We start from the raw sequence: 112,116 nt of genomic DNA on the forward strand, positions 1-112,116 counted from the left end.
GCCGGCCCTTTCGCGGGTAAACCCGCTCCCACACGGACCTGTAGGAGCGGGTTTACCCGCGAAAGGGCCCGCACAGGCAACAAACAAGGCATGTCCATGTCCAACCCCTGAACCCATGGAAGACTCAGGAGGCCAAGATGCACCTCTGCGCCATCGATCAGGCTGTCGAGCAGGTCTTGTCACGCCTGCCGGCCCATATCCACATGGGCCTGCCACTGGGCCTTGGCAAACCCAACGCCTTCGTCAACGCCCTGTACGCCCGAGTGCGCGAACTGCCTGAGCGCCAGCTGACGATCTACACCGCTCTGTCCCTTGGCAGACCACCCTTGGGTGATGGCCTGCAGCGGCGTTTTCTCGAGCCCTTCGTCGAGCGTGTCTTTGCCGACTACGAAGAGCTCACTTACCTCGCCGACCTGCGCAACGACTGCCTGCCACCGAACATCCGCGTCGAGCAGTTCTTCATGCAGCCCGGCAGCCTGCTGCACAGCGAGACTGCCCAGCAGGACTACATCAGCAGCAACTATAGCCACGCCGCTCGCGACATCAATGCCAAGGGCCTGAACCTGATTGCCCAACTGGTGGCTGCCACGCCAGAAAAGCCGGTGCACCTGAGCCTGGCCTGCAACCCCGACATCACCCTCGACCTGCTGCCGATGATCGCCAAGCGCCGCGCGGCCGGCGAGACCATTCTCATGCTCGGGCAGGTTCATGCCGAGCTGCCCTACATGCCGGGTGATGCGGAGCTGAGCATCGACGCCTTCGACCTGCTGATTGACGAGGTGGAGCAACGTCGGCTGTTCTCCACGCCAAACATGCCGGTCAACACCCAGGACCACTGCATTGGCCTACACGCCAGCACCCTGGTGCGCGATGGCGGCACGCTACAGATCGGCATTGGCGCCATGGGCGATGCCGTGGCCGCCGCGTTGCTGGCCAGGCAGGGCGACAACGCCGGCTACCGGGCCTTGATGGATGAACTGGATGTCGGCCCGTGGCAGGCCCTGATCGAGCGCGAAGGGGGGCTGGATGCCTTCGCCCAAGGCCTCTACGGTTGCAGCGAGATGTTCGTCAATGGCCTGCTGGCGCTGGCCGAGGCAGGCGTGGTGCGGCGCCCGGCGGACGAGCAGGGCGTGCTGGTGCATGGCGGGTTTTTCCTTGGCCCGCGGGCGTTCTACCAACGCTTGCGCGAAATGCCGCTGGAGCAGCGCGCACGCTTTGCCATGACGCGGATCAGCTACATCAACGAGCTGTATGGCCAAGAGGAACTGAAACGCCGCCAACGTCGGGATGCCCGCTTCATCAATACCGTGTTCACCATGACCTTGCTCGGCGCGGGGGTTGCCGACCAGCTGGAGGATGGCCGTGTGCTCAGCGGCGTGGGCGGGCAGTACAACTTCGTCGCCCAAGGCCACGCGCTGGAGGGTGGGCGCTCGATTTTGCTGCTGCGCAGTTGGCGTGAGGCGGGTGGGCAGGTGACGTCCAACCTGCTCTGGCAGTACGGCCACTGCACCATTCCCCGGCATTTGCGTGACATCGTGGTAACCGAGTACGGCATCGCCGATTTGCGTGGGCAGACTGACAGTGAGGTGATTGCGCGGCTGCTGGCGGTCAGTGACTCACGCTTCCAGGGCGAGCTGATGGCGCAGGCCAAGAAGGCCGGCAAGCTGGCCAAGGATTTCGAGCTGGAAGCCCGCTTCACTGACAATACGCCGGAGCGGCTCGAGGCCATCTGGGCACGGCATGCAGGGTTGTTTCCGGAGTATCCGTTGGGGACAGATTTCACGGCTGAGGAGCGGGACTTGCTGCGGGCGCTGAACTGGTTGAAGAGCAAGTTCAGGCTGAGCGAAGCGCTGGAGCTGGGGAAGGCCGCGCTGGATGCGCCGGGGCCGGAGGGGTATGGGGCGCAGCTGGTGCGAATGGGGCTGGATGACCCCCAGGGGCTGAAGGACGAGATTTATCAGCGGTTGCTGCTGGCGGGGTTGGCGGCGACTGGGTGATAGCGGGGGCTGCTGCGCAGCCCATCGCGGCGCAAGGCCGCTCCCACAGGGGGCTGCATTAGCCCATGTGGGAGCGGCCTTGTGCCGCGATGGGCCGCAAAGCGGCCCCAATGGCCATCACTCGATGAAGCTGACCACACCGCCTTCCAGCGACTTCACCCGGGCCAGCGATTCAACGCGGTAGCCCTGGCTGTCCAGCTCGGCACGGCCGCCCTGGAACGACTTCTCGATGACGATACCCAGGCCGGCCACGGTGGCGCCGGCCTGCTTGATGATCGAGATCAGTGCCTGCGACGCCTTGCCGTTGGCCAGGAAGTCGTCGATCACCAGCACGCGGTCGCTGCTGTTGAGGTGGCGCGGCGAGATGGCCACGGTGTTCTCGGTCTGCTTGGTGAAGGAGTACACCGAGGCAGTCAGCAGGTTCTCGGTCAGGGTCAGCGACTGGTGCTTGCGCGCAAAGATCACCGGCACGCCCAGCTTCAGGCCAGTCATCACCGCCGGGGCGATGCCCGAGGCTTCGATGGTGACGATCTTGGTCACGCCGGCGTCGGCGAACAGGCGGGCGAACTCGTCACCGATCAACTGCATCAGCGCAGGGTCGATCTGGTGGTTGAGAAACGCGTCGACTTTAAGAACCTGATCGGAAAGCACGATGCCTTCTTCGCGAATCTTCTGATGCAGTGCTTCCACTGTGGTTTTCCTCGATGTAGCAAAGGTGGCCGCAACAGCGGCAACGGTTAAAGAGTAAGGGTTGATCAGCGTTTGAGCATTGCCCGAATATCGGCCAGTGCGTTGTTGCCACGCGCGGCTTTCACTTCGACGGGCGCATCGTCCAGGCCTTCCCAGGCCAAATCGTCCGGCGGCAGTTCGTCGAGGAACCGGCTCGGGGTGCAGTCGATGATCTCGCCGTACTGCTTGCGCTTGGCCGCAAAGGTGAAGGCCAGGGTCTGGCGCGCGCGGGTAATGCCCACGTAGGCCAGGCGGCGTTCTTCTTCGATGGTGTCGGCTTCGATGCTGGAGCGGTGCGGAAGGATCTCTTCTTCCATGCCCATGATGAACACGTAAGGGAATTCCAGGCCCTTCGAGGCATGCAGGGTCATCATCTGCACACCTTCGGCGTTTTCTTCCTCTTCCTGCTGGCGCTCGAGCATGTCGCGCAGCACCAGCTTGCCGATGGCGTCCTCGATGGTCATGTCACCCTCTTCGTCCTTCTCGAGGGTGTTTTTCAGCGCTTCGACCAGGAACCAGACGTTGCTGATGCGGAACTCCGCCGCTTTGTCGCTGGCGGTTTGCTGGCGGATCCAGTTCTCGTAGTCGATGTCGCGGATCATCTCGTGCAGCGCGGCGATCGGGTCATCCAGCGCCACCTTGTGGCGCACCCCGTCCAGCCAGTGCTTGAAGCGCTGCAGGCGCTCGGTGTAACGAGCGTCCAGGTGCTCGCCCAGGCCCAGCTCTTCGCTGGCGGCGTACATCGAGATACCGCGTTCGGTCGAGTAGTTGCCGAGCTTTTCCAGGGTCGTGGAGCCGATTTCCCGGCGCGGCACGTTGATCACGCGCAGGTAGGCGTTGTCGTCGTCCGGGTTTACCAGCAGGCGCAGGTAGGCCATGAGGTCCTTGACCTCTTGGCGGCCGAAGAAGCTGTTGCCACCCGAAAGGCGGTACGGCACCTGGTGGTGCTGCAGCTTCAGTTCGATCAGCTTGGCCTGGTAGTTGCCGCGGTAAAGGATGGCGAAGTCGCTGTACGGGCGGTTGGTGCGCAGGTGCAGGGTGAGGATTTCCATGGCCACGCGTTCGGCCTCGGCTTCCTCGTTCTTGCAGCGGATCACGCGGATCTCGTCGCCCACGCCCATCTCGCTCCACAGCTGCTTCTCGAACGCGTGTGGGTTGTTGGCGATCAGCACGTTGGCGCAGCGCAGGATGCGGCTGGTGGAGCGGTAGTTCTGCTCGAGCATGACGATCTTCAGGGAGGGGTAGTCCTCCTTGAGCAGCATCAGGTTCTCGGGCCGCGCGCCACGCCAGGCGTAGATCGACTGGTCATCGTCGCCGACCACGGTGAACTGGTTGCGCATGCCGATCAGCATTTTCACCAGCAGGTACTGGCTGGCGTTGGTGTCCTGGTATTCGTCCACCAGCAGGTAGCGCACGCGGTTCTGCCAGCGCTCCAGCACTTCCGGGTGTTCCTGGAACAGCTTGACCGGCTGCAGGATCAGGTCGTCGAAGTCCACCGCGTTGAACGCCTTGAGCGTGCGCTGGTAGTGGGTGTAGACGATGGCGGCGGTCTGCTCGCGCGGGTTGCGGGCCTTTTCCAGGGCCTCGGGCGGGAGGATCAGGTCGTTCTTCCAGGCACCGATCATGTTCTTGATCTCGTCGATGCCGTCGTCGCCGGAATACTCTTTCTGCATGATGTCCGACAGCAACGCCTTGATGTCGGACTCGTCGAAGATCGAAAAGCCTGGCTTATAGCCCAGCTTGTCGTGCTCCTTGCGGATGATGTTCAAACCCAGGTTGTGGAAGGTGCACACCGTCAGGCCGCGGCCTTCCCCCGGGCGCAGCAAGGTGGCGACCCGCTCCTTCATCTCGCGCGCGGCCTTGTTGGTGAAGGTCATCGCCACGATGTACTGGGCACGGATGCCGCAGTTCTGGATGAGGTGGGCAATCTTGCGCGTGATGACGCTGGTCTTGCCGGAACCTGCACCGGCGAGCACCAAAAGAGGGCCGCCGACGTAGTCTCGGGCTTCCTGTTGCCGGGGATTGAGTCGGGACATGCTAGAAACCGGGGGTCGCCAGAAAATAGCCGCGCATTCTAACAGGCATGGGCCGGTAATGGCGCGACCGTCTGACGTCTGAGTCAGACTTTTATCAGCGCATAAGTATTAGTCAGGCTCATGCTATTCACCGAAAAAATCGTATTTGCCGGTTGGCCTGGTTTCGCGCACGATGCACGACGAAATGTGTCGTCGCCTACATATATAAAAGCGTAAATCATTTTCATTCATGCAGTGGCATACTTGGCCTCTGCCGTTGCACCCGCACATGCCCTAAGGAGCCCGCTTGTCCACGCCTGTCGAACCGTTGCGTTTGCTGCTGTTGGCTGATGAGCCGGAATGGGCCGTGCTGTTGCGCGAGTGCGTGCAAGCACTGAGCGGCAGCGCGGTGTTGTTGACCGCACCTGACTGGGAGTCGGTCGATAGCCTGTTCAGCCACGACCGCCAAGCCGTGATCCTGGCCACCCCGGCCTTGCAGCCAGCCCCCGGCCGCTGCGAGCTGCCCACGGTCGTGCTGCTCGATCACGAGCCTGAAGTGGCGCCCACCGGGGTCAGCGACTGGCTGGTGCGTGACCACCTCAATGCCGATGCCTTGCGCCGCTCGTTGCGCCACGTTCGCGAGCGCGGCGTGCTGGTTGCCACTTTGCAACGCCTGGCCGAGCAGGACCCGCTGACCGGTATTGCCAACCGCCAGGGTTTCCAGGCCTTGCTGACCACGCGCCTGGCAGAGGGGGATGGCCGTGGCCTGGCCCTCGGCCACCTCGACCTGGACAACTTCCGCCACGTCAACGACGCGCTTGGCCATCAAAGCGGCGATCGGCTGATCCTGCAGGTGGTGGCACGGCTCAAGCTGCAACTGGAGGCCGGCGACCAGCTGGCCCGGCTGGGCAGTGACGAATTCGCCCTGCTGATCGATACCCGCCGCGACCCGAACCGCGCCGAGTGGATAGCCGAACGCATCATCGAAGCCTTGGCCGAGCCCTACTGGATCGACGGCGAAAGCCTGCTGCTCGGCTGCAGCCTGGGCCTGGCTCACGCCCGGGCGCAGGGCGGCGCCGACCCGCTGATGTGGCATGCGCACATCGCCATGCGTCAGGCCAAGGGCAGCCAGGGCTGTACTTTTCATGTCTTCAACGAACGCATCAACCGCAACGCCCGCAGCCTCGCCGACCTGGAAAGCGAGCTGCGCCGGGCCCTGCGCCGTGACGAGCTGGAGCTGCATTACCAGCCACGGCTGAACCTGGCCGATGGGCGCATCGTTGGTCTTGAGGCGCTGGTGCGCTGGCGCCATGCCGAGCGCGGCCTGTTGCCGCCCAGCGAGTTCGTGCCGCTGGCCGAGCAGAGCGGGCTGATCGTGCCGCTTGGCTACTGGGTGATATCGCGCGCGCTGCGTGACATGCAGGCGCTGTGCGAGCATGGCCTGCCGCCGCTGCACATGGCGGTGAACCTGAGCTTCAGGCAGTTTCAGGACAGCCAGTTGCTGACCACCCTGAGCCGGTTGATCATCGAGCACGGCGTCGATGCCCGCTGGCTGGAGTTCGAACTGACCGAGACGGCGGTCATGCGCCGCAACGAACGGGTGCGTCAGACCATGGATGCTCTTGGGCGCTTGGGCGTGCGTTTTTCCCTGGACGACTTCGGCACCGGCTTCTCATCGTTCGTGCACTTGAACAGCCTGCCGATCGCCTTGCTCAAGGTTGACCGCAGCTTTGTCGCCGAGATGGAAATGCGCGAGGAGAACCGCAAGCTGGTGCACGCCATGATCAACCTGGCGCATAACCTCAACCTCGAAGTGGTTGCCGAGGGTGTGGAAAGCGAAGCGCAGATGGCGTTGTTGCGCGAGTTCGGCTGTGACCAGGTGCAGGGGTTTTTGGTCAGCAAGCCGCTGCCGGTGGCGGAGTTGATGGCGTTTCTGCAGGACTGTGGAACGCCGCATCTGGTTAGCTTGTAATGCCGCTAGGGCTGCAAAGCAGCCCCGGCAATCACACAGGCAGTGCAGACCTGTCAGGCAAACTCGCCTTTCTCAACAGCCGTTTCATCCGCCATTCAAAGCCAAGGGTCAGCGCCACTGCCGCACAGGCCAGCCCCAACGCCAGCCCCCACCAGATCCCGACCGCGCCGCCTCCCAGGTTGAAGGCGAACAGCCAAGCGCTGGGGGCGCCCACCAGCCAATAGCAGCACAGCCCGATCAGGAAGGTGGTCTTGGCGTCCTTCAGCCCACGGATCGAGCCCATGGCGATGGTCTGCATGCCGTCGAACAGCTCGAACCAGGCCGCGACCATCACCAGCTGCACGGCCAGTTGGTAGATGGCCGCGAACGCGGGGTCGTTGCGGTCGATGAACAACCCCACCAGGGCATCCGGCAACAGCCAGAACAGCGCGGCGAAGGCGAACATGATCATCCCGCCAAAACCGATCCCCACCCGGCCTGCGCTGCGGGCCGCGAGCAGGTTGCCGCCGCCGTAGTACAAGCCCACGCGCATGGTCACGGCATAAGACAGCCCGGTGGGCACCATGAACGCCGTGGAAACGATCTGCAGCGCGATCTGATGCGCCGCCAGCTCCGTGCTGCCGAGCACGCCCATGCACAGCGCGGCAAAGGCGAACAGGCCGACCTCCACCATGTACGTGCCGCCAATCGGCAGGCCCAGCCGCCACAGCTCGCGCAGGGCCGGCAGGGAAGGGCGTGACAGGCCCTGGCGCAGCGGGTAGGCGGCATAGGCCGAATGCCAGCGGATGTACAGGGCCAAGGCAATCGCCATGCCCAGCGACACCACGGCAGTGACCAGGCCGATGCCCATCAGGCCCAGCTTGGGCAGGCCGAACATGCCTTCGATCAGCGCAACGTTGAGCAGGTAGTTGAGCACCGTGCCTATCACGCTGATGACCATCACCGGCGTCGAGCGGCCAAGCGCGCTGGTGAAGCCGCGCAGGGCCATGAAGGTCAGGTAGCTGGGCAGGGCCAGCGGCAGCAGGGTGAGGAATTCGGCGGCCGAGGCGACGTTCTCCGGCTGTTGGCCAAACATCAGCAACACCGGCTCCAGGTTCCACAGCGCCAGCGCCGCGACCAGCGCCAGGCCCCAGGCCAGCCACAGGCCGCTTTGTGCCAGGCGTGTGACGCCCTCGATGTCGTTGGCACCCTTGCGGATGGCCACCAGCGTGCCGACCGCGGCGATCACGCCCAGGCAAAAAATCGACACGAACGAGTAGCTCGCAGCGCCCAAGCCGCCGCCCGCCAAGGCTTGCGGGCTGATGCGGGCCATCATCAGGGTGTCGGTCAGCACCATCAGCATGTGCGCCAACTGCGAGGCGATCAGCGGCCCAGCCAGGCGCAGCAAAGCCTTGAGTTCGGTGGTAGGCGCTACATGCATGCGTGTGGTCCTTTTCCTGATCCCGTGAGCGAAGGGCGATTCTGAGGCTTTGGTCAGCTTTGCACAAAAGGATAAAAACGATCATTGGCATGAGTTTGACTCATGTGTTTATGCTGTCAGCGATCCGTTCCCCAGCCCGCATGGCAGGTGCCTAATGTCTCGTCAGCTCCCACCGTTGTATGCCTTGCGCGCATTCGAAGCCGCTGCGCGACTGAGCTCCTTCACCCGTGCCGGCGAAGAGCTTTCGATTACCCAGAGTGCGGTCAGCCGCCATATCCGCACCCTTGAACAACACTTCGCTTGCCGCCTGTTCGTGCGCAGCGGCCGCAGCTTGCAGCTGACCGAAGCGGCCAGGGTGTTGCTGCCCGGCGTGCGCGAAGGCTTCGCCGCACTGGAGCGGGCTTGCGACACCTTGCGCGGCGAAGATGACATCTTGCGCATGAAAGCGCCCTCTACCCTGACCATGCGCTGGTTGTTGGCCCGCCTAAGCCGTTTTCGTCACCTGCAGCCCGGTAACGAAGTGCAACTGACCAGCGCCTGGATGGACGTCGACCATGTCGATTTCAACCAGGAGCCTTTCGATTGCGCCGTGTTGCTCAGCGATGGCGTGTTCCCGGCGCATTGGGAAGTGCGCCGGTTGTTTCCCGAACTGCTGATCCCGGTGGGTGCGCCGGACCTGCTCGATGATGGGCCGTGGGACGAGCGTCGGCTGGCCTGCATCGAACTGCTGCACCCGACCGTGGACAAGCGTGACTGGCGCGAATGGTTGGAGCGCATGGGGCTTAGCGACAAGGTGTCGCTCAAGGGCGGCCAGGTGTTCGATACCCTGGAGTTGGGCATGATCGCAGCGGCGCGTGGCTATGGCATATCGATGGGGGATTTGCTGATGGTGGCCGAGGATGTGGCGCAGGGGCGTTTGAGCTTGCCCTGGCCAACGGCGGTGCCCAGCGGCATGGATTACTACCTGGTGTGGCCGCGCACCCGGCCGGGTGGCGAGCGGTTGCGGCGCTTGAGCGAATTCTTGCACGCGGAGGTGGCGGCGATGGACCTGCCAGATGTGCAGGTCCTGCCGACGCTTGGGCCGCAGCGCGACCCAATGCGGCCCTAAGGCTTACATCGACCCCAGGTTCAGCGCCTGTGCACACGCCTGCAACGAGCGGCGCTCGCTCTGCGCATACAATGCCAGCTCATCCTGCACCTTCAGCCCCAATGCAGCTTCGAACGCCTCACGGTTAGCGTTGCTGCCGTATTCCGCCTGCGCATCATCGCCCAGGTTGGACTGGAAGATCCCCGCTGCACTCACTGGCAGGAAGTCTTCGTACACCAGCGCCTCGAAGTGCACATGCCCCGCGTCGATCAGCCCTTGCAGGGTGGTCGGGCGGTCGCTGTGATCGCGAGCGGCCAGGCCTTTTTCGGTGGCGAAGTAACGGAAGTAGGCCAGGCCCTGTTCACGCATCTGCGCCAGGTCGTCGGGGAACTCGGCGAAGGTCTGGCTCAACAGCGTCCTGTAACGCTCGGCATTGGCTTCGGCTGGCACACCGCCCAAGGCGGCGCGGGTAGCATCAAGCAGTTTGTCGTACAGCTGGCGACCCTTCGGCGTCAGTGCGGCACCGCGTTGTTCGATCTCACCGAAACGCGCGGTGTGGCTGCCCTCGCTGCCTTGCTGGCCGCTGAAGGCGACTTTTTCCTGCAGCGCCTTGAAGCTGGTCTGGCGCAGCAGAATTGGGTGGCGGCGGGTGGGCGGGCCTTCGACCACGGCCTTTGGCGGAATGCCCTTGGCCGGCATGCCGACCTGGATCGCGTCGATGTCCAGGGTGCGCGGGGTCAGGTGGTTGATGTGCGGGCCCTTGAAGGCCACCACATCGGCAATCAGACGGTGCTGGTCGTGCAGTTGCTGGTACTGCTCGGCGGTTACCGTGGCGTCATGGTGCCAGCGGAAGGTGTGCAGCGCTTCCTCCACGAACGCCTCGGCGTCGGCTGCGCTGAGGCCGCCGTCACGCTCGCACTGGGCAATCAGCTCGAGTACGCGCGGGGTGAAAATCTTGCGTTTGGCCAGGATGCCCTGTGCCAGTTCGCGCAGTTGCGGGTTGTCGATCAATTCCAGGCGCAGCAGCGAGGTGAACACCCGGAACGGGCTGACATGCAGGGACTGCTCGTGCACGGCGCGGAAGGCGGTGGAGTGCACGGGTACGCCTGCAGAGCTGAGGTCGTAATAGCCGACGGGCTCCATGCCCATCACCGCGAACAGTTTGGCGATGGTCGCCAGTTCTTCGGCGGTGCCGACGCGGATGGCGCCGTGGCGTTCCTGGTCCAGGCGCTCGATTTCGCCGGTCCAGCGCAGCGCTTCGGCCACCGTTGGTTGCTGGGTCATCACCTGCTGGTTGATTTCGCTCACCAGCTCCAGCAGCGTGCCATACAGCGGCACTTCCTGTTTGTACATGAGCGACATGGCGGCAGAGAACTGCGCGCGGATGCTGTCTGGGCTGACGAAATCGTGGGCGGGCATCGCTAGCTTCCTGGTTGGGTTCGGACGCTTACATGAAAGCTGGGAATGCACATGGCTCACAAGCGAAAAAAAGTGCGAGTGTCATTCCTTTTTTGATCGACCTTAGGGCCCCTTCGCGGGTGAACCCGCTCCCACAGGGGTGGTGCAATGTTTGAACGCTGTGCAGTACCTGTGGGAGCGGGTTTACCCGCGAAGAGGCCCTAGAGCCTACAACTGCTCGCGAATCCACTCCACCAACGCCCGCACCTTCGGCACCTCGGCCGCATGCTCGGCATACGCCAGGTAATGCGCCCCGGTACTCTTCATCGCATGATTCCAGGCAATGACCAGGCTCCCTTCATTCAGCTCCTTGGCCACCAGGTACCGCGGCACCAGCGCCACCCCACAGCCCGCCTGCGCCGCGCTCAAGGCCATATAGAACGTATCGAACCGCGGCCCATGGTAGGCGCTGACACTCTGCAGCCCCAGCTCCAGAAACCACTCATGCCACGCCTCTGGCCGCGACGTACTCTGCAGCAGCACCAGCTCGGCCAACTCACCGGCATCGGCCAGCGCCCGCCCGGCCAACAGCTCCGGCGCGCACACCGGCACCACCTCTTCGCGGAACAGCTCCACACAGGTCGCCCCCGGCCAGGTGCCTTGCCCATAGAAGAACACCACATCCGCCGAGCCTTGCAGCAAAGCGAATGGCTCCATCTCGTTACGGATGTCCAGGTGGATATTGGTGTGGCGCTTGCCAAAGCCTTTGAGGTGGGGGATCAGCCAGCGCACGCCAAAACTCGGTTGAGTGGCTACCTTCAATATCTCGGTCTGCTCGCCATAGGTCAGTACGTAGCGGCTGGACATGTCCACCTGGGTGAGGATCTTGTTGACCTCGGCCAGGTACAGGCTGCCCGCTGGCGTCAGTTGCAGGCGGCGGCGAATGCGCAGGAACAGGTGGTGGCGCAGCATGTCTTCGAGTTGCGCCACTTGCTTGCTGACCGCGCTCTGGGTCAGGTGCAGCTCTTCGGCGGCACGGGTGAAACTTAAATGACGGGCTGCAGCTTCAAAGCACTGCAGGGCGGTCATGGAGGGCACCAAGCGTTTGGACATAGCGGTCTCTGCGGCTCAAATCATTACCTGACGGAATGATATGCGGAATAAAGGTCGTTTGTTGCACTGGTGTGATCGGATTAATACTGATCCACATCATTTTTCCACCCCATCACCGATGTAGGAGATGCACAAATGGTTGCTGGATTGCTCGAGCGCCTTGGCGTTGCCGCCGAGGCTTACACCCAGGGCGACTACCCTGTTCACACGCCGATCGACGGCAGCCAGATCGCCTCGGTGAAACTGCTCGGCAAGGCCGAGACCATCGCCCGCATCGATCAGGCCCAAAGCGCCTTCGACGCCTGGCGCACTGTGCCGGCCCCACGCCGCGGCGAGCTGGTCCGCCTGTTCGGTGAAGTGCTGCGTGAACACAAGGCCGACCTCGGCGAACTGGTATCGATCGAAGCCGGCAAGATCACCCAGGAAGGCCTGGGTGAAGTCCAGGAAATGATCGACATCTGCGACTTCGCCGTCGGCCTGTCGCGTCAGCTGTACGGCCTGACCATCGCCTCCGAGCGCCCTGGCCACCACATGCGTGAAACCTGGCACCCGCTGGGCGTGGTTGGCGTGATCAGCGCCTTCAACTTCCCGGTTGCCGTCTGGGCCTGGAACACCGCGCTGGCCCTGGTGGCCGGTAACTCGGTGGTGTGGAAGCCGTCGGAAAAGACCCCACTGACCGCCCTGGCCTGCCAGGCGCTGTTCGAAAAAGCCCTGAAAGCCTTTGGCGATGCACCGGCTGGCCTGGCGCAACTGGTCATCGGTGGCCGTGAAGCGGGCGAAGCGATGGTCGATGACCCACGTGTGCCGCTGGTCAGCGCCACGGGCAGTACCCGCATGGGCCGTGAAGTCGGCCCACGTGTTGCTGCTCGCTTCGGCCGCAGCATCCTCGAACTGGGCGGCAACAACGCCATGATCCTGGCCCCGAGCGCGGACCTGGACCTGGCTGTGCGCGGCATCCTGTTCTCCGCCGTGGGTACTGCGGGCCAGCGCTGCACCACCCTGCGCCGCCTGATCGTGCACCGCTCGATCAAGGACGAAGTGGTTGCCCGCGTCAAAGCCGCCTACGGCAAAGTGCGTATCGGTGACCCACGCAAAGACAACCTGGTGGGCCCGCTGATCGACAAACTGTCGTTCGACGCCATGCAGGGCGCGCTGGCCAAGGCCCGCGACGAAGGTGGCCAGGTGTTTGGCGGCGAGCGTCAGCTGGCAGACCAGTACCCGAACGCCTACTACGTGTCCCCAGCCATCGCCGAGATGCCGGCCCAGAGCGACGTGGTTCGCCACGAGACCTTCGCGCCGATCCTCTACGTGCTGGCCTACGATGATTTCGAAGAGGCCCTGCGCCTGAACAACGAAGTGCCACAAGGCCTGTCCTCGTGCATCTTCACCACCGACATCCGTGAAGCCGAGCGCTTCCAGAGTGCCTCGGGTAGCGACTGCGGCATCGCCAACGTCAACATCGGCACCAGCGGCGCCGAGATCGGCGGTGCGTTTGGTGGCGAGAAAGAAACCGGCGGTGGTCGTGAATCCGGTTCGGATGCCTGGAAAGGCTACATGCGTCGTCAGACCAACACCGTCAACTACTCGCGCGAGCTGCCGCTGGCGCAGGGTATCGTGTTCGACTGATGCTGCATGGCCGGGGGCTTTGCCCCCGGTTCGCGGGGCAAGCCCGCTCCCACAGGATCCCCGCTGCCTTTCAGGCCTGTGTGGTCCCTGTGGGAGCGGGCTTGTCCCGCGAATGGGCCGCAAAGCGGCCCCAACAAAACCAGATGCACCCGCAATAAGAACAACACTGCTGGAGCCGGCCATGTCCGAACTGCGTCAACAATGCTTGTGGGAATTCGTCAGCAAACCGACCGTCGCCGCCCAGGCCCTGGCCGGTGAGCACAAGGCCGATGTCTGTGTCATCGGTGGCGGCATCACCGGCCTGTCCGCAGCGATCCACCTGCTCGAACAGGGCAAGTCGGTGATCTTGCTGGAAGCCTGGAAGATCGGCCACGGTGGCTCCGGACGTAACGTCGGCCTGGTCAATGCCGGCACCTGGATCCGTCCCGACGACGTCGAGGCGACCCTCGGCCAGAAGCAGGGCAGCCGCTTGAACAAGGTGCTTGGCGAAGCACCGGGCGAGGTATTCGCCATGATCGAGCGCCTGGGCATCGACTGCCAAGCCCAGCACAAAGGCACGCTGCACATGGCGCACAACGCCACCGGCATTGCCGACCTCGAAGCCCGCCATGAACAATGGAGCCGCCGCGGCGCTGACGTCGAGCTGCTGACCGGCGCCCAGTGCCAGGAATACTGCGGTACCGACAAGATTTCCGCCGCGCTGCTCGACCGCCGCGCCGGCACCATCAACCCCATGGGTTACACCCAAGGCCTGGCCGCTGCGGTTTCGCGCCTGGGTGGCAAGGTGTTCCAGCAGTCCTCGGTCGAGGGCCTGGAGCGCGAAGGCGATGGCTGGCGCGTGAAAACGGCACGTGGCTCGGTGCGCGCCGACAAAGTGGTGATTTCCACCGGTGCCTACACCGAAGGCGACTGGAGCAACCTGCAGAAGCAGTTCTTCCGCGGTTACTACTACCAGGTCGCGTCCAAGCCGCTGCACGGCGCTGCCGCTGACAAGGTGCTGCCGCATGGCCAGGGCTCCTGGGACACCCGCACCGTACTCAGCAGCATCCGCCGCGACGACCAGGGCCGCCTGCTGCTCGGCAGCCTGGGCCGGGTCGACAACAAGCCGGCCTGGTTCGTGCGCAGCTGGGCTGACCGTATCCAGAGCCATTACTACCCTGAGCTGGGCAAGGTCGAGTGGGAGATGCACTGGACCGGCTGCATCGACTTTACCCCCGACCACCTGATGCGCCTGTTCGAGCCGGCGCCGGGGCTGGTGGCGGTGACCGGTTACAACGGCCGCGGCAACACCACCGGGACCGTGATCGGGCGAGCGTTTGCCGAGTTCTTGCTCAAGGACGAAGCGGACAGCCTGCCGATTCCGTTCTCGCCGATGACCGGGGTGAGCGCGCCGTCGCTGCGCACGGCGTTTTACGAGTCCGGGTTCTCGCTGTACCACGCGGGGCAGTGCTTGAGGGTGGTGTTGTAATTACTGGCCTCTTCGCGGGCAAGCCCGCTCCCACAAATACACCGGTGTATTCAACCTTTGCGATGTATCTGTGGGAGCGGGCTTGCCCCGCGAAGAGGCCAGCACAGTGAAAAATATTACTTGTGCAACCAACTGAGAAAGCCACCTTTCTTGATCAGGGTCGGCTTCTGCAGCAACAACGACTCCCGGCTCTGCCGCCTGAACCGCTGCAACTTGCTCAACGCCGTCTGCACCTCGCCCCGCTGCACCAGGCAGCTCTTCACCTGTTCCTTGTCGATGCGGTAAAGCACGCAACTGGTCAGTGTGCGGAACTCGGCAAAGCCGTCGTCTTCGTCGATGATGCCCTCGATCCCCAGCACTTCCCCCGGCCCCATGCGCCCGGCCTCCAGCAGCTTGTCGCCATCGCGAATCGACGCTGAAACCACGCCGCTGCCAATCACCAACAGGTGATCCGAGCGCTCGCCCACACCCAGGATCACTTGGTCCGCCAGGTATTCCACGGCCGTCATGCGCTGGCTCAGCGCATCGCGCTCTTCATCGCTCAGCGAGCGGAACACCCGCACTTCATCCAGCACCTCGCGTTGGCGGCTGCGCGGCGGCAGGGCCAGGTCGACGTTCCACATCACGCCACTGGCCTCCAGGTGCCGATGGGCCAGGTCGAACAGCTGATTGCGCGCGTCGGTCTTGCCGCCCATGTCGGCAATGAAGCCACTGGCTTCGTACTCCACCGACTCCAGGGTCGACGCCTTCACCGTGACCTTGGGCTTTGGCGTGGCGAGTATCGCGCGCGTGCCCTGCAGGGCCTTTTCCAGCGCATCGAACACCCGCTTGGGGCGCACCTTGGCCGGCACCACCACACTGATCGACACCCCATGCACGTCAGGCGGGCGGCTGTGGTTGAGCAGTTTGGCTTTGGCCGCCACCGAATTGGGGATCACCGCCAGGCTGCCGGCACTGGTCAGCAGCCGCGTGGCACGCCAGTCGATGTCCAGCACCTTGCCTTCGGTGCCGTCGATGGAGATGGCATCGCCGATCTGATACGGCCGCGTCGTGTTCAGCACGATGCCGCTGAACACGTCGGCCAAGGTGCTTTGCAGCGCCAGGCCGATGACGATGGCCATCACCCCGGAGGTGGCCAGCAGCCCCTTCACCGGCAGTTGCATCACATAGCCCGCCGCAGCCACCACCGCCGCCAAAAAGATCAGCGCCCCCAGCACATCCTGCAGCAACCGCCCGCCATGGCTGCCACGCGCCACCAGCAACAGCCCGAACACCACGGTCACCGTGCGCGCACCGAACAGCCACCAGCCGATCGTCAGCACTGTCGCCATCAGGTTGCGCGACACATCGTCAGGCCATGGCGGCGGCTGCAAAGGGCTCATGCCCGCGGCCAGCAGCCCCCAGCTGAACAGCAGGAAAATCACCAGCCGCGAGCCGATACGCCAGGCCCGGCGTTGGAGGGGGATCAGTTGCCAGAGAATCAGGTCGAGCAGGATCAGTGAAGTGCCGAGCAACAACGGGGACGACTGGATGAAAGCCAGCATGGTGGTCTCGGGGGTGAGGGGAGGGCTGTGCGTAGTAATAGAGCAGGTTGGGCAGGCAGGCAATGGGGGACGGGTGAGTTGTATCTGAAGGTCAAGGCCGTTGCCCTGTGGTCGAAGGGTTCGCGGCGCTGTGCTCCAACTACATCCCGCATTGCCGCAAAGCTGTTGACTTGCTCAAAGACTGTGATAGCGTTTTACCCGAGCGCGAAACCAGTTGCCATTCAGCGGCAGTAACTGGCGTAGGAACCCCGTCGATGGCTGAATCATCAGCGCAGGGTGAGACCTCCACACCCCGGCTTGAGGGTGTGTATATGAATATCAAGCGTCTATTCAGGGCTACTGGTGACAGTGGCCCTTTTCTTTGCCCGGCAGAAACTCATAGCGCTTGTACAGCAGTTCGCCATGGCGGTGCTTGTTGAGTGCTTTCGCGTCGCACTGCATGAAATTCCACAGCATTTTTCCGCTCTCGAGTGTAACGATCGCCAGCATCTGCCGCTTGGCTTCATATCCCCCTGGATTTTCCTCAGACGAAGCAATGGCGTAGGAATTGGCTTGTGGGCTTCAACAAGCCCAGCGTCCATGAAGCCAGCTTGCCCGTTTACAGACCTGCCAATCCATCGTTCACAAAACAGAACGCTAAAGCCAAAAACCACTATCTACCGCTCCAAAGGTGATGGTTTTAATCTTCTCCCATCAACGCGAAACACCCAACTTACTGAACATCAAAACCCTTAGGAGCAACGATCATGGCCCAATTCAAATACAACCGCCTGAACAAAGACGACGCCGCTGTGCTGCTGGTCGATCACCAGGCTGGCCTGCTGTCCCTGGTCCGCGACATCGAGCCAGACGCATTCAAGAACAACGTGCTGGCCCTGGCCGACCTGGCCAAGTTCTTCAACCTGCCAACCATCCTCACCACCAGCTTCGAGCAAGGCCCCAACGGCCCGCTGGTGCCTGAATTGAAAGCGCTGTTCCCAGACGCCCCTTACATCGCCCGCCCAGGCCAGATCAACGCCTGGGACAACGAAGACTTCGTCAAAGCGGTAAAGGCGACCGGCAAGAAGCAGCTGATCATCGCCGGTGTAGTGACCGAGGTCTGCGTCGCCTTCCCGGCCCTGGCAGCCTTGGAAGAAGAGTTCGAGGTGTTCGTGGTAACCGATGCGTCCGGCACCTTCAACGCGATGACCCGCGATGCCGCCCATGACCGCATGAGCCAGGCCGGTGCGCAGCTGATGACCTGGTTCGGCGTGGCCTGTGAGCTGCACCGCGACTGGCGCAATGACGTCGAAGGCCTGGCGGCGCTGTGCTCCAACCACATCCCGGACTACCGCAACCTGATGACCAGCTACAACGCCTTCAACGCCGGCAAGTAAGCCGCCGCGCACCGGGCACCGACCGTCGGTGCCCGGCAAGGGCAGCACACCCATTCAATCCTCCGCCCGTTCGCTGTTGCACAGTGAGTGCGGGCCAGCTCATCCCAAGGAATGTCGATGAACACCGCACTCCAAGACAACCGCAACGTGGTCACCCTGGTCATCCAGCACAAGGTTCGCGCCGAGGCGCTGGCCGGCTACGAGGACTGGCTCAAGCACACAGTCAGTGCCGCGCGCCGCCAACCCGGCCACCTCGACGTCAACGTGATCCGCCCCGAAGACGGCGGCCGCCACTTCACCACCGTGGTGCGCTTCAGCGATGCCAGCCTGCTGCAGGCCTGGGTCAACTCCACCGAGCGCCAGACGCTGGTCAGCCAGGTGCTGCCGCTGCTGGAGGAGGGCGACAACACCCAGGTTCACGAAGACCCAGAGTTCTGGTTCACCCCACCGAGCACCACGGCGGCACAACCGCCGCGCTGGAAGCAGGCGTTGCTGACTTACCTGGTGATCTGCCCGATGACCATGGTCATTCCGCAACTGCTGGCGCCGTTGTTCGCGCGCTTTCCGCACTTGGGCGGCGCGATCACCGGCAACCTGATCGTCAACCTGTTTGTCATCCTGCCCGTGGTGTTCTACATCATGCCGTGGGTAACCCGACGCTGCGCCAACTGGCTGCGTGGCTGATTCAGCCCCTTCCCCCATAGACTTTCAAGGAGATACCGATATGAGCACACTCGTAACCCGCGATGGCACTTCGCTCTATTTCAAGGACTGGGGCAGCGGCAAGCCCGTGCTGTTCAGCCACGGTTGGCCGTTGGACGCCGACATGTGGGATTCGCAGATGGAATTCCTGGCCAGCCGTGGCTACCGCGCCATCGCCTTCGACCGCCGTGGTTTCGGCCGGTCGAGCCAGCCGTGGAATGGCTATGACTACGACACGTTTGCCGATGACATCGCCCAACTGATCGAACACCTCGACCTGCGTGAAGTGACCTTGGTGGGCTTCTCCATGGGCGGTGGCGATGTCAGCCGCTACATCGCGCGCCATGGTAACGAGCGGGTGGCCGGGCTTGTGCTGCTGGGGGCGGTGACGCCGGTGTTTGGCCAGCGGGATGACAACCCTGAGGGGGTCGAGGCTGCGGTGTTCGAGGGTATTCAGGCGGGCTTGCGTGCCGACCGGGCGCAGTTCATCGCCGATTTTGCCACGCCGTTTTATGGCTTGAACCAAGGGCAGCAGGTGTCCCAGGGGGTGCTGACGCAGACCCTGAACATCGCGCTGCTGGCCTCGATCAAGGGCACGCTGGATTGCGTCACCGCGTTCTCCAAGACCGACTTCCGCCCGGACATGGCCAAGATCGAGGTGCCGACCTTGGTGATTCACGGTGATGCGGACCAGATCGTGCCGTTCGAATCCACGGGCAAGAAAGCCGCCGAGTTGATTCGTGGGGCCGAGCTGAAGGTGTATGAAGGTGCGCCGCATGGGTTTGCCGTGACGCATGCGCAGCAGCTGAATGAAGACTTGTTGGCGTTCCTCCAGCGATGACGGTGTGAGGCATTCGCGGCGGTCCGGCGCCCCGGTGAACCCGCTCCCACAGGTTCAACACAGCTTTTGGGGCATGTGATGCCCTTGTGGGAGCGGGTTCACCGGGGCGCCGGACCGCCGCGAAGAGGCCGGCCCTGGCAGCACAAAATTTGAACAGGACTAACCTTCTTCAACCCACCGCACATCCATGCAATCCCTGACCAGGCTTGAACCGGCATGCTCGGCAGTTGCGCTTGCCGCTGCCGCACCCAGACGGAGAAGACCATGTCCCAGGACCCTAACGACAAGAGCCGTCGCCAGTTCCTCGCCACCAGCACCGTGCTCGGTGCCGCCGGCGCGCTCTGGTCCGCATTGCCCTTCGCCGGCTCCGCCGGTTCCGCCCATGCATCCACTCAAGGAGGCTCCATGACCGCCGACCTCATTCTGTTCAATGGCAAACTGCACACTGTCGACCGTGAGAAGCCCACCGCCACCGCCGTCGCCATCAAGGACGGCCGCTTCATCGCCGTCGGCAGCGACGCCGAAGCCATGGCCCACAAAAGCGCCACCACGCAGATCATCGACCTTAAGCAGCGCACGGTCATCCCGGGCCTGAACGACTCCCACCTGCACCTGATCCGCGGTGGCCTGAACTACAACCTGGAGCTGCGCTGGGAAGGCGTGCCTTCGGTAGCCGATGCCCTGCGCATGCTCAAGGACCAGGCCGCCCGTACCCCGACCCCGCAGTGGGTGCGTGTGGTCGGTGGCTGGAACGAGTTCCAGTTCGCTGAAAAGCGCATGCCGACCCTGGAAGAAATCAACCAGGCCGCGCCCGATACCCCCGTGTTCCTGCTGCACCTGTACGACCGCGCGCTGCTCAACCGCGCCGCGCTCAAAGCTGTGGGTTACACCAAGGACACGCCGAACCCGCCGGGTGGCGAGATCCAGCGCAACAAGTTCGGCGAGCCGACCGGCATGCTCATCGCCCGCCCTAACGCGATGATCCTCTACGCCACCCTGGCCAAAGGGCCGAAGCTGCCGCTGGAGTACCAGGTCAACTCGACCCGCCAGTTCATGCGTGAGCTCAACCGCCTGGGCCTGACCAGCGCCATCGACGCCGGGGGCGGCTACCAGAACTTCCCGGACGATTACTCGGTGATCCAGGAGCTGGCAGACAACAACCAGCTGACCGTGCGCATCGCTTACAACCTGTTCACCCAGAAGCCCAAGGAAGAACTCGACGACTTCAAGAAGTGGACCTCCAGCGTCAAGCTGCACAGCGGCACCGACTTCCTGCGCCATAACGGCGCGGGTGAGATGCTGGTGTTCTCCGCGGCCGACTTCGAGGACTTCCTCGAGCCGCGCCCGGACCTGCCGCAAACCATGGAAGAAGAGCTAGAACCGGTGGTACGCCACCTGGTCGAGCAGCGCTGGCCGTTCCGCCTGCACGCCACCTACAACGAATCCATCACGCGCATGCTGGATGTATTCGAGAAGGTCAACCGCGACATCCCGTTCAATGGCCTGCCGTGGTTCTTCGACCACGCCGAGACCATCACCCCGCAGAACATCGAGCGCGTGCGCGCCTTGGGCGGCGGTATCGCCATCCAGGACCGCATGGCCTTCCAGGGTGAGTACTTCGTCGACCGCTACGGCGCCAAGGCTGCCGAGCAGACCCCGCCGATCAAGCGCATGCTCGACATGGGCGTGCCGGTTGGGGCCGGTACCGACGCGACCCGCGTCTCCAGCTACAACCCGTGGACTTCGCTGTACTGGCTGGTCAGCGGCAAGACCGTCGGCGGCATGGAGCTGTACCCCGAGGGCCTGAGCCGTGACACCGCGCTGCAATTATTCACGCAGGGCAGCGCCTGGTTCTCCAGCGAGCAGGGCAAGAAGGGCCAGATCAAGGTTGGCCAGTTGGCGGACCTGGCGGCGTTGTCGCTGGACTTCTTCAGTGTCGAGGAAGAAGCGATCAAGGGCATCGAGTCGGTGCTGACCATCGTTGACGGCAAGGTCGTGTACGCTGCCGGCGAGTTCGACAGGCTCGGCCCACCGCAGGTACCGGTACTGCCGGAATGGTCGCCGGTGGCCAAGGTGCCAGGGCACTGGCGTGTGGGTACGCCATCGCTGGCAGCGGCGGTGCACCAGTGCAGCGGGCCGTGTGGGGTGCATGCTCACAGCCACGAGAAGGCGCGGCATTCCAGCGTGCCGGTGAACGACTTCCAAGGGTTCTGGGGGGCGTTGGGGTGTTCGTGTTTTGCGTTCTAAGTTGACGTGAGGAAAGGGGCGCGCTCATTGGCCTTAATTGGGGCTGCTGTGCAGCCCATCGCAGCGGTTCGGCGCCCCGACAAGCCAGCTCCTACAGGTGAGCGAGATTCACAAGAAATATGCTCCCCCTGTAGGAGCTGGCTTGCCTGCGATGGGCCGCGCAGCGGCCCCTTGGCCCTAACTGACTGGCATTACCCGTAAAGCCCCCTTCTTTGTTCAAAAGCCGCCTTTGAGTGGGTATTCGATGATCAGGTAGAGGCGGTCAATATCATCGCCCGCCTGGGCTTGGTTGGCGCGGTGGCTGACGTGGGACAGCGCCAGGCTGAGGTCTTTGGCGGCGCCGGACTGCACCACGTACTTGAGGTCGACATCGCGCTCCCAGTGGCGCCCGCCCTGGCCCTGTTGCGCCGTGTAGGCGCCACCTGCCGGGGCATGCGTGCCATCGACACCGCGGCCGCTGACGTAGCGGCCCATCAGGCTCAGGCCGGGCATGCCGAGGGTGGCGAAGTCGAGGTCGTAACGCAGTTGCCACGAACGCTCGCCGGGGCCGTTGAAGTCGGCGTACTTGATCGAGTTGGCCAGGTAGATGGAGTCGCCGCCGACGAAGTCGAAGGGGGTGTCGCCCTCGACCTTCTGGTAGGCCAGGGTCAGCGCCTGGGCACCGAAGCGGTACTTGCCCGCCAGGCTGTAGGCGGTGGTGTCGATGGCGCCAGCGCTGGCGTTGCCGGTATCGCGGGTTTTGTAGAGGTTGCCGTCCAGGCGCCAATTGCCCTCGGCCAGGTTGAGATTGAGGTAGGCCTGGCGCCAGGTGTCTTGCAGCTGGCTGGTGTACAGCGCACCGCCGAACGGGCCATCGGGGGCGAACGTGGCGCCGGCCAGGCTGATAGCGCGGCCATGGGTGGTGGCGCCGTAGCCGGCGAAATCGTCGTGGGTCGAGCTGTTGTCCTGGTTGTTGAACGCAGTGAAGCGGCCCGCCTGCAGGCGCCAGTCGGGCAGGTCGGTGTTCTCCAGCAACCAACCCGTGGCGTATTCGGGGTGCAGGCGTTTGTCGCCGGTGTCGAACACCGGTGTCTCGACAGTCATCTCGCCGTAGCGCAGCAGGGTATTGCCCAGGCGTAGCTTGAGGGCTGCACCGGCGCTGGAATAGTCGGACTCGGCACGCCCATCGCTGTCACGCGGCAGCAAGCCAGTACCGGCATGGCCGCGGCCACCGTCGAGCTTGAGGCCGAGAAAACCATGCGCGTCGATGCCAACACCCACCGTGCCTTCGGTGAACCCCGAACGGATTTCACCGATGAAGCCTTGGGCCCATTCCTGGCGGTAGTTTTGGCCGCTGCCGGAAGGCGAGCGGAAGTCGCTGTGCAGGAAGTAGTTGCGGCTGAGCAGCGACCAGCCGGGTTCATCTGCCTGGCTAAGTGCGGGGCAGAGGGCGAGGGAGGCGAGCAGGGCGCGGCCTGGTCCGTGATTGGCGCGGATCATGAGGGCTCCGGGGTGGATGATCCGAGACTGTGAGGCAAGCGTAGGCCAAGGTCTTGTAAGGGTGTGCTGGCCTCTTCGCGGGGCAAGCCCGCTCCCACAGGAATCGCGTGGTCTCCAGGGCGCTGGTGCCCCGCGAAGAGGCCGGTACGGACAGCAACTGACTCAGGCCATGTCGCTGATCGCGAACTCCTCGGCCAGGTGATCGATCAGCGACCGCACCGACGGCAACAACCCGCGCCGTGACGGGAAGATCGCATGCACGATGCCGCACCGCGGGTGCCACTCCGGCAGCAACTCCACCAGCCGGCCCTCGGCCAAGTCTTCGCGCACGGCGACCCGTGGCAAGTGCGCGATGCCAACCCCGGCCACTACAAAATGCCGCAGCGCGAACAGGTCGTCGGTGACCATGCGCGGCGTGTGCGGGATCACGATGCTGCGGCTCATGTCCTCGCCCTGGAACAGCTCCCATTGGTACTCACGCTGGGCGCTGCCCCAATGCACGCTGGGCAGCGTGCCAAGCAGCTGCGGGTCGAAGCCTTCGGGCAGTTGCGCCAGGTACTGCGGATGCCCCACCAGGCACTGGGTGCTGTTGCTCAGCACCTTCATCACCATGTCGGTGTTTTCCAGTGGCGGAAAGCGCACGCGCAGCGCGACGTCGAAGCCTTCGTGCAGCAGGTCGACGCGGCGGTTGGTGCTTTCGATGAACAGCTCCACCTGCGGGTACTTGAGCATGTAGCGGGTCAGCATTGGCCCGACCCAGGAATTGAGCAGGGTGGTCGGGCAGCTGATACGCACCAGGCCGCGAGGCTCGCTGCGGTTGCGCTCGATGATCTCCGCCGCGCCCTCGGCTTCCACGCGCATGGCCAGGCAGCGGTTGTAGTAGGCCTGGCCAATTTCGGTCAACGAGCAGTGCCGGCTGGTGCGGTGCAGCAGGCGCACGCCCAGGCGGTCCTCAAGGTCGGCAATGCGCCGGCTGAGTTTTGACTTGGGCATGTCCAGCGCCCGCCCGGCCGGGGCGAAGCCGCCGTGCTCGACGACTTGGGTGAAGTAGTAGAGGGAGTTGAGGTCTTCCAATGATCGTTCTCCAAATGGAACGCTAAAGGCAATTTTCGCAGTCTACCGCAGCAAAGGTGATGAATTTAATCTGTGCCCATCAACGCGAAACACCCCACTTACTGAAAACATCGAAGCCTTTTAGGAGCACGGACCATGAGCAAATTCACCTACAACCGCCTGAACAAAGATGACGCCGCTGTGCTGCTGGTCGACCACCAGGCTGGCCTGTTGTCCCTGGTCCGTGACATCGAGCCGGACAAATTCAAGAACAACGTACTGGCCCTGGCGGACCTGGCCAAGTTCTTCAACCTGCCAACCATCCTTACCACCAGCTTCGAGCAAGGCCCGAACGGCCCGCTGGTCCCCGAGCTGAAAGCGCTGTTCCCAGAGGCCCCGTACATTGCCCGCCCAGGCCAGATCAACGCCTGGGACAACGAAGATTTCGTCAAGGCAGTGAAGGCCACTGGCAAGAAGCAGCTGATCATCGCCGGTGTAGTGACCGAAGTCTGTGTGGCATTCCCGGCGCTGGCAGCCTTGGAAGAAGAGTTCGAGGTGTTCGTGGTGACCGACGCTTCCGGCACCTTCAATGCAATGACCCGCGATGCCGCCCATGACCGCATGAGCCGTGCCGGTGCGCAGCTGATGACCTGGTTCGGCGTGGCCTGTGAGTTGCACCGCGACTGGCGCAATGACGTCGAAGGGTTGGCAGCACTGTGCTCCAACCACATTCCGGACTATCGGAGTTTGATGACCAGCTACAACGCGCTGACGGCGGGTAAGTAATCACCCGCTAGTGGCAAACGAAAAGGCCGGCGCCCTGTGAGGGCGCCGGCTTTTTTGTCGCTGTGCAGGCTTGGATCAGCGAGCGCTCAACGCCGCATAGCTGTTCATCAGGTTGCGGTAGTTGGGAATCCGCTGCGACAGCAGATTGCCCAGCCCTTCGATGTCGTTGCGCCAGTCGCGGTGCAGCTCACAGGCCACCGAGAACCAGTTCATCATGTGTGCGCCTGCTTGGGTCATGCGTACCCACGCGGCCTGCTGCACGGTTTCGTTGAAGGTACCGGAAGCGTCGGTCACCACGAACACCTCGAAGCCTTCAGCCAGCGCCGACAAGGTCGGGAAGGCCACGCACACGTCAGTGACCACGCCGGCGATGATCAGCTGCTTGCGGCCTGTCGCCTTGATCGCCTTGACGAAGTCTTCGTTGTCCCAGGCGTTGATCTGGCCAGGGCGGGCAATGTACGGCGCGTCTGGGAACATCTCTTTCAGCTCGGGCACCAGCGGGCCGTTGGGGCCTTGTTCGAAGCTGGTGGTGAGGATGGTCGGCAGGCCGAAGAACTTGGCCAGGTCGCCCAGGGCCAGTACGTTGTTCTTGAACTCGTTGGGCGAGAAGTCCTGCACCAGGGAGATCAGGCCGGTCTGGTGGTCGACCAGCAGCACCACGGCGTCGTCTTTGTTCAGGCGCTTGTAATCCGGTTGGCTCATGAGGGTAACTCCTTGCATTGGGCTTAGGGTGTGAAACTCAGGCGTACTACCCGAAGGTGGTATACCAATGGATAAAAGGCGCTTAAGAATGCGGGCCGGACGCGGCACCTTGCGTGGTCAACCGCCACGCTTTGGGCGGCTGGCCGACCAGGCGGCTGAATGCCCGGGTGAAATGGGACTGGTCGCAGAAACCACATTCGAGGCTGACATGGGTGATCGGCGCCTCGGTGGCCAGCAGGCGCTTGGCCTTCTCCATGCGCGCCAGCAGGCGCCAGGCCTGGGGCGACAAACCCGTATTGACCTTGAACGCGCGCGAGAAATGGCTGCGGGTCAGGTTGCACACACCGGCGATCTCGATGATCGACAAAGGGCTGTGCAGCATCAGTTCCTTGGCCTGGCGCAGCCGCGCAGGGGTCAGCGCGCCTGGGGCCGGTGAGGTGCTGCGGATCGTCAGAGGGCTCATGGCGACTCTCCTGTTCAATGAGGAAAGTCTCGCCCCCGGGTCATGACAAAGTCCTGAGGCAAACCTGAAGAGTTCTTAATTGTGCAGTGCTGGCCCTGGCCGCTATACCAATACCTTAAGATGCGCGCGTGTTCAGTTTCAGGCCGCTCCCGGCGGCCCGCATTCAAGGCGAAAGAGGCATGCAGGAAAATCCCGCCCACCGCACCGTGGCGATGGTGCTGTTCAATGATGTGCTGTTGCTGGATGTCACCGGCCCCATGGACGCCTTTGCCATCGCCAACCGGTTTTTGCCCGCTGAGCGGCAGTACCGGCTGATCACCTTGGCCGAAGGCCAGGGTACGGTGCGCGGCTCATGCGGGCTGAGGGTGATGGCCGACCTGCGTCTGGAAGAGCTGCCCGAAGCCGTCGACCTGTTGCTGGTACCCGGCGGCCCAGGGGCCTATGACGTCGCGCTGCCGGGCCTTGAGCACTGGCTGTCACAGGCCGTGCGCGGGGCCAAGCGGTTTGGTGCCATCTGCACCGGCGTGTTCTTGCTGGGCCGGGCCGGCCTGCTCGGCGGCTATCGCTGCACCACCCACTGGAACTACGTCGAACGGCTGGCGCGGGCCTTCCCTGAGGCGAACGTCGAGACCGAACAGATCTACGTGATCGACCGCTGCCTGATCACCTCGGGCGGCATCACCGCCGGTATCGACCTGGCGCTGGCCGTGGTCGCCGAAGACCACGGCAAGGCCCTGGCCCTGGAAGTGGCCAAGGTGCTGCTGGTCGCTCGCCATCGTCAGGGCGGGCAAACCCCGTATGGGCCGTTGCTGGCGGCCGTGCCGCGTGATGATTCGCCAACCGCGCGGGTGCAGGCCTATATCGTCGACCATATCGACCAGGCCTTTACCGTGCAGAAAATGGCCGACCTGGTGGCCATGAGCAGCCGCAACTTTGCCCGTACATTCCAGCGCGAGGTCGGCATCACGCCGTTGCAGTACCTGCAAAATGCGCGCATTGACCAAGCGCGTAAACTGCTCGAAGGCAGCGACCTGGCGTTGAAGGTGGTGGCGGCACGCTGTGGGTTTGGCAGTGATCGGCATATGCGCAAGGTGTTTTGCGAGCGCATCGGCATGACGCCAGCACAGTACCGGGCGCAGTTTGGCGAAAGCTGAGCCGATGCGCGTGCGATCAGCTGATTGTCTTGATGGGCGGGACAATGTTTCTCCTTCAAGCCGGATTGTCTGACGCCCGCACAATGCCCAGAATTGCCGGCCACATTGTTCAACGCTGCCCCGGCAGCTCATGGAGTACGAGCCAATGCCACACGAAGGCAGCCTTCTGCAAACCGCGGTGATCTTCCTGCTCGCCGCGGTCCTTGCTGTTCCCCTGGCCAAGCGCCTGCAGCTGGGCGCCGTGATCGGCTACCTGCTGGCCGGCGTGGCCATCGGCCCGCAGGCACTGGGGCTGATCCGCGATACCGAAAGCGTCGCGCACATCTCGGAACTCGGCGTGGTGCTGCTGTTGTTCATCATCGGCCTGGAACTGTCGCCCAAGCGTTTGTGGCTGATGCGCAAGTCGGTATTCGGCGTGGGCGCTGCGCAGGTACTGCTGACCGGCGCGGTGATTGGCGCCATCGCCCTGTTCGGCTTCGCCCAGTCGCTGGCCGCCGCTTTGGTGCTGGGCCTGGGCCTGGCGCTGTCATCCACCGCCCTGGGGCTGCAGAGCCTGGCCGAAAGCAAACAACTCAACGCGCCGCACGGTCGCCTGGCGTTTGCCATCCTGCTGTTCCAGGACATCGCTGCCATTCCGCTGATTGCCCTGGTCCCGCTGCTGGCCGCCAGCGGCCCGGATACCGGCCACGGTGACAGCCTTGAACATGCACTGAAGGTGTTCGCCAGCATCGCCGTGGTCATCGTGGGCGGCCGCTACTTACTGCGCCCGGTGTTCCGCATCGTCGCGCGCACCGGCCTGCCAGAGGTTTCAACCGCCACCGCACTGCTGGTGGTGATCGGCACCGCCTGGCTGATGGAAGAGGCCGGTATCTCCATGGCCTTGGGTGCATTCCTGGCCGGCCTGTTGCTGGCCGACTCGGAGTACCGGCATGAGCTGGAATCGCAGATCGAACCGTTCAAAGGGCTGTTGCTGGGGCTGTTCTTCATCAGTGTCGGCATGGGCGCCAACCTCAGCCTGCTGCTGGAAATGCCGCTGGTGCTGCTGGGCCTGACCCTGCTGCTGATCGCGGTCAAGCTGACCTTGCTGATAGTGGTCGGCCGGCTGGCCGGCGGCCTCAACAGCGCCAGCGCCCTGCGCCTGGGCATGGTGCTGGCGGCGGGTGGCGAGTTCGCCTTCGTGGTATTCAAGCTGGGCAAAGACCAAGGCTTGTTCGACACGCAGACCTACGACCTGCTGATGATGACCATCACCTTGTCGATGGCCATCACGCCCCTGTTGATGCTCGGCTGCGCCCGTGCCCTCAAGCGCCCGCAACCGCAGCGTGAAGTGCCCGAACAGTACAAGCAGATCCAGACCGATGCACCGCGCGTGGTGATCGTAGGCATGGGCCGCATGGGGCAGATCGTCTCGCGCATCCTGCGTGCCCAGAAGATCCCCTTCATCGCCCTGGAAACCTCGGTGGACGCCATCGAGATGACCCGCATGTTCGAGCAGGCCCCGGTGTTCTACGGCGACCCCCTGCGCCCCGAAGTGCTGCATGCGGCCAAGGTGGGCGAGGCGGAGTACTTCGTGATCACCACCGACGACCCGGAAGTCACCACCCGCACGGCGGAGCGGGTCAAGCGCCTGTACCCGCACCTGAAAGTGCTGGCCCGGGCACGTAACCGCCAGCATGTGCACAAGCTGGTGGACGTGGGTGCCGAGCCCATTCGCGAGACCTTCTACTCAAGCCTGGAGCTGACCCGCCGTGCGCTGGTGGGGTTGGGGTTGAGTGACGAACAAGCGGCGGACCGTATTGCGCGGTTCACCCAGCATGACGAAGAAGTGCTGGAGGCGCAGGGGCAGGTGCGCGATGACCGGGCCAAGGTGATGCAGACGGCGAAGGAAGCGCGGGTGGAGTTGGAGCGGTTGTTTGATTCGGATGCGGATTGAGTTTTGATTTTGCGCGGTGTCACCGTCCGCTATCTACATGGGATGTTTCCCAGAGTTTTTCCATCATAGACTGGGGCTGCAGGGCAGCCCTTCGCGGGCAAGCACACGGCCCTGTGGGAGCGGGCTTGCCCGCGAAGAGGCCGGCGCAGGCTAAAACAGGTCAATCATCCGCCCGAACCGGCACCGTCAACCTGATCCGGCACCCGCCCAGCTCCGAAACCTGAGCCTGCAACTGCCCACCATGGGCCTGAATTACCGAGCTGCAGATCGCCAGCCCCATTCCCAGGCCGCCACTCTTGGTGGTGTAGAACGCACCAAACACCCGCTCCAGCTCCTCTGGCGCAATCCCTGGCCCATTGTCGTCCACGCAAATCTCCACCCCCGCCTCGACCACGGCAGACGTGATGCGCAACAGGCCATCGTCGCGGAACCCCGCCAGCGCTTCCAGGGCATTGGTGATCAGGTTGTAGATCAGCTGCTGCAGCTGCACCGGGTCGGCCATGAGGCTCGTTGCGGCCTGCAACCGGGTTTGCACCTTCACGCCGCCTTTCAAGGCATCCGAGGATGTCAGGCGCACCACCTCCTGAATCAGCGCATCGAGCTTCACCGGCTTGAGTTGCATCGGCGACTGTTTGGCCAGCGACCGCAGTGCGCGGACGATGTTGGCTGCCCGTTCACTGTCGTTGCGGATATCTTCCAGGCCGGCGATGGCTTCTTCCAGGTCGGGCTTGCCGCGCTTGAGCCAGCGCAGGCTGGCGGCCGCATTGGCGGCGATGCCGAGCAGGGGCTGGCTAATCTCGTGGGCGATGGAGGCGGACAACTCGTTCATCACCTGCAGGTGCGCGCTGCGGGCAAGCTCTGCACGTGAGCGGCGCAGCTCGGCCTCCATCTGCGCGCGGCTCTGGTTGTCTTCGGCCAGGCGCGTATAGAACTTGGCGGTTTGCAGCGATACCGCAGCCTGCGAAGCGAGAATCTCCAGCATGGCCAGGCGCTGGCTGCCGAACAGGTTCGGCACCAGGCGGTTTTCCAGGTAGACCAGGCCGATCAGCACACCCTGCAGCAGCAGCGGCAGGCACAGCACCGAGCGGGCGTTGCGTGCGTGCAGCTCCTGGCGAAACGCTTCTGGGCAGTCGCTGAGGGCGTCGTTCAGCACCATGGGTTTCTTGGTGCGCAGGGTGGCATTGATGATCGACAGCGGCGCCTGGGTCAGGAACTTCTGGCAATTGTCCATGCGCACGTGCAGACCCGCATCGTCGATGTAGGCCAGCGCGGCCATCTGGAACTCGGCGCCGCTGACGATCAGCAGGGCACCGTGGTCGGCGCCGGAATGCTGGGTCAGGTGGCCCATCAAGGTTTCGATCAGGCCCTCTAGCAACACCTCTTCGGACAGCGCGCGCGCGGCTTCCAGGCCGACTTCCAGGTCGAGCCTGGCCTGGCTGGCAGAGCGGTAGGTTTCCTGCACGGGCTGGGTGCGCAAGAACGGGTGCAGGGTTTCGAGCTGGCGCACCTTGCCCGTGGCACCCCAGATGTGGAAGCAGTCACGGGCAATGCGCAGGTGCAGGTTGGCGCCAGAGATCAAGCCACTGGGGATGCACACTTCAGCCAGTTGCTCGTGGGCCAGGGCCTGCTCATGGATGAAACCGGCGGCCGTGGCGGCGATCTGGGCCTGGTCGAAGCAGCGGATGGCGGCCAGGCCATCGCCGCTGAGCTTGGCGATCACACCTTCGATCAGCAGGAGCTTGTTGCGGAAGGTGACCGGGTTGAAGCTCGCCCACGCAGCAAAGCGCTCGCGCAATTCGTGCAGCGCAGCCAATTTGCCCATCGCGCTGCCCGGGGCTTCCGGGCTGCCCAGGGTCAGGCCGCGGAACAGGTGGTAGTCGGCCAGGTTGATGTGTGCAGGGGCAGCCCAGGCATGGCTGCCGGCGCTGGCGAGTTGGCGTACGGCCTGTTTGATATCGCCCAGGTAAAAGGCCGACATGCCGGCGTAGAGGTGCTTGAAGAACAGCGTGGTGCAGGATTTTATGCTGTGCACGCGGGCTTCGGCAGGCGCTTGGCACCCCAAGCGCGACGCAAGGCCGACCCTGCCGCTGCTGCCGGTCATGACAGCGACGAACGCCTGCTGGGCCAAGAGGATGTGTTCGACATCGCTGTAGCCGTAGCCGCGAACGGTGACCAACCCTTGCTCCACTTCGCCGCTGACTTCCTGCAAGGGTTGGCCCATGAACAGTGAGTCGGAAACCAGGTGATTGCGGGCATAGCAGGCCATCGCCAGGTCGCCGCTCAGGCGCGGCGATTCGACCGCTTCCAGTGCCGTGCGCCGGGCAAACTCCATCGGCGCGGTCCAGGCGCTGACCTGGTCGAGGGCGAGCAGGGCGCTGGTCAAGTCGGCCTCGAAACCGTGCCGCTCGATCAGCTTGAGCGCTGCCAGGCAGTAAGCATGGCCGTCGTGGTAGGCGGCAAAGCGCTCGGCCGCCATCACGCCGAACCAGGCCAGGCCATAGGTACTGCCGGGGGCGACGCCATGGAGCAATGACAGCTCCATGATCTTGGCCAGGTGCAGGAAGCAGAGGTCGTCCTTGACGAAGAACGATGATGACAGGGTCGCCAGCAGCGCGATTGCCACCGCCGCGTCTTCCGAGTCGGCCCTGGGCAACGATTCCAGGCAATGACGGCCCTTGTTCTCGATCAAGGCGTGGACACGGCCATAGGCTGCCTCGACTTGCTCGGGGTGGATGCCCTGGGCGAGCGTGATGCCCAACAGCTCAAGGCCGCCGATGGCGCAGGCGATGGCGGCTGGGTAGTCCGAACGCAAGGTATGCAGGCGTGCTTCAAGCTTGCATACCCGGGCCTTGTCGAGCGCCGATAGCGCACGCTGGTGGCATTCGAGGATGCGAACGTTGGCCTGTGGCATGCGTGACAGTTGCATGTCGCACTCAGCGGCCAGGCAGGCGATGGCAAAGGCATGGTTTGCCTGGCTGCCGGGCGTGGCGCCGAGGCGCAGCAGTTCGTCGGCCGCCTGCAGGTAGCCGGCGGCCTGCTCATAGGCGGCATTGTCGCGCGCCCGCAACGCGGCCTCCTGCAGCAGCACCAGAAACCCTTCGCAGTCGCTGGCAGCAAATGCATGCGGGCTGGCCAACTGCACCTGGTTGGCGATTTCAAACACCGCGTCGTGTTGAGTTGTTTGCCAGGCCGCCCGCATGGTTTGGGCAATATGCGCGTGCAGCGCCGGCCGCTCGCGCGATGGGGTGAGTGCGTAGGCGGCGTCCAGTACGCGATCATGCGAGAACACCAGCGCCTTGTGTCCAGGTAGCAGGAAGCCCGCGCCAATCAAGGCCTTGAGCTGTTCGGCCAGTTGCTCGGCGGGCAGTGGCAGCATGCGGCGCAGCAGGCGTTCGTCGCATCGGCCACCCGCGGCGCTGGCAAAGCGCAGCACAGTGCGCTGGGCTTCAGGCAGGCGTGTCAGGCGATGGACCATCAGGTCGGCGACGTTGTCGGCATAGCGGTGTTGCGCTACTGCTGGCAGCGACCACGACCAGCGCATGGTCTGGGTGTCGAAGGTGAACAACTGGTCCTCGACCATCGCCCCGAGGATCTGGTGGATGAAGAACGGGTTGCCAGCGGTCTTCGCATGCACCAGTTCGGCGAGCTGCAAGGCAGCGTCAGGCGCGGCGTGGTAGCGCTCGCTGATCATCTCCATCACGGCGCCGACGGTGAGGGGGCGTAGGTCTAGGGTGGTGCTACGGATGGACGCGGGGGTCGCCAAGGGCTTGCTGCCGGGCGGTGCATCGCTGCGCCGGGCGAAGATCAACAGCAGGTTGCTGGGTGCTTGCTCCAGCAGTTCATCAAGCAAGTGCAGCGTGGCGTCGTCAGCCCACTGCATGTCATCGAGAAACAGCGCCAATGGTCGCCCGGGGCGGCTGAACACCTGCAGGAATTCGACGATCGCTCGCAGCTCTTTCTGCAAGGCGAGCCGTGTGGGCTTTTCCGGGAACTCGGCCATGGGGCCGATCACCAGCTTCAGGTCCGGGGCCAGCTTGCCCAGCAAACGGCCGCGCCCTTTGATGCGCCGCAGAATTTCACGGCGCAGCGCGTCAAGGTCATCGCGGTTCTTGGCCAGCAACTGGGTGGTCAGCGAACCGAGAATCTCGATCCAGGGCCCATAGGGCACCGCCCGTTCCAGGCTGTTGCACTTGCCGCTGGCCCAATAACCCTCGGCGCCGCCCTTGAGCGCTGCCTGTACCAGGCTGGACTTGCCCATGCCGGTAGCGCCCTTGATGAACAGGGCCTGGGGCGCGCTGTCGCGGCGCAATGCCTTGAGCAGCAGGGTGATGACCTTCTGCTCGGCTGTGCGGCCATAGAGGCGTTCGTGGTTGGGCGATAGGGGGTCAGCGCTGCCAGGCTCGAAATCTTCGATGACCTGGGCTGCCAGCCACTGCCGCTGGCAGTGAGCAAAGTCCACCGCCAGCGCACGGGCGGTCTGGTAGCGGGCATCGGGCTCTTTGGCCAGGGCCTTGGCGAGGATGCGGCTGAGTGGCTGCGGCACGCGGTTGTCGACCTCGATGGCCGCCCGTGGCTGCACGCCGGCATGCAGCTGGCGCCAGTGCAGTGTGTCGCGCCCGGCGAGCGGCAACTCGCCCAGCAAAAGCTGGTACAGGATGGCACCCAGCGCATAGATATCGCTGCGTTGGTCGCTGCTGGAGCCGAGGGGGCAGATCTGTTCTGGCGCCAGGTAGGACCAGTTGCCGATGGGGGCGCCTTGCTCGCTGATGAGCGAGTGCGCATCCGCGCGAAACCCGCCAAGCCTCACCCGCTGCGCGTGCTGCACGCAGATATGCGCGGGTTGCAAGGCGCCGTGCAGGACGTTGGCAGCGTGTGCCAGCGCCAATGCTGATGCGGCGTTGACGGCGATGTCGAGGAAGCCGGGAAGCGCTGCCGGGCCTTGGGCGATGAGGTCGGCGACCGAGCGGCCGCCCGGATACACCAGCAGCGGCCCTTCGGCCGAACGCACATAGGCCGAGGGCATCACGGCCCACTTCGGGTCGAGGCGCAGGCGATAATCGTGCTCCAGGCGCTGGCAGGCAGCAGGGGATTCGATTGGGGCGCGCACAGCGATCCAGGCCTGCCCCGTGCCGGGGTCACACAGGCGGAAGTAGGTCAGCTCGCCTTCCTGCCCCAGGCGAGTGATGTCGCACCGATTCAACCAGCCCTCGTCGATCGACTGGTCATAATCGATGGGCCTGTAAGCGAGGCGTTCATCGAGCATCAAGCACCCCCTGCTAACCACATCCAAGGGCGCGAGTATACGCAGCGATCCCCCCGCGCATGCGCGGGCCAGACGGCTTGGCAGGAACGGGAACCATCTTGACCGTTATCGTCCCCTTGGCCGTGGCGGGCGCTTGTATAGTCCCAAGGCCAACCTATCCCTCGGGATAATTGTATGAATGCGGGCGCTGGCCTAGATTGCACGGGGCTGCGCAACCGCCCGGACCCGTGAGACTCGAGAAGACCATGATCCGATTTGGCAATGCCCAGGTGTCGCTGGAGCGACGAGAAGCGTTTCTCGACGGCAAGCCGATCGTGTTGGGCGGGCGCGCTTTTGAGGTGCTGGCAACACTGATTCGCGCCAAAGGCCGCGTGGTTGGCAAGGACGAGCTGTTCAGCCAGGTGTGGGCCGGCACGGTGGTCGAAGACAACAACCTGCAGGTGCAGATCTCCTTGTTGCGCAAGGCGTTCGGTGACCGCGGCCTGATCCAGACCGTGCCACGCCGCGGCTATCGGCTGGCGGCTGAAGTGGCCCTCGACCTGCCGGCGAGACCCACGAGCAACGCTTCGCTAGCCTTCGACCTCTATACGGCTGAGCCCGCGGCTGATTGCGCAGCGGTGCCCGTGCTGGTGGTGGATGACGACCCATCGGTGCTTAAAGCCTTGGGGCGACTCTTTCGCTCGCACGACATTGTGCATCGCCTGTACGCCTCGGCTGAGGCGCTGCTTGAAGCGCATGCCGACACGCCTTATGCCTGCCTGTTGCTGGACATGAACCTGCCTGAGGCCAGCGGTTTGGAGCTGCAGGCGATGGTGCGTCGGCTCGACCTGCCCTGGCCGATCGTGTTCATGACCGGCCACGGCACTATTCCCATGACCGTTCAGGCAATGCGTGCGGGTGCTGTGGAGTTCCTGACCAAGCCCTTTGATGAGGCGCAATTGCTGACCCTGCTGACGGCTCTGCGTGCCCGTGCGCTGACGGCTGGGCGCGCGTGGCGGCATACACGGCAAGTGAGGGAAAAGTACGCGCGGCTGACCCAACGTGAGCGGCAGGTGTTCGCGCTGGTGGTCGGCGGGTTGTCGCACAAACAGATTGCCAAAGAGATTGGCACCAGCGAGGTGACGACCAAGGTGCACAAGAAGAACATCATGAACAAGATGCAGTCCCGCTCGCTGGTCGAACTGGTCGCCATGCACAAGGTGCTCGAGGCCCGTGCCGAGGGCCAGGGCGCCGCATGAAACCGGAGGTTGAACGCGACAGGGCGTGGGTGTGCATCGTCGACGATGATGCGTCTGTGCGCAAAAGCCTGGCCAACCTGCTGCGAGCGACAGGCTTCGGCGCGTTGCTGTTTGGTTCGGGCGAAGAGTTCTTGGCCTCGACGCTGGCGCGCGAGGCCGGGTGTGCGTTGCTGGACTTGAAGATGCCTGGGCTTTCCGGGCTAGACGTACTGCGTGAGTTGGCGCGCAGGGGCTGGCGGCTGCCGGTCGTCTGCATGTCGGCGCATTGGGATGACATGGCGCTGAAGGCTGCGCAGCGCCATGGGGCGGTGGCGTGCCTGGGCAAGCCGTTTTCTGAAGAGGCGTTGCTGGCGGCGGTGGAGGCGGCGTTGGCCGACCGATAGCGCCGCACAGACTCCCCCCGGGCGGAGGCGGGCGCTGTACTTGTAGGAGCGGCCTTGCGTCGCGATGGGCCGCAAAGCGGCCCCATAATCGCGGGTCCAAATCAACTCCCAGGCCGATACTGCAGCGCCTCGGCCAGGTGCGCCCTGGTAATCGACGCCACACCTTCCAGATCCGCCAGCGTGCGTGCCACTTTCAGCAGCCGATGTGCCGCGCGCAACGACAGGGTCAACCGTTCGCAGGCTGTCTCCAGCCAGGCTTGGTCCGCCGCCTCCAGCGGGCAATGGCGGCGCAAGCCGTTGAGGTCGAGAAAGGCATTTGCGCACCCTTGCCGGCGTTGCTGCAGCTCACGTGCTTCGGCCACCCGTTCGGCGACAGCGGCGCTGGTCTCGCCGCTGGGTTGGTTGTTGAGGGTGGTGGTTTCACGCGCCACGGTCAGGTGCAGGTCGATGCGGTCCAGCAGTGGGCCCGACAGTTTGTTGCGATAGCGCTGGATCTGCTCGGTGCTGCAGCGGCAGCGGCCGGTAGGGTCGCCCAGATATCCACAAGGGCAGGGGTTCATCGCGGCCACCAACTGGAACCGCGCAGGGAAGCGTACCTTGTCCCGAGCCCTTGCAATCACGATCTCGCCGGACTCGAGCGGCTCGCGCAATACCTCCAGCACACGCCGCTCAAATTCGGGCAGTTCATCGAGAAACAGCACACCATGGTGAGCCAAGGTGATTTCGCCGGGTTGCGGCCGACTGCTACCGCCTACCAGCGCAGGGCCCGAGGCTGAGTGGTGTGGGTGGCGGAACGGGCGTTGCGGCCAGCTGTTCAACGGCGCATGGCCGCTGACTGACTGAATGGCTGCCACCTCCAGCGCTTCGCGCTCGTCCAGTGGCGGCAACAGCCCTGGCAGGCGGCTGGCAAGCAAGGTCTTGCCGGTGCCAGGCGGGCCGGTAAACAGCAGGTTATGGGCTCCGGCGGCCGCCAGCAGCAAGGCGCGCTTGGCCGCGATTTGGCCCTGTACCTCGCTGAGGTCGGGGTAGGGCCGGCTGTTCAAGACCAGGCCATTGGCGGCATACGGCGGCAAGGGCACTTGGCCGTTCAGGTGGGCGACCAGCTCCAGCAGGTGCCCGACGGCATACACCACCAGCCCGCCTGCCAGGCTTGCTTCCTCGGCGTTCTCCTGCGGGACTACCAGCGCCCGGCCCGCTTCCCGTGCCGCCAGCGCCGCCGGTAGCACGCCCTGCACGGGGCGCAATTGGCCGGACAGCGCCAGTTCGCCAAGGCATTCGATGTCGCAGAGGGTGGCCACCGGCACCTGCCCACTCGCGGCGAGGATGCCCAAGGCAATGGCCAGGTCATAACGCCCGCCATCCTTGGGCAGGTCGGCAGGCGCCAGGTTTTGCGTGATGCGCCTGGCTGGGTAATCCAGGCTGGAATTGACGATGGCACTGCGGACCCGGTCTTTGCTTTCCTTGACCGTGGTTTCGGGCAGGCCGACCAGGGTCAGGTGGGGAAGGCCGTTGGCCAGGTGGGTTTCGACGCTGACCGCCGGTGCCTGCACGCCGACCTGGGCGCGGCTGTGGACGAGAGCAAGTGACATGGACGCTCCATTGTCGCGGAATGGGGCCGCTTCCTGCGGCTTGGGCAAGCTTAGCGGCGGCAGCCAGGATCAGCGCAATAAGTGTGCGTCCTGGTTTTTCAGGTCAGGTATTTCCCCTGGGTTTTCTTAGAATTCGACACAAATGGATCCAATTATTTTTGCGCAGATCCAGGGTATGGCTTAGTGTTGAAGGGCTACTGTGATTGCCATGGGATGGCAACACAACTTCCTACAAATGGACTTGAGGTATTGCCCCGTGCAAACGCTCACTCGCACTCGCCAGGCAATTCGTGAACTGGTGCAGGCCAGTGCATTCGTTGAACTCAACCGCTTCTTCGACATCCTCGAAGTACGCTGGCGGCAGTCGCCGCCCGGCGAGTTTCCGGCCTACCTGGAGGCCGTCGAAGGGCACATGCTGGTCGATTGGGACAGCCAGGGCGACAAGGCCCTGACGCAGATCCTCAAGGCCTGGATCGATGCCTGCCCCAAGGCCTATCACCCTCAGGTGGTGATGGGTTTTCATTGTTTCAGCCGGGCCTGCCATATCCGCGAGTCTGCCAACACCCAGCCCATCAGCGCCGAGCGTCGGCTGGCGGCGGAGCAGGTTTGCGAGATTGGCGCGGCGCACCTGCTGCGTGCCATGGAGCGCTCGAGCCAGCCCGTGGCAGCGGCGATCGGCATGCTGAAGATCAGCGCGCATTTCGCTGAGCCAGGCTGGTTGCTGGGCCTGTTCGACGGCCAGCCGGTGCGCTTCAGCCCCTGCACTGAGGCCGACGTGGAGGTGCAAGAGGCTGCAGCGCCGCTGCTGGTGAAATACGGCCTGCTACCCCTGGCCGAACTGCCACAGGCCTTACCGGCGTGCCTGGGCGAACGGGCCGAGCAGGGGCGAGAAAACGCCCAGCACTATTGGCTGCATCAAGCACTTGGCGCATTCCCCGGCTGTTTCGAAGCGATTCAGGCTTATGCAACCTACTTGTTGCCCTGCTGGGGAGGCAGTGACACCGCGATCGACGCCCTGGCCAGTGGGCCGCTGTGTGAGCGTTGGCGCGAGGAACAACGCAATGCACTGCGCTGGCTGGCTATCGAGGACCAGCTCGAACTGCCGCATGCCGGCCAGTCGCAGTCGATCGCTGTGTGGGTGCAGGTCTTCAAGGCGTGGTCGCTGCGAGCACTCAGGCCCAGGGAGCATGCCACCTTGCTGGCCTGGCGTGGTGCTTTGCGTGGTTGTGCTCAGCAGGATTACGCCGGCGCCCTGCGCGATTTTGGCGCCAGTGTGAATCTTTACCCTGACCTTGGGTTCGTCCCAGGCATCGGCCAGCCCTTCCGTAGTTTTGTCTGCGTCATGCTGTTCCACGCAGTGAAGGACGATCAGCAGGCCTTTCGTATCGCTATCGAGCAGCTCTGCGCGAGCCGCTCGCACCCCGCCGCCTGTGCGTTGCGGGCGGTTGGGCATGCGTTTGGGCTGTGGGGTTTTCAGTGCTCGAACGAGCAGGCACGTGTGTGGTCACTGGCTGCGGTAAAGCGCCAATGTGGCCGCCAAGGGCCGGGTTTGGACGTGCTTGAAGTGCCACGCCTGCTCTGGGCTGCCAACCAGCACGAGGCGGCGTTCTACCTTTATGAACGCTGTGCCGAGCTGAATCTGCCAGAGGCTGCCCTTAGCCTTCATGACCTGCACCGAGGCGCGCTGCCCAACACCCCCGCGCAGTACCTGGACGCGAGCGCTGCCGACTATTGGTTGCTGCGCGCGGTAGAGGCCGGTTGCAAGCAGGCCAAATACACCTTGGCCTGCCGTCGCATGCAAAGCGCAGAAGCCTTGAATGAGCGCAGTGCCATGCTGGCCGTCAGGCGATTGTTGAACGATGCGTTGGGCGATTTGCAGACCGCTGCCAGTGCGCGTCTGCAGCTGGGTATTCTGCTGCGTCAGTTCGGCGAGCCGCAGGAGCAGGCGGAGGCTGTCGACTACTTGCTGGGCCTGGTCGAACACCCGGACGCCTCAGTTGCCGCTCGTGCAAGTGCTGAACTAGGGCTGGCCTGGATGCAAGGGCAGGGCACGCGCAAGCAAAGCCGCTTCGCCGCCATCGAGTGGATCAACCGTGCGGTCGCATTGCAGCCGGCGGATAACGACATCGAGCATATCCAGGCCGAGATACTCAACTCGCACAACCGGGTGAAGACGCTGTTCACCTTGTGCGGCGCGACGCTGTTCCGCGGCACGCTGCACGCCAGCGAGCTACCGCCGAAGCGGGCGAGCGCGGCGCGGGACAGCCCCCAGGCCTGCGCATGAACCCAGGCCTGAGGCGGTCAAAGGCTCAGGGCCTGGCGCCAAGGATGATGTGCGAGGCCTTGATCAATGCGGTGGCTTTCACACCGGGTGCAAGGCCAAGCTCCTGAACGGCTTCGCGGGTGACGATGGCAAACACCTCGGTGCCGCCCGCCAGCTTCAGCACGACTTCCGCGTTGACCGCGCCGTCGCCGACCCGCACCACCTCACCTTCCAGGGCATTGCGCGCCGAGAGCCGATAGCCATCGGCATCGGTCATCAGCACGACCCACGGCGCCTTCACCAACGCCACGGCCTGTTTGCCGACGTTGATGCCGAGGTTGTGCAAGCTGGTCATGGTCACCACAGCCACCAGTTTTTCGCCGCCTGCCAGGGTCAGTTCGACCTCGGCATTGACTGCACCGGGCTGAACGCTGCTGACGGTACCTTCGAAGACATTGCGGGCACTGACTTTCATGCTGACGAACTCCGTGTGTCGAGGGTTATTCCTGCGTGGTCGGCGCCATCCGCGCTTCCAGCTCGGCGACCTGCTTCTCCAGGGCCTCCAGGCGGGCGCGGGTACGGGCCAGCACGACCATCTGGCTGTCGAATTCGTCGCGGCTGACCAGGTCCAGCTTGCTGAAGGCACCCTGCATCAGCACTTTGAACTGGCTTTCCAGTTCGGCGCGGGGCTGGGCGGTATCGCTGCTGAACAGGCGTGAGGCCTGGTCGCTCAGGGCATCAAGAAGGGCTTTGGGCGCGAGCATGTTCGGCTGTCCACTGAAACTGAAAAATGACCCGCAGTGTAACACGCAGCAAAACGCGGTTTGGCCAGTGAGCAAGCAGTGTGCACTGCACATTTTTCGCGCAGTGGGCCAAGCCGGCACGCACCGAAATCGTGCATCTTTTCAATGCTGGCGACTGGCCAATCCCGACTATTTCGTGCAACTCGCTGTTTTCTGGCGTTTTAGTGGAACTGGCAAGGTTTCTGCAATGACCTGTACGAGCCATGCACTGATGCAGTTCCTTGTGACCAGGCAGTGCGCACGCGGAGCCGGATGCCGACGACGCGTTACAAAGCCAACCGCTGCGCTTAGACTTGAGACGGGTTTGTTTTCCTGGGGCAAGTCCACCAAATCGGGAGAGAGTTTCATGAAGCTAGTCACAGCCATCATCAAGCCGTTCAAGCTGGACGACGTGCGCGAGTCACTGTCGGAAATCGGCGTGCAGGGCATCACCGTCACTGAAGTCAAAGGCTTCGGTCGGCAGAAGGGCCACACCGAGTTGTATCGCGGTGCTGAATACGTGGTCGACTTCCTGCCCAAGGTGAAGATCGACGTCGCCATCGACGACAAGGACCTTGATCGGGTAATCGAAGCCATCACCAAGGCAGCCAACACCGGCAAGATCGGTGACGGCAAGATCTTCGTGGTGAATCTGGAGCAGGCGATCCGCATCCGTACCGGCGAAACCGATACCGACGCGATCTAAGTAACAAAAAAAGCCTCACCAAACCCAACGCCCCAGGAGAAAACAACATGACTCTGCGTAAGATCGCAGGGCTAGGAGCCCTATTGTCCCTCGTAATGCCCGGGCTCGCCCTGGCAGAGGAAGCTGCCCCAGCGCTGAACTCCGGCGACACCGCCTGGATGTTGACCGCTACGGCGCTGGTGCTGTTCATGACCATCCCGGGCCTGGCCCTGTTCTATGGCGGCATGGTGCGTTCCAAGAACGTGCTTTCGGTGATGATGCAGTGCTTCGCGATCACCGGTTTGATGAGCATTCTCTGGGTCGTCTACGGCTACAGCATGGCCTTCGATACCAGCGGTATGGAAAAGGGCGTGCTCAACTTCAATTCCTTCGTCGGTGGCTTCTCCAAGGCGTTTCTCAGCGGCGTCACGCCCGACAGCCTGACTTCGGCCACCGCATTGTTCCCTGAGGCGGTGTTCATCACCTTCCAGATGACTTTCGCCATCATCACCCCGGCGCTGATCGTCGGTGCCTTCGCCGAACGCATGAAGTTCTCCGCGATGCTGGTGTTCATGGGCATCTGGTTCACCCTGGTGTACGCACCGATCGCGCACATGGTGTGGAGCGGTGATGGCGCGCTGATGTGGGATTGGGGCGTGCTGGACTTCGCGGGCGGCACTGTGGTGCACATCAACGCAGGTATCGCTGGCCTGGTGTGCTGCCTGGTGCTGGGCAAGCGCAAAGGCTACCCGACCACGCCGATGGCCCCGCACAACCTGGGCTACACCCTGATGGGCGCAGCGATGCTGTGGATCGGCTGGTTCGGCTTCAACGCAGGTTCTGCCGCCGCCGCCAACGGCACGGCCGGCATGGCCATGCTGGTGACCCAGATCGCCACCGCCGCCGCAGCCTTGGGCTGGATGTTTGCCGAGTGGCTTGGCCACGGCAAGCCGAGCGCCCTGGGCATCGCCTCGGGTGTGGTCGCCGGCCTGGTCGCAATCACGCCTGCCGCAGGCACCGTGGGCCCGATGGGCGCCCTGGTGATCGGCCTGGCTTCGGGTGTGATCTGCTACTTCTGCGCCACTAGCCTGAAGCGCAAGCTGGGCTATGACGATTCGCTGGATGCCTTCGGCGTACACGGTATCGGCGGTATCGTCGGCGCCATCCTTACCGGTGTGTTCGCCGCACCGGCCTTGGGCGGCTTCGGCACGGTCACCGATATCGGCATGCAGGTCTGGATCCAGGCCAAAGGCGTGATTTTCACCGTGGTCTACACCGCCATCGTCACCTACGTGATCCTCAAGGTCCTGGACCTGGTGATGGGCCTGCGGGTCAACGAAGAAGAAGAGTCGGTCGGCCTCGACCTGGCTCAGCACAACGAACGCGGCTACAACCTGTAACTGCGACGCGGTAAAAACTTGCCCGGTTCGCCGGGCATTTTTTCGCCTGATTTTTGCCATTTCCCGCACGGCAAACGGTTTATTCGTCACGTTCGCGACGTAGGCAGAAAACTTACAAGATGCCGAGCGTTTATGGAGCTTTGCTTTTTCCACGGGCGCGCTAGAATGCGCGCCGAAGGGTGTTTGACATGCAGTCCGCACGCTTCCCCAGCCTTTGCTAGGCTTGCCATTAGCGCGTGGCCAGCAGGTGGCTCAAGGATTTCGTCAGGTCCTGCCAGGAGCAGGGCCTGCAGGGTACGACCCTCCCATCAGGAGGTGGATGCCCAAGGCAGTGGCCAACCCACGGCCAGTTGAATTTTCACCGGTGGCTGCCGGTCTACGGCTGCACTGGTCTATAACCAACCTGCTTTTCGCAAGTCATGAGGTAGAACATGAGCGACGATGATCTGGAAAACGACGACCTCGAAGTAGGCGACGATGATGAGGCTGATGAGGGTCTCGAAGCAGCGGCTGACGACGTTGCGGAAGACGCTGGCGAAGACGATAGCCCTGCGCCCACTGCCAAAGGCAAGTCCAAGGCCGCTGTCTCGGTAGACGAGATGCCGAGCATGGAAGCCAAGCAGAAGGAGCGCGATGCCCTGGCCAAAGCGATGGAAGAGTTCCTTTCGCGCGGTGGCAAGGTGCAGGAAGTGGAGGCCAACGTGGTCGCCGATCCGCCCAAGAAGCCAGACAACAAATACGGCAGCCGCCCTATCTGAGTGGTCGCCCACAAAAAAGCCCGCCGTCGCTGCGGGCTTTTTTGTGCCTGTTGGGTTTAGGAGCCCTATCGCCGGCAAGCGGCCCCTGTCAGCGCCAGCGCGCCATTACCTCAGGCAGTTGCGAAAGCCGCTGGATCTCGGCATCGGGTGCCCGCTCACCGGCCCAGGCCTTGCCTTGTGGGTTGAACCACACGGCCCGCAGCCCGGCCCGTTGGGCGCCGGCGATGTCATCGCCGGGGTGGTCACCCACATGCACCGCCGCGCTGGCCTCGACCTCGCCACGTTTCAGCGCCTCCAGAAACGGCGCCGGGTCCGGTTTGCCGATGCCCAGGTCCTCGGCGCACAGGGCAAAGCGGAAGTAGTCCGCCAAGCCCAGGCGGCTCACATCGGCGTTGCCGTTGGTGACCACCCCCAGGGTGTACTGGTGGCGCAGGATTTCCAGCACCGGCTGCACCTCAGGGAAAATTTCCACCTGGTGGCGTGCATGCAGGAACACTTCAAAGCCTTCGTTGGCCAGCGCCTGCGCGTGCTTTTCGCTGTAGCCGACTTCTTCCAGGGCATGGAACAGCACCCGCCGGCGCAGGGCGCTGATACGGTGCTTGAGGCCGGGCTCGGCCTGCACCAGGCGCTCGCGAATGGCGAACAGGTGTTCGACCGGTACGCCGCCGAGGATCGGCGCGTTGGCTTCGAGCCAGTCGCGCAGGACCACTTCAGCGCTGGCAATCACCGGCGCGGTGTCCCACAGGGTGTCATCGAGGTCGAAGGTGATCAGCTTGATGCTCATGAGTCTGTGCCTTTGCTGCGTTTGGCCCGGGGGTGGGCGCTGTCGTACACCGCGGCCAGGTGCTGGAAGTCCAGGTGGGTGTAGATTTGCGTGGTGCTGATGTCGGCATGGCCGAGCATCTCTTGCACCGCACGCAGGTCCTGGGACGATTCCAGCAGATGGCTGGCGAAAGAATGGCGAAGCATGTGCGGGTGCAGGTGCTGGCCCAGCTCACGCTCGCCGGCGACCTTGACCCGCATCTGGATGGCCCGTGGGCTCAGGCGATTACCCTGACGTGTGATGAACACGGCGCTGTCGCGTGGGCCGCCGATGCCGCGCAGGCGCAACCACGCTTGCAGGGCCTCGCGGGCTTTACGGCCGACAGGCAGTACGCGCGCCTTGCCACCCTTGCCCAGCACCTGCACCAGCCCGCCGGCAAGGTCGAGGTATTCGAGGTCGAGGCCAGCCAGTTCGGACAGGCGCAGGCCTGACGAATAGAACAGTTCGAGGATGGCCTGGTCACGTCGGGCAATGAAGTCGTCGTCGACGCCGCCGTCGAGCAGTTGCAGGGCGCGGTCGGTATCCAGCGTCTTGGGCAGGCGGCGCTCGCCCTTGGGCGCAGACAGGCCGCTGGCCGGGTCGTGCTGGCACAGCCCTTCACGGTTCAGGTATCGGTACAAGCCGCGCACGGCCGACAGCAGGCGCGCCAGGCTGCGCGAGGATTGGCCTTGGTGGTGCTGACGGGCGATCAACTGGCGTAGCTGCTGGATTTGCAGCGCTTGCCAGCCGGCGATGCCCTGATCGTTGCAGTAGGCAATGACCTTGTCGAGGTCACGGCGGTAGGCCAGCAGGGTGTGCTCGGACACCTGGCGCTCATTGCGCAGGTGTGCGCAATAAGCCTCCAGCTGGCGTTCCATCAGCGCACCGGACGCAGGGTCTGGGTAACGCGCGGCACGACACGGCCCAGCACTTCGGCAATGTAGCCGAGGAACAGGGTGCCGACGCTGCTCTTGTAGTGTTGCGGGTCGCGGCTGCCAATCGCCAGCACGCCGTGCAGCCCTTGGTATTCGAGGGCGGCAACGGCGCTGGAGCCGACTTCGAGGCGCTGATCTTCACCGAACAGAAATGCCAGCTCATGGTCGCGCAGGTTGCCGCTGACCGTTTTACCGCCCCCCAGCAGGCCGCCGATGGCTTGGTGCGCCTCGGCGTTGCTGACCCAGCGGCCCACTGGTGCGACGTTATCGCCGAACAGGATCAGGCTGACGAAGGGCACCTGAAACTCCTGGCGCAGGCTGTCTTCGACCGCCATCACCACTTCTTCCAGGCTGCCAGCATCGAGCAGGTCGAGGATCAGCCGGCGGGTCTTGTCGAACAGCCGGTCGTTGTCTCGCGCCACGTCCATCAGTTGCGACAGGCGATGGCGCATCTCGATGTTGCGGTCGCGCAGCAGCTTGAGCTGGCGCTCCACCAGCGACACGCTGTCGCCACGCTGGTGGGGGATGCGCTGCTCGACCAGCAGCTCGTCGTGCTCGGCGAAGAAGGTCGGGTGGGCGCGCAGGTACGCGACCACCGCCTCGGCATCGAGCTCGGTGGACTGCTGGGGTACAACCTTGGGCTGATCGGTCATGGCGGTTACTCGCTTAGAGACGAACCTGTCCTTCGTAGACGCGTACGGCCGGGCCGGTCATCAACACGGGCTTGCCGGGGCCGGCCCATTCGATGTGCAGGCGGCCACCCGGTAAGTCGAGGGTCACCGGTGAGTCCATCCAGCCTTGGCTGATAGCCGCCACGGCCGCAGCGCAAGCGCCGGTGCCGCAGGCCTGGGTCTCGCCGGCACCGCGCTCCCAGACCCGCAGGTTGGCACGGTGACGGTCGATGACCTGGATGAAGCCAGCGTTGACCCGCTGCGGGAAGCGCGGATGGTTTTCGATCTTCGGGCCCAGGGCATGCACAGGCGCGGTATGCACGTCATCGACGCGCAACACGGCATGTGGGTTGCCCATGGACACAGCGGCAATGGCGTGAACCTCGCCGTCGACTTCCAATGGGTAACTCAGTGCCTGCTCGTCGGCGACAAAGGGGATTTCGGCCGGCACCAGGCGCGGCGGGCCCATGTCGACACTCACCTGGCCGTCGTTCTGCACGTCCAGCTCGATGATGCCGCTCTTGGTTTCGACGCGGATGCGCTTTTTCGCGGTCAGGCGCTTGTCCAGCACGAAGCGGGCAAAGCAGCGCGCACCGTTGCCGCACTGTTCGACTTCGGAGCCGTCGGCATTGAAGATCCGGTAGCGGAAGTCCACTTCTGGATTGTTCGGTGCCTCGACGATCAGCAGCTGGTCGAAGCCGATGCCGGTGTGGCGGTCGCCCCATTGCTTGGCATGCTTGGGCTGGATGTGTGCGTGCTGGCTGACCAGGTCGAGGACCATGAAGTCGTTGCCCAGCCCATGCATCTTGGTGAAACGCAGCAGCATGGGCTCACTCCGGCAGCAGGCTTTCGCCAGCATACAGTTCGGCGACGGTTTCGCGGCGGCGTACTTCGAACGCCTGGTCACCGTCGACCAGGATTTCGGCGCAACGGCCACGGGTGTTGTAGTTCGAGCTCATGACAAAACCATAGGCGCCGGCAGACTGCACAGCCAGCAGATCGCCTTCGGCCAGGTTCAGCTCGCGCTCCTTGGCAATGAAGTCGCCGGTTTCGCAGATCGGCCCGACCAGGTCGTAGGCGCGGCCTTGGCCTTCGCGTGGGGTGACCGCGCTGACGCCCATCCAGGCCTGGTACAGGGCCGGGCGGATCAGGTCGTTCATCGCCGCATCGATGATGGCGAAGTCTTTGTGTTCGGTGTGCTTTAGGTACTCGACGCGGGTCAGCAGGACACCGGCGTTGGCCACGATGTAGCGGCCCGGCTCGAAGACCAGGGCCAGGTCGCGGTCGCCGACGCGCGCGCGGATGGCCTTGATGTAGTCGGCCACCAAAGGCGGCTCTTCATCGCGGTAGCGCACGCCAACGCCGCCACCCAGGTCGAGGTGGCGCAGGTGGATGCCGCAGTCGGCCAGGCGGTCGACCAGGTCCAGCAGGCGGTCGAGGGCATCGAGGAACGGCTCGACGGTGGTCAACTGCGAACCGATGTGGCAGTCGACACCGACCACGTCCAGGTTCGGCAGTTGGGCGGCACGCACGTAGATGGCTTCGGCGTCGGCGATGGCGATGCCGAATTTGTTTTCTTTGAGGCCGGTGGAGATGTACGGGTGGGTGCCGGCGTCGACGTCCGGGTTGACCCGCAGCGAGACCGGGGCAACCTTGCCCATCTCGGCGGCCACCACTTGCAGGCGCTCAAGCTCGTCGGTGGATTCGACGTTGAAGCAGTGCACGCCGACTTCCAGCGCGCGGCGCATGTCTTCGCGGGTCTTGCCGACACCGGAGAACACCACACGATCAGCACGGCCGCCAGCGGCCAGTACACGCTCCAGCTCACCGCCGGAAACGATGTCGAAGCCTGCGCCCATACGGGCCAGCACGTTCAGCACACCGAGGTTGGAGTTGGCCTTGACTGCAAAGCACACCAGGTGTTCGACGCCTTGCAGCGCGTCTGTATAGCTGCGGTACTGGGCTTCGATGTGGGCGCGCGAGTACACGTAGGTCGGGGTGCCGAAACGTTCGGCGATGGCCGACAGGGCCACACCTTCCGCGAACAGTTCACCGTCGCGGTAATTGAAAGCGTTCATCTGATTTCCTTACTGCTCTGGCGTTTGCTCGGGCTGGATAGGCTGCTCTTCTTGCGGCTGTACCGCCGGAGCGTGCTTGTGCTGATGCGACTTCTGGCTGCCCTTGCCGTCCTTGCCGTCTTCCGGCAGGTACAGGGGGCCCTTCTGACCGCAGGCCGAAACGAGGCAGGCAACCGCGACCAGCGCCGCGAGCGAGGAAATCAGGCGCTTCATGGGTGAAATCCTTTGAAATATGCAGTATTGCGCCCGAGTATACCGAGCGACCGGCGGATTGCCTATGCAAGAGCCGGTCCGCCGGGCGGGCTATTCTTGCCGCCTGCAATGGCTAATCTTTGCATTCGGCGGCAAGCGCCCGTATCTTGCCCGGCTTGCCTGTAACGCAGCCAATTTCGAGGTTCCTGCAATGAGTTTGAGCGAAGCGCGTTTCCATGATCTGGTCGACGCGACCCAACAGGCCCTGGAAGACCTGTTCGACGAGAGCGGCATGGACCTGGACATGGAGAACTCCGCCGGTGTCCTGACCATCAAGTTCGACAACGGCAGCCAGTTGATCTTCAGCCGCCAGGAGCCCCTTCGCCAGTTGTGGCTGGCGGACAAGTCGGGTGGCTTCCACTTCGACTACGACGAAGAGAGCAAGAAGTGGATCTGCGAGAAGAGCGAAGAGCTGCTCGGCGAGATGCTGGAGCGCATCGTCTGGGAGCGGGCCGGCGAGAAGCTGGACTTTGACGAGATCTGAGATGAGTGAGCAGCCGCGGCCGCCCAAGCCGCTCTACAGCAATGTCAGCGCGGCCGTGAAATCGCCGTGCATCAGCGTCTGCCGCCTGGATGAGCAGCGTGTCTGCACCGGCTGCCACCGCCCTGTGGAGCACATCCGCGAATGGCGGTCTGCAGACGACGAGCGGCGCCGGCAGATCTGCCGCGAAGCCGAGGCCTTGCGCGCACGGGCTTGAGTATTTGCCCGGCTGTGGTAGTGTCAGGTTCTGCGTCGGTGACGCCAAAGTCATCATAAACCCCGCCCTTGGGCGGGGTTTTGCTTTATTTGCCCGACGAAAATTGCCTGTTCAAAGGAGTCTGACTGGATCATGAGCACCAAGCCTTCCCTCATCCTCACCCGATTGGACGTACAACGTCTCGAGCGTCTGATCGACAGCCTCGACGAAAGTACGCCGGGTGTGCTCGCCCTGCAGGACGAGCTTGACCGCGCCGAACAGGTGGTCGGTCACGAGGACGTCCCGGCCGGGGTGGTGACCATGAACTCGCGCGTGCACTGCCGTGAAGAGGCCAGCGGCAAGGACTACCACTTGACCTTGGTGTACCCGAAGGATGCTGGGCCGGAAGGCAAGGTGTCGATCCTGGCGCCGATTGGTTGTGCCTTGCTGGGCCTTTCGGTCGGTGAGCAGATCGACTGGCCGGCGCCGGGCGGCAAGACCCTCAAGCTGAAGCTGCTGGAAGTCGAGTACCAGCCAGAAGCGGCGGGTGATTTCGACCTGTGAGCCTTGAGGGCCGCTGCGCCAAGTCTCCTGTGGCAGCGGGCAAGCCCGCTCCCATACGGCCCCGCTGGTTCATCCCCCGATCGCTGCCTGCAACTGCTCTAGCCCCTCATTCAGCGCCTGTTCCAGCTCCCGCTTGTAACGCAGGTACAAAACGGTCGCGCCCAGCTCATCACCCAGCAGCTCGGACAAATCCAGGTCGGTAATGTAGCAGCGGTAATGACCGGCGCTGCGGCGTTGCCCGATGATCTGCCGGGCGACCACGGCGTACAGCTGGTCGCCATGGTCCAGCTCGGAGAACTCCTGCTGGTCACAGTACAACGTCACCGTCACGGCACCCGCAGCACCGCCCTGGATAATCGCCTGAACCTCATAGTACGGCTGGCCGCTACCCTCGACAGGCACCAGCCGTGGCTCGATGCTGCGCGCCTTGCCCGGGCCTGACGGCAACAACTGCCCATAGTGGATATCCAGCGAAGCGGGGCGCAGGGCGTCCAGCGGCAGTTGGGTATCGCGGCGCATCAGCACCGAGCGCAGGAAGCGTTGCAGCGGCAGCAGCAGATGGGCTTCATCCTGCAATGGCAGGCGCTGTTGCCACAGCGCGTTGTACTCATCCAGCACATACAGATCAGCCCAGGCGCCTTGCAGGCGATAGAACACTTGGATGCACGCGGGCCGCCCCTGCTCCAGCACCAGGGCCAGGTCGTGGTCCTGCAGGGCATTGGCGTCCAGGTGCAGCGGGCTGTAGCGGCTGCGTTCTTCGCTCAGGTAGTCCAGCAGCGCCTCATGGTTGGCCAGGGTCGCCAGGCTTACCTGGCCAGGCAGCAACTCCAGCACATGGGTGTGCTGGGCTACCTGCAGCAGGTAGCGGTAGTTCGCCCCCTGGTCGAGCAACTGTTGCACCGTGGCGAACACCTCCTCGACCCGCTGCTCGATGGCCTGGGCGCGGTTGTGGCAGAAGCAGCGCACCCGTAGCCGGGGGCGGTGGCCGCGCTGGCCGAGGCTGTTGAGGTAATCGCGCAGGCAGCGCAGCAACGCGTGCTCGCCGTCATAGCGCTGCACCAGCACTTCGTTCCAGCTGTTGAGGGTGACCTGGTCCAGCGTCAGCACCAGGTTTTCGCGCACGCCGGCGTAGCTCAGCGAGTCGGTGCGCTCGGTGGTCATCAGGATGTTCAGGTCGCGGTGCTGGCGCAGCGGGTCGATGCCGACGTTGATCAGCAACAGGATCTCGTCGGCCACACTGGGTTGCAGCAGACGGACTTCGCTGACGGTCGGCAGCGGCAGGTCGAGGGTCTGCTGCAAGCTGCCCAGCAGGTTGAACAGCTCGAGCTCGCGCAGGTCACTGGCGCCAGGGTGCACGGCGAAGCGTGTACTGCTGTCGATGACGCCATTGCGATGGGCCCAGGTCAGCAGTTCGAGCAGCTCGCGGCAACGTTTGATCGGGCTGAAGTGCGTGACCTCGTGCGTGCTCAGGTTGCCGGTGTAAAGCTCCCAGTGGTGGCTGCCCGGCTCTTTGCGGTTGGGGGCCTGGACCAGGGTGAGGGTGCCCTCTGCCAGGTCCGGGGCGATCCCAGGGTTGATCACCTCGGTCTTGCCGGCACGGCGCTCGAAGGCGGCGTACAGGCGCCGGCCCAGCACATTGAGGTCACGCTGGTCGGCGCGGCTGCTGGCGTTGCGGGTCTGGGCGAACTGGCTGAGGAAGCGGTAGCTGTGGTTCAGCTCAGCCACCAGCTCGCGGCGTTCGACCGCGACCTGGCCAACCTTCCATTGGCTGCGGCTGTCGAGCAGGGCCAGCTGGCGCTCGTCCCAACCCCATTCGTCCGCCAGGCGCTGCAGCAATTGGCGCTGCCAACCGTTGGCGCGCACTTGGCCGCTGAGTTTCTTGTTGACCTTCAGGTACAGGCTGCGCCTGACCAGTTCGAGGCGCGCCGTTTCGCCGCGTTGTCGCAGATAGTGCTCGATGCGCCGATAGACCATCACGTAAGGGTCCAGCTCGTCGAGGTCGAGCTGGTTGGCGAACACCGCATGCTTGTAGTCCAGGCTCAAGCAGCGCACGGCAGGGTGCTCGCTGGCGTAGGCTTCGGTCAGCAGCAGTTTGAGCAGCGATTTGTAGGGCGAGTCGATGCCTTTGAACAGTTGCCACAGCCCTGCACCTACGAACTCGCCGGGGGGGATATGCGCCAGGTTGCCGAGGTCGAGCACGTCCTGGCTGCGGATGAAGCGCTTGCTGAGCAAGGTCTGGGTATAGGCACTGTAGTTGTGCTCTTCGTAGACCGGCACCAGCCACCACAGCGGCGTACGCCCAGCCAGCCAGATGGCGGTGCGGTAGAACTCGTCGAGCAGCAGGTAATGCTGGGTGGTGCCGCAGTCGTCGGAGCCAAGCTGGCCGTCCCGCTCGCCTTGTGCAAAGCCTTGCGGGTCGATGAGGAAGAAGTGTGCCTCGGCGCCCAGGCTGGCGGCCCAGGTTTCCAGCAGTTGGCATTTGCGACGCAGCTCGTTCAGCAGGTCATCACCCAGGCCTGGCGCATGGCAGACCCACAAGTCCATGTCGCTTTGTTCGGCCTGGGCCAGCGAGCCCAGGCTGCCCATCAGGAACACGCCATGGATAGGGCGCGCTGCCTGCCCCTGGCGAGCCTTGTAGGCAAACGAGCGTGCCAGCCGTTGCGCTTCGGCGACCAGGTCGTCGGCAGGCTCGAAACCGGCCACCCCGGCGGGCGTGCTGCTCGAGACATAGCCGGGCAGCAGTGGGTGGTTGACGTGGAACAGCAGCGGCAACAGCGTCAGTACCTGTTGCTGGCGCGTCGACAGCCCCTCCATCGCACGTTGCAGGCGACCTTGGTTGAGCGTCAGAAAGCGCGCACGCAAGGTCGCCAGAACTTTGCGGTCGATGCCTTCGTCCAGGTCTGGGCGGATTTCTTGGGGGTGGTTCATTGCGCGCTCGTGGCAGGCCAGTAGGGCTGCGGCGAGTTTAGCCTGAGTGAACCAGTCGGATAAGCGCTAAATCGATTTGTTGGCGTCATTTTTCCAGCGTCCTTGCGTGTGGGTGAAACCCGCCGACTCCAGCTTTCAGCCCGCTTCGGGCATGATGGGCTGCATGAGCGTAGTCTCGCTGATTTAGAGGTGTTTACGGATGCGTGTATGGATCGATGCCGACGCTTGCCCCAAGGCGGCAAAGGATTTGATCGTCAAGTTCGCCCTCAAGCGCAAACTCGAGGTGGTGATGGTGGCAGGCCAGGCGCAAAGCAAGCCGGCCTTTGCCTGTGTGCGGCTGATCGTGGTACCCAGCGGTATGGATGCGGCCGACGACTATTTGGTCGACAACGCCGAGCCTGGTGAGCTGGTGATCTGCAGCGACGTGCCGTTGGCCGATCGGCTGGTCAAGAAAGGCGTGGCGGCGCTGGACCCGCGCGGGCGCGAGTTTGACGAGCGCAACATGGGCGACCGGCTGGCGACGCGCAACCTGTTCACCGATTTGCGCGAGCAAGGGCAGGTTGGGGGAGGGCAGGCGCCTTATGGCGAGCGCGAGAAACAGGCATTCGCCAATGCGCTGGACCGGATTATCGCGCGCTTGTCCAAGCCCACCTGACGTCCACGGCTTTTGTACGCGCTTGTCTAAACCCACCTGACGTGCATGGCTTTTGTAGGAGCGGCCTTGCGTCGCGAAAGGGCCGCGCAGCGGCCCCACGATCTGCGCATCAGGCATAGATTGCCGGGGCCGCTGCGCAGCCCTTTCGCGACGCAAGGCCGCTCCTACAAAGGCAGGGCAGGCGGGGGGTTATTGGTCGCCCTCGTGGGTCAGCTCCAGCACCCGGTCTACCAGCTTGTAGATCCCACCGGCCGCTTCGCTGATCGACTTCGCAACCATGTAGGCCGGGGTCGTCACCAGCTTGCGCTGGGTGTCTTCAACGATGTCGTGCACATCGCACTCTTCATGCTTGCCCCCCATCTTCTCTACCGCAGCAGCCGTGCCGGCATCATTGCCGATGGTGCAGATCACGCCTGGGCCGTAGATCTTCGCCGCCAGTGCTGGCGAGATGCAGATCAGCCCAACCGGCTTGCAGGCATCGGCAAAGGCTTCGGCCAAGGCCAGCACGTCTGGGTTGACGCTGCAGTTGGTGCCTTCGACGGCAAAGTTGGAGAGGTTTTTCGCCGCCCCGAAACCACCGGGCACAATCAGTGCATCGAAGTCTTCGGCATTGGCTTCGCGGATGTCCTTGACCTCGCCACGGGCAATACGCGCCGACTCCACCAGCACGTTGCGCGACTCGGGCATCTCTTCGCCGGTCAGGTGATTGATCACATGCATCTGCGCGATGTTCGGCGCAAAGCACTGCACCTGCGCCCCGCGCTGGTCGAGGCGCAGCAGGGTGATCACGCTTTCGTGGATTTCGGCGCCGTCATAGACGCCACAGCCGGAAAGTATCACCGCTACTTTTTTCGTCATGCTCATTACTCCAGTGTCGAGGCGCTAAATGTCCTCTAGTTTGGCAGATGTAGCCATAGGGATTCCCGCGGTCGCGGCCTAATCTTTGTGGATAACGCCTGAGGTCGTCACCATGGACCTGATACTGCTGGCCGTGCCGTTCTTCTTCGTATTGATCGCCGTTGAGCTGGTGGCTGACCGCGTGCGTGGCCAGCGTAATTACACCCTGGCCGACGCGATCAACAGCCTGAGTACAGGCGCCTTGTCGACCAGCACTGGCCTGTTGACCAAAGGTGTCGGGCTGCTGACCTATGCCTTGGCCTGGGAGCATCTGGCGCTGCTGCGCTTGCCCCTGCAAGCGTGGTGGGTGTGGGTGCTGGCGTTCGTCCTGTACGACCTCTGCTACTACTGGCTGCACCGCCTGGGGCACGAACGCAACGTGCTGTGGGCGGCCCATTCGGTGCACCACCAGAGCGAGGAGTACAACCTCACCACGGCGCTGCGCCAGACCAGCAGCGGCTTCATCTTTTCGTGGATCTTCTACCTGCCATTGGCGCTGATCGGCGTGCCGCCCCTGGTGTTCATCACCGTGGCGTCGCTGAACCTGCTGTACCAGTTCTGGGTGCATACCCGGCACATTGCCAAACTCGGTTGGCTTGAGTGGATCTTCATCACGCCATCCAACCATCGCGTCCACCATGCGCAAAATCCTGTTTACTTGGATCGCAATTACGGCGGCGTGTTCATTCTCTGGGACCGCCTGTTCGGAACGTTCAAGGAAGAGGACCCGGCCGAGCCCGTGGTATTCGGCGTGACCACCCCACTGGCCAGCTGGAACCCGCTGTGGGCCAACCTGCAGTTCTACGCCCAACTGTGGCGTGATGCCCGGCGCACGCGCAGCATGTGGGACAAGTGGCGGATCTGGTTCATGCCCACGGGCTGGCGCCCGGCCGATGTCGCGGCGCGTTACCCGCAGGCCAAGCCGGACCTGGCGCTGTTTCGCAAGTTCGAGGTTGCCCTGGGGCGGGCGCAGCAGGCCTATGTAGCGGCGCAGTTCGTCGTCTATGTGGCCTTGGGCAGCTATTTGATGGAGGCCGCGGAGCGCGTGCCTGCCGCCGCCCTGATACTGGGCTGGTCGGTCATGGCCTTGGGCCTGTTCGTGCTCGGCGCGCTGCTAGAGAACCGGCCCTGGGCCGTGCGCCTGGAGCGGGCGCGGTTGCTGTCGAATGCGCCAGCGCTGTACCTGGCTGGCGCTCTGGGCTTAGCGGTGATCACGCCGCTTGGGTGGGTCCTGCTCCTGGCTTACAGCCTGCTCAGCGTCTGGGGCCTGAGCCAGTGCCGCCGCCTTGCGCTCCGCGCGCAGGGTGCGGAAGCGCCGGCGCAGCCAGAGCAGGACACCGAGCAACAACAGGCCGCCGAGCACCCATAGCTCGTACTTCTTCACATTGCCCAACAAGCCTTCGAGGATGGCGCCGAAGTGGTAGGCCGCTGCGCCCAGGGCCAGCGCCCAGATGGCGGCACCGAGGCCGTTGAGCAGCAGGTAGCGGCGCGGCGGATAGCCTGACAGGCCAATGGCCACCGGCATGACCGTGCGCAGCCCATAGACGAAGCGGAAGCTCAGCACCCAGATGTCGGGGTGGCGGCGGATGTGGTCCAGCGCCCGATCACCCATGGCCTGCCAGCGCGGTTTGCGTGCCAGGATCTTGCGCCCATGGCGACGGCCCATGAAGTACCACAGCTGATCGCCGGCATAGCTGCCGAAGAAGGCCACCAGGCACACCAGCTTGATGTCCATGTAACCGCGGAACGCGAGGAAACCCGCAAGCACCAGGATGGTCTCGCCTTCAAAGAAGGTGCCTAGAAAAAGGGCGAAGTAGCCGAAATCCTGCAGGAATTGTTGAAGCATTTTCTGAGGTGCTGGCGAAATGAACGCGCAGCCTACCCCTTCGCGCGCGTGGATGAAAGTGTCCAAATGTGTCTCGACGTGAACAATTCCTACAAGGACAATGCCTTCGGCCACAAGTCGCAGGCTTGCCAGTGGGTGTAACACAGGCGTCATAATGGCCGCTTATCGTCCCGCTCAATTGATGATAGGGCGTTAACGTCCTCCAGGAACGTCCAGATGAATAATGAAGTGCTCACCCCTGTCGCGATCAAGGACGCCCAGGCAGTCCCCGAAGAGATGGTGCAAACCCCGCCAGACCTGCCGCCGGCGCCAGAGCCCGAGCCTGTGGTCGAGGCCGCGGCACCGGCCCCCGCGCCGGCACCGGCGATCACCGTCCCGGGCCTTGACGACAGCAGCCTGTACATTCATCGCGAGCTGTCGCAGCTGCAGTTCAACATTCGGGTGCTGGAGCAGGCACTGGACGAGAGCTACCCGCTGCTCGAACGTCTGAAATTCCTGCTGATCTTCTCCAGCAACCTCGACGAATTCTTCGAGATCCGCGTCGCCGGCCTGAAGAAGCAGATCAATTTCGCCCGCGAACAGGCCGGGGCCGACGGCTTGCAGCCGCACCAGGCGCTGGCGCGCATCAGCGAGCTGGTGCACACCGAGGTGGATCGCCAGTACGCGATCCTCAACGACGTGCTGCTGCCAGAGCTTGAAAAACACCACATCCGCTTCATCCGTCGCCGTCACTGGACGCCCAAGCTCAAGACCTGGGTGCGGCGCTTCTTCCGTGACGAGATCGCGCCGATCATCACCCCGATCGGCCTCGACCCGACGCACCCGTTCCCCTTGCTGGTGAACAAGAGCCTCAACTTCATCGTTGAACTCGAAGGCGTCGATGCCTTCGGCCGCGACTCGGGCCTGGCGATCATCCCGGCGCCGCGCCTGTTGCCGCGGGTCATCCGCGTGCCTGAAGAAGTCGGTGGCCCGGGCGCTAACTACGTGTTCCTGTCGTCGATGATCCACGCGCACGCCGACGACCTGTTCCAGGGCATGAAGGTCAAGGGCTGCTACCAGTTCCGCCTGACCCGAAACGCCGACCTGGCGCTGGACTCCGAAGAAGTCGACGACTTGGCCCGCGCCCTGCGCGGCGAGCTGTTCTCGCGCCGTTACGGTGATGCCGTGCGGCTTGAGGTGGCTGATACCTGCCCGAAACACCTGTCGGACTACCTGCTCAAGCAGTTCAGCCTGAGCGAGAGCGAGCTGTACCAGGTCAATGGCCCGGTCAACCTGACCCGCCTGTTCAGCATCACCGGCCTCGACAGCCACCCGCAGCTGCAATACATGCCGTTCACCCCGGCGATCCCCAAGCTGCTGCAGAACGCCGACAACATCTTCAGCGTGATCAGTAAACAGGACGTGCTGCTGATGCACCCGTTCGAGTCGTTCACGCCGGTGGTCGACCTGCTGCGCCAGGCCGCCAAGGACCCGCATGTGCTGGCCGTGCGCCAGACCCTGTACCGCTCCGGTGCCAACTCGGAAATCGTCGACGCGTTGGTGGACGCTGCCCGTAACGGTAAGGAAGTCACTGCGGTGATCGAATTGCGCGCGCGTTTCGACGAAGAGTCCAACCTGCAGATGGCCAGCCGCCTGCAAGCGGCGGGTGCGGTGGTGATTTACGGGGTGGTCGGGTTCAAGACCCACGCCAAGATGATGCTGATCCTGCGGCGTGAGCAGGGCGAAATCGTCCGCTATGCGCACCTGGGTACCGGCAACTACCACGCCGGCAACGCCCGCCTGTACACCGACTACAGCCTGCTGACCTCTGACGACGCCCTCACCGAAGACGTCGGCAAGCTGTTCAGCCAGCTGATCGGCATGGGCAAGACCCTGCGCATGAAAAAGCTGCTGCACGCACCCTTCACGCTGAAGAAGGGCATGCTCGACATGATTGCCCGGGAGACCCAGTTCGCGCTCGAAGGCAAACCCGCGCACATCATCGCCAAGTTCAACTCGCTGACCGATGCCAAGGTCATCAAGGCGCTGTACAAGGCCAGCCAGTCCGGTGTGCGCATCGACCTGGTGGTGCGCGGTATGTGCTGCCTGCGGCCAGGTATTCCGGGGGTTTCGCACAACATTCACGTGCGCTCGATCATCGGCCGCTTCCTGGAGCACACCCGGGTGTTCTACTTCCTCAATGGCGGCGAGGAGCAGATCTACCTGTCCAGTGCCGACTGGATGGAGCGCAACCTCGACAAGCGTGTCGAGACTTGCTTCCCGGTCGAAGGCAAGAAGCTGTTGCTGCGGGTGAAGAAAGAGCTGGAAAGCTACCTGACCGACAACACCCATGCCTGGACGCTGCAGTCGGATGGGCGCTACGTGCGCAGCACCCCGACCGGCAACCAGAACCCGCGCAGTGCCCAGGCGACCCTGCTGGAGCGCCTGAGCAACCCGGTCCTCAACGTACGCTGAGGACGAAGCCGACCCGGGCCAGCCACTCCGCCTCGTTGGCGAAGTCGGCCTGGGTCAGCTGGTTCTGCTCCAGCCAGCCTTCTGGGAAGACCACATCGAGGCTGTTGTCGCCTGCTTGCAGCTGTACCTTCGGCATTTGCTGCGTGCCACGAATGTGGTGGAACAGGATGGCGAAGCGCAGCAGCACGCACAGGCGAATCAGCTGCACGCTTTCATCGCCGAACTCGGCGAACTTGTCCTTGGGGATATTGCGGCGATGGCCGCGTACCAGCAGGGCCATCATCTGCTGATCCTCACGGGAGAAGCCCGACAGGTCGGAGTGCTCGATCAGGTAGGCGCCGTGCTTGTGGTAGTGGTAGTGGGCGATATCCAGCCCAACTTCGTGCACTTTTGCGGCCCATCCCAGAAGATCGCGCCAATTTCCCTCTTCCAGCTTCCAGGCTTTTGCTACCTGGTCGAACGCGTGCAGTGCCTTGCGCTCGACGCGCGCGGCCTGGCCTTGGTCGACGTGGTAACGCTCCATCAATGAATTGAGGGTGCGCTCGCGCACGTCTTCGTGGTGATGGCGGCCGAGCAGGTCGAACAGCACGCCTTCGCGCAGGGCGCCGTCGCAGTGGTCCATGCGTTGCAGTTCGAGGGCGTCGAAGATGGCCTCGAGAATCGCAAGGCCTGCCGGGAAGATGGTGCGGCGGTCTGGCTTGACCCCTTCGAAGTCGATCTTGTCGACCTCGCCCAGCTTGAACAGTTTGCGTTTGACCCACGCCAGCCCTTCGGCGTTGACCTCGCCATTGCCCAGGCCGCTGGCCTTGATGGCTGCGCCGATGGCGCGGATGGTGCCGGACGACCCGATGGCTTCGTCCCAGGTCAGGCGGTGCAGGGCGTTTTCGATGCTCATCAGCTCCAGCCGCGCGGCGGTGTAGGCCTGGGCATAGCGCGCCGGGGTAATCTTGCCGTCGCGGAAGTAGCGCTGGGTGAAGCTGACGCAGCCCATTTGCAGGCTCTCGCGCAGCAGTGGCTCGAACCGCTGGCCGATGATGAACTCGGTACTGCCGCCGCCGATGTCGGCGACCAGGCGCTTACCGGGGTTGTCGGCCAGGGTGTGGGAGACGCCGAGGTAGATCAGGCGGGCTTCCTCACGGCCGGAAATCACTTCCACCGGGTGCCCGAGAATGGCCTCGGCGCGCTGGATGAATTCGTTGCGGTTGCGCGCCTCGCGCAGGGCGTTGGTGCCAACGATGCGCACCGCACCCGCGGGCAGCCCGTTGATCAGTTGGGCGAAGCGCTTGAGGCAGTCGAGGCCTCGTTCCATGGCTTCTTCGCTGAGCTTGCGCTCTTCGTCGATGCCGGCGGCCAGCTGAACCTTTTCCCCCAGCCGTTCGAGAATGCGGATCTCGGTGTGGTGGGCCTTGGCCACGACCATGTGAAAACTGTTGGAGCCAAGGTCGATGGCGGCGATCAGAGACAGGTTCTTCGCGTTGGTATGCGGCATGATCTGGATGTTCTCGGTCGTTAACCTGGCAATCGTGCCACGATACGGGGCTGTCGCCAACGCGTGGCACGCCAAGGCTTGATGCAGGGCAATGTGCCATTCGATGTTATGACACGCATATGACAGTTTCGATTCGCGGCGTCTTGCACAACTATAGTTACACTCAATCGTCTGTGACTTCCTGTAGTCAGCCTCTGCGGCTATGATGGGCCACGTTTTTATGCTTACGACCCCGGAGATATCCATGAGCAGCGATCTGATCAAACACGTCACCGACGCCACCTTCGAGGCCGAAGTCCTGCAAGCCCAAGGCCCGGTGCTGGTCGACTACTGGGCTGAATGGTGCGGTCCATGCAAGATGATCGCTCCGGTTCTGGACGACATCGCTTCTACCTACGAAGGCAAACTGACTGTCGCCAAGCTGAACATCGACGACAACCAGGAAACCCCGGCCAAGCATGGCGTGCGTGGCATCCCGACGCTGATGCTGTTCAAGAACGGCAACGTCGAGGCCACCAAGGTCGGCGCACTGTCCAAATCGCAGCTGGCCGCGTTCCTCGACGCCCACCTGTGATGTGAAAAAGCCCCGGAAATACCGGGGCTTTTCTTTTCCAACCCACTAGACGTCGAAAAAAGCAAGTGTTACATTCGGCCTCGCACTGCTTCTCCAGTGCCCCCTGCACGCCGTCGCCGACGCACTCCTAATTAGAATCTGTGCGCGATCCTATCGCCTTCTAGCGGCGCGGCTTCATTAAGCCAGAAGCTTAATCCTCCCTTCATACATGATTACGTCACTCCCCTTATGAACCTGACTGAACTCAAGCAAAAGCCGATTACCGATCTGCTGGAAATGGCCGAACAGATGGGCATCGAAAACATGGCCCGTTCGCGCAAACAGGACGTGATTTTCGCCCTGCTGAAGAAGCACGCGAAAAGCGGCGAAGAGATCTCGGGTGACGGCGTGCTGGAGATTCTCCAGGATGGTTTCGGTTTCCTGCGTTCGGCTGATGCGTCCTACCTGGCCGGCCCCGACGACATCTACGTCTCGCCTAGCCAGATCCGCCGTTTCAACCTGCGTACCGGCGATACCATCGTCGGCAAGATCCGCCCGCCGAAGGAAGGGGAGCGTTACTTCGCCCTGCTGAAGGTCGACACGATCAACTTCGATCGCCCTGAAAACGCGAAGAACAAGATCCTGTTCGAAAACCTGACGCCGCTGTTCCCCAACAAGCGCCTGAAGATGGAAGCCGGTAACGGTTCCACCGAAGACTTGACCGGCCGCGTCATCGACCTGTGCGCCCCGATCGGCAAAGGCCAGCGTGGCCTGATCGTCGCCCCGCCGAAAGCGGGTAAAACGATCATGCTGCAGAACATCGCGGCGAACATCACCCGTAACAACCCCGAGTGCCACCTGATCGTCTTGCTGATCGACGAGCGCCCGGAAGAAGTGACCGAAATGCAGCGCACCGTGCGCGGCGAAGTGGTCGCTTCGACCTTCGACGAGCCGCCAACCCGCCACGTGCAGGTTGCCGAGATGGTCATCGAGAAGGCCAAGCGCCTGGTCGAGCACAAGAAAGACGTGGTCATCCTGCTCGACTCCATCACCCGTCTGGCACGTGCCTACAACACCGTGATCCCGAGCTCCGGCAAGGTCCTCACCGGTGGTGTCGACGCCCACGCCCTGGAGAAGCCGAAGCGTTTCTTCGGTGCCGCGCGTAACATCGAAGAAGGCGGTTCGCTGACCATCATCGCCACCGCGCTGGTCGAAACCGGCTCGAAGATGGACGAAGTGATCTACGAAGAGTTCAAGGGTACCGGCAACATGGAGCTGCCCCTGGACCGTCGTATCGCCGAGAAGCGTGTGTTCCCGGCCATCAACATCAACCGCTCCGGCACCCGCCGCGAAGAGCTGCTGACCGCCGACGACGAACTGCAGCGCATGTGGATCCTGCGCAAGCTGCTGCACCCGATGGACGAAATCGCCGCCATCGAGTTCCTGGTCGACAAGCTCAAGCAGACCAAGACCAACGACGAGTTCTTCTTGTCGATGAAGCGTAAGTAAGCGTTTCAGGCTGGAATCGATTGGGGTCGCTTCGCGCCCCATCGCGACACAAGGCCGCTCCTACAGGATTATGCATTACCTGTAGGAGCGGCCTTGTGTCGCGATGGGGCGCGAAGCGGCCCCAAGTCATTTTTGGCCATTAGGCGCCGAACGGCGCTACACTCTGCACCCCGACCGATACGGCCAACACGAGGCTCCTGCATGCAGTATCGCGACTTGCGCGACTTCATCCGTGGCCTGGAACAGCGCGGTGAACTCAAGCGCATCCAGGTTCCGATCTCTCCCGTCCTGGAAATGACCGAGGTCTGCGACCGCACCCTGCGTGCCAAAGGCCCGGCGTTGCTGTTCGAGAAGCCCACGGGGTACGACATCCCGGTACTGGGCAACCTGTTCGGCACGCCCGAGCGGGTGGCCATGGGCATGGGCGCCGAGTCGGTCGAAGAACTGCGCGAAATCGGCAAGCTGCTGGCCTTCCTCAAAGAACCAGAGCCGCCGAAAGGCCTGAAGGATGCCTGGTCGAAGCTGCCGATCTTCAAGAAGGTCGTGTCGATGGCACCGAAGGTGGTCAAGGACGCGGTGTGCCAGGAAGTCGTGGTCGAAGGTGACGACGTCGACCTTGGCCAGTTGCCGATCCAGCACTGCTGGCCAGGCGATGTGGCCCCGCTGATCACTTGGGGCCTGACCGTTACCCGCGGCCCGAACAAGGACCGCCAGAACCTGGGCATCTACCGCCAGCAGGTCATCGGCCGCAACAAAGTCATCATGCGCTGGCTGAGCCACCGTGGCGGCGCGCTGGATTACCGCGAATGGTGCGAGAAGCACCCCGGCCAGCCGTTCCCAGTGGCCGTGGCGCTGGGCGCAGACCCTGCAACCATCCTGGGCGCCGTGACGCCGGTGCCGGATACCCTGTCCGAATATGCCTTCGCTGGCCTGCTGCGTGGCAACCGCACCGAGCTGGTCAAGTGCCGTGGCAGCAACCTGCAGGTGCCGGCCACCGCCGAGATCATTCTCGAAGGCGTGATTCACCCGGGCGAAATGGCGCCGGAAGGCCCCTACGGCGACCACACCGGCTATTACAACGAAGTGGACAGCTTCCCGGTGTTCACGGTCGAGCGCATCACTCACCGGCAAAAACCGATCTACCACAGCACCTACACGGGCCGTCCGCCGGATGAGCCTGCGATTCTCGGCGTGGCGCTGAACGAAGTGTTCGTGCCGATCCTGCAAAAGCAGTTCCCGGAGATCGTCGACTTCTACCTGCCACCGGAAGGTTGCTCGTACCGCATGGCGGTGGTGACCATGAAAAAACAATACCCAGGCCACGCCAAGCGCGTGATGCTGGGTGTGTGGTCGTTCCTGCGACAGTTCATGTACACCAAGTTTGTTATCGTCACCGACGATGACATCAACGCCCGCGACTGGAACGATGTGATCTGGGCCATCACCACGCGCATGGACCCCAAGCGTGATACGGTGATGATCGACAACACCCCGATCGACTACCTGGACTTCGCGTCGCCGGTGTCCGGGTTGGGGTCGAAGATGGGCCTGGACGCCACCCACAAGTGGCCGGGCGAGACTACACGCGAATGGGGACGGGTCATCGTCAAGGACGAGGCCGTCACCCGCCGTATCGATGAGCTGTGGGATCAGTTGGGAATAGATTGATGCAGGTAACGTTGCAGCCGTCCGGGGCAGTGCTGGCGCTTGAACCCGGGGAACGGATCCTGGATGGAGCGCGGCGGCTCGGCTATGACTGCCCGAACAGCTGCCGCAATGGCAATTGCCATGTTTGCGCCGCCTTGCTGGTGGAAGGGAGCGTCCGCCAGAACGGCGAAGTACGCGACCATGGCGAGCTGTTCACCTGTATTGCCGAACCGCTGGAGGATTGCGTGTTGCTCTGGGACGGTGTGCTCGCCCTGGGCGAGCTGCCAGTGCGCAAGCTGGCGTGTAGCGTGAGCGAATGCGTCGAGGTCGGTGGCGACGTCTGGCGCGTGCGCCTGCGTGCGCCTGCCGGCAAACCGCTGCGTTATCACGCTGGTCAGTACCTGATGATCGAGCGCGAAGGCGGCAAGCAGGCGGCGTTCTCCCTGGCTTCTGCGCCGCATGGTGGGCGTGAGCTGGAACTGCACGTGCTGGCGCGTGAGCCCAGCGCGCTGCAGCTGATCGAGCAACTGCAGCGTGATCGCCTGGCGCGCATCGAAATGCCTTTCGGTGATGCGCACCTGGCCGAGTTGCCAGACGGGCCGCTGGTGCTGATCGCCGCCGGTACGGGAATGGGCCAGATGCACAGCCTGGTCGAGCATTGCCGTGCCCAGGGCTTCAAGCATCCGGTACACCTTTACTGGGGTGTGCGTCGGCCTGAGGACTTTTACCAGATCGAGCATTGGGACGAATGGTTGCGCCTGCCCAACCTGTTCCTGCACAAGGTAGTCAGTGACCTGTGTGGGTGGGAAGGCCGTTGCGGCATGCTGCACGAGGCCGTTTGCGAAGACATCCACGACCTCAACGGCGTGCACGTCTACGCCAGCGGCTCGCCAAACATGGTCTATGCCACCCTCGATGCCCTGGTCGAGGCCGGTATGGATGCGCACCGCATGCGCGCCGATGTATTTGCCTACGCGCCGCGCGGCTAATAACTCAAGTTCAAACGAGTGGGTATAAGGCGGTAATTGTTACCGCCTTGGCTAATAACTTTCACTCCGCTCGAAACATTGCTCTCCAATCGTCGGAAGTTCGCGTGAAACTTTAGCTTTCGGGCTTGAGTGTTGGCGCGTTTCTATCCTAAGGTTAATGCAGACACCTTAGGTGCGGGGCGCAAACCCCGGCACACAGCGATTCTCGCTTTATCTGTAGTTCACAGGGAATAATGGCGGCAGCGTATGTCGGCAATTGAAAGTTTGTCCTGGAAAAGTGCTTACCCTCCGGCGCTCGACTTCGGCCAGCAACTGACCCGCGAGCAATTGATCAACTCCATGCAACTGACCATGTCACGCCATGAAGGCGGGCCTGTGTGGTTGTTCGCCTATGGTTCATTGATCTGGCGACCGGAGTGCAGTTCGGTAGAGCGGCAGCGCGCACGGGTGCACGGTTATCACCGTGGGCTGTACCTGTGGTCGCACGAGCACCGTGGCACACCGGAAACGCCCGGCCTGGTGTTCGGCCTGGACCGTGGTGGGTCATGCAGTGGTTTTGCCTATCGGCTGGATGAAAGCAACCTGGATGATTCGCTGATGGCCCTGTGGCAACGCGAAATGCCGTACCCGGCCTACCGTCCGCATTGGCTCAGCTGTCGGTTGGGTGATGGCAGCAAGGTGCAGGCCTTGGGTTTTGTGCTGGAGCGCCATTTGCCGTGCTATGCGGGGAATTTGCCCGACACACTGCTCAGCCAGATCCTTGCCAGTGCCAAGGGGCGATATGGCACCACGCGCGAGTATGTGGAGCAGACGTTGAATGCGTTGCGCAGCCACCAGATGCCAGATCGCAACCTGGAGGCGCGGTTCAGGCGCTGCCATAACCTGCGGGAAGTCTGATTTATTGACTGGCAGTACCGGCCTCTTCGCGGGGCAAGCCCGCTCCCACAGGCACCCGAGCCGACTTAAGGGCAGTGGATAATCTGTGGGAGCGGGCTTGCCCCGCGAAGAGGCCCGAGCAGGCAACCAAGCAGCCAGACGCTAGCTAGTCAGCACCACCAACTTACCCACAGCCTGCCGCTGCCCCAGCTTCTCAATGGCAGCCCCAGCCTCAGCCAGTGGATAAGTCTCCGACACCAGCGGCTTCAGCTTGCCTTCACCCTGCCAGGCAAACAGCTGACGGAAGTTAGCTGCATTCTGCTCCGGCTGACGCTGGGCAAACGCCCCCCAAAACACCCCCACGACCGCTGCGCCCTTGAGCAGCACCAGGTTCGCCGCCAGCTGTGGGATCGCCCCGCTGGCAAACCCCACCACCAGCAGCCGGCCATTCCAGGCCAGGCCCCTTACCGCCTGGTCGAACAGCTCGCCACCCACCGGGTCGTAGATCACGTCCACGCCCTGGCCGCCGGTCAGGCGCTTGATCTCGTCCTTGAGGCTGGCCTGGCTGTAGTCGATCAGCTCATCGGCGCCGGCAGCCTTGGCCACGGCCAGTTTTTCGGCGCTGCTGGCTGCAGCGATCACCCGGGCGCCCATGGCCTTGCCTATTTCCACGGCCGCCAGGCCCACACCCCCTGAGGCCCCCAGCACCAGCAGGGTTTCACCCGGCTGCAGGTGACCGCGCTGCTTGAGTGCATGCATCGAGGTGCCATAGGTCATGCCGAAGGCGGCGGCGGTGGTGAAGTCCATGTGCTCGGGGATCGGCATCACGTTGTAGAAGGGCACCGCCACCTGTTCGGCGAACGCACCCCACCCCGTGAGGGCCATGACCCGATCGCCCACCTTGAACGCACCGGCCTTCTCGCCGACCGCAACCACCACACCGGCCGCTTCGCCACCTGGGGAAAACGGCAGCGGTGGCTGGAACTGGTATTTACCTTCGATGATCAAGGTATCGGGGAAGTTGACGCCCGCAGCCTGCACATCCAGCAGGATCTCGTTCTTTTTCGGCACGGGGCTGGCGACGTCTTCCAGTACCAAGTCGCGCGCCGGGCCCAAGGTTTTGCACAACACAGCTTTCATCGGGGCTATTCCTTTGCGGGTAGTGGCCGATAAGTGTAGGAGGGCCACCTGCCGGGTCAACGAGCATGGCCTACCCTGATGGGCCGGCATAAGCCAGGGCTTGGGTTTGAGCGGTGTGCTGGGTAAGCTGGCGCCAATTGTATTGAGGAGCGAATTCGTGAAAGCGTGGATCTTGATGGTGCTGGCCCTGATGCTGCCAGTTGCGGCCGTGGCCGAAGAAGCCAAGGAAGGGGCGCCCAAGGTCGCCTACATCACCCTGAGCCCACCCTTTGTCGGTAACTATGCCCTCGACGGCAGCCCCAAGCTGCGTGTCTACAAGGCCGACGTAGCCCTGCGCGTGACCGGTGATGAAGCCGCCAAGGCCGTGAAACACCACGAGCCGCTGATCCGTAACCAGCTGGTGGCGCTGTTCACCCAGCAGACCGTGGACAAGATGAGCAACGTCGACGCCAAGGAGCAACTGCGCCAGGAAGCCTTGAAGCAGGTGCAGCAGGTGATGGAAGCGGAAGAGGGCAAGCCAATTGTCGAAGACCTGCTGTTCAACAACCTGATTGTGCAGTGATCAGGACGCCAGCGTCCGCCGAAAGCGCGCCAGCGCCACGCTGAAGAACACCAGGCCGATCACGGCCAGGGCCAGGATGTCTGGCCATACCACGACCACGCCGGCGTCGCGGAACAGGATCGCGGTGCCGAGGCTGACGAAATGCGTCGACGGCGAGCCCTGCATGACCCACTGCAGCCACTGCGGCATGCTGTCCAGCGGGGTACTGCCGCCAGACAGCAACAGCATCGGGATGATGACCGGGATCGCCAGCAGGCCGAATTGAGGCGTCGAGCGCGCCAGGGTGGCGAGGAAGATGCCCAAGGCGGTACTGGCGAACAGGTACAGCGCGGTCACGGCCAGGAACAGCCCCATGGAGCCAGACAGCGGCACGCCCAGGGCGCCTTTGACCACCACGATGAGCGACACCCAGGTACACAGCACCACCACCAGCGCGTTGCTGGCGATTTTCGCCAGCATGATTTCCAAAGCGGTTAGCGGCAGCACCAGCAAGTGGTCGAGGGTGCCGTGTTCACGCTCGCGCAACAGCGCCGTGCCGGTGAGGATGATCGCCAGGATGGTGATGTTGTTGATGATCTGGATCACGGCCAGAAACCAGCCACCCTCCAGGTTGGGGTTGAACAGTGCCTTGGGGTTGATCAGCACGGGGCTCTGGGTTGTGGTGCGCTGGGCATAGTCGAGCAGCTCACGCTCGAAAATCCGGCCGATGTAGCCGGCGCCCATGAACGCCTGGCTCATGGCCGTGGCGTCGACGTTGATCTGCAGCTCGGGTGAGCGCCCGGCCAGCAGGTCGCTCTGGAAGTTCACCGGTACATTGATCACGAAGGTGTACTGGCCGCTGTCCATGGCCTGGTCCAGGCGGTCCGGGGGCAGGGGCACGGCAGGTTGAAACTCGGGTGGTTGCAGTGACTCGGTGAGCTTGCGTGAGAGCTGGCTATGGTCTTCGTCCACCACGGCAACGCTGGCGTTGTGCACGCCGATCACCGAGCCCGCCGCCGGCATGTAGATCGCCACGCTGAAGGCATACAGCAAAAACAGCAGCAGCACGCTGTCGTGGCGCAGGCTGGTCAGCTCTTTCAGGCCCAGGCGCAGGGTGTGGTTCAGGCGCGACATGTCAGGCCTCCTGCTTCTTCAGCATGGCCAGGCTCAGGCCGGTGAACACGGCGAAGAAGCTCAGCAGGATCAGGCACTGCGGCCACAGCTCGCGCAGGCCCAGCGCTTTGGTGAAGGTGCCGACCGCGATGTCCAGGAAGTAACCCGCCGGGAACAGCTGGCCCATCACTGCCGCGGCGCCATCGAGCGACGAGCGTGGCACGATCAAACCGGAGAACTGGATGGTCGGCAGGCTGGTGATGATCATGGTGCCCAGGATGGCCGCGATTTGGGTGCGGGTGAAGGCCGAGATCAGCAAGCCCAGGCTGGTGGTCGCCAGCAGGTAGGCGACGCCGCCGCAGGCCAGGGCCAGCACGCTGCCCTTGAGCGGTACGGCAAACAACCAGCGGTTCATCGCCACCAGCAACGCCAGGTTGACCAGGCTTACGGCCAGGTAGGGCAGCTGTTTGCCGAGCAGAAACTCCAGCCGGGTGAGGGGCGTGGCGTAGAAGTTGGTGATGGAGCCAAGTTCTTTTTCCCGGACGATGCCCAGGGCGGTGAGCATGGCCGGGATGAACGCCAGGATCAGCGCCATGACGCCGGGCCCGATGGCATTCACGCTGACCACGTCCTGGTTGTAGCGGAAGCGTGTTTCCAAGCGCACCGGGTCTTGGCGCTGCACCGGTTGCTGGCTGGCCGCGGCAAATTGTTCGAGGTTCGCCTGGTGCACTGCTTCGACATAGTTGCGGCTGGTCTCCGCACGAAACGGCATGCCGCCGTCGAGCCAGGCGGCCACCACCGGTTGGCGACCGGCGTAAAGGTCGCGGCCAAAGCCGGGTGGGATCTCCAGCGCCAGTTTGATTTCGGAACGTTGCAGGCGTTGGTGCATTTCACGGGTATCGCGAATCGGCGCCTGCTCGGCGAAATACCGTGATCCGCGAAACGCTTCGAGGTAGGCCCGGCTTTGCGGGCTTTGGTCTTGGTCATGAACGGCGAAGGCGAGGTTCTCTACATCCAGCGAGATGCCATAGCCAAAGATCACCATCATGAACACGGCGCCGAGCAGGGCGAAGGCCAGGCGCACTTTGTCGCGCAGCAGCTCCTTGCCCTCCCGGCTGGCCACCGCCAGCAGGCGGCGCAGGCTGAAACCTTGGCGCAACGGTGGTGTGGCCGCTGCCGGCTGCTCCAGCACAGCGCTTTGCGGGGCCTGGGGCACGGCCTCCTGGGCTTGCTCCAGGCAGCGCACGAAGGCGTCTTCCAGGGTTTCGCCGGCGTATTGGCGTTGCAGGGCATCAGGCGTGTCACAGGCCAGCACGCGCCCGGCGTGCATGAACGAAATGCGGTCGCAGCGCTGGGCTTCGTTCATGAAGTGAGTAGAGAGGAAAATGGTCACGCCTTGCTCGCGCGACAACTCCACCAGCAGTCGCCAGAAGTCATCGCGGGCGGCAGGATCGACGCCGGAGGTCGGCTCGTCGAGAATCAGCACTTCAGGGCGGTGCAGCACCGCGACGGCCAGTGACAGGCGCTGGCGCAGGCCGAGGGGCAGGGCGCCTGACGGCTGGTCGGCGATGTCGCGCAGGCCGAAGCGCTCGATCAGTTCGCTGATGCGCTGCGCGCTGTCGGCCTTGGGCAGGTCGAACAGGCGCGCATGCAGCGTGAGGTTCTGGCGGGTGCTGAGCTCGCCATACAGCGAGAAACTCTGCGACATGAAACCAACCCGCTTGCGCGTGGCCAGGTCGCTGGCGTCCACCGGGCGGCCCAGCAGGCTGGCACTGCCCTCGCTGGCGGGTACCAGGCCCGTAAGCACTTTCATGGTGCTGGTCTTGCCGCAGCCGTTGGAGCCGAGAAAACCAAAAATTTCCCCACGGCCAATGGCGAAGCTGACCTTGTTGACCGCGGTGAAGTCACCAAAGCGCAGGGTCAGGTCATGCGCTTCGATGGCGACCACGCCGTCATTTGCCGAGCGTGGCGGGATAGTCAACGGCGCAGGTTGCGTACTGCGTGCCCCTTGGAAATGGGTGAAGGCATCGTCCAGTTTGCCGCTGGGCGTGACGCCCGCCAATGTGTGGCTGGGGCCCGCGGCAATCAGCCGGCCGCCATCGAGCATCAGGCAATGCTCGAACTGCTCGGCTTCCTCCATATAGGCAGTGGCCACCAGCAGCGTCAATTGCGGGCGTTGTGCGCGTACCTGCTCGACCAGTTCCCAGAAGCGTCGCCGCGACAGGGGGTCGACCCCGGTCGTGGGTTCGTCGAGGATCAGCAGGTCAGGTTCGTGGATCAACGCGCAGCACAGGCCCAGTTTCTGCTTCATGCCGCCCGACAGCTTGCCGGCCGGGCGCTCGGCGAAGCGATGCAGGTCGGTGGCCTGCAGCAGGTTGGCCATGCGTTGTTCGCATTCGTGCCGGCCTAGGCCAAACAGCGTGGCGAAAAAACGAATGTTCTCGCTGATCGACAGCTCGGGGTACAGGTTGTTGCCCAGCCCTTGGGGCATGAACGCGACCTTGGGGTAAAGCGCAGCGCGGTGGCGTCGTTGGCGGATCGAGCCGCCCAGCACCTGCAACTCGCCCTGCTGCAGGCGTTTTACGCCGGCGATCAGCCCGAGCAGGGTCGATTTGCCGGCCCCATCAGGCCCGATCAGTGCACAGCGGGTGCCGCTGGGCAGGCTGAAACCCAGCGTCTGCAAGGCGATCAGGTCGCCATAACGGTGGCTGATGCCCTCGGCCAGCAGTGCCGGCGTGTTCATTGCAGGTTGGCCGGCCAGTCCACGTCAGCCGTGCGCACATAGCCAGCGCCCGGCATGCCCGGCTTGGCTTGCGGCACGGCGCTTGGGTCGCTCAGGCGCAGTTTCACGCGAAACACCAGTTTCTGCCGCTCATCGCGGGTTTCGACCTGTTTCGGGGTGAACTGCGCCTTGGCTGCGACAAACGCTACCTTCGCCGGCAACGCCTGATCGGGCAGCGCATCGAGGACGATGCGTGCCTGATCGCCAACGGTCAGCCGGCCGCTGGTGGAGGCTGGGAGGTAGAGGTTCATGTACTGGTCGCTCGGGTCGATCAGCATCAGCACGCGACCGCCAGCGCCCAACACCTCACCCGGCTCGGCCAGGCGCAGCTGGATGATGCCGTCGATGGGCGCGCGCAGGCTGCTGTCGTCGATCTCGCTGGTCAGCTGGGCGACCTGGGCCTGGGCCGCGCCGATGGCGGCTTTGACGGCTGCCAGCTGGGCGCGCGCGGCAACCACCCCCGCGTTCGCGGTGTCGAAGCGGGCCTGCTGCTGGTCGAGCAGTTGTTGGCTGGCATAGTTGCGCTTGAAAATCTCGCGCACGCGCTTGAGTTCCTGGCCGGCGAGCAGCAGCTCACTCTGGCGCAGTTGCACGCTGGCCTGGGCCGCCGCGTAGTTTTCCTGGGCGCGCAGCACTTCGGCCTCGGCCTGGTTGCGCTGGGCTTCCATTGTGCGGGTGTCGATACGCGCCAGCAGCTGACCACGGGTCACCTTGTCGCCTTCGTCGACCCGCACTTCAGCCAAACGCCCGGGGACCTTGGTGGCAATTTGCACTTCGGTCGCCTCGAGGCGGCCGTTGCCCATGCTCAGGCCTTCCGGCAGCTGGTCATGCAGCGACTTCCAGTAACCCAGCCCGGCAGCGGTCGCCAGTAAGACGATCAGCGCGGTGGCGAAGATCCTGGGGGCATATCGATTCATCAGTCAGCATCCCTGCTCAGTGCACAGCCTATCGTGGCGTGCGGCTATCCATGGCGTGTTGATATCAGTCAAACCCCTAGATCCTAGCCCACCTTCACTTCAGCGCGACAATGGCCGCCCATTGTTCGGGGGTAACCGGCATCACCGACAGGCGGCTGCCTTTTTGCACCAGCGGCAATTCGGCAAGCGCGGCCTGTTGTTTAAGCCGGCCAAGGTCGAGCACTTTGGGCAGGGTTTTCACATGGGCCACGTCCACCGCACTCCACGGGTTCTTCTCGGCGGTGGCCTTGGGGTCGTAATAGTGGCTTTCTGGGTCCAGTGCGGTCGGGTCCGGGTAGGCCGCCGCAGTGATGCGGGCGATGCCAGCAATGCCCGGTTGCGGGCAGCTGGAATGGTAGAAGAAGAACTCGTCGCCCACGCTCATGGCCCGCAAAAAGTTGCGCGCCTGGTAGTTACGCACGCCGTCCCAGCGCGCTTCGCCCAGCCGGCCGAGGGCTTCGATCGAGAGCTCGTCGGGCTCGGATTTCATCAGCCAATAGGCCATGCATGCTGCTCCTGAAAAGGTTTGAAATAACCTGTTGCACGAAACCGACAGCCGGTTGGCGCCAATGTTTGCGTGTCGGCGCAGGTTGTCGGAAAATGCGCCCCGTTTAAAGCGAGATGCTCTGGCGATACCCAGAAAATCGCCAAGCCGAAACAGTTTGCCTGGGGGGCAATCTTCGATGAATCAACGCAAAAAGCCGGATCTGCTGTGGATCCTGGTGTTCATTTTTGGCTTGGGTGTGGTCACTACTGGTTATGCGCAAGGGTTCTTGGAGCGCAAGCTGGACACCGCCTATCAAATGCCGGTCGACGCCAGCCAGCCGCAACGTTGATGCCCTCCGCTGGCGCCGCTCAGTTCGGCGCCAGGTACCAGTCGCGGTCCGAGACCGTGCCTTGCAATGGTACATCCCAACTGGCCTGTGCCAGCCGCTCGACCTTCTGGCATTCATGCGCCAGCCCCAATAGCAAAGGTTTCTTCCAGGTCTTGCGGCGCGCCTGGTAGGCCAGGCTGCGGTCATAGAAACCACCGCCCATGCCCAAGCGGCCACCCACTTCATCGAAACCCACCAGCGGCAGCAGGATCAGGTCCAAGGCCCAGATCGGGCGTTGGCGTTTGCGGTCGGTCAGTGGCTCTGGAATACGGAAACGGTTGCGCTTGAGTTTTTCACCCTGTTCGAACCGCTGAAACACCATGCGTGTGCGCGGCCAGGCGTGCAGCACCGGCAGGTAAGTGCGTTTGCCGCGTCGCTGGGCTTCGCGCAATAGCAGGTAGGGGTCGATTTCGCCGTCGTTGGGCAAGTACAGGGCAATGTGCCGGGCGCGGCGAAACAGCGGGTCTTGCGCCAGCTGGCGGTATAGGCCAAGGGCGGCTTGGCGCTGCTGGGCAGGCGTCAGTGCGCGGCGGGCATTGCGGAGCAGGCGACGAAGCTGGGGGCGGGTGAGCGGCGCGGTGTCGGTCATGGCACAGGCGTTCCCAGTTGTCGCGACTGGTAGGGGTATGCCCGCAGCAAGGGCGGACAAAAAAAATAAGGCTCCCCGATAAGACCGCTATCGGTGTAGCCCTTGAACCCGAAAGTTCAAGGTGGAGATTGCAGGGGGCGTTAAGGCTTTCCGTCGAGCGGACATGCACACCGGCCCCAGCGTGCAACCCCCGTGGTTGTGCGTATCGGCTCAGGGACATAACCGACTGGCGCATCCCCCAGGGAGTGGCGCCAGTATACCAATCTCAGCCGATTTTGGTATCCGTGTCGTCGGACAAAGCCTTATCGACCCGATCCAGCAGGTCGCGCACCTGTTCGCGGTTGGTGCCAGCGACCGGGGCAGCGCTACGGTCTTCCTGGCGGTGCAGCATCTCGTGGGTAATGTTCAACGCAGCCATGACCGCGATGCGGTCGGCGCCGATCACCTTGCCGCTGCTGCGGATCTCGCGCATCTTGCCGTCCAGGTAGCGCGCGGCGCTGACCAGGTTGTTGCGCTCTTCCGGCGGGCAGATGATCGAGTATTCCTTGTCGAGGATCTGCACGGTGACGCTATTGCTTGAACTCATGAGTCTTGCTCCAGAGCCTTGAGGCGTAAAATCATCGACTCGACCTTGCGCCTTGCGATCTCGTTCTTTTCGATGAGGTGGGCGCGCTCTTCGCGCCAGGATTTTTCCTGAGCTACTAGGAGTGCATTTTGCCGTTTTAGTTGCTCGACACGTTCGATCAGCAACTCGAATCGGCTCATCAGCGCTTGCAGGTCGTTCTCTTGCGTGGGTTGCACTCGAATCGCTCCGTCGTTGAGTCACCTGGCGATGATGCCTCTCCCCGGGCCGCGACGGCCAGTGCCGATGGTCTTGGCGCGCCTGCCGGTGCTAGGATACAAGGTCTCCATTCTAGTCATTGCGCCGTCTGGCGCCTAGTTGCCCATGCCCAATACCCAATCGCCCTACATTGCCTTCGCCATGCTGCTTGCCAGCAACGGCCACCCTGTCACTCCTGCCGAGCTGCACGGCTTGCTGGTCGGGCGCAGCTGCGCCGGTGCCGGCTTCGATGCCGACGCCTGGCTGGCCGACGCCGCCCAACTGCTGGAAAACGAACCCGGTGAGACCGTCCGCAACGCCCTGATCGGCTTGCAAGAGATGGTCAAGGGCGAGCTCACCAGCGATGACATGGCCATCGTCCTGCTGCTGCCGACCGATGATGCCGCGCTGGCTGACCGTGCTGCGGCGCTGGGCCAGTGGTGCCAAGGTTTCATCACGGGCTTTGGCCTGAACGCCGGTGGCAAGGACCTGTCCACCGAAGCCAAAGACGTGCTGCAGGACCTGGTGGCAATCTCCCAGGTACAAGAAGCCCTCGAAGAGTCCGAAGACGGCGAGAGCGACTACATGGAAGTCATGGAATACCTGCGCGTCGCGCCGCTGCTGCTGTTCTCCGAGCTGGCCAAGCCGGCCGCGCCTGCGTCCAAGCCATCGTTGCACTGATCAACCGGGGGTAGTCTGCCCATGAGCCACATTCCCAAGGCCGAGTATGCCCGTCGGCGCAAGGCGCTGATGGCGCAGATGGTCCCCAACAGCATCGCCATCCTGCCCGCCGCCGCCGTTGCCATTCGCAACCGCGACGTCGAGCACGTGTACCGCCAGGACAGCGATTTCCAGTACCTCAGCGGCTTTCCCGAGCCCGAGGCGGTGATTGCGCTGATCCCGGGCCGTGAACATGGCGAGTACGTGCTGTTCTGCCGCGAGCGCAACCCTGAGCGCGAGCAGTGGGAAGGGCTGCGCGCCGGCCAGGAAGGTGCGGTGCGTGATTTTGGCGCCGACGATGCCTTCCCGATCACCGACATCGACGAGATCCTGCCGGGCCTGATCGAGGGCCGGGAGCGGGTGTACAGCGCCATGGGCAGCAACCCGGAATTCGATCGCCGGCTGATGGACTGGATCAACGTGATCCGCTCCAAGGCGCGCCTGGGTGCCCAGCCGCCGAACGAGTTCGTTGCGCTGGATCATCTGCTGCACGACATGCGCCTGTATAAATCGGCGGCAGAAGTGAAGGTGATGCGCGCTGCCGCAGACATTTCCGCCCGTGCCCACGTGCGTGCCATGCAGGCCTGCCGGGCCGGGCTGCATGAGTACAGCCTGGAAGCCGAGCTGGATTACGAGTTCCGCAAAGGCGGCGCGAAAATGCCGGCCTATGGCTCGATCGTCGCGGCCGGGCGCAATGGCTGCATCCTGCACTATCAGCAGAATGACGCCCCGCTCAAGGACGGCGACCTGGTGTTGATCGACGCGGGCTGCGAAATCGACTGCTATGCCAGCGACATCACCCGTACGTTCCCGGTCAGCGGGCGTTTTTCGCCCGAGCAGAAGGCCATCTACGAGCTGGTGCTGAAGGCCCAGGCCGCAGCCTTCGCCGAAATCGCCCCCGGCAAGCACTGGAACCACGCCCACGAGGCGACCGTGCAGGTCATCACCGAGGGCCTGGTGGAACTGGGGTTGCTCAAGGGCGATGTGCAGGGGCTGATCGACAGCGAAGCCTACCGCGCGTTCTACATGCACCGCGCCGGGCACTGGTTGGGCATGGATGTGCACGATGTGGGCGAATACAAAGTGGGCGGCCAGTGGCGCGTGCTGGAGCCCGGCATGGCGCTAACCGTCGAACCGGGCATCTACATCGCCGCCGACAACCAGGCGGTGGCCAAGAAGTGGCGCGGCATCGGCGTAAGGATCGAGGACGACGTGGTAGTGACCAGGCAGGGCTGTGAAATTCTGACGTCGGGTGTACCCCGCACAGTCGCCGAGATCGAGGCGCTGATGCAGGCTGCGCGCAAGGACGCGGCATGAACCGGGTCCACTTGGCGATCATCGGGGGCGGCCTGGTCGGCGCGAGCCTGGCGTTGGCCCTGCAGGCCGGGGCCAAGGCGCGGGGTTGGAAGATCCTGCTGATCGAGCCGTTCGCACCCGGCCACAGTTTCCAGCCCAGCTACGATGCACGCTCGTCGGCGTTGTCGTATGGCACGCAACAGATCTACCAGCAGTTGGGGCTGTGGCAGGCCATCAGCCAGCGCGCCGAGCCTATCCTGCAGATTCAGGTATCGGACCGTGGCCGGTTCGGTGCCACGCGCCTCGATGCCCACGAAGAAGGCGTGCCAGCGCTGGGTTTCGTGGTGGAAAACGCCTGGCTCGGGCAGTGCCTGTGGCAGGGGTTGGACCCTGAGGTGGTGAGCTGGCGTTGCCCCGCCGAAGTGAGGGCGATGCACGCCATCGAAGGCGGTTATCGCCTGCAGCTGGATGACGACACCAGCCTGGAATGCGACTTGGCCGTGCTGGCCGATGGCGGCCGCTCTGGCCTGCGTGAGCAGCTGGGTATTCATGTGCGCCGCACGCCCTATGAGCAAAGCGCCCTGATCGCCAACATCACGCCTGGCGAAGCCCACCGCGGCCAGGCGTTCGAGCGGTTCACCGAAACCGGCCCGATGGCCCTGCTGCCACTGCCGGAAAACCGCTGTGCGCTGGTCTGGACCCGTCAGGGCATGGACGCTCAGCGCCTGGCCGAAATTGATGAACGCAGCTTCCTGCGCGAGCTGCAGGACGCCTTCGGCTATCGTCTTGGGGCATTGCGCCAAGTGGGTGCAAGGCATCTGTACCCGCTGGCACTGGTCGAGGCCGAAGAGCAGGTACGCCCGCACCTGGTGGTGCTGGGCAACGCTGCGCACAGCCTGCACCCCATTGCCGGCCAGGGCTTCAACCTGTCGCTGCGTGACGTCCAGGTGCTTGCACACGCGCTGCTGGCGGGCCCGCAGCACCCCGGTGACCTTGGCACCTTGCGGGCCTATCATCAGCGTCAGCGCCTGGACCAGGCGCTGACCATCGGCTTCTCCGACCAGGTCACCCGCCTGTTCGGCAGCAACCAGCCGTTGCTGGCTGCCGGGCGCAACATTGGCCTGCTCGGGCTCGACCTGCTGCCGCCGGCAAAAAGCTGGTTTGCCCGCCAGGCCATGGGCCTGGGTACGCGCCCCGATCCGCGGGGCCAGGCATGAGCAATCCGCGCAGACTGGCGCGCCGGGCCCGCATGTTGCGCTGGTTGTTGAACCTTTACCCGCCGTACCTGGGCGCCGGTATCCGCGTGCAGCACATCAGCCCGGACATGCGCAGCGTCAAGGTCCGCATGAAGCTCACCCGCTGGAACCGCAACTACGTCGGTACCCAGTTCGGCGGCAGCCTCTATTCGATGGTCGACCCGTTCTACATGCTGCTGCTGATCGAGCAGTTGGGGCGCGAGTACATCGTCTGGGACAAAGCGGCGAGCATCGATTTCATCTCGCCGGGCAAAGGCCCCGTGTACGCCGAGTTCCACCTCGATGACGCCCTGCTCGACGACATTCGCCAGCAGACCGCCACCGGCAAGAAGTGCCTGCCGCGGCTGCAGGTGGACATCCGCGACGGCGCCGGCGAACTGGTAGCGCGGGTCGATAAAACCCTATACGTGCGGCTCAAGCCGCAAGCGAGGCAGGCGTAAGGCATGGAAATGCGCGCAGATCTGTTGATTGTCGGTGCCGGTATGGTCGGCAGCGCCCTGGCCCTGGCATTGCGCCACAGTGGCTTGGACATTCTCCTGCTCGACGGCAGCCCGCTGTCGGTAAAACCCTTCGATACCGAAGCGCCGTTCGAGCCGCGCGTCAGTGCATTGTCGGCGGCCAGCCAGCGCATTCTGGAGCGCCTAGGCGCCTGGGATGGCATTGCCCGGCGACGGGCCACGCCGTATACCGACATGCACGTCTGGGATGGCAGCGGTACGGGCCAGATCCACTTCTCGGCGGCCAGCGTGCATGCCCAGGTGCTCGGCCACATCGTCGAAAACCGGGTGGTGCAGGATGGCTTGCTGGAGCGTCTGCATGACAGCGACATCGGCCTGTTGCCCAACGCGCGGCTCGAGCAACTGCGCCGTTCCGGTGACGAGTGGCTGCTGACCCTGGCCGACGGCCGCCAACTGCGCGCACCGTTGGTAGTGGCGGCGGATGGCGCCAACTCGGCGGTACGCCGCCTGACCGGCTGCGAAACCCGTGAGTGGGATTACCTGCACCACGCCATCGTCACCAGCGTACGTTGCAGTGCGGGGCACCAGGCTACGGCCTGGCAGCGCTTTACCGACGAGGGCCCGCTGGCGTTTCTGCCGCTGACACGTGAGGGCCAGCAGGACTGGTGCTCGATCGTCTGGTCGACCACGCCAGAGCATGCCCAGCAACTGATGGCGTTGGACGAGCCGGCCTTCCTCAGGGCCCTGGAGCGGGCCTTCGAGGGGCGCCTGGGTCAGGTGCTACAGGCCGACCCACGCGTGTGCGTGCCGCTGCGTCAGCGCCATGCCAAGCGCTATGTGGCTGAGGGCCTGGCGTTGATCGGCGATGCCGCGCACACCATTCACCCGTTGGCCGGGCAGGGCGTCAACCTGGGGTTCCTTGATGCCGCCGTGCTGGCCGAGGTGCTGGTGAATGCCAGCGAGCGCGGCGAACGGCTGGCGGATGTAAAGGTGCTGAGCCGCTATGAGCGCCGGCGCATGCCGCACAACTTGGGGCTGATGGCCGCCATGGAAGGGTTCGAGCGGCTGTTCCAGGCCAATCCGCTGCCGTTGCGCTGGTTGCGTAACAGTGGCTTGAAGCTGGTGGAGCAGATGCCGGAGGCCAAGGCATTGTTCGTGCGCCAAGCGTTGGGGCTGACTGGGGACCTACCGGAGTTGGCCAAACCCTGACGTTAGCACGGCCTCTGTAGGAGCAGCCTTGCGCTGCGAAAGGGCCGGTATGACGAGCACCGTTGTGGCTTCTTCGCAGCACAAGGCTGCTCCTACAGGAGGCCCGGGCAGGGGCTGCAACATCCGGTAACGGCTCCGAGGGTGAGGGACAAAATGGGATTCACTACCATTTGCGCCTCTCATACGATCCGAGGAGTGCATTTCATGTTGCCACGCAAGCCCCTACTGGCCGCCCTGGCCCTGACGTTGTTCGGCGGCACTGCCCAGGCAGCGGAAGAAGTGGTGGTGTACTCCTCGCGCATCGATGAGCTGATCAAGCCGGTGTTCGACGCCTACACCGCCAAGACCGGGGTCAAGGTCAAGTTCATCACCGACAAGGAAGCCCCGTTGATGCAACGCATCAAGGCCGAGGGCGAGAACGGTGTGGCCGACTTGCTGCTGACCGTCGATGCCGGCAACCTCTGGCAGGCCGAGCAGATGGGCATCCTGCAACCGATCAAATCGGACATCATCGACCAGAACATCCCGCCGCAATACCGGGCCTCGTCCCATGACTGGACCGGCCTGAGCCTGCGCGCGCGCACCATCATCTACTCCACCGACCGGGTCAAACCGGAGCAGCTGAGCACCTACGAAGCCCTGGCCGACAAGCAGTGGGAAGGGCGTCTGTGCCTGCGCACTGCGAAGAAGGTCTACAACCAGTCGCTGACCGCCACCTTGATCGAGAACCACGGCGAGGCGAAAACCGAAGCCATCGTCAAAGGTTGGGTGAATAACTTGTCCACCGACGTGTTCTCCGATGACAACGCCGTGATCCAGGCCATCGAAGCTGGCCAGTGCGACGTGGGCGTGGTCAACACTTACTACTACGGGCGCCTGCACAAACAAAACCCCACGTTGCCGGTCAAGATCTTCTGGCCCAACCAAGGTGACCGCGGCGTGCACGTCAACCTGTCGGGTATTGGCCTGACCAAGCATGCACCGCACCCTGAGGCTGCGAAAAAGCTGGTGGAATGGATGACGGGTGAGGACGCGCAGAAGCTGTTCGCCGACATCAACCAGGAGTTCCCGGCCAACCCGAAGGTCAAGCCATCGGACGAGGTAGCCGCCTGGGGCAGTTTCAAGGCTGACAGCATTCCGGTCGAAATCGCTGGCAAGCGCCAGGCCGAAGCGATTCGCTTGATGGATCGGGCTGGCTGGAACTAAGTTATCCTTCCGGGGCCTGCAAGGGCCCTTTCGCGGGCAAGCCCGCTCCCACGGGTTTTCCACTGAAGCGTGTGTAAACCCTGTGGGGGCGGGCTTGCCCGCGAACGACCGCGCAGCGGTCGCAATCGCAACCGAGAGTTCTCAACTTGCCCCACACCCCCCAACGTCGCTGGTACGTCCCGGTCGCCCTGGTCGCCGCCCTGGTGCTGTTGCCCCTGAGCGTCCTGCTGCTGTCATGGCAGTCGATCGACCTGCAGATCTGGTCACACCTGCTCGACACCCAGATGAGCCGCCTGCTCGGCAACACCCTGACCCTGGTAGTAGGCGTAGGCATCGGCGTGACCGTATTGGGGGTCAGCCTGGCCTGGCTCACCAGCCTCTGCGAATTCCCTGGCCGGCGCTGGCTGGACTGGGCGCTGATGCTGCCGTTTGCCATCCCCGCCTACGTGCTGGCGTTCGTTTTCGTCGGCCTGCTGGATTTTGCCGGCCCGGTGCAAAGCGCCCTGCGCGAAGTGTTCGGGCCGATGCGCCTGCCGCGCGTGCGCTCCACGGGCGGGGTGATCATCGTGCTTGTGCTGGTGTTCTACCCCTATGTCTACCTGCTGGCGCGCACAGCCTTCCTGGCGCAGGGCAGGGGGCTGATGGAGGCGGCCCGGGTACTGGGGCTGTCACCGCTGCAGGCGTTCTGGCGCGTCGCACTGCCCATGGCGCGGCCGGCGATCGGTGCCGGTATCGCCCTGGCATTGATGGAAACCCTTGCCGACTTCGGTGCGGTGGCGGTGTTCAATTTCGACACCTTCACCACCGCCATCTACAAGACCTGGTACGGCTTCTTCAGCCTGTCCAGCGCGGCCCAGTTGGCCAGCCTGCTGCTGTTGGCGGTGATGCTGGTGCTGTACGGCGAGCGCCGTGCCCGCGGCGCGAGCCGCACGGGTAATGAGCGCGCGCGCGGCAAGGCGCTCTATCACCTGCGTGGGGCCAAGGCGCTGCTGGCCAGCGGCTGGTGCCTGCTGGTGTTCGCCTGTGCCTTCGTCATACCGCTGCTGCAACTGCTGGTGTGGTGCTGGCAGCGCGGGCGGCATGACCTGGACGAGCGTTATGTCGGCCTGGTGCTGCACACCTTGTACCTGGGGGGCATGGCCGCATTGATCACGGTGAGCGTAGCGCTGCTGCTGGCCTTCGCCCGGCGCCAGGCGCCGACCGGCGGCATCCGCGCCGGGGTCGGCCTGGCCAACCTTGGTTATGCCTTGCCAGGCTCGGTGCTGGCCGTGTCGATCATGCTGGCCTTCAGTTACCTCGATAACCGGCTGGTGGTGCCGATTTCGACGTGGCTGGGCGGCGCTGGCAAACCCTTGCTGCTGGGCAGCCTTGCGGCCTTGCTACTGGCCTACCTGGTGCGCTTCATCGCCGTGGCCTACGGGCCGCTGGAAAGCAGCCTGGAGCGTATCCGGCCCTCATTGCCGGAGGCCTCGCGCAGCTTGGGCGTCGGCGGCGTGGCATTGTTTTTCAAGGTGTATCTGCCGTTGCTGGTGCCCGGTGCACTGAGTGCTGCCCTACTGGTATTCGTCGATGTGTTGAAGGAAATGCCGGCCACCTTGCTGATGCGCCCGTTCGGCTGGGACACCTTGGCGGTACGGGTGTTCGAGATGACCAGCGAGGGCGAGTGGGCGCGTGCCTCGCTGCCTGCCTTGACCCTGGTGCTGGTGGGCTTGCTGCCGGTCATCGGGCTGATTCGCCGCTCAGCTCGGCGCCCCGGTCACTGACAGTAAGGATGCCAGCCCGCGCCCATGCGGCTACAATGCGCGGCATTCGCGCGGCGGGTCCTACAAGAAGAGCTGACGACCAAACGTCATCGACCGCCGCCGCTTCGCCACGCCCGGAAGGAGAAACCCATGGGACAGCGCACGCTTTTGTATGACCTGCACCTGGCGCTCGGCGCCAAGACGGTCGATTTTGGCGGTTGGGACATGCCCCTGCACTATGGCTCGCAAGTCGAGGAGCACCATCAGGTGCGCAGTGACTGCGGGGTCTTCGATGTTTCCCATATGACCGTGATCGACATCAGTGGCCGTGATGCTACCGCTTGGTTGCAGCATTTGCTGGCCAACGATGTTGCCCGCCTCGACAGTGTCGGCAAGGCGCTGTACAGCCCACTGCTCAACGAAGAGGGCGGGGTCATCGATGACCTCATCGCCTATCGCACCGAAGCCGGCTACCGCCTGGTCACCAACGCCGCTACCCGCGCCAAGGTGCTGGCTTGGCTCAAGGCCCAGCAGAGCGAGTTCTCGGTCGATTTCGAGGTGCGCCCGGACCTGGCCATTCTTGCCATCCAAGGCCCGCAGGCGCGTGACAAGGTCGCCGCCTTGCTCAGCGCCTCGCGCGCCGCGCTGATTCGCGCGCTGCGCCCGTTCGAAGGCATTGCCGACGGCGACTGGTTCATTGCCCGCACCGGTTATACCGGTGAAGACGGCCTTGAGATCATCCTGCCAGGCCACGAGGCCGTTACTTTCTACAACGACCTGGTCGGCGCCGGCATCGCCCCCAGTGGCCTGGGCGCCCGTGACACCCTGCGCCTGGAAGCCGGCATGAACCTTTATGGCCAGGACATCGACGAAACCCATACCCCACTCACCTCCAACCTGGGCTGGAGCATCGCCTGGGAGCCGGCTGAGCGCGAGTTCATCGGCCGCGCGGGCCTGCTGGCGGAAATCGAGCAAGGTGTGAAGGAAAAACTGGTTGGCCTGGTGCTGGAAGAACGCGGCGTTTTGCGTGCCCATCAGGTGGTTCGCGTTGCCGGCATTGGCGAAGGTGAGATCACCAGTGGTAGTTTCTCTCCTACGCTGAGCAAGTCTATTGCCCTGGCGCGTTTACCCATGGCCACCGGCGACCGCGCCGAGGTCGAGATTCGCGGCAAGTGGTACCCGGTGCGGGTGGTCAAACCGACCTTCGTGCGCCACGGCAAAATCCTGATTTGAATAATTTTTAACCGGCGGGCCGACCGCTGAGCCATTCGAGGAATTCAAGACATGAGCAATATCCCCGCCGAACTGCGTTTTGCCGAAAGCCACGAGTGGGCACGCCTGGAAAGCGACGGCACAGTGACCGTTGGCATCAGCGACCACGCACAGGAAGCCCTGGGTGACGTCGTGTTCGTCGAACTGGCGGAAGTCGGCAAGGTGTTCGCCCAAGGCGACGCGGCTGGCGTGGTCGAGTCGGTCAAGGCTGCTTCCGACATCTACGCCCCGATCGGTGGCGAAGTGATCGCGGTCAACGAAGCACTGGCCGACAGCCCAGAGCTGCTCAACGAAGAGCCTTACGGTGCCTGGATCTTCAAGCTGAAGCCAAGCGACAAGGCTGAGCTGGACAAGCTGCTGGATGCTGCGGGTTATCAGGCTGCTATCGGCGAGTAATACCGCGTCGCCTTCTTCGCGGCTAAAGCCGCTCCCACAGGTACTGCACGGCAGCTGATACCCCTGTAGGAGCGGGTTTCCCCGCGATGAGGCCGGGCCTGCAAGCAAGTTTCCCCGCACAATCGGCAATCCTTCCTAGACTTATAAGTCTCCATGAGGCCTGGTCTAGGAAGAGAGCGTCGTCATGTCCCAGTCGCCGTCCCTGCATCAACTGCAAGAGCTCAACCCTTTCCTGCGTCGCCACCTGGGCCCCGATGCCTCGGAGCAGCAGGCCATGCTCAGCGCGTTGGGTGTTGCCAGCCGCAGCGAGCTGATCGAGCAGACGGTCCCGCCGGGGATCCGCCTCAATCGCCCCCTCGACCTGCCGCCGGCGCTGGACGAACAGGCCGCATTGGCCAAGCTCGCCGGTTATGCCGAGCAGAACCAGGTCTGGACCAGCCTCATCGGCATGGGCTACCACGGCACCGTCACGCCGACCGTCATCCTGCGTAACGTGCTGGAAAACCCTGGCTGGTACACCGCCTACACGCCTTACCAACCCGAAATCGCCCAAGGCCGGCTGGAAGCGTTGTTGAATTTCCAGCAGATGGTCATCGACCTCACCGGCCTCACCCTGGCCAACGCCTCGCTACTCGACGAGGCCACCGCCGCTGCCGAGGCCATGGCCCTGGCCAAACGCGTGGCGCGCAACAAGAGCAACGCCTTTTTCGCCGACGAGCACTGCCACCCGCAAACCCTCTCGGTGCTGAAAACCCGCGCCGAAGGGTTTGGCTTCGACCTGATCGTCGATTCTGTGGATAACCTGGCCAAGCACGCGGTATTCGGCGCCTTGCTGCAGTACCCGGACACCCACGGCGAGGTACGCGACCTGCGCCCGCTGATCGATCATCTGCACAGCCAGCATGCCTTGGCCTGCGTCGCCGCCGACCTGCTCAGCCTGGTGGTGCTGGCGCCACCCGGTGAGCTGGGCGCCGATGTGGTGTTGGGCTCGACCCAGCGCTTTGGCGTCCCGATGGGCTATGGCGGCCCTCATGCCGCCTATTTCGCCTGCCGCGACGACTTCAAGCGGGCCATGCCGGGGCGCATCATCGGTGTGTCGCGCGATGCCCGGGGCAACACCGCGCTGCGCATGGCCCTGCAGACCCGCGAGCAGCACATCCGCCGCGAGAAGGCCAACTCCAACATCTGCACGGCCCAGGTGCTGCTGGCCAACATCGCCGGCTTCTACGCCGTCTACCATGGCCCAGAAGGCTTGCAGCGCATCGCCCAGCGGGTGCACCGGCTGACCTTCATTCTGGCGGCCGGCCTGGAGGCCAAGGGGATCAAGCGGCTCAACCAGCATTTCTTCGACACCTTGACGCTGGAGGTGGGCGGCGCGCAGGCGGCGATCATCGAAAGTGCCGAGCACGCGCGTATCAACCTGCGCATCCTCGGGCGCGGGCACCTGGGCGTGAGCCTGGACGAAGCCTGCAACGAGCAGACCGTGTTGCGCCTGTTGGATATTTTCCTCGGCGTCGATCACGGCCTGGACATTGCCGCGCTCGACCAGTTGGCGCTGCCAGAAGGCATCCCGGCGGGGCTGGTGCGGCGCACGCCGATCCTTGCGCACCCGGTCTTCAACCTGCACCACAGCGAAACCGAGATGCTGCGCTACCTCAAGCAGCTGGAAAACAAGGACCTGGCGCTGAACCAGTCAATGATCCCGCTGGGCTCCTGCACCATGAAACTCAACGCCACCAGCGAGATGATCCCCATCACCTGGCCAGCCTTCGCCCAGTTGCACCCGTTCGCCCCTGCTGCCCAGGCAGTGGGCTACAAGGCGATGATCGACGAGCTGGAAAGCTGGTTATGTGCCATCACCGGCTTCGACGCCATCTGCATGCAGCCCAACTCCGGCGCGCAGGGCGAATACGCCGGCCTCATGGCCATCACCCGCTACCACCGCAGCCGCCACCAGCCTCAGCGTACCTTGTGCCTGATTCCGTCCTCGGCCCACGGCACCAACCCGGCCTCGGCGCAGATGGCCGGCATGGAGGTGGTGATCGTCGATTGCGACGACGACGGCAACGTCGACCTCACGGACCTCAAGGCCAAAGCGCAAGCGGCCGGGGATCGGTTGTCGTGCCTGATGGTCACCTACCCCTCGACCCACGGGGTGTATGAAGAGGGTATTCGTGAAATCTGCGACGTGGTGCACCAGCACGGTGGCCAGGTGTACATGGACGGCGCCAACCTCAATGCCCAGGTCGGCCTGACGCGCCCAGCCGACATCGGCGCCGATGTGTCGCACATGAACCTGCACAAGACCTTCTGCATCCCCCACGGGGGCGGCGGCCCCGGCATGGGCCCGATCGGTATCCGCGCCCACCTCAAGCCCTTTGTCGCCAGCCACCCGGTGGTACCGGTGCCGGGTTTGGACCCGAACAACAGCGCGGTCAGTGCCGCGCCTTGGGGCAGCGCGAGCATTCTGCCGATCAGCTGGATGTATATCGCCATGATGGGCCCGCAACTGGCCGATGCCAGTGAGGTGGCGATCCTCTCGGCCAATTACCTGGCCAGCCAACTTGGCGGGGCTTTCCCGGTGCTTTACCGCGGGCGTAACCAGCGCGTGGCCCACGAGTGCATTCTCGATCTGCGGCCGCTCAAGGCGCAGACCGGCATCAGCGAGGAAGACGTGGCCAAGCGCTTGATGGACTACGGCTTCCATGCCCCTACCATGTCATTCCCGGTACCGGGCACGCTGATGGTCGAGCCGACCGAGAGTGAGTCGAAAGCCGAGCTGGACCGTTTCGTCGAAGCGATGCTGGCGATCCGTGCAGAAATCGCTCAGGTTCAGGAAGGCAACTGGCCGGCTGAAGACAACCCGCTCAAGCATGCGCCGCATACCTTGGCTGACGTGTTGGCACCGTGGAACAGGCCGTACAGCCTGGAGCAAGGCATCGCCCCCAGCGCACACGTACGCCAGCACAAGTATTGGCCAGCGGTGAACCGGGTCGACAATGTGTATGGGGACAGGAACTTGTTCTGCGCGTGTGTGCCGGTGGAGGCTTATCGGTAGGGACGAAACGCGCGTTTCAGAATAGGTGCTACGCAGAGGCGGACTGACAATTCTGCTAGTTTCGCGTTGGCAAAGTTTCCTGCAGCATCCATGTCTGAAGCATCTGAACCAGCAAATGGAGGTTTCAATGGAAAAGCAGCCTGACGTACGAAGGTTGTTTTATCAGGGGCAGCAGTTGGTGACTCAAGTTAAGGGTCAGAACGCCAGCCAGACATTGCTATTTGCAGAGGGGCGGTTTCTAAGCGAGCGGTCGGGAGGAGGCGATCTACGCGTTGCAAGTCTGGCATCGACTGATACTGTTGGTTCTGTTGTTGAGGCAGTACAGGGTGGTGTCTCGTATAGGTATACGTACACCGGGTACGGTTACAGTTGCATAGTATATTCCTTGTTTCCCAGTCCAGGCTTCACGGGGGCCGTGCTAGACTCTATTCTGGGCTGTTATATATTGGGTAATGGATTTCGTGTCTATAGTCCCAGAATCATGAGATTCTGCTCCCCTGATAGCCTAAGTCCATTTTCGTTAGGTGGACTCAACAGCTACGCCTATTGCGAGGGAGATCCCATCAATTTTACGGATCCATCGGGGCATATGAGTGGACGCGGTCAGCAGAACCGGCCGCGTGCACCTTCACCACCGCAAGGTCCATCACGTACAGCGCGCGGTGCTAGTAGCAACAGGTATGATCCTACTGCCTCTTTGACAAATAATCGGCGTGGTGGATCTACAGGCGCTCGAGGAGCGGGTGTGACCAACAGAGACGTTTCGCGACAGAAGGAGGAGATAGCTGATTACAAGCGCGCCTATCAAGAAGCTCCATCGAACCTCAAAACTCAAATAGTTAATGCCCAGCACCGTCATAATGAGTTTTTCAAACTTAAGGATTTGCCTGCCGGGGATGAGGCTCGACAGCTGGCGGAGCAGCAGGCCAGTGACGCTATAAGAGGAATTTATTCGGGCGCGGTAATCGGTGAGCTTTCCGGGCGCTATAAAGTCGTCGTTGGGGCCGGTCTTTTTTCCGGCATTTTCAATGACAGGAATACGTATGGGGCATTTATTGCGGCTAATGTAAACGCCCGAACAAGAGCATCTGGACAACTATCTGCAAGTATTACGCCTCCTAGGCAGATAGGCGATAGAGAGTATCTGGGATGAAGAGCTTTGATCAGTTCTAGTCTGGCCGAGACTAGAACTGACGGCAGCAGATACCTATTCTGACACTGCGTTCTTGGCCAGAATGGCATTGGCCAGTTCCATGTCGCTGGCCTGCATCCCTGGGTTTTCAGCGCGCACCTGGCGCATCGCCGATTCCAGGAACGGCCCGCGGATTGCGCCTTCACTGGCCACGAAGCTGCCGGCGTCGTCCTGCGCGGCCATTACCAGTTTGTGATCCTTCGACGTCAGGTAGGTCGACGCCGTGGTTGCACCGGAAGAAATCACGTTACGCCAGAAGGTATCGGCCATGGCGGAGCCCATTGGCAGCGAAAGCAAGGCAGCGGTCGCGATGGCGGTTTTGAGACGCATGTTGAAACACCTCGAAGGGTGAGGGTTGAAGATGCGCGGTTTGATCCTGCCGAGGGGGTGCAAGTTCCTTGAATACAAGGGTTTTTTGCTCAGGAACAGGCCCTTAGCACTTCCTCTGTAGCGGTCAGGCCCCGGGCCACTTTCGCCTCCCCGCAACGGCGCAGGTCTACCAAGCCTTCGGTCAGCGCTTGGCGTCGCAACTGCGCCAGGTCGGTGTGTGGGCCTATCTGCGCGCGCAAGCTTTCGCTGGGCATCAACAGTTCGAACAGGCCGGTACGGCCCTGAAAACCGGTACCGCGACAGGTGCGGCAGGGCTGACCGCTGGCTGCCGAGGCACAACCCTGGCAATCGCCGCACAAGGTGCGAATCAGGCGCTGCGCCATGACCCCGATCAGCGTAGCCTTGATCAGGTAATCAGCCACGCCCAGTTCCTGCAGCCGGGTGATCGCGCCGCAGGCATCGTTGGTGTGTAGGGTCGACAGCACCAGGTGCCCGGTGAGGGCTGCCTGTACGGCCACCAGGGCGGTTTCCCGGTCGCGGATCTCGCCGATCATGATGATGTCTGGGTCCTGGCGCAGCATCGCCCGCACGCCGTCGGCGAAGCACAGGCCCAGTGCGGGCTGGACTTGCAGTTGGTTGAAGGCCGGCTCTAGCCGCTCGATGGGGTCTTCGATGGTGCACAGGTTGACTTGCGGGGTGGCCAGCAGCTTGAGGCTGGCGTAGAGCGTGCTGGTCTTGCCTGAACCCGTGGGGCCTGTCACCAGGATGATGCCCTGGCGTTGGCCCAGCAGCGCGCGCCATTGCTCCAGTTGCTGCCCTTCCAGGCCCAGGCGGTCGAAGCCTTCATGCAGCTGTTGCGGGTCGAACAGGCGCAGTACCAGTTTTTCGCCAAAGGGCGTCGGCAAGGTCGACAGGCGCAATTCCACTTCGCCGCCGCCGGCAAGGCGGCTTTGCAACCGGCCGTCCTGTGGCCGGCGTTTCTCTGCCACATCCATGCGCCCGAGGTGTTTGAGGCGGCTGACCAGCGCCAGGGTGACGCCCGCGGGGAAGGCGTAGACGGTGTGCAGCAGGCCGTCGATGCGGTAGCGCAGCTGCCCTTTTTCGCGGCGGGGTTCCAGGTGGATATCGCTGGCGCGTTGCTCGATGGCGTACTGCAGCAGCCAGTCGACGATGTGCACGATGTGAGCATCGTCGGCGCTGGCTTCGGCCTGGCGTTTGCCCAGCTCCAGCAGGTGTTCGAGCTCGCCCAGGCTGGCTGACTGCTGGTGCTGCGCGCCCTGTACCGATTGGGCCAGGCGGAAGAACGACTGCCCCAGCTGGCGTATCTGCAGCGGGCTGGCCAGCACGCGGCGGATGGGCCTGCCCAGGCTCCTGGCCAAGTCCGCTTGCCAGTCATCCTGATAGGGCTGTGCGCTGGCCACGGTGACGCCGGAAGGGTCGGCGGCGACGACGAGAATGCCATGGCGCTGGGCGAAAGCGGGGGAGATCAGCCCGCTGACCTGGGCCATGTCGAGTTGCATGGGGTCGATGCGCAGGAACGGCTGGCCGATCTTGTCAGCCAGCCATTGGCAGAGGCGGTCCAGGTCCAAGGGCTGTCCGGGGTGCTTGCGGTCTTCAAGGCCTTGGGCGGCGATGAGCTCCAGAGGGTGGCAGGTCGGCCGTGACGCGGCCTGCTGCAGTACCAGCAGGGTGTCGCTGGCGTCCAGGTGCCGGTCGGTGAGCAAGGCCTGGAGCAGGCGCTTGAGGTCGAGGGCTTGGTTGTCGGGGGTATGCATGGCGGCGTCCTTGCCAGGTGGGGAGTCCTGTTGAAGGCTAGCCGGGTGTGGTGCGCTTACGGCGGGCAAAGGGTTTCTGGATCTTGCGGTGTCAGACCACCGCCAGCTCCACGCGCGCCAGGTTCATCAGGCTTACGTCGCCCACGCACACCAAGTTGCGCAATTTTTGCGCAATCACCTCGGCCCGGTGCCAGCTCAGCCCGCCAATGCCGATCTCGATGGCGAGCCAGTCATCCTGTTGGCTGACCTGCACGTGATGCGGGGTCAGAAACTGCAAGGCAAACAGGTTGAGCACCCGGCATAAGCTGTCGGGCTCGGCCTCGGCCTGCAGGCGGTAGTGCACGGTGCTGTGGGCGTTGCTGGCGGCCCAGGCGTCGGTACGTGGCAGTGCGTTCATGCTGGTCTCCGCAAATGTGGGAGAAATTCTTGCACGTTGAGGCGGGTATTTTTTCGCTATGATTCGACTAATTGGCCGGTATGGCAGATTGATCTATTCGAATTGTCGTGATTTGGAGAATTATTCATGCACAGCGAACTGGACGCCTATGACCGGCGCATCCTTGAATTGCTGCAGGAGGACGCTTCGCTGTCCAGCGCACAGATCGCCGAGCGTGTGGGGCTTTCGCAGTCGCCTTGCTGGCGGCGCATCCAGCGGCTGAAGGAGGAGGGGGTGATACGTGGACAGGTGACGTTGCTCGACCGCAAGAAGATCGGCCTGAACACGCAGATTTTTGCAGAGGTGAAGCTCAACGCGCACGGTCGCTCCAATTTCACCGAGTTCACCGAGGCGATCCGAGGTTTTCCGGAGGTGCTGGAGTGCTACGTGCTGATGGGCTCGGTGGACTTCCTGCTGCGTATCGTTACCTCGGACATTGAGGCGTATGAGCGGTTTTTCTTCGAAAAACTGTCGAATGTGCCGGGGATTCAGGAGGTCAATTCGATCGTGGCGCTTTCGGAGATCAAATCCACCACCAGCCTGCCACTGTCGAGATAGCACACGATCTGTAGAAGCAGCCTTGTGCTGCGAAGGGGCCGGTTTGACCAGAAAAAATCTGTGGCAAAACGGGCCTCTTCGCAGCACAAGGCTGCTCCTACAGGGCTAGCGACGCCGATCAAGCCTTGAGCAGGTACTTCCAGCCACGGCTTTGATCAACCGCGCGGGCCTGCTCGATACGGGCTTCAAGCAGCTCGTCGGGCGTTTCGGACAGCGGCAGTTCAGCCAGCTCGTGCAGCTTTTTCAGGTCGCCGTACAGGCGGTCCATCTGCGGCGCTTCGAGCACCTGGCGGGCATGGTGCAGCCAGGCGAGCAGCTGTTCGATGCGCGGCAGCTGTTCGGCCAGGTCTTCCGGGCGCTGGGTGTACAGCGGCAGTTTCAGCGAACGGCCTTCTTCACCCAGCAGGTGCGCCATCCAGCTGGCCAGCTGCGCCTTGCCCTGGCGTTCGCCACGGCCTTTGCGCTCGACGGTCCAGCCACGGGCCAGCAGCCAGCGCGAGGTTTCCAGCGAGAACTGGCCCCAACGCACGTCTTCGAGTTCTTCGGCAAATTGCTCAGGCGCAGCGCGGCGGATGTCTTCGTCATCGTTGCCGGCCTGCACCAGTGGGCGCCAGTCTTCCAGCAGCGCGTCGAGGCTGGCGCGCAGTTCGCGGGTGGTGGCGCGCGGTGCGGCCTGGCCCAGGCTGGCGACCAGTGCGCGCAGTTCGGCCAGGGACTGCACCCAGTCCTGCAGCAGGCGCCAGTGGCCATTGTGGCGGTATTGCTCGGCCAGGCGCTGGCTGCTGCCGAGCAACTGCCAGGCGAGGGCGGCGAAGGCATCGTCCAGGGCCATTTCGGCGTCCAGCTCGGTCTGGGGCAGGCCCAGCTCGTAGCTTTCGGGCTCCAGCAGGCGGTAGCCACGCTCGGCCTTGCTGATGTCGCAAGGCATCAGCGGCAGGCTGGCGGCGAGCTCGGCGGCCAGTTCCAGCAGGGCTTCAGGTGCGCCTTCGCGCAGCTCGAGCTCCAACTCGCAGATTTCTTCCTTGCGTTTGCCGGCGATCACGAAGCCCTGGTCCAGCGCGGCCTCGATCACGACCTTGCTCTTGCCACGGCCCCAAGCGATTTCGGCGTATTCACGGCTGAAGTCGGTGGTGAACAGCGGCTTGATGGTTTTCTTGTCGAGCGCAGCCAACTGCTCGGGCCAGCAGGTGCCGTCGAGCTTTTTCAGGTCGAGCTTGACCTTGTCCAGGTGCCACTCGTACTCGTTGCGCTCGGACAGCCCGGCCACGCTTTGCCCGCGGCACTTCAAGGTCTGGATGATTGCATCACCATCGCGGCGCAGGCGCAGGGCGACACGGGCGGCGGAAAGCTCGCGCTCCGGGGTGTCGAAGTACTGGTTGAGCAGTTCACGGGTCTGCCAACCGGACTTGTTGCGCTTTTTCAGCAGGGGGTGCTCACGCAGGGCGGCAAGGGTCTCGCGGCTGGCGCGGAGCTTGAGTTCGGTTTCTTTGTGCATCGCAGGCTCGAAGGAGGGGCTCGTTGGCAGAGAGTCTACAGGAGTCGGCCGGCAACGGTTTATTCCAGACGGCAGATGGTCCTATGATGGGCAACGCTTCCGAGGAGTACAGGCATGCCGTTGCCGACGCTGAAAGACCAGTTCGCCGCTTTGATCGCCGCACCTTCGGTCAGTTGTACCCAGCCTGCGCTGGACCAGTCCAACCGTCAGGTCATCGACCTGCTGGCCGGCTGGTTGGGTGACTTGGGTTTCACGTGCGACATCCAGCAGGTCAGCCCCGGCAAGTTCAACCTGCTGGCCAGCCGTGGCACCGGCCCGGGTGGCCTGGTGCTGGCGGGGCACAGCGACACCGTGCCCTACGACGAGCAGCTGTGGTCGAGCGACCCGCTGAAGCTGACCGAGGTCGATGGCCGTTGGGTTGGCCTGGGCAGCTGCGACATGAAGGGCTTCTTCGCCTTGGTCATCGAGGCGGTGGTGCCGTTGCTGGAGCATGACTTCAAGCAGCCGCTGCTGATTCTCGCCACCTGCGACGAAGAAAGCTCCATGTCCGGCGCCCGTGCCTTGGCCGAGGCCGGCCAACCGTTGGGCCGCGCCGCGGTGATCGGCGAGCCCACGGGCCTGCGGCCGATCCGCATGCACAAGGGCATCCTCATGGACCGCATCGACATCCTCGGGCGCAGCGGCCATTCGTCGGACCCGTCCCTCGGCCGCAGCGCCCTTGAGGCTATGCACGCCGCAATGGGCGAACTGATGCAGTTGCGCGGCGAATGGCAGCAAACCTACCGCAACCCACAGTTCACCGTGCCTACACCGACGATGAACTTCGGCTGCATCCATGGCGGCGACAACCCCAACCGGATCTGCGGCCAATGCGCGCTGGAATTCGACCTGCGGCCGTTGCCGGGGATGGATGTCGAGCAACTGCGGGCAGCGATTCGCCAGAAGCTGGCGCCGGTGGCGGAGCGGTTCGAGGTGCGCATCGACTATGCCCCGCTGTTCCCGGAAGTGCCTGCCTTCGAGCAGGCGGCGGACGCCGAGCTGGTACAGGTGGCCGAACGCCTGACCGGTCACCGCGCCGAAGCGGTAGCGTTTGGCACCGAAGCACCTTATCTTCAGCAGCTGGGCTGCCAGACCATTGTGCTGGGCCCTGGCGACATCGCTTGTGCCCATCAGCCCGGCGAGTACCTGGAAATGTCACGAATCGAGCCTACCGTGCGTCTATTGCGAGACTTGATTCGGCACTATTGCCTGCACTAAACGTCCATTGAGCTTATTCGTTCCTGCTTAGAGGAGACCGCGCGTGACCGCAAGCCTGTTCCGACGATGATCTTGAACGCCCCCTGTATCGCCGTTCTCCGTCCACTTATCCACAGGCCCTGTCATGCCCGATTACGTCAACTGGCTGCGTCATGCTTCCCCGTACATCAATGCCCATCGCGACTGCACGTTTGTAGTCATGCTCCCTGGCGATGGGGTGGACCACCCTAATTTCGGCAACATCGTCCACGACCTTGTGCTGCTGCACAGCCTGGGCGTGCGGCTGGTGCTGGTGCATGGCTCGCGCCCACAGATCGAGAGCCGCCTGGCCGACCGTGGCCTGACCCCGCACTACCACCGTGGCATGCGCATCACCGATGCGGCGACCCTGGATTGTGTGATCGATGCCGTGGGTGCCCTGCGCCTGGCCATCGAAGCACGCCTGTCGATGGACATCGCCGCCTCGCCGATGCAGGGCTCGCGCCTGCGTGTGGCGTCCGGCAACCTGGTCACGGCGCGGCCGATCGGTGTGCTCGAGGGTGTGGACTACCACCACACCGGCGAAGTGCGCCGGGTCGACCGCAAAGGCATCAGCCGCCTGCTCGACGAGCGTTCCATCGTATTGCTGTCGCCGTTGGGTTATTCGCCCACAGGCGAAATTTTCAACCTGGCTTGCGAAGACGTGGCCACCCGCGCGGCCATCGAGCTGGGTGCCGACAAGCTGCTGCTGTTCGGCGCCGAACCGGGCCTGCTGGATGAGCAGGGCAAGCTGGTGCGTGAGCTGCGCCCACAGCAGGTGGCGCCGCATTTGCTGCGCCTGGGCAGCGACTACCAGGGCGAATTGCTGGATGCGGCCGCCGAGGCCTGCAAGGGCGGCGTGGCGCGTAGCCATATCGTCAGTTATGCCGAAGACGGCGCGCTGCTGACCGAGCTGTTCACCCGCGGTGGTGGCGGCACGCTGGTGTCGCAGGAGCAGTTCGAAGTCGTGCGTGAGGCGACCATCGAGGATGTGGGCGGCCTGTTGGAGCTGATCAGCCCGCTGGAAGAGCAGGGCATCTTGGTGCGCCGTTCGCGCGAGGTGCTGGAGCGGGAAATCGAACAGTTCAGTGTGGTCGAGCGCGAGGGCATGATCATCGCGTGCGCAGCGCTGTACCCGATTGCCGATTCCGAGGCGGGGGAGCTGGCGTGCCTGGCGGTGAACCCGGAGTACCGGCATGGCGGGCGGGGCGATGAGTTGCTGGAGCGCATCGAGAGCCGTGCGCGGCAGATGGGGCTGAATACGTTGTTCGTGTTAACTACGCGGACTGCGCACTGGTTCCGCGAGCGGGGCTTTGCGCCCAGTGGCGTGGAGCGGCTGCCGGCGGCGCGGGCATCGCTGTACAACTACCAGCGCAACTCCAAGATTTTCGAGAAGTCCTTGTAAGCCTGTACCGGCCTCTTCGCGGGGCAAGCCCGCTCCCACAGGAATCTCACTAGGCCTGAGCCATGCGGAGGACTTGTGGGAGCGGGCTTGCCCCGCGAAGCAGGCGACACCGGTCTCAGAAAAACGCCGCCCTTGTGGGCGGCGTTTTCAGTTACACGGTATGCAGATACCAGTTGTACTCGAGGTCGGAGATCGAGTGCTCGAACTCCTCCAGCTCGCTTTCCTTGCACGCGACAAAGATGTCGATGTACTTCGGATCGATGTACTTGTTGAGGATCTCGCTGTCGTCCAACTCGCGCAGGGCATCGCGCAGGTTGTTCGGCAGGCTCTGCTCCAACTGCTCGTACGAGTTGCCTTCGATCGGCGTACCCGGCTCGATCTTGTTGGTCAGGCCGTGGTGCACGCCGGCCAGCACGGCCGCCATCATCAGGTACGGGTTGGCATCGGCGCCGGCTACCCGGTGCTCGATGCGCACGGCGTCTGCAGAACCGGTCGGCACGCGCAGCGCGACGGTGCGGTTGTCCAGGCCCCAGCTCGGTGCATTCGGCACATAGAACTGTGCGCCAAAACGACGGTACGAGTTGACGTTCGGGCAGAGGAACGCCATGGACGCGGGCAGGGTCTCGAGCACACCGCCGACAGCGTGACGTAGCGCGGCGTTCTGCTCGGGATCCTCGCTGGTGAAGATGTTGTTGCCATCTTTGTCCAGCACGGAGATGTGAACGTGCAGGCCGTTGCCTGCCTGGCCCGGGTAGGGCTTGGCCATGAACGTGGTGTCCATTTCATGGTCGTAGGCGATGTTCTTGATCAAACGCTTGAGCAGCACCGCGTAGTCACAGGCCTTGAGCGGGTCTGGGACGTGGTGCAGGTTGACTTCGAACTGCGCAGGGGCGCTTTCCTTGACGATGGCGTCGGCCGGAATACCCTGCTCTTTGGCGCCTTCGAGGATGTCCTGCAGGCAGTCGGCGTATTCGTCGAGGTCGTCGATCAGGTACACCTGGGTCGACTGTGGGCGCTTGCCCGAGATCGGCGAGCGCGGCGGTTGCGGGCGGCCATTCACGTTCTCCTGGTCGATCAGGTAGAACTCCAGCTCGAACGCGGCGCAGATGGTCAGGCCCATGTCGTCGAACTTGCTGACAACCTGACGCAACACTTCACGAGGGTCGGCGAAGAACGGCTCACCTTCGATCTCGTGCATGGTCATGAGCAGCTGTGCGGTGGGGCGTTTCTGCCACGGCTCGTTGCACAGCGTATCGGGGATGGGATAGCAGATGCGGTCGGCGTCGCCGATGTCCAGGCCAAGGCCGGTACTTTCGACGGTGGAACCGTTGATATCCAGGGCGAAGAGGGAGGCCGGCAGGTTGATGCCTTTCTCGTAAACCTTGTGGAGGCTGGTGCGCTCTATGCGCTTGCCGCGCACCACACCATTCATATCTGCAATCAGAAGGTCAACGTAGAGAACCTCAGGATGTTCCTTAAGGAACGCGTTCGCTTCGTTAAGCTGAACGGCACGCGGGGGTACCGACATGATGCAACACCTTTGTTGTTAAAAATATCAATCAAGGGGGGCTTGCAAGACCAGTCAATCGAAAAGCCCTACTGATGTCAAGCCAACCCCATGATGCCCTGAAATGGCACATCTACGGCAGATTTGCTGCATATCGGGGCGAACCATTATCCGCTATTTCCCGCGTGAAGGGCTATCTCAAGCGTGCCGTGTTTTATTTTTTACGGAGGTGTTGTGTAAAAAAATGAACAAGGCTAAGCTCGGATTCAACCCAGAACACAATAATACGAGGGTCACATGGTCCGCTTGTCGCGACCTGAAAGCACTGCCTGCGCAGTGCCATCGGGTACCCCTGTCGTTCATGCACGCACCGTCAACGGTGTGGCCGCCCTGGCCGCAATAATTGACGCTTGGCGCACTCGGACCATTCCCCGTAGCGGCTTCACACGCCTCGATTCGCCTTCCTGCCCTTCAAACTCATTACGGACACGCTTGTTTTCAGTGTATCCACTGTGCTCCTGCGTGGGGGTTTTTGCTTTAGCAATCTTCTCCATCCAGAATCAAGGCGCGGACCACCTTACCTCCTGAGGTATTTATGAGTAACAACCTCGACCAGCTCACCGATTGGTTGAAAGAGCACAAGATCACTGAAGTCGAATGCATGATCAGCGACCTGACCGGCATCACGCGCGGCAAGATCTCGCCGACCAACAAGTTCATCGCCGAAAAAGGCATGCGCCTGCCTGAGAGCGTGCTGCTGCAGACCGTGACGGGTGACTACGTCGACGACGACATCTATTACGAACTGCTCGACCCGGCCGACATCGACATGATCTGCCGCCCCGACGAAGACGCCGTGTTTCTGGTGCCCTGGGCCATCGAGCCGACGGCGCAGGTGATCCACGACACCTACGACAAGAAGGGCAACCCGGTCGAACTGTCGCCGCGCAACGTCTTGAAAAAAGTGCTCAAGCTCTACGCTGACAAAGGCTGGCAGCCAATCGTCGCGCCCGAGATGGAGTTCTACCTGACCAAGCGCAGCGAAGACCCGGACTTCCCGCTGCAGCCTCCGGTAGGCCGTTCGGGCCGCCCGGAAACTGGCCGCCAGTCGTTCTCGATTGAGGCCGCCAACGAATTCGACCCGCTGTTCGAGGACGTCTATGACTGGTGCGAACTGCAGCAGTTGGACCTCGACACGCTGATCCACGAAGACGGCACGGCGCAGATGGAAATCAACTTCCGTCACGGCAACGCCCTGCACCTGGCCGACCAGATCCTGGTGTTCAAACGCACCATGCGCGAGGCCGCGCTCAAGCACAACGTGGCCGCAACGTTCATGGCCAAGCCCATGACCGGCGAGCCGGGCAGTGCCATGCACCTGCACCAGAGCGTGGTTGATGTGGTCACCGGCAAAAATATTTTCAGCAACGAAGACGGCAGCATGAGCGAGCTGTTCCTGCACCACATTGGTGGCCTGCAGAAGTTCATCCCCGAAGCGCTGCCGCTGTTCGCCCCCAACGTCAACTCGTTTCGCCGCTTCCTGCCCGACACCTCGGCGCCAGTGAACGTCGAGTGGGGCGAAGAAAACCGCACCGTCGGCCTGCGCGTACCGGATGCCGGCCCGCAAAACCGCCGGGTCGAGAACCGCCTGCCGGGCGCCGATGCCAACCCTTACCTGGCCATCGCCGCCAGCTTGCTGTGCGGCTACATCGGCATGGTCGAAGGCATCGAAGCCAGTGCACCGGTGCAGGGCCGCGGTTACGAACGCCGCAACCTGCGCCTGCCGCTGACCATCGAAGACGCCCTGGAACGCATGGAAATCAGCCGTGCGCTGGTCCAATACCTGGGCAAGAAGTTCATCACTGGCTACGTCGCCACCAAACGCGCCGAGCACGAAAACTTCAAACGCGTCATCAGTTCCTGGGAGCGTGAGTTCCTGCTGTTTGCTGTCTGATCAACCCTGGTGCCGCAGGAGCGCGGCTGTCGGATAACGGAGAAGCACATGAGCGTCAAAAACCCGCAAACCCGTGAATGGCAAAACCTGAGCGGCGAGCACCACCTCGCGCCCTTCAGCGACTACAAACAGCTGAAGGAAAAGGGGCCGCGCATCATCACCAAGGCCCAGGGTGTGCATTTGTGGGACAGCGAGGGCAACAAGATCCTCGACGGCATGGCCGGCCTGTGGTGCGTGGCGGTAGGTTACGGCCGTGAAGAGCTGGTGCAGGCTGCCGAAAAGCAGATGCGCGAGCTGCCGTACTACAACCTGTTCTTCCAGACCGCCCACCCGCCTGCGCTGGAACTGGCCAAAGCCATCACCGACGTGGCGCCGGAAGGCATGACCCATGTGTTCTTCACCGGCTCCGGCTCCGAAGGCAACGACACCGTGCTGCGCATGGTCCGTCACTATTGGGCGCTCAAGGGCAAACCGCACAAGCAGACCATCATCGGCCGCATCAACGGCTACCACGGCTCCACCTTCGCCGGTGCGTGCCTGGGTGGCATGAGCGGTATGCACGAGCAGGGCGGCCTGCCGATTCCGGGCATCGTGCACATTCCGCAGCCGTACTGGTTCGGTGAGGGCGGCGACATGAGCCCGGACGAATTCGGTGTGTGGGCTGCCGAGCAACTGGAGAAGAAAATCCTCGAGGTCGGCGAAGACAACGTCGCCGCCTTCATCGCCGAGCCGATCCAGGGTGCCGGTGGGGTGATCATCCCGCCAGAAACCTACTGGCCGAAGGTCAAGGAGATCCTCGCCAAGTACGACATCCTGTTCGTGGCCGACGAAGTGATCTGCGGTTTCGGCCGTACCGGCGAGTGGTTCGGCTCCGACTACTACGACCTCAAGCCAGACCTGATGACCATCGCCAAAGGCCTGACCTCCGGTTACATCCCCATGGGCGGTGTGATCGTGCGTGACACCGTGGCCAAGGTGATCAGCGAAGGCGGCGACTTCAACCACGGCTTCACCTATTCAGGGCACCCGGTCGCGGCCGCCGTAGGCCTGGAAAACCTGCGCATTCTGCGCGACGAAAAAATCGTCGAGCAGGCGCGCACAGAAGCGGCACCGTATTTGCAAAAGCGTTTGCGTGAGCTGCAAGACCACCCGCTGGTGGGCGAGGTACGCGGCCTGGGCCTGCTCGGCGCGATCGAGCTGGTCAAGGACAAGGCCACCCGCAGCCGTTACGAAGGCAAGGGCGTGGGCATGATCTGCCGCAACTTCTGCTTCGAGAACGGCCTGATCATGCGTGCGGTCGGTGACACCATGATCATCGCGCCACCACTGGTAATCAGCCATGCAGAGATCGACGAGCTGGTGGAAAAGGCGCGCAAGTGCCTCGACCTGACCCTCGAAGCGATCAGATGAGCACCTGCTAGGCTAGCGTTGTGACATTAGTTGGTTACAAGGGGCTGCTTTCCTTGAAACAGCGCCTTGTAACTTGCCAGACTAGCGACTGTTTCAGTCGCCCGACGCGTGTACTGCGGGACCTGGCAGCTGAACGGATGGCTAATCAAAAAAATCTGGAGCATGACGCATGAAGAAAATGGGCAAGACGTTGCTGGCCGCCGCCCTGATGGGTGCCATGGCGACCGCTGTTCAGGCTGAAGACAAGGTATTGAACGTCTACAACTGGTCGGACTACATCGCTCCGGACACCATCGCCAAGTTCGAGAAGCAGACCGGCATCAAGGTCAAGTACGACGTCTTCGACAGCAACGAAACCCTGGAAGCCAAGCTGCTGGCAGGCAAGTCGGGCTACGACATCGTCGTGCCTTCGAACAACTTCCTGGCCAAGCAGATCAAGGCTGGCGTGTATGAGGAACTGGACCGTTCCAAACTGCCGAACTGGAAGAACCTCGACACCGACCTGCTCAAGGCCGTTGGCGATGCCAGCGACAAGGACAACAAGCACGCCTTCCCGTACATGTGGGGCTCTATCGGCATTGGCTACAACCCGGAGAAGGTCAAGGCCGCGCTGGGCGTGGACAAGATCGATTCGTGGGACGTGGTGTTCAAGCCTGAGAACATCGCCAAGCTCAAGAGCTGCGGCGTGAGCTTCCTGGATGCGCCGACCGAGATGATCCCGGCCGCGCTGCACTACCTGGGCCTGCCAAGCAACAGCACCAAGAAGGAAGACCTGAAGGCCGCCGAGGACCTGTTCCTCAAGATCCGTCCTTCGATCACCTACTTCCACTCCTCCAAGTACATCGGCGACATGGCCAACGGCAACATCTGCGTAGCCGTCGGTTACTCGGGTGACCTGGAGCAGTCCAAGGCCCGCGCCCACGAAGCTGGCGACAAGGTCAAAGTGGACTACGTCATTCCGAAAGAAGGTGCCGGTACCTTCTACGACATGGTCGCCATCCCGAAAGATGCCGAGCATAAAGACGCGGCCTACCAGTTCATGGACTTCCTGATGCAGCCGGAAATCATGGCTGAGATCACCAACGCCGTGCGCTTCCCGAACGGCAACGCTGCTGCCACCGCGTTCGTGGACAAAGACATCACCAGCGACCCGAGCATCTACCCGCCTGCCGAAGTGAAGAAGCAGCTGTACGCGATCGCTGCGCCTGACGCTTCTGTGCAGCGTGTGATCACCCGCAGCTGGACCAAGATCAAGTCGGGCAAGTAAGCCCGATGCGAGGCGCTCTGGGCCGGGGTTGCCCGGCCCAGAGGCCATGAAAGGCAATTGATGATTGCGGCATCGAAGCTGCGAAGGTAAGTTGCGCGCCGGTTTTGCGTGTGCGGCCACATTGCCGCTACCCAGGCACTGATTGTGAGGACCACCCACTTGTCTATTTCTGTATTACGCAAGGCCTTGATGGCTGGAGCGGGCCTGACGCTGGCATGCAGCGTCCAAGCGGCGCCTACGGTGCATTTCTACAACTGGTCCGACTATATCGGCCCGACCACACTCGCGGACTTCGAGAAGGCAACGGGTATCAAGCCCGTGCAGGACGTGTTCGATTCCAACGAAACCCTGGAAGGCAAGCTGCTGGCCGGCAACACCGGCTATGACGTGGTAGTGCCGTCCAACCATTTCCTCGGCAAGCAGATCAAGGCGGGCGCGTTCCAGAAGCTCGACAAAAGCCTGCTGCCCAATTATTCCAACCTGGATCCGGCGCTGATGAAACGCCTGGAGAAGAACGATCCGGGCAACCAGTACGCCGTGCCTTACCTGTGGGGCACCAACGGCATTGGTTACAACGTTGAAAAGGTCAAGGCTGCGCTGGGCGTCGACACCATCGATTCCTGGGCTGTGCTGTTCGAACCCGAGAACATGAAGAAGCTCTCCAAGTGTGGTGTGGCCTTCCTCGACTCGGCGGACGAAATGCTCCCGGCGGTGCTCAACTACATGGGGCTGGACCCCAACAGCAGCAACCCCAAGGACTACCAGGCTGCCGAGCAGAAGCTGCTGGCGGTGCGCCCTTACGTCACCTACTTCCACTCGTCCAAGTACATCACCGACCTTGCCAACGGCGACATCTGCGTCGCGGCGGGCTTCTCTGGCGACATCTTCCAGGCCAAGGCCCGCGCCGAAGAAGCCAAGAAGGGCGTGAACCTGGCGTATGCGATTCCCAAAGAAGGCGGCAACCTCTGGTTCGACGTGCTGGCGATCCCCAAGGACGCCAAGAACGTCAAAGAGGCCCATGCCTTCATCAACTATTTGCTGAAACCTGAGGTTATCGCCCAGGTCAGTGATTACGTCGGTTACGCCAACCCGAACCCCAAGGCTGGCGACCTGATGGACCAGGCCGTGAGGACTGACGCCGCGGTTTACCCACCGCAGGAAGTGCTGGACAAGATGTTCGTCAACAGTGAGTTGCCGCCCAAGGTGCAACGCTTGATGACCCGTAGCTGGACCAAGGTCAAGTCGGGCAAGTAACAATCCAGACCCGCCGCGGCCCCTGCAGAACAGGCCGCGCGGGCACAAAAATCTTGTTGGGAGTTTCACTCATGGCAGTTGCCTCCGGAGCCTATAAGAAAGCCCTCGAGGGTGGCCAGCAACCCAAGCAGGTGCTGGTCAAGATCGACCGGGTCACGAAAAAGTTCGACGAAACGGTAGCGGTGGACGATGTGTCCCTGGAAATCCGCAAGGGTGAGATTTTTGCCCTGCTGGGTGGCTCCGGTTCCGGCAAATCGACCTTGCTGCGTATGCTGGCTGGCTTCGAGCGCCCCACCGAAGGGCGGATCTTGCTCGATGGCGTCGACATCACCGAGATGCCGCCCTACGAGCGGCCGATCAACATGATGTTCCAGTCCTACGCGCTGTTCCCGCACATGACCGTGGCGCAGAACATCGCCTTCGGCCTGCAGCAGGACAAGCTGCCCAAGGCGGACATCGACGCCCGTGTGGCCGAGATGCTCAAGCTGGTGCACATGACCCAGTACGCCAAGCGCAAGCCGCACCAGCTGTCGGGTGGCCAGCGCCAGCGTGTGGCCCTGGCGCGTTCGCTGGCCAAGCGCCCGAAACTGCTGTTGCTCGATGAGCCGATGGGCGCCCTGGACAAGAAGCTGCGTTCGCAGATGCAACTTGAGCTGGTGGAAATCATCGAGCGCGTGGGCGTGACCTGCGTGATGGTGACCCACGACCAGGAAGAGGCCATGACCATGGCCCAGCGCATCGCCATCATGCACTTGGGCTGGATCGCCCAGATCGGCTCGCCTGTGGACATCTACGAGACCCCGACCAGCCGCCTGGTGTGCGAGTTCATCGGCAACGTCAACCTGTTCGAAGGTGAAGTGGTCGACGACGCCGAAGGCCACGCGATCATTGCCAGCCCTGAACTGGAGCGCAAGATCTACGTTGGCCACGGCATCACCACGTCGGTCGAAGACAAGCACATCACCTACGCGCTGCGCCCGGAGAAGATGCTGGTCACTACCCAGCAACCGACCTGCGAGCACAACTGGTCGCGCGGCAAGGTGCACGACATCGCCTACCTGGGCGGCCACTCGGTGTTCTACGTCGAGCTGCCGAGCGGCAAGATCGTCCAGTCGTTCGTGGCCAACGCCGAGCGCCAGGGCACGCGTCCGACCTGGGGCGATGAGGTGTACGTGTGGTGGGAAGACGACAGCGGCGTGGTACTGCGGTCATGAAACTGCGCAAGCTCAAGCGAGCCTTCCAGCGCTTGACCCCGGAGGGGCGGCACCTGGTGATCGGCGTGCCGTTCATCTGGCTGTTCCTGTTCTTCATGCTGCCGTTCTTCATCGTGTTGAAGATCAGCTTTGCCGAAGCCGACGTGGCGATCCCGCCGTATACCGAGATCTACAGCTACGTCGAAGACAAGATCCAGTTGGTGCTCAACCTGGCCAACTATGGCCTGTTGACCGAAGACGAGCTGTACATCTCGGCCTACCTGGGCTCGTTGAAGATGGCCTTCTTCAGCACCTTGCTGTGCCTGCTGATCGGCTACCCGATGGCCTATGCCATCGCCAACGCCCGCAAAGAGTCGCAGACCGTGCTGCTGTTGCTGATCATGATGCCGACCTGGACGGCGATCCTGATCCGCGTCTACGCCTGGATGGGCATCCTCAGCAACAACGGGCTGCTTAACAGCTTCCTGCTGTGGCTGGGGCTGATCGACCAGCCACTGCAGATTCTCAACACCAACCTGGCGGTGTACATCGGCGTGGTCTATTCGTACCTGCCGTTCATGATCCTGCCGCTGTACGCGAACTTGGTGAAGCACGACCCGAGCCTGTTGGAAGCCGCATCGGACCTGGGTTCGAGCACCTTCAACAGCTTCTGGAAGATCACCGTGCCGCTGTCGAAAAACGGCATCATCGCGGGCTGCATGCTGGTGTTCATCCCAGTGGTGGGCGAGTTCGTGATCCCAGAACTGCTGGGCGGCCCGGAAACCCTGATGATCGGTAAGGTGCTGTGGCAAGAGTTCTTCAACAACCGTGACTGGCCGGTAGCGTCCGCGCTGGCGGTAGTGATGTTGGCGATCCTGATCGTGCCGATCCTGCTGTTCAACCGCAGCCAGGCCAAAGAAATGGAGGGCAGGGCATGAAGCGCTTCAGTTTCTCCAAGCTGATGCTGGTGCTCGGCTTGCTGTTCATCTACCTGCCGATGCTGATCCTGGTGATCTACTCGTTCAACGCCTCGAAGCTGGTGACAGTGTGGGGGGGCTGGTCGATCAAGTGGTACGTCGGCCTGCTCGACAACACCCAGCTGATGGGGTCGGTGATGCGCTCGCTGGAAATCGCCTGCTACACGGCGGTGGCAGCGGTGGCGCTGGGTACCCTGGCGGCCTTCGTGCTGACCCGGGTCACCCGCTTCAAAGGCCGCACGCTGTTCGGCGGCCTGGTCACCGCGCCGCTGGTCATGCCCGAAGTGATCACCGGTCTGTCGCTGTTGCTGCTGTTCGTGGCCATGGCGCAGATGATTGGCTGGCCGCAAGAGCGTGGCATTGTCACCATCTGGATCGCCCATACCACGTTCTGTGCGGCGTACGTGGCGGTGGTGGTGTCGGCGCGCTTGCGTGAGCTGGACCTGTCGATCGAGGAAGCGGCGATGGACCTGGGTGCCAAGCCGTGGAAGGTGTTCTTCCTGATCACCATCCCAATGATCGCGCCATCGCTGGCGGCGGGCGGCATGATGTCCTTTGCCCTGTCGCTGGATGACCTGGTGCTGGCCAGCTTCGTGTCCGGGCCGGGCTCGACCACCTTGCCGATGGAAGTGTTCTCGGCGGTGCGCCTGGGCGTGAAGCCAGAGATCAACGCCGTGGCCAGCCTGATCCTGTTGTCGGTGTCGCTGGTGACCTTCATGGTCTGGTACTTCAGCCGCCGCGCTGAAGAGCACCGTCGCAAGGCGATTCAGCAGGCCATCGAAGAAGGGGCTGCGGCGAACGTGTCGCAGCCACAGGTCAAGCGCCCGACGGCAGCTGCTGCGTCGGTCTGACCCACCGCTTCGCGGGCAAGCCCGCTTCTACAGGCAAGTGCAGTTCTAGAAACTGCACAAATCCTGTGGGAGCGGGTTTACCCGCGAAAACCCCAGCACCGATTCAAAGCCATACCGCATCCCAGTGTGGATAGTCCCGGACACTTCTGACCAATCCAGCCCTCAACGGATTGGCAACAATGTACCGGGCTACATGCACCATGCTTTCCTCCCTTCTCAATGCCCGGTCCTGATACCCAGGCTGCCACACCGGATCATGCTCAACCCCCGCCTGATGCAAAACCAGACTGGATCTGGATTTGAATCTGCGCATCAATGTACCCAGCGTCGTGCCTTTCAACTCGATCAGCCAATGCAGATGGTCCGGCATCAGTACCCAGGCCAATGACCGGCAGGCGTGGTCATGATCGGATTGTCGCAGTTGATGAATAACTAATCGGGCATGTTGGAAGTCATTGAACAGCGGCTTGCGTTGATGGGTAACAGTAGTAAGCAGGTACAGCCTGCCGAGTTCTGAATAACGACCACGTCGAAGCAGGTGTGATTGAGCCCGAGGCATTGGTTTCTTCCTTGAAGAGTGACCTCTCCAAGGTAGTGGATGTGAAACCGCAAAAGTGCGTTGGATGGTTTCGGGATATGGCAGGGGGCTTGTGGTTGTCTGTACCGGCCTTTTCGCGGGTGAACCCGCGAAGAGGCCCGCACCAGCGCCGGAAATACTCGAGTGATCTCCATCAGTGATGTTTGCCACAGGTGCTACGCAGGGTTCAGCATTTGCACAGTCCCTGTGGGAGCGGGTTCACCCGCGAAGAGGCCCGCACCAGCGCCGGAAATACTCGAGTGATCTCCATCAGTGATGTTTGCCACAGGTGCTACGCAGGGTTCAGCATTTGCACAGTCCCGGTGGGAGCGGGTTCACCCGCGAAGAGGCCCGCACCAGCGCCGGAAATACTCGAGTGATCTCCGTCAGTGATGTTTGCCACAGGTGCTACGCAGGATTCAGCATTTGCACAGTCCCTGTGGGAGCGGGTTCACCCGCGAAGAGGCCCGCACCAGCGCCGAAAATACTCGAGTGATCTCCATCAGTGATGTTTGCTGAACCCTGAACTACGCTGACAGTCGCATCTCACAAATCATTTGTGCGCAAGCTAGGAGCCTGCATGAGGGTGACGCGTCCACTGGTGCTGGCAGGCCTGAGTGTGCTGTACATGCTCACCGGCTGTAGCAAGGAAGAAACCCCCGAGACGCTGCCTCGGGTCGGTGTGCAACAGGTCCAGCCTACCGATTTCGCTGCCAGGGTGACCCTGACCGGCGACGTACAAGCGCGGGTGCAAACCGACTTGTCGTTCCGCGTGGGCGGCAAGATTATTTCGCGCAGCGTCGATGTGGGCGATCACGTCAAGGCCAACCAGGTACTGGCACGGCTAGACCCGAAAGACCTGCAGAACAACGTCGACTCGGCCAAGGCCGAGGTGTTCGCCGCCCAAGCGCGCGTGACGCAGACGGCCGCGGCTTTCGTGCGTCAGCAAAAGCTGCTGCCCAAAGGCTATACCAGCCAGAGCGAGTACGACTCCGCCGAAGCCGCGTTGCGCAGCAACCAGAGCGCGCTCAAGGCCGCCCAGGCGCAGCTGGCCAATGCCAATGAACAGCTGAGCTACACCGCGCTGGTGTCCGAAGCCGCCGGCGTGATCACCGAGCGCCAGGCCGAGGTCGGCCAAGTGGTGCAGGCCACCATGCCGATCTTCGGCTTCGCCCGCGATGGCGACCGCGATGCAGTGTTCAACGTGTATGAATCGTTGCTGGTGGCACCGCCAAGCGATGAGGGGGTGATCGTGAAGCTGCTCGATGACCCCAACGTCCAGGCGCAAGGCTTCGTTCGCGAAGTGACGCCAACCGTTTCAGCCCAAAGTGGCACGGTGCAGGTCAAGGTTGGCCTGCGCAACGTGCCGCCCGGGATGCAGCTGGGCTCACCGGTGACGGCCACTGCCAATACCCAGGGGCGTTCCAGCATCGAGCTGCCCTGGTCGGCCTTGACCAAGGCCTTGCATGAGCCTGCCGTCTGGGTGGTGGGCGAGGGCGACAAGGTCGAACTGCGCAAGGTTGAAGTAGCGCGCTACCTCACCGGCAAGGTCGTGGTCGCCAACGGCCTCAAAGGCGGCGAGACCGTGGTGGTCAATGGCGGGCAATTGCTGCACCCCGGCATGCAGGTGGAAAAAATCGATGAAAAGGCTGCGGGGGATGCGCCATGAAGCGCTTGCTGTTATTGCTCCCGGTCGGGCTGTTGCTGGTTGCTTGCAGCTCTGAGGAAGAAGCGGTCGAGCCCGTTCGGCCGGTGCTTTCGGTGAAGGTCGAACCGCAGGTGCAAGCGCAACTTGGGCGCTTTGCCGGCAGCATTCAGGCGCGCTTCGAGAGCACCTTGGGCTTTCGCGTGTCCGGGCGTATTGCCCGGCGTTGGCTTGATGTGGGGGCGCAGGTGAAGCCTGGAGACACACTGGCTACCCTCGACCCCACCGACCAGCAGAACCAGTTGCGTGCCGCCGAAGGCGACTTGGCCAAGGTCCAGGCGCAGTGGATAAACGCCCAGGCCGACGCGCGCCGTCAGCAGCAGCTGTACGACCGCGGTGTCGGTGCCCAGGCCCAGCTGGACATTGCCCAGACCAACCTGAAAACCACCGGTGCGGCGCTTGAACAGGCACGCTCGGCGGTCAGCCAAGCGCGAGACCAGCTTGACTACAGCACCCTGCGCACCGACCACGCGGCGGTGATCACTGCCTGGCAGGCCGAAGCTGGGCAAACGGTAACGGCGGGCCAGGCTGTGGTGACCCTGGCCCGGCCAGACGTCAAGGAAGCCGTGATCGACCTGCCGATCGGCCTGGGCGAGCAACTCGACAAGGGCCTCACCTTCACCGTGGCCTCGCAGCTCGACCCCAGCATCAACACCACGGCCTCGTTGCGCGAGCTGGAACCGCAAGCCGACGCCACCACGCGCACCCGGCGTGCACGCCTGACCCTGGCCAGCACACCGGCCGCCTTCCACCTTGGCACCGCGATCAGCGTGAGCCTGAGCTCTGCGGTCACGCCGCGCAGTGAGCTGCCCCTGAGCGCCTTGCTCGAGCGTGACGGCAAAACCCAGGTGTGGGTGATCGACACGCAGCAGAAAACCGTGGCGACCCGGGATGTCGCCTTGATCGACCGCACCCGCGAACACATCGTCATCGCCTCCGGCGTACAGCCAGGCGAGCGCGTGGTGACTGCCGGCGTCAACAGCCTCAAGCCTGGCCAGAAGGTCACCTTCGACGAGGATGCGCAATGAAAGGAAGCTTCAACCTGTCCGAATGGGCGCTCAAGCATCAATCGTTCGTCTGGTACCTGATGTTCGTCGGCTTGCTGATGGGGATTTTTTCCTACTTCAACCTGGGCCGTGAGGAAGACCCGTCGTTCACCATCAAGACCATGGTCATCCAGACCCGCTGGCCCGGTGCGACCCAGGATGAAACCCTGTATCAGGTCACCGACCGCATCGAGAAGAAACTCGAAGAGCTGGACTCGCTCGACTACACCAAAAGCTACACCCGCCCGGGCGAGTCAACGGTCTACGTGTACCTGCGCGACACCACCAAGGCCAAGGACATCCCGGACATCTGGTACCAGGTGCGCAAGAAGATCCAGGACATCCGCGGCCAGTTCCCCGAGGGCATCCAGGGCCCGGCATTCAACGACGAATTCGGTGATGTGTTCGGTTCGATCTACGCCTTCACCTCCGATGGCCTGACCTTGCGGCAACTGCGGGACTACGTGGAGCAGGCCCGCGCCGAAGTGCGCGAAGTGCCCAACATCGGCAAGATCGAGCTGGTCGGCACCCAGGACGAAGTGCTGTACCTGAACTTCTCCACCCGCAAACTGGCGGCCTTGGGTATCGACCAGCGCCAGGTCATGCAGGCGCTGCAATCGCAGAACGCGGTGACCCCAGCAGGGGTGATCGAGGCGGGCCCCGAACGTATTTCGGTGCGGACCACCGGCCAGTTCGCCTCTGAAAAGGACCTGGAAACGGTCAACCTGAGGATCAATGACCGCTTCTTCCGCCTTGCCGACATTGCCGATATCGAGCGCGGCTACGTCGACCCGCCGTCACCGATGTTCCGCTACAACGGCCAGACCGCCATTGGCCTGGCCATCGGCATGAAGGCGGGCGGTAACATCCAGGTGTTCGGCGCCGCGCTGAAGAAGAAGATGGACAGCGTGATCGCCGACTTGCCGGTGGGGGTGGGTGTGCACACCGTGTCCGACCAGGCCGTGGTGGTCAAGCAGGCGGTGGGTGGCTTTACCAGCGCACTCTTCGAGGCTGTGGTGATCGTGCTGGCGGTGAGCTTCGTCAGCCTCGGCGTGCGCGCCGGGCTGGTGGTGGCCTGCTCGATCCCGCTGGTGCTGGCCATGGTCTTCGTGTTCATGGAGTACAGCGGCATCACCATGCAACGGATCTCGCTGGGCGCCTTGATCATCGCCCTGGGCCTGCTGGTGGACGATGCGATGATCACCGTGGAGGTGATGGTCACACGCCTGGAAATGGGCGAGAGCAAAGAGCAGGCCGCGACCTTTGCCTACACCTCGACGGCGTTCCCGATGCTGACCGGTACCCTGGTGACGGTGGCCGGCTTCGTGCCGATCGGGCTCAACGCCAGTTCGGCAGGTGAGTACACCTACACACTGTTCGCGGTGATCGCCGTGGCGTTGATCGTGTCGTGGGTGGTGGCGGTGTTCTTCGCCCCGGTGCTGGGCGTGCATATCCTCAGCAGCAAGGTCAAAGCCCACGAGGCCGAACCTGGGCGCGTGGGCCGGGCATTCGAGGGCGGCCTGCTGTGGTGCATGCGCAACCGCTGGCTGACCATCATTGGCACCGTGCTGCTGTTCGCGCTGGCGATATTCTGCGAGCGCTTCGTGCAGAACCAGTTCTTCCCATCATCCGACCGCCCCGAAATCCTGGTCGACCTCAACCTGCCGCAAAACGCCTCGATCGAAGAGACCCGTAAAGTCGTCGACCGGCTGGAGGCCAGGATCAAGGACGACCCGGACCTGGTGCGCTGGAGCACCTACATTGGCCAGGGCGCGATTCGCTTCTACCTGCCCCTCGACCAACAATTGCAGAACCCCTACTACGCGCAATTGGTGATCGTCAGCAAAGGCTTCGAAGAGCGCCAGGGCATGATGGATCGCCTGCAGAAACTGCTGCGCGAAGAGTTCGTCGGCATCGGCACCAACGTGCAATCGCTGGAGATGGGCCCGCCGGTGGGCCGGCCGATCCAGTACCGGGTCAGCGGCCAGGACATCGACCAGGTGCGCAAGCACGCCATCGAGCTCGCCACCTTGCTCGATGCCAACGAGCACATCGGCGAGATGATCTACGACTGGAACGAGCCGGGCAAAGTGCTGCGCATCGAGATTGCCCAAGACAAAGCGCGTCAGCTGGGGCTGTCGTCCGAAGACGTGGCCAACGTGATGAACAGCATCGTCACCGGCGTGCCGATTACCCAGGTCAACGACAACATCTACCTGGTCAACGTGGTTGCCCGCGCCGAAGACAGCGAGCGTGGCTCGCCCGATACCTTGCAGAACCTGCAGATCCTCACCCCCAATGGCACCTCGATTCCGCTGCTGGCCTTCGCCACGGTGCGTTACGAGCTGGAACAGCCGTTGGTCTGGCGGCGTGATCGCAAGCCGACCATCACCATCAAGGCGTCGGTCAATGGTGACATCCAGCCCACCGACCTGGTGGCTCAGCTCAAGCCCAAGATCGACGAGTTCGCCAGCAAACTGCCGGTCGGCTTCGAGGTGGCGACCGGCGGTACGGTGGAGGAGAGCGCCAAGGCGCAAGGGCCGATCCGCAAGGTCATTCCGTTGATGCTGTTCCTCATGGCGACCTTCCTGATGATCCAGCTGCACAGCGTGCAGAAGCTGTTCCTGGTGGTCAGCGTGGCGCCGTTGGGCTTGATCGGGGTGGTGCTGGCGTTGGTGCCTACGGGTACGCCGATGGGCTTTGTGGCCATTCTCGGGATTCTGGCCCTGGCCGGTATCATCATTCGTAACTCGGTGATCCTGGTGACCCAGATCGATGAGTTCGAGGCGCAGGGGCTGTCACCGTGGGATGCGGTGGTGGAGGCCACCAACCACCGGCGGCGGCCGATCTTGCTGACGGCGGCCGCGGCCAGCTTGGGCATGATCCCGATTGCTCGCGAGGTGTTCTGGGGGCCGATGGCCTACGCCATGATTGGCGGGATCATCGTGGCCACCTTGCTGACGCTGCTGTTTTTGCCGGCGCTGTATGTGGCCTGGTACAAAATCCGCGAGCCTGAACACAAAACTACAAGCACACACTGACCCCTGTGGGAGCGGGTTTACCCGCGAATGCGATGGTGGATTCACCGCCGCATTCGCGGGGAGAACCGCGCCCACACGGGGGGCGGGTGGGGGTTTAAAAATGGGTTTGTAAACATTCTTTTACATTTTTTTTTATAATTTAAGCGCCGCG

General features: G+C 63.2%; 93 protein-coding genes, 1 other RNA gene and 2 pseudogenes. 56 read left to right on the forward strand and 40 right to left on the reverse strand.

Annotation, left to right across the window (positions count from 1 at the left end; genetic code table 11):
• Positions 1-137: 137 nt before the first annotated feature.
• Positions 138-1,997, forward strand: coding sequence for an acetyl-CoA hydrolase/transferase C-terminal domain-containing protein (locus tag OO306_RS11000; RefSeq protein WP_265968643.1), 1,860 nt, complete (start codon positions 138-140; stop codon positions 1,995-1,997).
• A 117-nt stretch (positions 1,998-2,114) separates the two neighbouring features.
• Here OO306_RS11000 and OO306_RS11005 read toward each other — a convergent pair whose 3' ends face one another.
• Both OO306_RS11005 and rep read right to left on the reverse strand, forming a co-directional pair.
• Positions 2,115-2,687, reverse strand: coding sequence for a xanthine phosphoribosyltransferase (locus OO306_RS11005; RefSeq protein WP_003253535.1), 573 nt, complete (start codon positions 2,685-2,687; stop codon positions 2,115-2,117).
• Between the two features lie 65 nt (positions 2,688-2,752).
• Positions 2,753-4,762 carry a DNA helicase Rep gene (gene rep, locus OO306_RS11010; RefSeq protein ID WP_099430788.1) on the reverse strand — a complete coding sequence of 670 codons (2,010 nt, stop codon included), beginning with the start codon at positions 4,760-4,762 and terminating at the stop codon, positions 2,753-2,755.
• Between the two features lie 286 nt (positions 4,763-5,048).
• On the opposite strand from rep, the gene OO306_RS11015 reads away from it, so the two are divergent.
• Positions 5,049-6,713, forward strand: a complete 1,665-nt coding sequence (locus OO306_RS11015) for a bifunctional diguanylate cyclase/phosphodiesterase (RefSeq protein WP_265968645.1) — start codon at positions 5,049-5,051, stop codon at positions 6,711-6,713.
• Between the two features lie 31 nt (positions 6,714-6,744).
• Here OO306_RS11015 and OO306_RS11020 read toward each other — a convergent pair whose 3' ends face one another.
• Positions 6,745-8,133 carry a NorM family multidrug efflux MATE transporter gene (locus tag OO306_RS11020; RefSeq protein WP_265968647.1) on the reverse strand — a complete coding sequence of 463 codons (1,389 nt, stop codon included), beginning with the start codon at positions 8,131-8,133 and terminating at the stop codon, positions 6,745-6,747.
• A 154-nt stretch (positions 8,134-8,287) separates the two neighbouring features.
• Here OO306_RS11020 and OO306_RS11025 point away from each other — a divergent pair, with 154 nt between their 5' ends.
• The gene (locus OO306_RS11025) at positions 8,288-9,241 is read left to right on the forward strand and encodes a LysR substrate-binding domain-containing protein (RefSeq protein WP_027592180.1); all 954 of its coding nucleotides are present in this window, start codon (positions 8,288-8,290) and stop codon (positions 9,239-9,241) included.
• Between the two features lie 3 nt (positions 9,242-9,244).
• Here OO306_RS11025 and OO306_RS11030 read toward each other — a convergent pair whose 3' ends face one another.
• On the reverse strand, positions 9,245-10,639 hold the full coding sequence (locus OO306_RS11030; protein ID WP_265968649.1) for a VOC family protein: 1,395 nt from the start codon (positions 10,637-10,639) through the stop codon (positions 9,245-9,247).
• Positions 10,640-10,846: 207 nt separating this feature from the next.
• On the reverse strand, positions 10,847-11,731 hold the full coding sequence (locus OO306_RS11035) for a LysR family transcriptional regulator (RefSeq protein WP_027592182.1): 885 nt from the start codon (positions 11,729-11,731) through the stop codon (positions 10,847-10,849).
• A 135-nt stretch (positions 11,732-11,866) separates the two neighbouring features.
• Here OO306_RS11035 and OO306_RS11040 point away from each other — a divergent pair, with 135 nt between their 5' ends.
• On the forward strand, positions 11,867-13,357 hold the full coding sequence (locus OO306_RS11040) for an aldehyde dehydrogenase family protein (RefSeq protein ID WP_012274799.1): 1,491 nt from the start codon (positions 11,867-11,869) through the stop codon (positions 13,355-13,357).
• Between the two features lie 181 nt (positions 13,358-13,538).
• Entirely contained in the window at positions 13,539-14,825 is a 1,287-nt protein-coding gene (locus OO306_RS11045; RefSeq protein WP_027592183.1) for an FAD-binding oxidoreductase, read from the forward strand.
• Between the two features lie 116 nt (positions 14,826-14,941).
• Here OO306_RS11045 and OO306_RS11050 read toward each other — a convergent pair whose 3' ends face one another.
• Together OO306_RS11050 and OO306_RS11055 are read right to left on the reverse strand one after the other, a co-directional pair.
• On the reverse strand, positions 14,942-16,369 hold the full coding sequence (locus tag OO306_RS11050; protein WP_265968652.1) for a mechanosensitive ion channel family protein: 1,428 nt from the start codon (positions 16,367-16,369) through the stop codon (positions 14,942-14,944).
• A 336-nt stretch (positions 16,370-16,705) separates the two neighbouring features.
• Positions 16,706-16,858, reverse strand: a complete 153-nt coding sequence (locus OO306_RS11055) for a hypothetical protein (RefSeq protein ID WP_265968653.1) — start codon at positions 16,856-16,858, stop codon at positions 16,706-16,708.
• A gap of 257 nt (positions 16,859-17,115) precedes the next feature.
• Between OO306_RS11055 and ycaC (OO306_RS11060) the strand changes: the two genes are divergently transcribed.
• The 4 genes from ycaC (OO306_RS11060) (at position 17,116) to OO306_RS11075 (ending at position 21,535) form a co-directional block, all read left to right on the forward strand.
• Positions 17,116-17,745 (forward strand): isochorismate family cysteine hydrolase YcaC, encoded by a 630-nt coding sequence (ycaC, locus tag OO306_RS11060; RefSeq protein ID WP_027592185.1) that lies wholly within the window; start codon positions 17,116-17,118, stop codon positions 17,743-17,745.
• 117 nt (positions 17,746-17,862) lie between these two features.
• Entirely contained in the window at positions 17,863-18,429 is a 567-nt protein-coding gene (locus OO306_RS11065) for an antibiotic biosynthesis monooxygenase (protein ID WP_027592186.1), read from the forward strand.
• 40 nt (positions 18,430-18,469) lie between these two features.
• Positions 18,470-19,288, forward strand: coding sequence for an alpha/beta fold hydrolase (locus OO306_RS11070; RefSeq protein WP_265968657.1), 819 nt, complete (start codon positions 18,470-18,472; stop codon positions 19,286-19,288).
• Between the two features lie 405 nt (positions 19,289-19,693).
• Entirely contained in the window at positions 19,694-21,535 is a 1,842-nt protein-coding gene (locus OO306_RS11075; protein WP_027592188.1) for an amidohydrolase, read from the forward strand.
• A 216-nt stretch (positions 21,536-21,751) separates the two neighbouring features.
• Here OO306_RS11075 and OO306_RS11080 read toward each other — a convergent pair whose 3' ends face one another.
• Together OO306_RS11080 and OO306_RS11085 are read right to left on the reverse strand one after the other, a co-directional pair.
• Complete coding sequence (locus tag OO306_RS11080) at positions 21,752-23,014, reverse strand: OprD family porin (RefSeq protein WP_265968658.1); 1,263 nt, start codon at positions 23,012-23,014, stop codon at positions 21,752-21,754.
• A gap of 162 nt (positions 23,015-23,176) precedes the next feature.
• On the reverse strand, positions 23,177-24,088 hold the full coding sequence (locus OO306_RS11085) for a LysR substrate-binding domain-containing protein (protein ID WP_027592190.1): 912 nt from the start codon (positions 24,086-24,088) through the stop codon (positions 23,177-23,179).
• A 135-nt stretch (positions 24,089-24,223) separates the two neighbouring features.
• On the opposite strand from OO306_RS11085, the gene ycaC (OO306_RS11090) reads away from it, so the two are divergent.
• Entirely contained in the window at positions 24,224-24,853 is a 630-nt protein-coding gene (gene ycaC, locus OO306_RS11090; RefSeq protein WP_027592191.1) for an isochorismate family cysteine hydrolase YcaC, read from the forward strand.
• A gap of 75 nt (positions 24,854-24,928) precedes the next feature.
• Here ycaC (OO306_RS11090) and ycaC (OO306_RS11095) read toward each other — a convergent pair whose 3' ends face one another.
• Complete coding sequence (ycaC, locus tag OO306_RS11095) at positions 24,929-25,555, reverse strand: isochorismate family cysteine hydrolase YcaC (RefSeq protein ID WP_027592192.1); 627 nt, start codon at positions 25,553-25,555, stop codon at positions 24,929-24,931.
• Positions 25,556-25,637: 82 nt separating this feature from the next.
• Positions 25,638-26,018 carry an AraC family transcriptional regulator gene (locus tag OO306_RS11100; RefSeq protein ID WP_050580711.1) on the reverse strand — a complete coding sequence of 127 codons (381 nt, stop codon included), beginning with the start codon at positions 26,016-26,018 and terminating at the stop codon, positions 25,638-25,640.
• Between the two features lie 179 nt (positions 26,019-26,197).
• On the opposite strand from OO306_RS11100, the gene OO306_RS11105 reads away from it, so the two are divergent.
• The gene (locus tag OO306_RS11105) at positions 26,198-27,172 is read left to right on the forward strand and encodes a GlxA family transcriptional regulator (protein WP_265968662.1); all 975 of its coding nucleotides are present in this window, start codon (positions 26,198-26,200) and stop codon (positions 27,170-27,172) included.
• Positions 27,173-27,317: 145 nt separating this feature from the next.
• Positions 27,318-29,105 (forward strand): monovalent cation:proton antiporter-2 (CPA2) family protein, encoded by a 1,788-nt coding sequence (locus OO306_RS11110; protein ID WP_252826214.1) that lies wholly within the window; start codon positions 27,318-27,320, stop codon positions 29,103-29,105.
• Between the two features lie 160 nt (positions 29,106-29,265).
• On the opposite strand, the gene OO306_RS11115 is transcribed toward OO306_RS11110, so the two are convergent.
• Complete coding sequence (locus OO306_RS11115) at positions 29,266-34,368, reverse strand: ATP-binding sensor histidine kinase (protein ID WP_265968665.1); 5,103 nt, start codon at positions 34,366-34,368, stop codon at positions 29,266-29,268.
• Positions 34,369-34,613: 245 nt separating this feature from the next.
• Here OO306_RS11115 and OO306_RS11120 point away from each other — a divergent pair, with 245 nt between their 5' ends.
• Both OO306_RS11120 and OO306_RS11125 read left to right on the forward strand, forming a co-directional pair.
• Complete coding sequence (locus OO306_RS11120) at positions 34,614-35,606, forward strand: response regulator (RefSeq protein ID WP_265968666.1); 993 nt, start codon at positions 34,614-34,616, stop codon at positions 35,604-35,606.
• Positions 35,607-35,635: 29 nt separating this feature from the next.
• Entirely contained in the window at positions 35,636-35,989 is a 354-nt protein-coding gene (locus OO306_RS11125) for a response regulator transcription factor (protein ID WP_027592197.1), read from the forward strand.
• Positions 35,990-36,090: 101 nt separating this feature from the next.
• Here the strand turns inward: OO306_RS11125 and OO306_RS11130 are convergent, their stop codons facing one another.
• On the reverse strand, positions 36,091-37,578 hold the full coding sequence (locus tag OO306_RS11130) for a YifB family Mg chelatase-like AAA ATPase (RefSeq protein ID WP_265968667.1): 1,488 nt from the start codon (positions 37,576-37,578) through the stop codon (positions 36,091-36,093).
• A 256-nt stretch (positions 37,579-37,834) separates the two neighbouring features.
• Between OO306_RS11130 and OO306_RS11135 the strand changes: the two genes are divergently transcribed.
• Positions 37,835-39,862, forward strand: coding sequence for a DUF4034 domain-containing protein (locus tag OO306_RS11135; RefSeq protein ID WP_323055828.1), 2,028 nt, complete (start codon positions 37,835-37,837; stop codon positions 39,860-39,862).
• Positions 39,863-39,887: 25 nt separating this feature from the next.
• On the opposite strand, the gene OO306_RS11140 is transcribed toward OO306_RS11135, so the two are convergent.
• Together OO306_RS11140 and OO306_RS11145 are read right to left on the reverse strand one after the other, a co-directional pair.
• Positions 39,888-40,316, reverse strand: coding sequence for a molybdopterin-binding protein (locus OO306_RS11140; RefSeq protein ID WP_265968668.1), 429 nt, complete (start codon positions 40,314-40,316; stop codon positions 39,888-39,890).
• Between the two features lie 25 nt (positions 40,317-40,341).
• Positions 40,342-40,605, reverse strand: a complete 264-nt coding sequence (locus OO306_RS11145) for an accessory factor UbiK family protein (protein ID WP_265968669.1) — start codon at positions 40,603-40,605, stop codon at positions 40,342-40,344.
• Between the two features lie 385 nt (positions 40,606-40,990).
• Between OO306_RS11145 and glnK the strand changes: the two genes are divergently transcribed.
• The 3 genes from glnK to sutA all read left to right on the forward strand — a co-directional run bounded on the left by glnK (position 40,991) and on the right by sutA (position 43,466).
• Positions 40,991-41,329 carry a P-II family nitrogen regulator gene (gene glnK, locus OO306_RS11150; protein WP_002555808.1) on the forward strand — a complete coding sequence of 113 codons (339 nt, stop codon included), beginning with the start codon at positions 40,991-40,993 and terminating at the stop codon, positions 41,327-41,329.
• Between the two features lie 47 nt (positions 41,330-41,376).
• Positions 41,377-42,708 carry an ammonium transporter gene (locus OO306_RS11155; protein WP_027592203.1) on the forward strand — a complete coding sequence of 444 codons (1,332 nt, stop codon included), beginning with the start codon at positions 41,377-41,379 and terminating at the stop codon, positions 42,706-42,708.
• Positions 42,709-43,139: 431 nt separating this feature from the next.
• Positions 43,140-43,466: a transcriptional regulator SutA gene (gene sutA, locus OO306_RS11160; RefSeq protein WP_027592204.1), complete on the forward strand. Its 327-nt coding sequence runs from the start codon at positions 43,140-43,142 to the stop codon at positions 43,464-43,466.
• 88 nt (positions 43,467-43,554) lie between these two features.
• Here the strand turns inward: sutA and OO306_RS11165 are convergent, their stop codons facing one another.
• From OO306_RS11165 to OO306_RS11190, 6 genes are read right to left on the reverse strand one after another with little or no spacing between them, the layout of a single operon-like run.
• Positions 43,555-44,250: an HAD family hydrolase gene (locus tag OO306_RS11165; RefSeq protein ID WP_085272188.1), complete on the reverse strand. Its 696-nt coding sequence runs from the start codon at positions 44,248-44,250 to the stop codon at positions 43,555-43,557.
• Positions 44,247-45,146: a tyrosine recombinase XerC gene (gene xerC, locus OO306_RS11170; protein WP_027592206.1), complete on the reverse strand. Its 900-nt coding sequence runs from the start codon at positions 45,144-45,146 to the stop codon at positions 44,247-44,249. Before xerC ends, OO306_RS11165 begins: the two co-directional genes overlap by 4 nt.
• Positions 45,146-45,856 (reverse strand): DUF484 family protein, encoded by a 711-nt coding sequence (locus tag OO306_RS11175; protein ID WP_099430767.1) that lies wholly within the window; start codon positions 45,854-45,856, stop codon positions 45,146-45,148. The genes xerC and OO306_RS11175 overlap by 1 nt, the downstream gene beginning before the upstream one ends.
• A 13-nt stretch (positions 45,857-45,869) precedes the next feature.
• Positions 45,870-46,700, reverse strand: coding sequence for a diaminopimelate epimerase (gene dapF / locus OO306_RS11180; protein ID WP_027592208.1), 831 nt, complete (start codon positions 46,698-46,700; stop codon positions 45,870-45,872).
• Positions 46,701-46,704: 4 nt separating this feature from the next.
• On the reverse strand, positions 46,705-47,952 hold the full coding sequence (lysA, locus tag OO306_RS11185; RefSeq protein WP_027592209.1) for a diaminopimelate decarboxylase: 1,248 nt from the start codon (positions 47,950-47,952) through the stop codon (positions 46,705-46,707).
• A 9-nt stretch (positions 47,953-47,961) separates the two neighbouring features.
• Positions 47,962-48,165 (reverse strand): lipoprotein, encoded by a 204-nt coding sequence (locus OO306_RS11190; protein ID WP_033693895.1) that lies wholly within the window; start codon positions 48,163-48,165, stop codon positions 47,962-47,964.
• A gap of 190 nt (positions 48,166-48,355) precedes the next feature.
• On the opposite strand from OO306_RS11190, the gene cyaY reads away from it, so the two are divergent.
• The 3 genes from cyaY (at position 48,356) to rnk (ending at position 49,445) form a co-directional block, all read left to right on the forward strand.
• Entirely contained in the window at positions 48,356-48,688 is a 333-nt protein-coding gene (gene cyaY, locus OO306_RS11195) for an iron donor protein CyaY (protein WP_027592210.1), read from the forward strand.
• Between the two features lies 1 nt (position 48,689).
• Positions 48,690-48,902, forward strand: a complete 213-nt coding sequence (locus tag OO306_RS11200) for a DUF1289 domain-containing protein (RefSeq protein ID WP_265968670.1) — start codon at positions 48,690-48,692, stop codon at positions 48,900-48,902.
• Positions 48,903-49,034: 132 nt separating this feature from the next.
• Positions 49,035-49,445, forward strand: a complete 411-nt coding sequence (gene rnk, locus OO306_RS11205) for a nucleoside diphosphate kinase regulator (RefSeq protein WP_027592212.1) — start codon at positions 49,035-49,037, stop codon at positions 49,443-49,445.
• Positions 49,446-49,514: 69 nt separating this feature from the next.
• Here the strand turns inward: rnk and OO306_RS11210 are convergent, their stop codons facing one another.
• Entirely contained in the window at positions 49,515-52,373 is a 2,859-nt protein-coding gene (locus OO306_RS11210) for a class I adenylate cyclase (RefSeq protein WP_265968672.1), read from the reverse strand.
• A gap of 199 nt (positions 52,374-52,572) precedes the next feature.
• On the opposite strand from OO306_RS11210, the gene OO306_RS11215 reads away from it, so the two are divergent.
• Complete coding sequence (locus OO306_RS11215; protein WP_027592214.1) at positions 52,573-53,028, forward strand: YaiI/YqxD family protein; 456 nt, start codon at positions 52,573-52,575, stop codon at positions 53,026-53,028.
• A 189-nt stretch (positions 53,029-53,217) separates the two neighbouring features.
• Here OO306_RS11215 and elbB read toward each other — a convergent pair whose 3' ends face one another.
• A complete protein-coding gene (gene elbB / locus OO306_RS11220) occupies positions 53,218-53,886 on the reverse strand; it encodes an isoprenoid biosynthesis glyoxalase ElbB (protein WP_099430764.1) in 669 nt (222 codons plus the stop codon).
• Between the two features lie 112 nt (positions 53,887-53,998).
• Here elbB and OO306_RS11225 point away from each other — a divergent pair.
• A pseudogene (locus OO306_RS11225) lies at positions 53,999-54,625 on the forward strand (sterol desaturase family protein); the annotation flags it as partial.
• 501 nt (positions 54,626-55,126) lie between these two features.
• On the opposite strand, the gene OO306_RS11230 reads toward OO306_RS11225, so the two are convergent.
• Positions 55,127-55,771 (reverse strand): DedA family protein, encoded by a 645-nt coding sequence (locus tag OO306_RS11230; RefSeq protein WP_177323866.1) that lies wholly within the window; start codon positions 55,769-55,771, stop codon positions 55,127-55,129.
• A gap of 216 nt (positions 55,772-55,987) precedes the next feature.
• Here OO306_RS11230 and ppk1 point away from each other — a divergent pair, with 216 nt between their 5' ends.
• Positions 55,988-58,225, forward strand: coding sequence for a polyphosphate kinase 1 (ppk1, locus tag OO306_RS11235; protein ID WP_099430762.1), 2,238 nt, complete (start codon positions 55,988-55,990; stop codon positions 58,223-58,225).
• Here the strand turns inward: ppk1 and ppx are convergent.
• The gene (gene ppx / locus OO306_RS11240; RefSeq protein ID WP_099430761.1) at positions 58,212-59,714 is read right to left on the reverse strand and encodes an exopolyphosphatase; all 1,503 of its coding nucleotides are present in this window, start codon (positions 59,712-59,714) and stop codon (positions 58,212-58,214) included. The two genes, ppk1 and ppx, sit on opposite strands and share 14 nt — an antisense overlap.
• Positions 59,715-59,958: 244 nt before the next feature.
• Between ppx and trxA the strand changes: the two genes are divergently transcribed.
• The 5 genes from trxA to OO306_RS11265 all read left to right on the forward strand — a co-directional run bounded on the left by trxA (position 59,959) and on the right by OO306_RS11265 (position 65,309).
• Positions 59,959-60,288: a thioredoxin TrxA gene (gene trxA / locus OO306_RS11245; protein ID WP_009684153.1), complete on the forward strand. Its 330-nt coding sequence runs from the start codon at positions 59,959-59,961 to the stop codon at positions 60,286-60,288.
• Positions 60,289-60,516: 228 nt separating this feature from the next.
• Complete coding sequence (gene rho, locus OO306_RS11250) at positions 60,517-61,776, forward strand: transcription termination factor Rho (protein WP_003253661.1); 1,260 nt, start codon at positions 60,517-60,519, stop codon at positions 61,774-61,776.
• Between the two features lie 201 nt (positions 61,777-61,977).
• Positions 61,978-63,444 (forward strand): 4-hydroxy-3-polyprenylbenzoate decarboxylase, encoded by a 1,467-nt coding sequence (gene ubiD, locus OO306_RS11255; protein WP_033702193.1) that lies wholly within the window; start codon positions 61,978-61,980, stop codon positions 63,442-63,444.
• Positions 63,444-64,412: a CDP-6-deoxy-delta-3,4-glucoseen reductase gene (locus tag OO306_RS11260; RefSeq protein ID WP_099430760.1), complete on the forward strand. Its 969-nt coding sequence runs from the start codon at positions 63,444-63,446 to the stop codon at positions 64,410-64,412. The genes ubiD and OO306_RS11260 overlap by 1 nt, the downstream gene beginning before the upstream one ends.
• 246 nt (positions 64,413-64,658) lie before the next feature.
• Complete coding sequence (locus OO306_RS11265; protein ID WP_099455685.1) at positions 64,659-65,309, forward strand: gamma-glutamylcyclotransferase; 651 nt, start codon at positions 64,659-64,661, stop codon at positions 65,307-65,309.
• Positions 65,310-65,450: 141 nt separating this feature from the next.
• On the opposite strand, the gene OO306_RS11270 is transcribed toward OO306_RS11265, so the two are convergent.
• Positions 65,451-66,428 carry an NADPH:quinone oxidoreductase family protein gene (locus OO306_RS11270; protein WP_186681430.1) on the reverse strand — a complete coding sequence of 326 codons (978 nt, stop codon included), beginning with the start codon at positions 66,426-66,428 and terminating at the stop codon, positions 65,451-65,453.
• 157 nt (positions 66,429-66,585) lie between these two features.
• On the opposite strand from OO306_RS11270, the gene OO306_RS11275 reads away from it, so the two are divergent.
• Positions 66,586-66,990, forward strand: coding sequence for a flagellar basal body-associated protein FliL (locus OO306_RS11275; protein WP_027592226.1), 405 nt, complete (start codon positions 66,586-66,588; stop codon positions 66,988-66,990).
• Here the strand turns inward: OO306_RS11275 and OO306_RS11280 are convergent, their stop codons facing one another.
• The 4 genes from OO306_RS11280 to OO306_RS11295 all read right to left on the reverse strand — a co-directional run bounded on the left by OO306_RS11280 (position 66,991) and on the right by OO306_RS11295 (position 72,325).
• The gene (locus OO306_RS11280) at positions 66,991-68,103 is read right to left on the reverse strand and encodes an ABC transporter permease (protein WP_099455682.1); all 1,113 of its coding nucleotides are present in this window, start codon (positions 68,101-68,103) and stop codon (positions 66,991-66,993) included.
• A 1-nt stretch (position 68,104) separates the two neighbouring features.
• Complete coding sequence (rbbA, locus tag OO306_RS11285; protein WP_265968683.1) at positions 68,105-70,825, reverse strand: ribosome-associated ATPase/putative transporter RbbA; 2,721 nt, start codon at positions 70,823-70,825, stop codon at positions 68,105-68,107.
• Positions 70,822-71,781, reverse strand: coding sequence for an HlyD family secretion protein (locus OO306_RS11290; RefSeq protein ID WP_265968685.1), 960 nt, complete (start codon positions 71,779-71,781; stop codon positions 70,822-70,824). Before OO306_RS11290 ends, rbbA begins: the two co-directional genes overlap by 4 nt.
• Before the next feature lie 94 nt (positions 71,782-71,875).
• Positions 71,876-72,325 (reverse strand): EVE domain-containing protein, encoded by a 450-nt coding sequence (locus tag OO306_RS11295; protein WP_099430754.1) that lies wholly within the window; start codon positions 72,323-72,325, stop codon positions 71,876-71,878.
• A 178-nt stretch (positions 72,326-72,503) separates the two neighbouring features.
• On the opposite strand from OO306_RS11295, the gene OO306_RS11300 reads away from it, so the two are divergent.
• On the forward strand, positions 72,504-72,656 hold the full coding sequence (locus OO306_RS11300) for a hypothetical protein (RefSeq protein WP_172960392.1): 153 nt from the start codon (positions 72,504-72,506) through the stop codon (positions 72,654-72,656).
• A 19-nt stretch (positions 72,657-72,675) separates the two neighbouring features.
• On the opposite strand, the gene OO306_RS11305 is transcribed toward OO306_RS11300, so the two are convergent.
• The 4 genes from OO306_RS11305 to OO306_RS11320 form a co-directional block, all read right to left on the reverse strand.
• The gene (locus tag OO306_RS11305; RefSeq protein WP_027592232.1) at positions 72,676-73,284 is read right to left on the reverse strand and encodes a 5-formyltetrahydrofolate cyclo-ligase; all 609 of its coding nucleotides are present in this window, start codon (positions 73,282-73,284) and stop codon (positions 72,676-72,678) included.
• A 68-nt stretch (positions 73,285-73,352) separates the two neighbouring features.
• A non-coding RNA gene (gene ssrS, locus OO306_RS11310) (6S RNA) lies at positions 73,353-73,532 on the reverse strand.
• A gap of 17 nt (positions 73,533-73,549) precedes the next feature.
• Complete coding sequence (locus OO306_RS11315) at positions 73,550-73,870, reverse strand: cell division protein ZapA (RefSeq protein ID WP_027592233.1); 321 nt, start codon at positions 73,868-73,870, stop codon at positions 73,550-73,552.
• Positions 73,867-74,049, reverse strand: coding sequence for a TIGR02449 family protein (locus OO306_RS11320; protein ID WP_033693939.1), 183 nt, complete (start codon positions 74,047-74,049; stop codon positions 73,867-73,869). Before OO306_RS11320 ends, OO306_RS11315 begins: the two co-directional genes overlap by 4 nt.
• A gap of 181 nt (positions 74,050-74,230) precedes the next feature.
• On the opposite strand from OO306_RS11320, the gene OO306_RS11325 reads away from it, so the two are divergent.
• The 12 genes and pseudogenes from OO306_RS11325 to OO306_RS11375 all read left to right on the forward strand — a co-directional run bounded on the left by OO306_RS11325 (position 74,231) and on the right by OO306_RS11375 (position 87,870).
• Positions 74,231-74,785: a YecA family protein gene (locus tag OO306_RS11325; protein WP_265968688.1), complete on the forward strand. Its 555-nt coding sequence runs from the start codon at positions 74,231-74,233 to the stop codon at positions 74,783-74,785.
• A gap of 21 nt (positions 74,786-74,806) precedes the next feature.
• Positions 74,807-76,141: a Xaa-Pro aminopeptidase gene (pepP, locus tag OO306_RS11330; RefSeq protein WP_265968690.1), complete on the forward strand. Its 1,335-nt coding sequence runs from the start codon at positions 74,807-74,809 to the stop codon at positions 76,139-76,141.
• The gene (ubiH, locus tag OO306_RS11335) at positions 76,138-77,337 is read left to right on the forward strand and encodes a 2-octaprenyl-6-methoxyphenyl hydroxylase (protein ID WP_265968692.1); all 1,200 of its coding nucleotides are present in this window, start codon (positions 76,138-76,140) and stop codon (positions 77,335-77,337) included. Before pepP ends, ubiH begins: the two co-directional genes overlap by 4 nt.
• Positions 77,334-77,816 (forward strand): DUF4442 domain-containing protein, encoded by a 483-nt coding sequence (locus OO306_RS11340; RefSeq protein WP_027592237.1) that lies wholly within the window; start codon positions 77,334-77,336, stop codon positions 77,814-77,816. Before ubiH ends, OO306_RS11340 begins: the two co-directional genes overlap by 4 nt.
• A gap of 9 nt (positions 77,817-77,825) precedes the next feature.
• Complete coding sequence (locus OO306_RS11345) at positions 77,826-79,043, forward strand: 2-octaprenyl-3-methyl-6-methoxy-1,4-benzoquinol hydroxylase (RefSeq protein WP_265968718.1); 1,218 nt, start codon at positions 77,826-77,828, stop codon at positions 79,041-79,043.
• A gap of 204 nt (positions 79,044-79,247) precedes the next feature.
• Positions 79,248-80,249, forward strand: coding sequence for an extracellular solute-binding protein (locus OO306_RS11350; protein ID WP_099455677.1), 1,002 nt, complete (start codon positions 79,248-79,250; stop codon positions 80,247-80,249).
• A 146-nt stretch (positions 80,250-80,395) separates the two neighbouring features.
• A complete protein-coding gene (locus OO306_RS11355; RefSeq protein WP_265968696.1) occupies positions 80,396-82,012 on the forward strand; it encodes an iron ABC transporter permease in 1,617 nt (538 codons plus the stop codon).
• 129 nt (positions 82,013-82,141) lie between these two features.
• Positions 82,142-83,224 (forward strand): glycine cleavage system aminomethyltransferase GcvT, encoded by a 1,083-nt coding sequence (gene gcvT, locus OO306_RS11360; RefSeq protein WP_265968698.1) that lies wholly within the window; start codon positions 82,142-82,144, stop codon positions 83,222-83,224.
• A gap of 51 nt (positions 83,225-83,275) precedes the next feature.
• A complete protein-coding gene (gene gcvH / locus OO306_RS11365) occupies positions 83,276-83,659 on the forward strand; it encodes a glycine cleavage system protein GcvH (protein WP_027592242.1) in 384 nt (127 codons plus the stop codon).
• 184 nt (positions 83,660-83,843) lie between these two features.
• Complete coding sequence (gcvP, locus tag OO306_RS11370; RefSeq protein ID WP_265968700.1) at positions 83,844-86,717, forward strand: aminomethyl-transferring glycine dehydrogenase; 2,874 nt, start codon at positions 83,844-83,846, stop codon at positions 86,715-86,717.
• A gap of 127 nt (positions 86,718-86,844) precedes the next feature.
• Positions 86,845-87,294: pseudogene (locus tag OO306_RS28420) on the forward strand (RHS repeat-associated core domain-containing protein); the annotation flags it as partial.
• A gap of 168 nt (positions 87,295-87,462) precedes the next feature.
• A complete protein-coding gene (locus OO306_RS11375) occupies positions 87,463-87,870 on the forward strand; it encodes a hypothetical protein (protein ID WP_265968702.1) in 408 nt (135 codons plus the stop codon).
• 54 nt (positions 87,871-87,924) lie between these two features.
• Here OO306_RS11375 and OO306_RS11380 read toward each other — a convergent pair whose 3' ends face one another.
• From OO306_RS11380 to OO306_RS11390, 3 genes are all read right to left on the reverse strand, one after another.
• Positions 87,925-88,239, reverse strand: coding sequence for a DUF2388 domain-containing protein (locus OO306_RS11380; protein WP_099430742.1), 315 nt, complete (start codon positions 88,237-88,239; stop codon positions 87,925-87,927).
• Between the two features lie 89 nt (positions 88,240-88,328).
• A complete protein-coding gene (locus OO306_RS11385) occupies positions 88,329-90,014 on the reverse strand; it encodes a GspE/PulE family protein (protein WP_265968704.1) in 1,686 nt (561 codons plus the stop codon).
• Positions 90,015-90,105: 91 nt separating this feature from the next.
• Positions 90,106-90,411, reverse strand: a complete 306-nt coding sequence (locus OO306_RS11390) for a hypothetical protein (RefSeq protein ID WP_027592246.1) — start codon at positions 90,409-90,411, stop codon at positions 90,106-90,108.
• A 126-nt stretch (positions 90,412-90,537) separates the two neighbouring features.
• On the opposite strand from OO306_RS11390, the gene OO306_RS11395 reads away from it, so the two are divergent.
• The gene (locus OO306_RS11395; RefSeq protein WP_027592247.1) at positions 90,538-91,008 is read left to right on the forward strand and encodes an Lrp/AsnC family transcriptional regulator; all 471 of its coding nucleotides are present in this window, start codon (positions 90,538-90,540) and stop codon (positions 91,006-91,008) included.
• Positions 91,009-91,126: 118 nt separating this feature from the next.
• On the opposite strand, the gene OO306_RS11400 is transcribed toward OO306_RS11395, so the two are convergent.
• A complete protein-coding gene (locus OO306_RS11400; protein ID WP_027592248.1) occupies positions 91,127-92,503 on the reverse strand; it encodes an inorganic triphosphatase in 1,377 nt (458 codons plus the stop codon).
• Positions 92,504-92,617: 114 nt separating this feature from the next.
• Here OO306_RS11400 and argE point away from each other — a divergent pair, with 114 nt between their 5' ends.
• Complete coding sequence (argE, locus tag OO306_RS11405) at positions 92,618-93,760, forward strand: acetylornithine deacetylase (RefSeq protein ID WP_238210240.1); 1,143 nt, start codon at positions 92,618-92,620, stop codon at positions 93,758-93,760.
• 124 nt (positions 93,761-93,884) lie between these two features.
• Positions 93,885-95,183: an amino-acid N-acetyltransferase gene (argA, locus tag OO306_RS11410; protein ID WP_027592250.1), complete on the forward strand. Its 1,299-nt coding sequence runs from the start codon at positions 93,885-93,887 to the stop codon at positions 95,181-95,183.
• 151 nt (positions 95,184-95,334) lie between these two features.
• On the opposite strand, the gene OO306_RS11415 is transcribed toward argA, so the two are convergent.
• A complete protein-coding gene (locus tag OO306_RS11415; RefSeq protein WP_027592251.1) occupies positions 95,335-96,711 on the reverse strand; it encodes a glutamine synthetase family protein in 1,377 nt (458 codons plus the stop codon).
• 574 nt (positions 96,712-97,285) lie between these two features.
• On the opposite strand from OO306_RS11415, the gene OO306_RS11420 reads away from it, so the two are divergent.
• The 7 genes from OO306_RS11420 to OO306_RS11450 all read left to right on the forward strand — a co-directional run bounded on the left by OO306_RS11420 (position 97,286) and on the right by OO306_RS11450 (position 105,596).
• On the forward strand, positions 97,286-98,644 hold the full coding sequence (locus OO306_RS11420; protein WP_027592252.1) for a glutamine synthetase family protein: 1,359 nt from the start codon (positions 97,286-97,288) through the stop codon (positions 98,642-98,644).
• Positions 98,645-98,692: 48 nt separating this feature from the next.
• Positions 98,693-100,054 carry an aspartate aminotransferase family protein gene (locus tag OO306_RS11425; protein WP_099430739.1) on the forward strand — a complete coding sequence of 454 codons (1,362 nt, stop codon included), beginning with the start codon at positions 98,693-98,695 and terminating at the stop codon, positions 100,052-100,054.
• Positions 100,055-100,223: 169 nt separating this feature from the next.
• The gene (locus OO306_RS11430; protein ID WP_099430738.1) at positions 100,224-101,321 is read left to right on the forward strand and encodes a polyamine ABC transporter substrate-binding protein; all 1,098 of its coding nucleotides are present in this window, start codon (positions 100,224-100,226) and stop codon (positions 101,319-101,321) included.
• A gap of 159 nt (positions 101,322-101,480) precedes the next feature.
• Positions 101,481-102,575, forward strand: coding sequence for a polyamine ABC transporter substrate-binding protein (locus tag OO306_RS11435; RefSeq protein WP_099430737.1), 1,095 nt, complete (start codon positions 101,481-101,483; stop codon positions 102,573-102,575).
• 71 nt (positions 102,576-102,646) lie between these two features.
• Positions 102,647-103,789: a polyamine ABC transporter ATP-binding protein gene (gene potA / locus OO306_RS11440; RefSeq protein WP_027592256.1), complete on the forward strand. Its 1,143-nt coding sequence runs from the start codon at positions 102,647-102,649 to the stop codon at positions 103,787-103,789.
• The gene (locus OO306_RS11445) at positions 103,786-104,706 is read left to right on the forward strand and encodes an ABC transporter permease subunit (RefSeq protein WP_027592257.1); all 921 of its coding nucleotides are present in this window, start codon (positions 103,786-103,788) and stop codon (positions 104,704-104,706) included. Before potA ends, OO306_RS11445 begins: the two co-directional genes overlap by 4 nt.
• Positions 104,703-105,596: an ABC transporter permease subunit gene (locus tag OO306_RS11450; protein ID WP_265968712.1), complete on the forward strand. Its 894-nt coding sequence runs from the start codon at positions 104,703-104,705 to the stop codon at positions 105,594-105,596. Before OO306_RS11445 ends, OO306_RS11450 begins: the two co-directional genes overlap by 4 nt.
• A 103-nt stretch (positions 105,597-105,699) precedes the next feature.
• On the opposite strand, the gene OO306_RS11455 is transcribed toward OO306_RS11450, so the two are convergent.
• The gene (locus OO306_RS11455) at positions 105,700-106,155 is read right to left on the reverse strand and encodes a transposase (RefSeq protein WP_085272204.1); all 456 of its coding nucleotides are present in this window, start codon (positions 106,153-106,155) and stop codon (positions 105,700-105,702) included.
• A 598-nt stretch (positions 106,156-106,753) separates the two neighbouring features.
• Between OO306_RS11455 and OO306_RS11460 the strand changes: the two genes are divergently transcribed.
• Genes OO306_RS11460 through OO306_RS11470 form a run of 3 tightly spaced genes read left to right on the forward strand, consistent with a single transcriptional unit; the run spans position 106,754 to position 111,965 of the window.
• On the forward strand, positions 106,754-107,842 hold the full coding sequence (locus tag OO306_RS11460; protein WP_027592259.1) for an efflux RND transporter periplasmic adaptor subunit: 1,089 nt from the start codon (positions 106,754-106,756) through the stop codon (positions 107,840-107,842).
• Entirely contained in the window at positions 107,839-108,906 is a 1,068-nt protein-coding gene (locus tag OO306_RS11465; RefSeq protein WP_099430733.1) for an efflux RND transporter periplasmic adaptor subunit, read from the forward strand. The genes OO306_RS11460 and OO306_RS11465 overlap by 4 nt, the downstream gene beginning before the upstream one ends.
• On the forward strand, positions 108,903-111,965 hold the full coding sequence (locus OO306_RS11470; protein ID WP_099455664.1) for an efflux RND transporter permease subunit: 3,063 nt from the start codon (positions 108,903-108,905) through the stop codon (positions 111,963-111,965). The genes OO306_RS11465 and OO306_RS11470 overlap by 4 nt, the downstream gene beginning before the upstream one ends.
• The last annotated feature ends 151 nt before the right edge of the window (positions 111,966-112,116 follow it).

The organism is Pseudomonas sp. DCB_AW (assembly GCF_026240895.1).
GTDB classification, from domain to species: domain Bacteria; phylum Pseudomonadota; class Gammaproteobacteria; order Pseudomonadales; family Pseudomonadaceae; genus Aquipseudomonas; species Aquipseudomonas kermanshahensis.

Excerpts from the sequence above, each read along its gene's own strand:
- OO306_RS11000 (WP_265968643.1), top strand. The coding sequence starts at position 138 with ATGCACCTCTGCGCCATCGATCAGGCTGTCGAGCAGGTCTTGTCACGC.
- rep (WP_099430788.1), bottom strand. The coding sequence starts at position 4,762 with ATGTCCCGACTCAATCCCCGGCAACAGGAAGCCCGAGACTACGTCGGC.
- OO306_RS11020 (WP_265968647.1), bottom strand. The coding sequence starts at position 8,133 with ATGCATGTAGCGCCTACCACCGAACTCAAGGCTTTGCTGCGCCTGGCT.
- OO306_RS11025 (WP_027592180.1), top strand. The coding sequence starts at position 8,288 with ATGTCTCGTCAGCTCCCACCGTTGTATGCCTTGCGCGCATTCGAAGCC.
- OO306_RS11030 (WP_265968649.1), bottom strand. The coding sequence starts at position 10,639 with ATGCCCGCCCACGATTTCGTCAGCCCAGACAGCATCCGCGCGCAGTTC.
- OO306_RS11035 (WP_027592182.1), bottom strand. The coding sequence starts at position 11,731 with ATGTCCAAACGCTTGGTGCCCTCCATGACCGCCCTGCAGTGCTTTGAA.
- OO306_RS11040 (WP_012274799.1), top strand. The coding sequence starts at position 11,867 with ATGGTTGCTGGATTGCTCGAGCGCCTTGGCGTTGCCGCCGAGGCTTAC.
- OO306_RS11045 (WP_027592183.1), top strand. The coding sequence starts at position 13,539 with ATGTCCGAACTGCGTCAACAATGCTTGTGGGAATTCGTCAGCAAACCG.
- OO306_RS11050 (WP_265968652.1), bottom strand. The coding sequence starts at position 16,369 with ATGCTGGCTTTCATCCAGTCGTCCCCGTTGTTGCTCGGCACTTCACTG.
- OO306_RS11055 (WP_265968653.1), bottom strand. The coding sequence starts at position 16,858 with ATGCTGGCGATCGTTACACTCGAGAGCGGAAAAATGCTGTGGAATTTC.
- ycaC (WP_027592185.1), top strand. The coding sequence starts at position 17,116 with ATGGCCCAATTCAAATACAACCGCCTGAACAAAGACGACGCCGCTGTG.
- OO306_RS11065 (WP_027592186.1), top strand. The coding sequence starts at position 17,863 with ATGAACACCGCACTCCAAGACAACCGCAACGTGGTCACCCTGGTCATC.
- OO306_RS11070 (WP_265968657.1), top strand. The coding sequence starts at position 18,470 with ATGAGCACACTCGTAACCCGCGATGGCACTTCGCTCTATTTCAAGGAC.
- OO306_RS11075 (WP_027592188.1), top strand. The coding sequence starts at position 19,694 with ATGACCGCCGACCTCATTCTGTTCAATGGCAAACTGCACACTGTCGAC.
- OO306_RS11080 (WP_265968658.1), bottom strand. The coding sequence starts at position 23,014 with ATGATCCGCGCCAATCACGGACCAGGCCGCGCCCTGCTCGCCTCCCTC.
- ycaC (WP_027592191.1), top strand. The coding sequence starts at position 24,224 with ATGAGCAAATTCACCTACAACCGCCTGAACAAAGATGACGCCGCTGTG.
- ycaC (WP_027592192.1), bottom strand. The coding sequence starts at position 25,555 with ATGAGCCAACCGGATTACAAGCGCCTGAACAAAGACGACGCCGTGGTG.
- OO306_RS11100 (WP_050580711.1), bottom strand. The coding sequence starts at position 26,018 with ATGAGCCCTCTGACGATCCGCAGCACCTCACCGGCCCCAGGCGCGCTG.
- OO306_RS11105 (WP_265968662.1), top strand. The coding sequence starts at position 26,198 with ATGCAGGAAAATCCCGCCCACCGCACCGTGGCGATGGTGCTGTTCAAT.
- OO306_RS11110 (WP_252826214.1), top strand. The coding sequence starts at position 27,318 with ATGCCACACGAAGGCAGCCTTCTGCAAACCGCGGTGATCTTCCTGCTC.
- OO306_RS11115 (WP_265968665.1), bottom strand. The coding sequence starts at position 34,368 with ATGCTCGATGAACGCCTCGCTTACAGGCCCATCGATTATGACCAGTCG.
- OO306_RS11120 (WP_265968666.1), top strand. The coding sequence starts at position 34,614 with ATGATCCGATTTGGCAATGCCCAGGTGTCGCTGGAGCGACGAGAAGCG.
- OO306_RS11130 (WP_265968667.1), bottom strand. The coding sequence starts at position 37,578 with ATGTCACTTGCTCTCGTCCACAGCCGCGCCCAGGTCGGCGTGCAGGCA.
- OO306_RS11140 (WP_265968668.1), bottom strand. The coding sequence starts at position 40,316 with ATGAAAGTCAGTGCCCGCAATGTCTTCGAAGGTACCGTCAGCAGCGTT.
- OO306_RS11145 (WP_265968669.1), bottom strand. The coding sequence starts at position 40,605 with ATGCTCGCGCCCAAAGCCCTTCTTGATGCCCTGAGCGACCAGGCCTCA.
- glnK (WP_002555808.1), top strand. The coding sequence starts at position 40,991 with ATGAAGCTAGTCACAGCCATCATCAAGCCGTTCAAGCTGGACGACGTG.
- OO306_RS11155 (WP_027592203.1), top strand. The coding sequence starts at position 41,377 with ATGACTCTGCGTAAGATCGCAGGGCTAGGAGCCCTATTGTCCCTCGTA.
- sutA (WP_027592204.1), top strand. The coding sequence starts at position 43,140 with ATGAGCGACGATGATCTGGAAAACGACGACCTCGAAGTAGGCGACGAT.
- OO306_RS11165 (WP_085272188.1), bottom strand. The coding sequence starts at position 44,250 with ATGAGCATCAAGCTGATCACCTTCGACCTCGATGACACCCTGTGGGAC.
- xerC (WP_027592206.1), bottom strand. The coding sequence starts at position 45,146 with ATGGAACGCCAGCTGGAGGCTTATTGCGCACACCTGCGCAATGAGCGC.
- OO306_RS11175 (WP_099430767.1), bottom strand. The coding sequence starts at position 45,856 with ATGACCGATCAGCCCAAGGTTGTACCCCAGCAGTCCACCGAGCTCGAT.
- dapF (WP_027592208.1), bottom strand. The coding sequence starts at position 46,700 with ATGCTGCTGCGTTTCACCAAGATGCATGGGCTGGGCAACGACTTCATG.
- lysA (WP_027592209.1), bottom strand. The coding sequence starts at position 47,952 with ATGAACGCTTTCAATTACCGCGACGGTGAACTGTTCGCGGAAGGTGTG.
- OO306_RS11190 (WP_033693895.1), bottom strand. The coding sequence starts at position 48,165 with ATGAAGCGCCTGATTTCCTCGCTCGCGGCGCTGGTCGCGGTTGCCTGC.
- cyaY (WP_027592210.1), top strand. The coding sequence starts at position 48,356 with ATGAGTTTGAGCGAAGCGCGTTTCCATGATCTGGTCGACGCGACCCAA.
- OO306_RS11200 (WP_265968670.1), top strand. The coding sequence starts at position 48,690 with ATGAGTGAGCAGCCGCGGCCGCCCAAGCCGCTCTACAGCAATGTCAGC.
- rnk (WP_027592212.1), top strand. The coding sequence starts at position 49,035 with ATGAGCACCAAGCCTTCCCTCATCCTCACCCGATTGGACGTACAACGT.
- OO306_RS11210 (WP_265968672.1), bottom strand. The coding sequence starts at position 52,373 with ATGAACCACCCCCAAGAAATCCGCCCAGACCTGGACGAAGGCATCGAC.
- OO306_RS11215 (WP_027592214.1), top strand. The coding sequence starts at position 52,573 with ATGCGTGTATGGATCGATGCCGACGCTTGCCCCAAGGCGGCAAAGGAT.
- elbB (WP_099430764.1), bottom strand. The coding sequence starts at position 53,886 with ATGACGAAAAAAGTAGCGGTGATACTTTCCGGCTGTGGCGTCTATGAC.
- OO306_RS11230 (WP_177323866.1), bottom strand. The coding sequence starts at position 55,771 with ATGCTTCAACAATTCCTGCAGGATTTCGGCTACTTCGCCCTTTTTCTA.
- ppk1 (WP_099430762.1), top strand. The coding sequence starts at position 55,988 with ATGAATAATGAAGTGCTCACCCCTGTCGCGATCAAGGACGCCCAGGCA.
- ppx (WP_099430761.1), bottom strand. The coding sequence starts at position 59,714 with ATGCCGCATACCAACGCGAAGAACCTGTCTCTGATCGCCGCCATCGAC.
- trxA (WP_009684153.1), top strand. The coding sequence starts at position 59,959 with ATGAGCAGCGATCTGATCAAACACGTCACCGACGCCACCTTCGAGGCC.
- rho (WP_003253661.1), top strand. The coding sequence starts at position 60,517 with ATGAACCTGACTGAACTCAAGCAAAAGCCGATTACCGATCTGCTGGAA.
- ubiD (WP_033702193.1), top strand. The coding sequence starts at position 61,978 with ATGCAGTATCGCGACTTGCGCGACTTCATCCGTGGCCTGGAACAGCGC.
- OO306_RS11260 (WP_099430760.1), top strand. The coding sequence starts at position 63,444 with ATGCAGGTAACGTTGCAGCCGTCCGGGGCAGTGCTGGCGCTTGAACCC.
- OO306_RS11265 (WP_099455685.1), top strand. The coding sequence starts at position 64,659 with ATGTCGGCAATTGAAAGTTTGTCCTGGAAAAGTGCTTACCCTCCGGCG.
- OO306_RS11270 (WP_186681430.1), bottom strand. The coding sequence starts at position 66,428 with ATGAAAGCTGTGTTGTGCAAAACCTTGGGCCCGGCGCGCGACTTGGTA.
- OO306_RS11280 (WP_099455682.1), bottom strand. The coding sequence starts at position 68,103 with ATGTCGCGCCTGAACCACACCCTGCGCCTGGGCCTGAAAGAGCTGACC.
- rbbA (WP_265968683.1), bottom strand. The coding sequence starts at position 70,825 with ATGAACACGCCGGCACTGCTGGCCGAGGGCATCAGCCACCGTTATGGC.
- OO306_RS11290 (WP_265968685.1), bottom strand. The coding sequence starts at position 71,781 with ATGAATCGATATGCCCCCAGGATCTTCGCCACCGCGCTGATCGTCTTA.
- OO306_RS11295 (WP_099430754.1), bottom strand. The coding sequence starts at position 72,325 with ATGGCCTATTGGCTGATGAAATCCGAGCCCGACGAGCTCTCGATCGAA.
- OO306_RS11300 (WP_172960392.1), top strand. The coding sequence starts at position 72,504 with ATGAATCAACGCAAAAAGCCGGATCTGCTGTGGATCCTGGTGTTCATT.
- OO306_RS11305 (WP_027592232.1), bottom strand. The coding sequence starts at position 73,284 with ATGACCGACACCGCGCCGCTCACCCGCCCCCAGCTTCGTCGCCTGCTC.
- OO306_RS11315 (WP_027592233.1), bottom strand. The coding sequence starts at position 73,870 with ATGAGTTCAAGCAATAGCGTCACCGTGCAGATCCTCGACAAGGAATAC.
- OO306_RS11320 (WP_033693939.1), bottom strand. The coding sequence starts at position 74,049 with ATGAGCCGATTCGAGTTGCTGATCGAACGTGTCGAGCAACTAAAACGG.
- OO306_RS11325 (WP_265968688.1), top strand. The coding sequence starts at position 74,231 with ATGCCCAATACCCAATCGCCCTACATTGCCTTCGCCATGCTGCTTGCC.
- pepP (WP_265968690.1), top strand. The coding sequence starts at position 74,807 with ATGAGCCACATTCCCAAGGCCGAGTATGCCCGTCGGCGCAAGGCGCTG.
- ubiH (WP_265968692.1), top strand. The coding sequence starts at position 76,138 with ATGAACCGGGTCCACTTGGCGATCATCGGGGGCGGCCTGGTCGGCGCG.
- OO306_RS11340 (WP_027592237.1), top strand. The coding sequence starts at position 77,334 with ATGAGCAATCCGCGCAGACTGGCGCGCCGGGCCCGCATGTTGCGCTGG.
- OO306_RS11345 (WP_265968718.1), top strand. The coding sequence starts at position 77,826 with ATGCGCGCAGATCTGTTGATTGTCGGTGCCGGTATGGTCGGCAGCGCC.
- OO306_RS11350 (WP_099455677.1), top strand. The coding sequence starts at position 79,248 with ATGTTGCCACGCAAGCCCCTACTGGCCGCCCTGGCCCTGACGTTGTTC.
- gcvT (WP_265968698.1), top strand. The coding sequence starts at position 82,142 with ATGGGACAGCGCACGCTTTTGTATGACCTGCACCTGGCGCTCGGCGCC.
- gcvH (WP_027592242.1), top strand. The coding sequence starts at position 83,276 with ATGAGCAATATCCCCGCCGAACTGCGTTTTGCCGAAAGCCACGAGTGG.
- gcvP (WP_265968700.1), top strand. The coding sequence starts at position 83,844 with ATGTCCCAGTCGCCGTCCCTGCATCAACTGCAAGAGCTCAACCCTTTC.
- OO306_RS11380 (WP_099430742.1), bottom strand. The coding sequence starts at position 88,239 with ATGCGTCTCAAAACCGCCATCGCGACCGCTGCCTTGCTTTCGCTGCCA.
- OO306_RS11385 (WP_265968704.1), bottom strand. The coding sequence starts at position 90,014 with ATGCATACCCCCGACAACCAAGCCCTCGACCTCAAGCGCCTGCTCCAG.
- OO306_RS11390 (WP_027592246.1), bottom strand. The coding sequence starts at position 90,411 with ATGAACGCACTGCCACGTACCGACGCCTGGGCCGCCAGCAACGCCCAC.
- OO306_RS11395 (WP_027592247.1), top strand. The coding sequence starts at position 90,538 with ATGCACAGCGAACTGGACGCCTATGACCGGCGCATCCTTGAATTGCTG.
- OO306_RS11400 (WP_027592248.1), bottom strand. The coding sequence starts at position 92,503 with ATGCACAAAGAAACCGAACTCAAGCTCCGCGCCAGCCGCGAGACCCTT.
- argE (WP_238210240.1), top strand. The coding sequence starts at position 92,618 with ATGCCGTTGCCGACGCTGAAAGACCAGTTCGCCGCTTTGATCGCCGCA.
- argA (WP_027592250.1), top strand. The coding sequence starts at position 93,885 with ATGCCCGATTACGTCAACTGGCTGCGTCATGCTTCCCCGTACATCAAT.
- OO306_RS11415 (WP_027592251.1), bottom strand. The coding sequence starts at position 96,711 with ATGTCGGTACCCCCGCGTGCCGTTCAGCTTAACGAAGCGAACGCGTTC.
- OO306_RS11420 (WP_027592252.1), top strand. The coding sequence starts at position 97,286 with ATGAGTAACAACCTCGACCAGCTCACCGATTGGTTGAAAGAGCACAAG.
- OO306_RS11425 (WP_099430739.1), top strand. The coding sequence starts at position 98,693 with ATGAGCGTCAAAAACCCGCAAACCCGTGAATGGCAAAACCTGAGCGGC.
- OO306_RS11430 (WP_099430738.1), top strand. The coding sequence starts at position 100,224 with ATGAAGAAAATGGGCAAGACGTTGCTGGCCGCCGCCCTGATGGGTGCC.
- potA (WP_027592256.1), top strand. The coding sequence starts at position 102,647 with ATGGCAGTTGCCTCCGGAGCCTATAAGAAAGCCCTCGAGGGTGGCCAG.
- OO306_RS11445 (WP_027592257.1), top strand. The coding sequence starts at position 103,786 with ATGAAACTGCGCAAGCTCAAGCGAGCCTTCCAGCGCTTGACCCCGGAG.
- OO306_RS11450 (WP_265968712.1), top strand. The coding sequence starts at position 104,703 with ATGAAGCGCTTCAGTTTCTCCAAGCTGATGCTGGTGCTCGGCTTGCTG.
- OO306_RS11455 (WP_085272204.1), bottom strand. The coding sequence starts at position 106,155 with ATGCCTCGGGCTCAATCACACCTGCTTCGACGTGGTCGTTATTCAGAA.
- OO306_RS11460 (WP_027592259.1), top strand. The coding sequence starts at position 106,754 with ATGAGGGTGACGCGTCCACTGGTGCTGGCAGGCCTGAGTGTGCTGTAC.
- OO306_RS11465 (WP_099430733.1), top strand. The coding sequence starts at position 107,839 with ATGAAGCGCTTGCTGTTATTGCTCCCGGTCGGGCTGTTGCTGGTTGCT.
- OO306_RS11470 (WP_099455664.1), top strand. The coding sequence starts at position 108,903 with ATGAAAGGAAGCTTCAACCTGTCCGAATGGGCGCTCAAGCATCAATCG.